The organism is Sphingobacteriaceae bacterium (assembly GCA_002319075.1).
GTDB lineage: Bacteria > Bacteroidota > Bacteroidia > B-17B0 > Aurantibacillaceae > Aurantibacillus.
Genome location: NVQB01000001.1, coordinates 399,932 through 515,274 on the forward strand (window position 1 = coordinate 399,932; position 115,343 = coordinate 515,274).

Below are 115,343 nucleotides of genomic sequence, written 5' to 3' on the forward strand. Positions count from 1 at the left end.
ATTTTTACAACGAACCAGAAGAGTTCGCAAAACTTTATGATTTTAAAGGAATAGAACCCTTCACTCTTATTCTTGCTTATTCTTGCTCAAATACCGAGAAAGTAAAACTTTACGAATTAAAGTGGGATGAAGAAAAAGTAGAACTAATAACACACGATTCCTCTCTGCCACAAATTTGGTCTTCAGTTACATTATATAGCAATGAAGTAATTGAAGAAAGAAAAAAATGGTTTGAAGTTTGGTTAAGTAAAAACACTGCTTATACACCAGAGACAATTTTATTTTTTCATCACTTTGGCGGCAATGGTTCCAGCGACAACGATTTGATAATTAATAGAAGTACAAAAAAAACCGTTAGTATTTGCTGCATTCATAAAAATTTATCTCACACAGATATTATTTATGAAGACATTATTAATAAAAATCTTCATAAAAGTAAAGTAATTAATTGTTAATGAGACTACCATTATTTATTGCAAAATTCAGCAGGTACGAGTACTGGCCCTGGTGGTTATTTTACCTGCCTATACTTCCTTATTGGTTCTATCTGGCCTTAAAAAATAAATCCCTCGCCTATTTCACCGCAGCTAATCCTGGAATAGAGCTGGGTGGTTTTTATGGCGAAAGCAAAACAGAAATTTTAGATTTGATAGACAAAAAATATTTACCAAAAGCTGTTGCTGTTGACAATTCTATTGATTTTATATCTATGTTACATCAAATGAAGAAACTTGGCCTGGGCTATCCGGTAATTGCAAAGCCTGATGTAGGCGAAAGAGGAAATCATGTCACCTTAATTCACGACCAAAAAGAGCTTATCCTTTATAATGTAAAATCAAAAACGAAATACATCATTCAAGAGTATATTGATTACACGATTGAATTGGGAGTTTTATATAGTAGAATGCCCGATTCTCAAAAAGGAAAAGTAAGCTCAATCACTTTAAAGGAATTCTTGAGTGTTACCGGAGATGGGAGATCCACCATTAAAGAATTAATGCAAAAAAGTCTGCGGGCAAGATTTCAAATTGAACGTTTAAGTAAGGAGCTTGAGAACAAAATGAAAATTGTTCTTAAAGAGGGGGAAGTAAAATTACTGGAACCGATTGGTAACCATTGCAGGGGAACAAAATTTATTGACAATAATTTTTTAATTAACGAAAAATTAAATGCCGTATTTGACAAGGTATGCATACCCATTAAAGGTTTCTACTATGGTAGATTTGATTTGAAGGTAAAGAGCATTGAGGATTTGTATCGGGGAGAAAATATCCGGATTATGGAGCTCAATGGCGCAAGTTCAGAGCCCGGCCATATTTACGATCCCTCTTTAACTCTTCATAAGGCTTATAAAGATTTAGTAAGCCACTGGAAACGCTTAGCCGATATATCAAAAGGCAACATGCAATTAGGCGTTAAGCCTGTTTCATTTCTACTGATCATTAAGAGTTATTGGAAGTTTGTGGTTCTAAAAAAAAATAAATAGTAGTATCTTGTCACATAAGGTACTTTTAGGAAAGAGTAAATTTTACCAGCCGTTTTTAATGCTTTTACAAATCATCAGCACTACTTTTCGTAAACCTTAAATAGTCTCTCAAAAGATAAGTTTTAACTGTGTAATACAATGTAGTGCCAACTAGTAAAAGGCGAATGCCTTTTCCAATCAGCCATATCACTGACAAAGAAAAAATATCTTCTCTGTACTTTTCCAAATCGCCAAAAAAAAGTTTGAGGTTTAATTGAGTAATTATTAATACGGTGATTGCAATCGAAAAGAAACCATAACTACCTGCAACTTTTAGCATTTGCTTTCCTTTGGGTTTGTTGATTTAAAATAGAGTATCCAAATAATGATCACTGCTATTTGCGTAAAAGGTACATAGTAATAAATTTGATTAGTAATTATAAAGTAGCCCTGCCAACTTTTAAGCGCCCTATATGAATTCAATTGATTCGGACCCAGGACCATTTCCTCATAAAGATTTCCAAAAAACAAGTGAGCTAAGAAAAATATTGAAAAACCTAAGAGACCTTTAAATGTTTTTGTTTTCATTTGATGATATTAAAGGATGCACAAAATTAGCTTCAATGCATGCCGACAAAATTATCAAATGGCAATTAATGACTTATTTAATACCTTTTCTAAGTCGGCTTAATGAGGTTTGAATGATACCTAAATAAGAGGCAAGTTATTTTAATGGCACCCTCTGTAAAAGATCAGACTGTTTCTTCATGGTCAGATAACGTTCCTCCGCTGTCATAGTTTGGTAGCTAAGTATGCCATTTATAACTTTAAGAAAAGCATCTTCCCAAATTTGTCTGCCAAACTGTTGAGTCCTTTTTTTACGACAAATCTGTCTTTTTCAATTGTTCACTGTTCAAAATGGGCAAGTATAGTTTGCAAATCCTTCTCTGAAATATCAATGCGTGATTTTATAAAGGCTGTTAGCTCTGTCATGAATTTGAATTACATAAATTTATTCACCTTTATAAATAAGATCTTTTAGGTCTTCACCTTTTTTGTTCACGTGCAGGTCGTGGTGATAATTATCCAGCTTTTTAAGCAGGTAGGCTAATTGCATTTTTTCGCTGGTGGTCAAATCACCGGGTATGACTTTACTAACTAAGCTCATATTTTGAAACACACTAAATAACACCCCTCTGCCTTTCTCAGTTAATTGCACAAGTTGGCTCCTCTGATCCCCTGGATTATCAAACTGCTCTATCAAATTATTTTTCAGAAGTCGTTTAATAGTTTCCATACCTGTTGTTTTTTCCTGCACACTTTTATTGATTAAATCAATTTTACTCAATCTATTAAAATTTAATAAGGTGGCCAGGTAAGTAAACTCATCTGTTGTTTTAAGCTCTGAATTTTTCAAAGCTTTTTTTGTGTACTGCTTTGCGTAGCGGTACAAATAAGTAATATTTTGTGAGATCGCTATTTCTATTGTACTGGGAGTATCGTGAATTTTGACACGTTCGTCTCTTTCCGCTGCTGTTTCATCACCGCTCATTAAATGATTACTTTCAAATTGCCTCACGTCAGAGCTTGCTAAAAAGTTTACAAATCCATTTAAATCAATTTGTTTTTTATCCACGGCTGACTCCTCGTAACTATGAAGTTTTTCTAATACTACTTTTAACAACGCATAATCCATCTTCTTAATTAGTATGATTTTGTACCAAATTTAATCATTTTGCTAGAATTTAACATATTTTTTAACCTTTATTATACAATATTGTTCTAATTTTGAACTTAAGAAACAAAAACAATCTAAATTTTAAAACTATGACTAAAATTTATTTAACCCTATGCTTAAACTTTATTCTCATTTTAGGAGCCAGGAGCCAGATTAATGGCGTTATCAGGGGCAATGTAAAAGATAAAAATACACAGGAGTATATTATTGGGGCAAGCATTTTTATCGAAGGAACTACTACGGGTGTGTCATCAGATATTGATGGTAATTATAAATTAACCGTACCTGTTGGCACGTATCGCCTCAAAGCATCTTTTGTTGGCTATTCCACCATTCTGAAAGAAAACATCGTTGTTACTTCTGGCAATGCTCAAATTATCAATTTTGAAATGGAGCCCTCTTCTTCTGAATTATCGGAGGTTGAAGTAACCTTTGATAAAGGAAAATCGGCGGTTGCAACAGATATGATCACACCGCTGTCGGTTCAGCAGTTAACCACTGAAGAAATTAAAAGTAATCCTGGAGGAAACTACGATGTTTCTAAAGTGATACAAACTTTGCCGGGTGTTGGCGGATCTGCGGGAGGTGCGGCACGAAATGACATTATTATAAGGGGTGGCGCACCAAACGAAAATGTATATTATCTCGACGGCGTTGAAATTCCTGTTTTAAATCACTTTCAAACGCAGGGAAGCAGCGGTGGGGCTACGGGCATTTTAAATGTATCATTTATTGAAGACGTTAAATTAAGTTCAAGTGCGTTTGACGCTAAATACGACAATGCACTTGCATCCACTTTCATTATTAAACAAAGAGAAGGGAACCCCGAAAAATTATCAGGCAACCTGAGAATAGCAGGAACAGAAGCTGCTGCAACACTGGAGGGTCCTTTAGGAAAAAAAACAAACTTCTTAGCATCGGCAAGAAGATCGTATCTGCAATACCTTTTTGAATTAATTGATTTGCCTATCCGTCCAAATTTTTGGGATTTTCAGTATAAAGTCACACACAAGTTTAATGATAAGACAACACTTACTGCGATTGGAATTGGCGGCATAGATGAGTTTGCATTTGCGACACCGAAAAACTCAAGTCCTGAAAACATTTATATCACCAGATCATTGCCCTACATTAATCAATGGAATTACACTACCGGCTTTTCTTTAAAACGTTTGATCGATAAAGGTTTTATGAATTTTACGGTGAGCCGCAACATGTTTAATAACGCGCTGGATAAATTTGAAGATGACAAACAACTAGAAGATAAGCGCACTTTTAAATTACGCTCACAGGAAATTGAAAATAAATTCAGATGGGACATCAATAAATATGTTAATGGTTGGAAAATCAGTGGTGGTGTTATGGCCCAGTATGTGAAATATAACACCAAATTATTTAGCCAGGTTACAAATGCATTATCTGATTCACTGGGAAACGAAATAGCACCAGCCACAAAAATCACTTTTAACAGCGCTATTGAGTTTTTTAAATATGGCGCTTTCGCAACCGTTGCAAAGAATATTTTAAATCAAAAACTCTTGGTATCATTTGGTTTAAGAACAGACATGAACAGCTTTATAATAGATGGCAACAATCCACTCAATACTTTATCTCCCCGCCTATCGCTTGCCTATCATGTAAGTTCAAAGTTTGACATAACCGGATCTATTGGCAGTTATTATAAAATTCCAACCTACACTACTTTGGGTTACCGCGATGCAAATAATGTCCTGGTAAATAAATCCATGAAGTACATTCAATCCAATCATTATGTAATAGGAACTCAATTTTTACCAAATGAAAGCCTGCGCTTTACGGTAGAGGGTTTTTATAAGCAGTACGCTAGTTACCCGGTATCAGCAGCAAATGGCATTTCATTAGCTAATCAGGGTGCCGACTTTGGCTCTATTGGAAGTGAAAAAATAAACAGTAATGGTAAAGGAGAATGTTATGGCTTTGAATTTTTTGTACAACAAAAATTAGTGAAAAAAATATTCTATGTATTCAGCTACACTTTTGTGAGAAGCACCTTTTCAGGATCAGACAACAAATTAATAGTTTCTTCTTGGGATAACCAACACCTGATTTCTGCTACTCTTGGCTATAAATTTAAAAAGAACTGGCAATTGGGTTTAAAATACAGGCTATCCGGCGGATTGCCTTACACTCCGTTTGACTTAACTGCATCACAGCAAAATTATTTACTGCTGGGAACCGGTGTTTTAGATTATTCAAAATTAAATTCAAAACGACTTGATCTTTTTAATCAGCTGGACTTAAGGGTAGATAAAAAATTTAACTTTAAACGTACTTCTTTAGATCTATTCGTTGATGTCCAAAACATCTTATTGTTCCGTCAGCAAAGCGCGCCAAACTATACTTTTAAAAGGAACGCTGATAATACCGGGTTTGAGACAACAGATGGCAATCCGGTTAAAAACGATGGGTCAAATGCTATACCGGTTATTCTGCAAAACGATGATCTTTCGGCTACACCAACAATAGGGATTATATTTGAATTTTGAGTTTTTAATAATTTCAAAAAAATACGATGCTTGAAAACGGAAAACAAACCTTTTATGCGAAAGACAGAAAAGCCTGGCGCAAATGGCTCGAGAAAAATCATAAGAATGAAAAAAGCATTTGGCTGATTATTTATCGTAAAGAAAGCAATGTTCCCAGTATTTATTATCCGGAAGCAGTTGATGAAGCTTTATGCTTTGGCTGGATTGATAGCAAGCCAAATAAAAGAGATGATGAGAGTTATTACCAGTTTTTTTCAATAAGAAATCCGAAAAGTAACTGGAGCAAAGTCAACAAAGACAAAGTAGCAAACTTAATAAAGGATGGTTTGATGACTGCTTCAGGACAGTATCTGATTGATCTTGCAAAGCAAAATGGAACCTGGACAGCCCTGGATGATGTTGAAAAAATTATACTACCTAAGGATCTTGAAACTTTATTCAAAAAAAATAAAAAAGCCCGGCTTAATTTTTCAAATTTTCCCCGTTCCGCTAAAAGAGGCATACTTGAATGGATCTTGCATGCGAAGAAACCTGAAACGAGAAAAAAAAGAATTGAAGAAACCGTAAAATTAGCTGAACTAGCTATTAAGGCCAATCATCCAAAACAAAGTAGTAAATGATTCTTTTCAGGAAGCAGAGTATAAACAACCCTCAACACACGGATACTATTTTTTGCTGTATTTATGAGATTGCACATCATTAGTAATGCGGGAGCGATTTTGTTATAGTGCTACAAAGAGCCTTTGGCGGAACTGCAGAAATGCATTCCGGTAAAACAAAATAGATCGTTGCAACTTAATGAAGCTATAACTAATACTATCTATCAGGCAGCATGTTTCTTTCTTGATTTAATTATAATCTCACCATTTATGGAAGCCCATTCCGCAAATACGGCATATTGCGCCAGTAAACTCTGACCCAGCTCCGTCAGTTCGTATTCTACCCTCGGCGGCACCTCAGGATAAATTTTCCGGGTAATTAATCCATCACCTTCTAAATTGCGCAGTGTAACGGTTAGCATGCGCTGAGAAACATCACCGATCTTATTCTTCAATTCGTTAAATCTCATTTTTCCAAATCCACCGAGCGCAAGGATAGAAAGCATGCTCCATTTATCACTGATTCTTGAAATAATGTCTCTTATGGGACATATTTGAAAGCGCGTGGTCTGGGCTACCTCAAAAATTTCTTTATATTTTTTTTCAGCCGCTGTGTCTTTGTTACCCCTAATAGTTACACCAGTGTTACTTTGTGATGCCCGTGTGCCCTCTTGTTTGTTCATTAGTTACTATTTAGTTTTGAGTTATTAAAAGTAACTATTAATCTCTAAAAAACAAAAAAAATGAACAACAAAATCTTAGTAACAGGTGCTACTGGTACGATTGGCCAGGCACTAATTAAAGGCCTTCAAAACAAAAACACATCCTTTGTAGCAGGAGTTCGCGACACAAAACAGGCAGCAGAAAAAATTCCGGGTACTACTCTCGTACGATTTGATTTCGGAGATCCATCTACTTACGAAACAGCTACCGAAGGCGTGAATAAAGTTTTCTTATTGGGCCCACCCTTAAATTTGAATCTTGTAGAGCTCATTTCCCCGTTTATTGATTTTTTAAAAAAGAAAAATATTACACGCGTTGTATACGTTTCGGCCCTTGCTATGGAAAAGGTAAAAGAATTACCGTTTCATGTTACTCTTGTTAAAAAACTGCAGGATGAAGGATTTGATTATACCATTCTCAATCTCTCTTTTTTTTCTCAGAATTTTAAAAGCTATGAATGGGATAATATTAAAGAGCGTGGTATTACGTATATGCCCGCCGGAACTGGAAAAGTTGGCTTTGTAGATGTTTATGATATTGGCGAGGCAGCGGCCATTGTTTTAACAGAAGAAGGGCATGAGAAAAAAACATACCAGTTAACCGGTCCTGATTTATTAAGCTACGGTGATGCCGCAGAGATCCTAAGCGAAGTAACAGGTAAAACAATAGTATATCCAAATCCGAGTCCGGAAGAATATACATCTGTTCTTAAAAGCGCAGGTGCTCCTGATTTTATTGCACCTTACATGATTAGCGTTTATTCGTTGATCGCGAACAATGAGGTAAGTGTATTAACAGATGATATTGAAAAAATTACGGGTAAGAAACCACAAACATTAAAAGCAGTTTTAAGCAGAGATTTTCAATCTTTATAAAAAATCAATATAAACGGGTAGCATAAATATACGTTTTATAATTTAATGGCCACGGGGTATAATAACGCAGGCCCATTCAAATCGGGCTTTGAGGTTTGAAGCAGTTGAGAGTGAAGAGGTGTTAATGTCATAGTTTATTCTAAACTTAATTTCGCTGCTGAGAACATGCTTGAAGGATTGATAGAGAAAGTCGGATCGGCCGCGCCATCCAGCAGGTTGCCAAAGTTTCAGTTAAGACTTGCTGTTGCCGAACCTCTTACCATACTAAAAGCAAAAAAAGGCTGCTCAGAAATGGAGCAGCCTTTTCACACAAAAACTGTGAGTTACTATTTCACAATTTTATAAGTTAATGTAGCACCCTGGCTCGTTACTTTTAGAAAGTAGATACCAGCGTTTAAATTGTGTGTATTAAATTCTAACAGACCGGATTCAGAATTTTGCGTTTCAATTATCTTTCCGCTTAAATCTGATAATTGCACGTCTGTTTTTAAATTACTGTTCTTGATGGTGATTTGATCAGCAAAAGGATTTGGATATACTGAAACAGAACTGCGCAGATCAACTTGTTCATTTATGCCTGTGATAGTACCAGTAGTTAGGGCTGGAAGAGGAATTAATGTTCCACCGCTTGCCAAAGCTACCCAAAGACCGAATGAAGGGCCGTTACTATTATTAGCCGGAGTTAAAAATCCACTGGCTAAAACAGTAATAGCGCTTCCTGAAAGTCCTAATGTGTTTAACGGTGCCAAATAAGTGGCCACTGTAGCTGTTCCTGCTGTATTTGTAACATACAAAGTATAATTTCCTGACGGAGTATTAGAGGCTAAAGGCAAGTACCCTGTTGAATTGTAGCTTCCATAAGTTATATTAGAAACAACAGTTCCGGCTCCTTCTGCCGCAACATTTACTGCAGGTGCGTCAGTTGAACCATGAAATACCAACACGTCGGTATTAATTGCGTTTAGTGCGCGTTCTCTTACAGAAGCATTTGCAATTAAATTAAAAGCCGCTGTAGACGAACCTGGTGTATATCCTGAACCACTAACAATTCCGCTCGCGATCAATTGGTATTTTGAAGCTGAAGATAGATTATAAGTAAATGTAGCTAAGGCAGAAGCCACACTGGTGCTTGTTGGCGGAGCAATATAAACGGTTACAGTTTGCCCTGCCGGAACATCAATAAAAGGAGAAGCAGTTCTAAAAGCAAAATCATTGATCAGAACAATAGGAGCCGTGCCGGTTGCAGCTGATTGAAACCAAACGTCTACTTGCGTAGCCGCCGCATCAGCGCAATTATGGATAGCTTGTAATCGCGTAGAAGTGATAGTGGAACTTGGTAGTGGAATTAATGATCCTGCCGCTGGAGTAGCTACATACAGGCCAAAAGCTGGTCCATTACTATTAGTTGCCGGATTTAAAAACCCACTTGCCAGTACCGTTAGTGCTGCGCCACCTAAACCTAAAGTAGATAATGGAGCAACGTACTCAGCCACTACATTTTCCGAAAACTGGTCGCGTACCTGGATATTGTAGTTAGCTGTAGGCAGGTTTAAATAAGGTGCGAAAGCCGGATAAGAGGCGTTGTTTACGAGTACGTTGGGCAAGGTAGGATTAACACCCGTTAATGGCGCAACGATGTCCACAGTGGGTGCATCTGTACTGCCATGATGTACCAATATACTGGTTGTAGTCGCATTTGGCGCAGCGGCAACGCCTGCTGTGTAAGTGCTCAACATAAAAGGTGCCATAGCGTTTGAAGGGCTGTAACCGGTTGGAGAAACAATTCCATCTGCCACTACAATATTTAAACTGTTAGGAATAAAGTTAACAGTGAAGGTAGCAATGGATTGTGTAGAGGCTGTTGATGTTCCCGGCGCCACACCTATTGTTAAGACTGTTGCCGCAGGAATATTCGTAAATGTTTGTGATGAATAACGAAACTGAAGATCGTTAATCAATAAGCTTGTACCTGCATAAATGTCTACAGTGCCAGCGGCTGCATCGGCACAGTTGTGAATCACTTGTAGCGAGGCTGTTTGCGCTTTGGCTGTAAAAATCAGGGAGCTAAATGTTAAAGCAATTCCCAGGATAAATAGTTTTTTTGTCATTTTTTTAGGTTTTAAAGGTTTTTAATACATTTATAATTAACCAGGACTCTTTGCCCTTACTACTATGTCGTGCCAAAAAACAATTACCCTACAGTTAAAAACTAAAAATATGTTAAACAGTATTTTTACTCAGATGCCGATTTTATTTGCAAACTAGTTGTGATAAGTCGCATCAAGCCCCGCAGTTATTACCGCAACAATGTTTGTAAGAATTCTTTTGAGAAAACATCCTTCTTAAAATAAAGGACAGTCTACTGTTTTTATTTACTTGTTCGTATTAAAGTCGAACCTCAAACCAAAATTTGGGTAAAACCTGGCTGCATAGTTATTTTTGACAGTAACGTTTTCTTGTTCTTTATTAATGACGTACTGGCGCACTACAAGATTATTAAAACTCAAGACATTCCATATATCGAGATAGAGTAGCAAAGTGTGTTGTTTCCGCTTTCCCGTTTTAATCAACCACTGAACTTTCAAATTGAGATTATTAAAAGCAGGATTTCTTGCAGAATTAATCGCACCCGCTATTAACAAATGGTTTCCTGATAAGGTATCTAATACTATGGGTGTATAAGGAGATCCGGAAGCGTAACGAAAATCTAAGCTATAGGAATAAGGAAAAATCCATTTTTTACCCGCATTTTTGCGAGCATAGTTTATTATCAAATTACAAGAATGCCGCTGATCGAAATAAAAGGGATAAGCAATATCCTGCAAGTTTCTCCGGCGTGAGCTTTCAGATAAAGCGTAAGACATCCATCCGCTTAAATTTCCCTGTTCCTTTTTCAAAATAAATTCTACGCCTTTTGCTTCACCATAGCCCTGATTTGTAAAATTTAAACTTTTGTCGAACATAACGAGTTTGTCATATTTTTTGTAGTAGGCTTCTACCCTCGCCTCCAGACTGCCACGTATTTTTTTTGTTACAGATAAAATCGTATGCTGGCACTGATTCGATGTTAGTTTTTTATTTTGATTTAACTGGTAAAGAACAGGCGCCTGATTGAATACACCCCAGCTGCCCGAAACTAGTGTATTCCTTGTTAACTGGTAAGCCACTGTCAAGCGAGGTGAAATATCGTAAGCAGCATTCAACTGTGAGTAATCCAGTCTTGCCCCAACGTTTAATAGAATTCGTTTTAAGATGGTGGCATCATAAAAAGCATACGCGGCAGAAGTCACGTTTGTAGTATTCAAACGAATATTCAGAAGCAGATGCGCCGTGTCGGTGATGGCAATATCTGTAGCGCGGTAATAATCAAAAACACTTAGCTTGTCATCTTCTAAATTTAATTCAATACCCGTTTTAATTTTGCTTTGAGAATTCAGATAATGCGTGAGGTCTTCTCGTAAGCCATAGGTAGTATTGTTGGTGTTATAATAGTATTTGCCAAATTTCGAAGAAGTAGTTAAGCCCGAATGCAGGAACGAAGTTTTACTGTAAGTCTTTTTTCCCATCACGGTTTGCACCTGTAAATTTTGAGCATTGATAGTATTTTTAGCTCTTAATTTCAGGCGGAAGTCTGGCGAGTGCGTAAAGTCAAGGTTATCCACCACATTAATGGAGGTTACACTTACTTTTGTTTTTTCATTTACAATATACGTGAGCTTACTACTTACGTCACCCATAAAAAAAGCTTTTGAATGCTGGTTCAGATTTAGCAGATCAAGATTATTTTTTCTTACTCCCACAATGAAACTGAATTTATTTTTAATAAGCGGCCCCTGCAACAGAGCCGAGTTATTTAAAACACTAAAATCCACATTGCCTTTAAACGTTTGAAAGTCGCCTGTTTTGGTGGTCAGATTAAAAACGGAGGACATAGACTGACCGTAATTTGAAGCATATCCTCCCGTAAGCACTTCAGCTTTCTCAAGCATATCAGGATTAAAAACCGATTGGCCGATAGAATAAAAAGGAAATGACAATTTGATATTATCCAGAAGAAATTGATTTTCGAATGACTCCCCTCCCCGTATGTGAATATTAGAAGTTCCATAAATATCAATGCGGCCCAGCACGCCAGGCAGTGCAGTTAAACTGTTAAGGGGATCGTTGGAAATGCCTTTGTTCATCTGTAATTGCGCCTGATTCAACTCCATCTGGCTCACTGAGGCGCGCTCAATGATCTTATCAGAAGTTACAATTGTTTCAGACAAAGTAATTGCTTCGGGAGAAAGTGGTATTGAGAACTTTGTTGATTTACCTGTTACCTGTATGGGTGAGGCGTATGCCCGGTATCCAAAGTTGCTTATCAATAAGATGTGCGAGCCTTCTGGAACATTCCGCAATGTAAATTTCCCCTCAAAATCGGTTAAAGTGGAAAAGGAAGCATCTTTTATTTTTACGGCAGCATAAGGCAAAGGATCGCCCGCAACACTGTCGCGCACACTACCCGAAATAGTAAAACGCGGTTTATTACCAGGCATCAGCACCACCTGCTTATCAATAATTTCCCATTCAATATTACAAGGTTTCAAAATTTTATCCAGAGCTTCAGTAAGCGAAACAGAATTTAAATTTACAGTAACACGTTGTGAAAGGTTAATGGTGCTGCCATAAGTAAAACTTAAACCTTCCTTTTCACCCAAATCAGCCAGCACTTCCGACAACAGTTTGTTTGCAGCAGTTAGAGTTATTCTTTTTTCCTGCAAGCGCTCCTGGCCAATAGCGCCAAGGCTAAACAATAGAAATAGTTTAATAACTAAAAAAAATTTCATCGGCATTAGCACCCTTTACCAGTAATGATTACCTGCTTATTATTCACCTGCATCTTAATGTTCAGAGTTTTCTCGAGTATCGCAATAATTTGCCCGAGGCTAGGCTCTTCAAAATAACCGGTAAATTTACATTTCAATATTTCCTGGTTTTTTACGTCTACGTTAATGGCAAAATAATCTTGAAGCTTATCGCAAACTTCCTGGAAAGCAGCATTCTTAAATTCTAACTTTTTTGTTTTCCACGACAAAAAATTTAAATCGGAACTTTTTTGTTTTATAAGCTGTTTGTTGGCCATGTTTACTATACCCGTTTCATCCTTCACTAACGTTATTGACTCACCAGCTATTGATCTTAGCGCTACCTTTCCTGTTATAACAGTAATTGTGGAGTTTTGTTCTTTTTCATATGCAGAAATATTGAAGGAGGTGCCCAAAACAGTTACCTCAAAATTATCGTTCGCTATTATAAAAGGTTTTTCCGCATTTTTCGTCACATCAAAATAAGCTTCACCAGTCAAACTGACTTTACGTTCGTCAGATTTAAATTCTTTTGGATATACTAAAGAGCTATTTTTATTCAGAACAACATGAGTGCAATCCGACAACACAACCATTCTTTTCACGTCGAAGGTGTTAACCGTGAGCATCTCGGCCCCTTGATTCTTATTACCATAAAGATAGATGGCAAAAACAGCCAAAGCCAGGCAGGCCGCCATTCCTAGTGTCCAGGAAAGGTAGGATTTGCCTTTAATCTGAGGAAAAGCAGTTTTCTCCTGCTCCACAGCGATTTTCTTCTGGATGGCTTGCCACGCTCTGGGTTTGTCAAGTTCTAAATCTTGTGCCAATATACCCGAACTGTCCCATGTAGCTTTAACCTGTTTGTAGAGCGCCTTATTGCCTTCATTTTCCTGAAGCCATTTTTCTAAACTCTCTCTCTCCTCCTGCGAAGCCTCATTTTTTAGATACCTAAGTATTGATTCCCAGTCATTCATTGTGTGTGTTGTCTAATGTATAGTCGTTTAAAAAGGTATTTACCCTATGTGTTTAACAAATACCATGTCAAAAGCCAAATTAAAATGTTAAGCGTTTGGTTTTTAGAGAAGATTGCCAAATGATCAGCAAGAATCTTAAGGGCTTTAGACAGATTGCTTTCAACGGTTTTTATCGAAATGTTTAATTGTTCGGCAACTTCCCGGTTTTTAAGACCACTAAATCTGCTCAGGTGAAAAATCATTCGCATTTGTTCCGGCATTTTTTCAAGACCTGCGTCAATAGCGTTGCGAAGCTCTTTTTGTTCGAGCGCTGTATCTGCTTCCTGAAATTGAGTGGAAACTATTTTTAGTTCGTCTTTAAGCAAACCCTCTGTCTTTCGTTTGCGTAAATAATCCAGTGCTCTAAAAACAACCGACTTGTATAAATACGCCTGGTAGTTTTTAATTTCCTGGAGTTCGCCTTTGCGAAGCCATAGTTTTACGAAAACATCCTGCACAACATCTTCGGCAGCCGCCTGATCTTTTAAAATTGGAAAGACAATCCTGCAGAGTCCATCATAATGCAACTCGAAAAGTTGTCCAAAATCTCTTTCCGTTAAATTAGATTCTGTCATAAACTTGTAGTGTATGCTTGTCAACTAATAGTTAAACTTTAAACTGTTTTTGAGGCAATATGAATTAAAAGTAATGCTAGTAAAAATAAGTAATTTATAGATTGATTGAACGGCTGACCATTTTGCAATAAGAGTGAATTCAATAACCCAATCAAACGCAATTCTAGTTCAGTTTAAAAGCCAGATCAGAGTTGATCGCAGATAAAGTGCAGGCACTTGACAAATACTGCCCCTCAAAAACCTGCTCCAAAAAGCATGATAAAATGGCCTTATTATTTTTGAATCGGAATAAGTTCTAACTCGTTTTTTTTTCGCGGAGAATCTATGGAGAATTACTTTACACAAAGCTAATCGTATTCTGAATTTAGTAGTGTTGAATAACCATAAGGTAAAGTGGCATCCCAAATGTTATATTGAAAGGAAATGTAATTGCAAGGGCCATGGGCAAATACAAACCCTCGTTAGCTTTAGGTGCTGATAATTTCATGGCAGCGGGAACAGCAATGTAGGAAGCACTTGCCGCCAATACAGCAAATATAAAACGGCTGCTAATGTCCTTGGTCACCATGCTGCTTGTCAACGCTACCATGCAGCCATTAAATAAGGGTATAAGAATAGCGAACACTGCCGGGAACCACCCATTAGAAAAGAACGAACTCAATTTCCGGCCGCTCCTTATTCCCATGTCCAGTAAAAATATAGCAAGAAAGCCTTTAAAAATATCGTTGGTAAAAGGTTTGATCCCCTCGGCTTGTTTGGCATTAGCCATCAACCCAATAATTAAACTGCCTAGAATTAGCAGTACGCTGCCATTTGTTAAAGAGTGCTTTATCACTGACATTTTATCGACACGAATTTTTTCTTCCTTGTTAAACACCGACATCAGTATTAAGCCGGCCACTATAGCCGGAGATTCCATTAATGCCATGATAGCTACCATATGTCCGTGAAATTCCATTTTTTGAGATTCAAGGTAAGACACTGCAGTGACAAAAGTTACCGCGCTCACCGAGCCATAAGCTGCAGCTATTGCTCCTGCATCGTATACATTCATTTTTCTTTTTAGAATAAAAAAAGTATAGACAGGGATTAATAATGAAATCAATATTCCGAAAAGCATTGACCAGATAATTTCATCTGAAAAATTTTCATGGGATAATTCCTGCCCACCTTTAAAGCCGATAGAAAAAAGAAGATAGAGAGAGATAAATTTGGATGAATTTGAAGGAATTTCTAAATCGCTTTTTAGTTTGACTGCAATAATTCCTAAAATAAAAAACAAAAAAGCGGGATTTGTAATGTTTGATACGAGTAGATCTAGATTCATATTTTTTATCTGGTTATTTCTTTATCGTTCTTTTTCAAAATTAAGGCGCTTGCCCTTTTCACTTTCATTAAACGCTCCGGCAGTGTAAACTAAATTACCATTGACGAAGGTTTTCATGATCTTACTTTTAAAAGTGTAATTCTCAAATGGCGACCAGCCACATTTATAAAGTAAATGTTCTGCAGTGGATTTCCATGGGTTGTTTAAATCTATCATTACCAGATCAGCGTAATACCCCTCTCTTATATAACCGCGCTCTCTTATCCGGTAGATTTCTGCAACATTGTGACTCGTTTTCCTTACAATATCCTCCAAAGAAATTTTACCCTGGTGATACAATTCCAATAAAAGAGGCAGAGCATGTTGCACCAATGGCCCGCCTGATTTAGCGTTATCATAACTACCCGATTTTTCAGCTAGCAGATGGGGAGCATGATCTGTGGCAATACTATCAAGTTTGTTTTTCTTTAAGGCATCTAAAAGCCCCTCCTTATCTTGTTGCGTTTTAATCGAAGGATTCCATTTTATTTTATTACCCAAACTCCTGTAGTCTTGATCTGAAAACCACAAATGATGAACACACGCTTCACCGGTAATCCTCTTATCTCGAATTGGCAGATCATTTCTAAAAAAACCGGTTTCCGACTGCGTGGATACATGCAAAATATGTAACCGTGTATTGAACTGTTCAGCCAGTTCTATGACTCTTTTTGTAGCAACAACGCAAGCTTTTTCACTTCTAATCAGAGGGTGGCATCTTACAGGAATATCGCCATCGTATAAATGCTGATAGAAATTGCCGGCGGATTTTATAAGTGAGTCGTCTTCGCAATGCAGGGCAATAAGTGTGTTTGTTCTACTGAATAATTTTTCAAGAAATTCAGGATAATTCGCCAATATACCTTCGTCATTGTCAAAGTATAATCCGTCGTCACTTAATCCACAAACGCTTTCGTTATCAATCCTGAGCGCTTCTTGTAGATTAGATTTATTTACCCCCATAAAAAAAGAATAATTGGCTAATGAACTCTTTTGAGCCAGCCGGTATTTTTCCTCCAGTAAATCAAGTGATAAAGTATTTGGAATGGTATTTGGCATATCCATGAAAGAGGTTATGCCACCGGCAACAGCCGCCTTTGATTCGGAATTCAAACTAGCTTTATGCGTCAGACCTGGCTCCCTGAAATGCACCTGGTCATCAATCATCCCTGGAATAAGATACAAACCTTGGGCATCTATCATATCAAAACGTTGGCCTTGTATTCCAATGTTTTTATCAATCTTTTCAATTCTCCCGTTAACAATCAGTAAATCTGAATTAAAGACAGATCCCTCATTCACTAACGTAGCATTTTTTATGACTAGTCTCTTCATGGCTCAAATCAAGGGTTACAAATATCACAGAAAGTAGGTTCCTCCGTTTTTTTTCCATTTGGATATTTTCTATCCTCCGTGTAATGACATTTTATGCACCGATACTCGTGAAATAAAGTTGATCTGGTTGGAAATCCACAGCTCATGCATGGTAAACCCGCCTTAACATTGGTAACGCCAAAACCAGGGGTAAAACATTGCGGACAAAAAGAAACGATTTTATCTGCCAATTTTTTTGCTGCTGATTCTATAACTTCCATCCGGGTAGGATTATACATTGCCCGCATGTCTGTTTCGATATACACTTCGCCAAAACGAATTACGAAGTCGTAGAAAACATCCTTTAAAACCGAAAGCTCAGTGATGCCTTTTACAATTTCTGAATGACTTGTTGCAGACTTTCTGAGAATCAATCCGTGGCTTGGAAATTTAGCCCGGTCGGCAAAATCGATTAACTCAGTTTCAGTTTTTATTTTTTGTCCGTTAAAATTTGTTTTTACACTGAGTTCTCTAACTACAACCTCTAATTCATTTTTGGCATCCATGAACAAGAGTAATTCATCATCTGCATTCATGAAACCTAATGTCGGATGAGCACCAAAAGAACCTTCACTTGCCACAGCCATGTCGCAATTGCTAAGTTGCATGGCCATCCGGCACTTTTTACGCGCCGTTTCCAATACATCATCCAGGCGCTCTACCTCGCCGGTAAAAGTTCCCAGACTATCGGTATCAAGTGTTGCATCATGCAGGCATTCCACATGAAGGGCCTTGTTTAAAACCGGAGAAATGACCTGTTCTTTCCGATGTTTGGTAGCAATAATTAATTTTCGACCTGCAAATACTTCTTTTATCCTATCCTTCCTCATTCATTAATTTAATCTCTACAGTTCCGTTTATTCTCAACCGAAATTTATTTTCCTCAGCATAATCCATCAGGTTTTTAACCTCCTTGTTATTTTGTGTTAGCTGCTTGATACGTTTTTCATGGAAAGAAGTATCGCCACTTGTTCGTACGGTAATGCCAAAAGATTCTGTAGAGTGAAAGCTAATTTTACTGGTAATGAGCGCGAATAATATGTTCCGGGCTTCTGAGGGTGTAAAATCACCATCTATTAACTTAAAGGTATGTTGCTTTTCCATTGTTACTAACCTATGTTTATTTCGCTTTGAACCGATACATTATCTCCGAGGGCTTCAATGGTCTTTCGGAAACTATAAAGTTCTTTTTGCAAAGATTTGATGCGGGTTTCACGCATTTTAATATCTTCCGCATGATCGGCACTTTCAATTTTTTCCTCATGAAACCTGATCTTCACATCAATCATTTTTGTGACAATAGCGATGGCGTCTTTAGCTGTGAATTGGCCCTGTATTAAATGTATTTTCATATACTTTATTTTTTGGTTATTAATTATTGTCCTTGACCAAGAGAGTAAGCTGGCTTGCCATTAAAAGCATATAGATTTTCGGTTTTAATCACATCTATGCCGTTAAGAATAGCTGCATTGAGAAGTTCAACGATGTGAGCCTTGGTAGCAGCAGCATCATTCACCGGTTTAAAACGGCATCTCCAGTGATCCGTACAAAATGTTTCTTTAAACCCTTCGGGCCAGACTTTTATACCGCGATTGGTAATCATGGAAAGTTTAATCTCTTTAGTTTCCAGCTTTTTTATCACATTTGCCAACTCATCAGGGTTTAAGCCATCCCAATGCACAAAGAGATCTACTCCTTGAAGCTCTTTCTTTGCAGCAACCCCACGTTTATACTTTGGCATGTTTAAAGCAGAACTGTTGTTGTATGAAACTTTTTTCAAAGTCGATGGCTCTTTTCCGAGGTTTGCAATTACCGCATCTGCAAACTCATTCGTTCCAACTTTTTGTTTGCTGATATTTTCTTTGTAAATATCGTAGGTGTGAATGCCATCTTCGATTGTTTTTAACAAGGCGTTTTGTATTCTCTCAGCGGCGTGTGTTTCACCAATATGATTTAACATCATGATCGCGCCTTGCAGCAGGCCGGAAGGATTCGCTAAATTTTGTCCAGCCCTGCGTGGAGCCGATCCGTGAATAGCTTCAAACATAGCGCATTCCTCGCCTATATTGGCCGATCCCGCCAGTCCAACTGATCCCGCAATTTGTGCGGCCACATCTGACAACACATCACCATATAAATTTAAAGTAACAATAACATCAAATACTTCAGGCGTATCAGCCATCTTAGCCGCGCCGATATCAATAATCCAATGTTCATTCTCTATCTCAGGATATTCTTCGGCTATCTCATCAAACACCTGGTGAAATAACCCATCCGTTTGCTTCATGATATTATCCTTTGTAAAACATGTTACCTTTTTCCGACCATACTGTTTAGCATATTCAAAAGCATAGCGAACAATTTTTTCGCAACCAGGCCTGCTTATAATTTTCAAGCATTGAACAACTTCATCCGTTTGCTGATGTTCAATTCCGGCATACAGATCCTCCTCGTTTTCTCTTATGATAACCAGGTCCATTTCGGGATGTTTGGTTTTTACAAAAGGATGTAAGCTCATACAAGGCCTCACGTTGGAATAAAGCCCGAGGAATTTCCGCGTTGTAACATTCAGACTTTTATATCCTCCCCCCTGCGGTGTGGTAATAGGAGCTTTTAAAAAAACTTTATTCTTCCGGATAGTATCCCACGATTCTTTTGCAATACCGGAAGTATTGCCAGCCAGATAAACTTTTTCGCCAACTTCAATTTCATCCATCTCTATTTTAGCGCCAGCTGCTAACAGTATTTTTAATGTAGCATCCATTATTTCAGGACCGATGCCATCCCCTTTTGCAATTGTTATACGTTTCATATAGTTAATTTAAGTTTGAATTCAATTTCCTGCTTAGAGCTTACCTATCCAGCTCCTTTATTCTTTAATTTCCCTGTAACTGGATTGTTTTTTTTGATGCTTTAAATCAATTTCGTGGTCGAGAGTGGTGTAGAGTCTCCAACTGGCCAGCGCCACAAGAACGCATAAAAAGCCAACCACAAAGTAGTGATGCGCTGCGTAATCAGCTAAATACTGTAACATTCCTAAAGGTGTTAAGTGAGAGATCACACAAAACACTAAAATTAAACATGCTATTCCTCCTGTAATAATCAGGACTGCCTTTGCCTTTGAATTACTTTTTTTAGATGTCATATTTTTTGTTTTATCGTGAGCAAAATTACGCAGGCCGATACATATATTTTTATTTATATTTGTTATGACTTACATAAATATAATTTATGCATTATACACTACACCAGTTACAGATTTTTTTAAAAGTGGCGCAATTACAAAGCATTACAAAAGCTGCCGAAGAATTGCATATGACGCAACCTGCGGTATCGATCCAAATAAAAAATCTACAGGATCAATTCGATATTCCTTTAACAGAAGTGGTTGGCAGGCAATTATACATTACCGACTTCGGAAATGAAATCATTGAAATGGCTGAGCGTATCGTTAACGAAGTTTATGCTATTAATTATAAAACAATGGCGTACAAAGGTCATCTTTCTGGCAAGCTAAAAATTTCATCTGTTTCAACAGGAAAATATATTATACCCTATTTTCTATCCGGATTTATGAAAAAACAGGAAGGCATAGAACTTTTACTGGATGTGACCAATAAGAGTAAAGTGATCAACACTCTTTTAAATAATGAAATTGATTTTGCTCTGGTTTCGGTTTTACCCGACAAACTTCAAATAGAAAAGGTAGATCTGATGCCCAACAAACTTTATGTAGTGGGCAATATGGAAACTAAATTTAAAAAAGCACCCTATGATAAAAAGATCTTCAATGATCTTCCGATGATCTTCAGAGAAGAGGGATCCGGCACACGTGTAGCCATGGAAAAGTTTATTGCTAAAAACAAGTTACCAGTGCATAAAAAAATGGAACTTACCTCCAATGAAGCTGTAAAGCAAGCGGTGATAGCAGGGCTGGGCTATTCAATTATGCCCTTAATAGGAATTAAAAACGAGTTACTAAATAAAGATCTGCAAATTGTGCCCGTGAAAGATTTCCCGATTAAAACCACCTGGCATTTAATCTGGTTAAAAAACAAAAAACACTCACCCGTAGCAGCAGCTTACATCAACTATGTTAAAACCGAAAAAGAAAAAATCATTCGTGAAAAGTTTGATTGGTTCAATAGATATTGACAAGCGGATTAACAGAAAGGATGTGGATTGAGCAGTGAACAGATGAATGAAGGTGATGTTTGGTGGATAGGACGGCCGGGTAGTTTGCTTTATCTTAGATAGCTTTAATATTTGTCCTTAACAAGTCGCCAAATTCCTGATTAATATGACTTACAGGCGAAGCATAAATAATCATTCCTTGCGAAAAGAAATTCTTTTTAACTTCTCGCTCTATAACATCGTACAACAGCGCCTTGGTGATAAAAAACAAACGGATGGTTTTCTTTTGTCCCTTTGCAGTTAAAATTGTATTTGTATCAATATGCGTTTGAACGGCATACTTCTCAGTGATTAAAAAGGAAGAAATTTCTTCTGCTTTTTTCTCGTCTTCCAAAATAATATCTAGTATGATCATAGTTTATAATCTAAGGTTCCGTTTAAATAAACAATAGTAATAACCATTTTTATAAATTTCAGCTTATATTCTGCCAGCTTCAATTCTGTTTCAAGTAATTTATTCTCCCGCGTGTTGATCATAAATACAGAACTTTCTCCATTCTGAAATTTAACTTTTTCTGCATCCAAAAGCATTTTGCTATAATTGACTGAACGTTCAGCATTCATAAGCTGTTGCGCTAAAATCGCCAAAGTCTTCTCCAAAGCGTTGTATTTAAAATTTAATTCGTTCGTTTTATTAAGCAGTTCTAAAGAATTATTTTGAGAAATAACACGCGCCATTTTGTATTCGTTGGTAGAATTTCTGAGCAATAGCGGGAAAGACATATTTAAACCCCATTTATAATTGTTGGTTGAAAATGCCGGATTGATTGCAGAAGTGTTATTGGAAAGAAAATTATATTTGACATTCAGAACCGGTTTGATCATTTCTTTTTTTAGTCTTACATCTGTATCCAGAACTTTTTGATAGGCCGTATACTTCGTCAAGACCGGGTTTTGAAGGGTGTTGCTGGTGAGCTTTTCACTAAGGACTGATTTTGCTTTTTTATAATAAACTTCAAGGCTATCGGAAACCTGGTAAGTAGTAGTAACCAGCGAAGGAGAATTATTTTGCCAGATAAACCCTGAAAGCTCGTTGGTGCTTTTCTGGTTTTCAATCAAGGCATTTTGCAGATCCAGCAACCTGGTTTGATAAAATATAGCGGCCTCCACAGTATCCACGGAGGCTCTCTCTCCAACTGCAGCCAGCGCTTCCACTCCCTCCAGTCTTTTGCGGGCAGCATCCATAAAGTAATTGCTGAGCGCTATCTGATTCGTGGTGAACAGCCATTCAAAATAACGTTGTGAAGCCTCAAATAAAAGGGTGTTGAGCTGCTGTTGCTGCTCGGCTGTGTAATAATTGATGTAAGCTTTTGATTTTAAAACTTCTGCCCGCCTCTTGTCTATAACCAATCCCTGTAAAACACCTACCTCCAGACCTAAGTATGGCAAGCCCTGAGAAGGTGTATAAAATTCAGGGTTCACATTCGTACCAACTCCATAATCGTATCCGGCTTTCAGATATTGATTCGTAAATAGGGGTTGCTTTATTTCGCTATTCAAAGTTGTGAAATAGTTAGAACCATTAAATTGTTTCTGATCGTAGTTGCCGCTTATTAAAGGATCATAGTTGCCCCGCGCTGCTTTTAGCTGAAGTTCAGCATACTTTTTTTCGTTATTTGCCCGTTTAGCAAGAGGATTATTCTCTAAAACCGAAGCTATAAATTCATTGTATTCTGGTAACACAGTTTGCCCACAACAAACTTCCGCAGCTAAAACTAAAAGGTATAAAAAAGATTTTTTCATTTCTTGCTCTCATTAGTTTTAGAAACTTTTGCCGCATAAAATTCAGGTGGAAATCCATTGACTGTTCGCCAAAGTTCATAGAAAAGCGGGACATTTTTAAGCAGCGCAAATCCTTTCACACCGCCACCAATTTGAATTGCCTCCGGCCATTTTTCGCCCGCATTTCTTGCCAGGATCCTGAACTTTCCATTCTCCGAGATGACTTTATCATAAGCCACAATTTCTGCTTTATAGGTGCCATAGCTAATTCCTGGCCAGCCAGAAAAAACAAAGGCCGGCCATCCGTCAAACTGTAATTGTACATCTTGTCCCTTTTGAATAAGCGGCAGGTCTACAGGATCGATAAACAATTCTACAGCCTGCTCATCCTGCTGAGGCACAATGCTGCATAAAGCAGCGCCCTCTTTAATAATCTCTCCAATACCCTGAACATTCGTTTTGGCTATGTATCCGTCCTGAGGTGCTAACACATAATAGAAACCTTTACGCATACTATAGTTTGCCAGTTGATTTTGTAATTTCGTTAAAGATCCTTCGCCTTCATATAACAGAGATAGTGCCGAGAATTTGTCCGATTCCGTTTTCATGAGTTTTTCCTGGTACTCCTGTTGAATGGAGTTTAGCTCTATCTCAGCATTTAATAATTCATTTTTAGTGGAGATAAATTTATTATCAGCTGATGTTTTCTTCGCCAGGGCATCCTGTAATTTAATTCTTCTGTTTTCAAGCTCGGTCTTTGAAATAACACCCTTACTCAACAATTCTTCATAACGTTTTAACTGCTCTTCTGCTACTTTAAAGTTTGCAGTAGAAGTTCTTGCATCCATGCTATCGGTGGTAATTTTCAATTTAGCCTGAATGATTTTATTGCGACCTTGCTCCATTTTTAAAAGCAGCGTTTTATTTAGCGCGTCAATTTGAGAATCCACTGCTGTTATTTTGTCTTCGTAAGATTTAATGGTAGTCTCCTTGGCTCTAATGATGGATTCGGAGCGGCTTATCAGTTGCGGATCGACATACTCCTCTTTAATTTCAGATATAAAAGCTATGGTATCATTCTTTTTTACGAAATCCCCTTCACGGATGTACCATTTTTCAATACGTCCTGCTATGCGCGATGTGATGGTTTGAGGTCTGTTTTCGGGGTTCAGTGTGCTTACTTTTCCATAGGAGGATACGCTCTGCGTCCAGGGCATCAAAAGCACAACAAATCCAATAATGAAAATCGCGGCCAGTGCATATTTTATGATTTTGGAATATGGCCTTACATAAATAGTTGCGAAACTTTTTAAAGTAAAATTCTCATCGTCTAAAAAAGAAATTTCTTTATCTTCTCCAAACACACTTTCAATTTTATAAAGACTCGTAATGATATCGTAAAAAGTGTTAAGACTACCCACAAGTTTTTCTACAGAATTGATCACTAAAAAGATAATGATCTCTGAGGCTATAAACTGGCCCACATTTAAAGCGCCTGTTTGCACCAGGTAGGCGCCAAAAAACAAAAGCACTCCAATAAAACTTACTTTAAACACTATAATGCCTTTAAACTGTTTCTCAAGAATGTTGTAGTGCTCTGTTCGCTGCGTAAAGTATTTATGCAACGTCGATTCCGTTCCCGCAGTTATCAGCTGATTTTGCCTCTCAAGCGCATTCGCCTGGAACCATTCTATTAACCTGTATTTTTCGTTTGACGTTTCAATATTTGTCTGAATTCCCTTTTTACCATAATACCTGATAATAAAGTAAAATGCGGCTCCCAGTAAAATGGTAAAAATCAGGAACCACGAACTGTAGATAGGTAATAAGATTAAACCAAACACAATGCTTATTATGGAAAACGAAAAATCCAGCAAGATCTTGCTGATCCCTTTCTGAAGCATAACCACTTCAAAAAATTTATTGAGTTTGGGAAACAATTCTGCAGAGGGTTCATTTTTCTCGAGATACCGGTTAATACGGGCCGCAAGGTCACCGAATATCTTCTGGTGCAGAGTTTCATTGATACGCATTTGCCATAACTGGAAAAAACCGATAAAGGCGCTTACGCAGATGGTAATACTACTGAGAAGAATCAAAGAGGCCGAGAAACGTCCCGCCATGATGTATGTAACAATGCCCTGAATTCCCAGGGGAATGGAGAGATACATCAATCCCTGGAGTATCGCTAGAAGATATATTTTGAAAACGATCGAACGTTCCTTTAAGAGCCATTTAAAAAGTAATTGAGGCTTATTCATTGTGTAATTTTCAACAAATGTAGTAATATATCTTTATTTAATAGTAATACTATTATAAATTGTAATAATTTAATATTTATTATATTTGTACTGCTATTTAAGAAAGCATGTGATGCAATTGGAAGTACGTATTAAAATGAACAACAAGCTCTATCTTCGGAATCCGGAAGAGTCGGCTTTAGGCAAGAAAATAGTGAAACAAGGTTTAAGCCTCATCAATAAACTGGGTTTTGAGGATTTTACCTTTAAAAAGCTGGCCACTGAGGTAAACACCACAGAGGCTAGCATCTACAGGTACTTTGAGAACAAACACAAGCTGCTCGTATATCTCATTACCTGGTATTGGAGTTTCCTCGAATACAAAGTGGTTTTCAGCACCAACAATATCGTAAGTTCTGAGACCAAGCTAAAAACAATTATAAAATTAATTACCGAAGAGCCAGCTAATGAGTCGCCGGATACTGACTTTATTTCTGAGTTTGAGAGCTATAAACTGGTTATCTGGGAGGGATCTAAAGCATTTTTGACACGCAATGTGAGTAAGGATAATAAAGACCGTCTCTTTAAACCTTATAAGGATTTATGTGAACGTTTTTCATCTATTATAACGGAATACAATCCGAAGTATAAATTTCCGCATTCTTTAGCAAGCACCATTTTAGAAATGGCGCACTCGCAGAAATTTTTTAAGGAAAACCTGCCGGCGTTAACTGACTTTCCGAAAGAGAAGGATGATAAAAAGGTTATTATTTTTCTGGAATCATTATTGTTTAGTTCATTAAAACCTGTCAGGTCTTAGTTCTAGAGCCCCCGGCATTTTGGTATTGAGCTGGAGCGCTTAAATTTTCAGAAAGCTCAATAAAGTGCTAACAAAACAGCCAATACCTCATACAGGGCCTGGTTTGTAATGCAAGGGAATTTTCAAAGTGGTATCGAAAATATTTCAGGCATTTAAAGATTAAATCTAAAGCTGAACTTAAAAAGTAGTTTAAATTAAATGCTGTAAGCAATTTAGAATGCTTTAAAGGTAAAGTGTCGGTGCTGATTCCTCTCTATGGAATACGGGTTCAAATTCAACTCGTATTACTGTTTCACCCAGTGCTAACACAGTTTAGACTGTTAGCGGAACAAGTTCACTTGCCTCCTGCACCTCAAACGAATCTATCTGATACAAGTTCCCCTAAGGAGTTTTACCACTGAGGCACTCAGAACACTTAGGTACACTGAGTGTTTGGTTTTATGCAAGCTCTGAGTCGATCAGAGTGTTGTTAGTTTTCTTAGTGCATCCTGGTGACGTTACAGTCTTAGTGTTTATTGGAAGATCTTTTGACGAATCTTTAAATATCTTCCGCTTTTAGAGATGAATCAAATCTGGTATCGTGTTTAAATGCGATGGTAAAAAGGGCGAAATATTTCCCCTTCCGCAAATAAATGCAAAAAATTGTAAGCTTTGCTCTGTGCTTATTTACGAGCCTTCTCTTATGTATTACCACTTACCAGAACAAGAGTTTCTAAAAATTTAATGATACTCACTATAGTCCGGCGGCGACTCTACAATGATACCTAACATCTAAACTAAGTCGCTGTAGTTAAGCGCTTCAACTATCTTCATAAACTTTTCTTTCGTAATAGGTTTAACAATAAAATCCGATACCACACAGATCTGTTTTATTTTTTCAAAATCTGCTTGTGAAATTGACGAAGAAACAACATAAATAGTTATTGTCTTATCAAGGTTCGGTTCTAACTTAACGTATTCCTCTAAGAACTGAAAGCCATCCATCACCGGCATGTTTATATCCAGTAGAATAATTTCAGGAAGCAAATCGGGGTGATTGCGGTTGGCTTTAAGAAAATCGATTGCATCCTGGCCATTCAAAAAGGATTTTATCTTCCTTGCAAGATGCGTGTTTTCAATTACTTTTGTTCCGATAAAGTTTACCAATTCGTCGTCATCAATAAGCGCCACTAAATTTACAGGTTCCATTTTTTTTTAAATTAGTTAATAGTATCAATTTCATGCGTATTTGCTTTCTGTGTGTTTTGGATTTTAACCTCTGCAAATAATGTTGCCAGAATAAAACCTATTACCCTACTGATTGCAGTTTCTTACAATGTAAAAAATAATTTCAGGCGATGATCCTCTCGCATCTTTTAACGACATCATAGGGGAAGCTCGATTATGAATTCCGTTCCGAACCCCGGTTTACTCTCTAAAACAATGCTACCGCCAAGTACCTCTACTTGCGTCCTGGTCATAAAAAGCCCCAGACCTTTACCTTCCTTCGATAAGTGAAAACGTTTGTAAAGTCCAAACACTTTTTCACGGTTTTGCTCCAGATCAATGCCAAGTCCATTATCCTTAACTGAAATTCTTATCCGTCCTTTGAGAAGCTCTGCTCTTATTAAAATTACGGGGCTTACTGCAGGTTGACGGTATTTTATACTATTAGTGATCAGGTTAAAAAAGATGCTATGAACGTAACTCTTCAGTGTTTCTATTTTATCTACCGCAGTAAAATCTGTTAGAATTTTTACATGTTCTTTTTCAATTTCATTTTGAATGCTAATGCCTATGCTGTTCACTATTTCCGTTAAACTAATAAGCTCTCTATTTTCTGTTATTTCTGCTCTGATACTTAATATTTTATTAAGATCCTGAACGGTTTCGTCTAATTTCTCTACTGCAACAAACAAGTATTCCTGGCTTGTTGCACGGTCCTTTTCAGTCAAAGTACCTTTTAATAGTGAGGCAAGTCCCAAAATATTGGCAATAGGCGCGCGCAGATTATGGGAAACAATGTAGGCGAACTGCTCAAGATTTTTACTATGTAGAATAATATCGGCAACCATTTTTTCCTTTTCTTCTTCTGCAATTTTTTTGTCGGTAACATCCAGAACTATCCCTAACAGTCCCACGGCCACACCTTCTGCGTTAAATTTAAATTTACTCTTCGTATTAATATGTTTTATCTGTCCATCTTTAAGCCGTATACGGTAATTTAATATAGTATCGGTAAAATTTTCCCTCGCTTCTTTAACTGCTGCTGTAACAGAAGCAAGGTCGTTCTCATGAATTAATTTAATCCAGCTAGAATAGATTTGTTTTTTATCACTTTGCGGAATTCCAAAAATCCTATAAGCTTCATTAGACCAAAAAACTTCCTGCGAATATAAATTCATTTCCCAGTTTCCAAGGTGCGCTATGCCTTGAGCCTCATTCAGAGATGCTTCACTTTTTGTAAGATTTTCTTCTGCTAATTTGCGTTGAGAAATGTCCTGGTGAGCCACCACTAACATCGGTTCGTCTCCATCAAACTTGATGATGCGCATCCCGAACCAACGTTGCTTATCAGGAGAATGACAGGGATACTCCAAATAAAAGTCCTCACTTTTAGAACTCATTACATCTTTAAGTCCCTGCAGGACCAAAGTAGCATCTTGCACGCCTTCTAACTGTGATTGGGCACAGACATCAAAATAATTACTACCGACTCCGGTTCTCAGCACGTCTATGCCATCATTTTCAAGTGCAAATTTGTTCCAGGTTTCATTTACCGCGATAATTGTTCCTTTTTCGTCGACCACTGCAATGTGGGAACTTAAAGAGTTAAGTATGCCGGATGTAAACGCCTCACTTCTTTTAAGTTTGCGCTCTGCTAACTTTCTTTCAGTAATATCCCTGAAACTTGATACGATGGCATTTAATCCTGGTTCATGCAGCATATTAGTAACGGTACCTTCGCAGTAAATAGAGTGTCCGTCCTTATGCAGAAGGCGTTGCTGATTAGAGAAGGATGCACCTGGTTCTGATGCAATTTTCCGGATGTGTTCTATAAAAGCCTTTCTATCCTTAGGATGAACGAATGTGATATCTGAGTTATGTAATAATTCTTTCTGAGAATAACCTAGTACTTTTGTTACAGAAGCGCTGCAGTAGATGAGTTCGCCATTCTCCTTAACTAATGTGATCATATCAGAACCCTTTTCTATCAAAGCACGGTAGCGTTTTTCATTTTGAATCAGCAAATTTTCAAGCTCCTGCTGCCGTTTTAATTTTGCAAATTTGTCAAGAGCATACGAGATGTCTCCTGCCAGTTCTATGAACAAATCAATTTCGCCCTGGTTCGAAAAATTAATTTCTTCTGAGTAAAGATTGAAAGTACCTATTACTACATTTTCTTTCATTACAGGAAGAATAATGCAGGAACGTATATGATATTTTTGTGCAAACGGTCTCCAGCTTTCCAGCTCAGGTTCGTTCTCAATATCGTTACAGATGTAATAACTTTTAGTTCTTAAAACATGATCCTGCGGGCCATGTTTTTGATAGTGAATTTTTTTAAACAACACAAATTCCTTATCAGACATTCCGTAATGATCGACTACATGAATTGTTTTGACTTTAAAATCGAATAGCCCTATCCACGCCATTCTAAATTTGCCAAATTCAATAGCTATGCGGCAGGCGTTTTTAAAGAGCCCTGCCTGGTCTTTGATCCGAACTATGTGTTGATTTACCTGGCTTATAAAAGTATTCAGATGAAGGGCTTTCTTGAGTTTTTTTTCTGCTTTTGTCAGACTTGTTATTTGTCTTGACACAACAAGAATTCCTTCTTTAATTGGCTTGACGTCAAAGGATAACCACTCGCTTGATTTATCCGGATAAGTAAATTCATAATCGAAGTGTTGTGGTATCCGCTTTTTTATGCAGACTTCCAGGTATGACAAATAAATTGAATTATCCTTTGCAGAACTATGATCTGTTACTTTTGTCATTACTAATTGTTGTACCGGAGTTTCTAAAACATCAGAAAAAACCGCATTTACATAGAGATAACGCCCTGTATGATCGATCACCTGTACACCTTCTGTAAGCGTATCCAGAAGATAGGTAACGTCTTCTGAGTGGAATAGGTGTATTTTTGATTTGGCACTTAAACTGCTTTTAGACATTTTCATGAGTTTTCTTTTTTAACAGACTTTCATTTTGATGGAGTACTTGGTCCAAAGAGAATATTTTGTTTTCTATGGGAACAAGCAGAAGAAAAATAACGAGAGCAAGACGGGGCAACACGTGCCTTAAATTCCACATGGGTTCGAAAAATGTGAACACGAAACTCACAACGAGCAAATTAACCCCTAATGCATACAAGGCAAAATTTGTCAGAAAGCCGGTAAGTAACATGAGCCCGGCTGCAAGCTCTACACTACTGCTACAATAAGTAAAAAAGTTTAAAAGATGCCGTGACAGGCCATAGCTTTCAACTCTTAATGCAAATGCTTCTGTTAAGATCGGGATCTTAATTCTGAAAAGTTTATCGTAACCCTGGAATGAAAAAAGAGTACCTGCAAACAGGCGTAAAAACAATTCTGCAATTTGTAAGTTATCATCATTCATGATCGTTGCTTTCTCTTATTAGCACAGTCAAAAAAAATCAAGAGAGCTCCATTAGCTTCTTTTCAGACCAGAAGTTATTTGGGTGCTTTATTAAACGAAAATTTTAGCGCTTAATATAAGAGCAATAACAATTGTATGCCACCTCTCGAACGCTGCATATACAGCTTCCTTGCGTGAAATACTGTTTGTGGGATTATCCCGTATTGGGAATGTGGGAAAATACTTTAACGCTCAAAGACCAGCCCACAGTCAAGCGCGTGCCTTTTTGCTCCTTTCCGGTTGAATGAAAGCACGCTATGAGAACAGATGTGTGAATTATGTAAGTTTTTAAAATTTGTATAACATCCGTTGCCCGCATGGTTACACTTTTGTATACTATATGCAGATAGGGAGGCTTTTATTGAAATTATTCATAAAGTACATGGTGAGCACGCGCTGTAAGATTACAGTTAAAGAGGCGTTGAAAAAAATGGGTGTTCATTTTGTGATTGTAGAATTGGGTGAAGTAAACGTAATGGAAGAATTCACGGTTCAACAACGCCTGACTTTAAAGACTGAACTCTCAGGATCTGGTCTGGAACTCATGGACGATAAAAGATCCATATTAATTGAGCGTATAAAAAACACCATTATTGAAATGGTACACAATTGCGACGGGTTGATCAAAACAAATTTTTCAAGCTACTTAAGCGAAAAATTACATCATGATTACACATACATGGCAAATCTATTTTCAGAAGTCCAGGGAACAACAATAGAACAATTTGTTATTGCCAATAAGGTAGAAAGAATAAAAGAACTTATTATTTACAACGAACATAGCATAACCGAAATAGCCTGGAAGCTCAATTACAGCAGTGTAGCGCATCTGTCAAATCAATTTAAAAAAGTAACCGGCTTAACACCATCGCATTTCAGGCAACTCAAAGACAAAAGAAGAATCCCTATTGATGAATTGGGAAATTATCCCGGTACATCAGAAGAAATATTACAGCATGATAAGATCGTGAAAACGAAACAACTTTTGTAATTGCCATTCTATTCTGCAATTACCAAGAGCTATACAAGTTGGCCCGACCAACGCAAAAGCTGAACGTGTAACCAGTTTAAGAAAACACCAGTGTTTTTGAGAACATTGCGCTACAAACAAGCAAACCGGTAAGAGACCCTGGGAGCAACAACCTGCCTTTATGAGGAACCTTTTCGCCAAACATCTTTCGCTTCAAATTTTAAAGAACGTTTTAAAAGCATTCCTTTAGTGTGAATCCTGTAACTTATCTAAAAAATTGTGTAACATTTTTTCTACCAATACAGCGCACCTTTGCCAGGTCAACAGAAACGACTTAGTACATGAAAAAAATAATCTCATCAGGTCTTGCTGCAGGTAGTATATTGTTAGTGTTAAGTGAGATCGGATTAAGATTAACAGTCTTGCTTTTTCCCGACCTGGCAGTTGAATACTTTGACTCAGCGTTCAGTACCGAAGAAAATAGTAACATCTTGTTTTACATGCATCCTTTTATAATAAGTATGGCTCTATCCTGGTTCTGGACCAGATTTAAAGGCGTGTTAACAGGTTCTTTGCTTACGCGGGGAGTAGAGTTCGGAGTGATCTATGCGATGGTTGCTACTTTTCCCATGATGTGGCTAATTTATTCTACCATGAATGTTTCCCTTGCTATTGTGAGCACATGGTTTATACTTGCTATTCTTCAGGGAATTATTTCAGGGCTGGTCTTTGAACGCATGAACCCCTAATCTGTAAATTCTAATTCGAATGACAACCATTTTTAAATCGCTTTTTAGCGTAGCAGTACTTTGTCTTTTTATAAATGCAGGCAGCCTGGTTACAAATACTTATGCTCTTGAAAAAGACTATACTGTAACTATAAAGGGAACATCTAATCTTCATGACTGGTCAGAGAATGTTAATACCGTTACAGGTAACGGTGTAGTTACCTGGAACAGTGACGGCACCTTCGACCTCACTTCTATTGCAATGAAAATGAATGTGCGCTCTATTAAAAGCAAAGAGGGCGCCATTATGAATAACAACACCTATAAAGCGCTTAAAGCCGATGATCACCCGGAAATACTCTTTAGCCTTACAGCCCCGATAAAAGCAGTTGTTACAAAGTACAATGACAAGGCTATTTCTGCAAAAGGCAATTTAACGATAGCAGGGGTTACGAAAGCAATTGATATCCAGGTAAAAGTTTTTATTTACGAAAAAACCAAATTGGGATTTGAAGGATCAAAGACCATCAAGATGAGCGACTTCGGGATTAAGCCTCCCACAGCGCTTCTTGGAACTTTAAAGACCGGAGATGCGATCACGATAGAGTTTAAAACAAATTTCGCCCTGAAAAATTAAAATTCCACACAGCTAAATACAAATTGAATATGACAAGATCCACTACCCTCTTCAAAAAAATAACATTGTTTGCATTATCGGCAATTAACTTCATTGTATTTGCACAAACCCCTTTGCAGTATTTCCGTCCTAATAATCAAAAGGGTCTGCACACTTTCGAGACCACTAAAAACGATACAACTCCTTTTACAGGCATGAAAGTGCGCGTGGGGGGCAATTTTACCCAAGACTTTCAAATGCTTAGTCATAAGAATAACGCAACGCCAGTTATCGTAAATGGAGTTAATACAAACCAACTAGCCGGAATTACTAACGGGTTTAACCTGGCCATGGCCAATTTAAATATCGATGCACAATTGGAAGACGGCATCCGGATGAATCTCACGATGTACCTTTCATCGAGACATCATGAAGAAACATGGGTAAAAGGCGGCTACATACAATTTGACAAATTACCTTTCTTTAAAAGCGCGAAGGCAGATAGCATTATGAAAAATTTCACTATCAAGGCCGGGCAATACGAACTGGATTATGGAGATCAACATTTCAGGAGATCAGATGGAGGAAATGCTATCTATAATCCCTTTATAGAAAATTTAATAATGGATGATTTCGCAACTGAAATTGGCGGAGAGATTTATTTCCATCCCAAAAGTGGTTTCATTGCAATGGTAGGTATCACTAATGGACAATTAAATCCCACTGTAATTAAACCCACAAAAATAGATTCTGCTACAGGTAAGCTAAATAAATATCCACCTGCATTTCACGGAAAGTTAGGATATGATAAACAAGTGACGGAGGACTTCAGATTTAGAATTACGGGATCCATCTATGCTGTGAAGAGTGCAGCAAGTAACTCTCTGTTTAACGGAGACAGAACAGGAAGCCGTTATTTCTATATCATGGAAAATACTGCTGCCACCGCTGCAGACAATCCTTTTTCCGGTCGTTTCAATCCACGCTTCAGTCAACAGGTAACCACTTTTATGATTAATCCCTTCGTTAAATACAAAGGACTCGAATTATTCGGTACTTACGAAATGGCACAGGGCAGAGTGATCACTGAGAAAAAAATGAGAACAGCCACGCAGTATGCAGTCGATTTAATTTATAGGTTTCCAAGAAACAGTGAACTTTTCTGGATAGGTGTTCGTTACAATTCTTTAACTGCAAAAGTGGCGTTAAACACACCTGATGTAACTATCAACCGCGCTGTGGCTTCTTTAGGGTGGTTTGTCACTAAAAACATTATGGTGAAAGCCGAATACGTTAACCAGGAATATCAAAAATTTGCAATCACGGATATTCGTTCTGGTGGAAAATTCAATGGCATGATGATAGAAGCCACAATAGGATTTTAATAAAATAAATTCAAACAGAAGGAATACAATTCATCTTTCAAATAATTTTCCGCATGTTGTCTGCACTACCTTTCGGCAGGCCTAGAAGCTTGAGTAAATTAAAAAAATTCGGGCAGGCATAGCGTGGTAATCTTTTTTGAATGATGATTGCGGACTTAAACGGGAAACTATTTAGTGTAGGATCAAGTGAGTTTTTACTTTAGGGAATTAAATTTCAAATCAGTGAAGATCGTTTAGCAATTCCTGTCTTTTTTATGCGAATGATGTCAAAGCCACTTATTTTTAGTAATGAAAACCAAACTTAACAGCATGTTATTTTCATAGTTACTTTATGACTATTTAGTATTATGAGTTTAAAAAAAAGCTAAATGTACTTCCTTCTCCCACACTACTCTCCACCATAATTTCACCACCCTGACCTTCGATAAATTCTTTGCTGATCGACAGACCAAGGCCTGTGCCGGACTTACCGGTTCCTGGCACCTGGAAATATCTGGTAAAAATCTTATCCTTGTATTTCTGTTCAATACCTTTTCCGAAATCTTTTACCGAGAAAAAAACCCTATTTTGATTTTGTTTAATATCAATTAAAATTTCACTTTCTTCTTTCGAATAACGAATCGCATTTGTTAAGAGGTTTATAAGTACCCAGGCAGTTTTTTCATTATCTGCTTTTACCATTGGTAATTTCTCGTTTGCTCTTACTTTAAGTTTTATTTTTTTCTGATCCGCTGGAATTTTAACGGCTTCCAAAGCGTAATTCAAAATTTGAATGGGATCGCTGGCCTGAATATTTAACTGGATGTTTCCTGTTTCTACCTGCGATAAATTTAAGAGCTCACCTGTGATTTTTAAAAGGCGATTGCTATCGTCTTTAATACTGCTAATGAGTTGTTGCTGCTCTTCGTTGATCTCGCCGGTTTTTTTATTCTCCAACAATTGCAAACCAACCTTAATAGCAGAAATAGGCGTTTTTAATTCATGTGAAATCGTGGCAATAAAATTGCTCTTTGCAAAATCAAGTTCTTTAAACGGAGTAATATTTTTAAGCACAATAAAGTGTCCAATATGTTTTGCTTCTGTTTCACCGGTAGGTGTCACCGAAATCTCAATAATCTCTTTTTCAAAATAACTTTCTTTATTATCCGCATAGATTTTCATTGGCTTTTTATCTTCAAGTTGATCTTCTGAGTTAAGTAACTCCTTTACCAATGCTCTCATAAGATCATTTACAATGGCAACATCGTGAGCAGGCTTCCCTATAAGTTTCCCGGGTTTCACGCCCAGAATACGACAGGCCTCGTTATTGGCAAATAAAATCATTTTCTTTTCATCTAATCCAATAACCGGATCGTGCATATTATTAATGAGTGTTTCAATACGTTTTTTTTCCATCATTAAATTGGAAAGGTTACTATTATTATACTCTTCAAGTTTCTTTGCCATACTGTTAAAGGAATTTGCCAGTTCACCGAACTCATTGTGTTCTTCAAAATGCACACGTTCACTATAATTCATATCTGCAATTTCTCTTATACTTGCTGTAAGCTCTTTTATAGGATTTGCTATCGTACCCGGAAGATTTAAAAATAAAGTAAAGGCTATGAGAAAGCAGAAAGTGCCGGTTAAGGCAATCCAAATGGTAGAGTCTGCCGCGGTTTTTTTTGCAATGTTGCTTTTACGTTCAATGGCCAGCATGTTTAAAAACATAATGTCGGTTAAGTCTTTTCTTATAAATGTATAGCGTATTTCCTTAGTAGGATTATTTTTAAGATCCTTAAAATCTTTTGCGAGTTTGTCCGTCAGTTCTTTTTCACCTTCTTCGGTTATATTGTTTTCCTGTTTATTCAAATCTTCCATAAATTTGTTAGCGGCAGAAGAGTCTGTATCCACTTCGTCTAACACCACCAACATTCTGCGCGCATAATCCAAAGTGTTGTAATTAGCGTCTAAAATATTTTTAGTGTCAGCCGACAAAACGTTAACCTGACGGGCGCCGATCACTGCAAGAACAACTATGAGTGCAAGCAATAACCCTAATCCAAGACTTAATTTTGTTTTTATTTTCATTTTAAAAAAGTTATAGTGAGAGAATGACAAGATCGATATCCGTATCGGTAAGTTTATGTCTATCTCCGGTCAACTAGTTAAAATCTGAAATTTATGACTGCCGTAATTCTGCTGTCTGATTTTTGAAGGTCAGGCCTCCAGGGTAGCACAGTGGAAGGTCCATTCGTCCAGCCTGACGGAGAAGTGGTTCCTCCATGACCTGCAAAATATGGCATGTTAGCCTGCCGGTAGCCAAATTCCAAACGAAAAGTAGTAAACTCTGTAGGCATGTAGTCAAACGTAACAGTACCCTGAGCAATGTTCAAAGGCTTCGAAGGATTTTTAGCAAGCTCATCTGTATAAGCATTTGGTGCAACGGGTGAAGGAGAGAATGCCAGGTACTCGCCGCCATTAGATACAACATCGGCTCTTAACGTTACAGCGCATTTGTTTTTATAAAACCAAATGCGGTTAGAAAGCGAAGTGCCATACATGAAATGGTCTCGTGGTGTTATGCTGTCGCCTTTGTCTCTGCCGTCTTCAAAGCCATAGTGTGAATTAAGACTGACAGCCATTTGAGAAATTCCTTTGGAGCCGGGTCTTTTATAATATCTCAGCACAATGCTATTATCATGATGAAAGCGGACGCGTTTGGATTGATGTCCCAAAGTATCCGGACTCTTTGTATCATGACCATAATAAAAATTGGCTACAAGTTGTAGGCTCTCACTTGGTCTCCAGTAAGTAGAACTGCCCACTCCGGGAGCATTTCCAAAGCTATTGTAGGATTGCCAGCCATTTAATAACCATATTTCCTGCTTAACTTTTTTTGAAGGAAACATTTGCAACCGTGCTCCTTGAAAATAAAAAGGTGTGAACTCGCAAACAAGGCTTCGCTGAAAACACCAGTTATCCTGAACCATGTAGCTCTCTAAACCCATGTAGCTCATAAAAATCCCTGCTTCTAAATTGATGCCGTACCACTTATTAAAATGATAGCCTGCTGCACCTTCCCGGATAAACTTTAAGTTTCCGGTACCCGTGTTTCTTCCTCTATTTACACTTTCGTCCAGCTCTTGCACAATGTGCTGCATTGCTCCGTATTGAAGGAGTATTCTCCCGATCATGTTTTTATAGGCCACATCTACACCAACGCTTGCCAGGTTAATGTGAAACTCATTGTGTCGTCCGATTGTAGAGGAAATTGTATTTGTGTTATCAATAGGATTGGCGAAACTGTAATTGTAATCCGCGTCCAGGTAACCGCTTCCGGTAATAATTGCTTCACCCGTTTTTTTATCTCTTAATACTAATATTGGATTACTGATCCGGCTTTGCCCGTTAATCCAGGTTAAATCCATGCCATCGAAAGGGACTTTACCGGGAACAATAGAATCTTGTTGCGCATTTATAGTTGTAGATAACGCGGTTAAAAAGAAAAGAGTTTTAAAAAATTTCATCATTACAGTAGTGTGTAACGGTAAAGATACGCAGCTTTTTATTTATCGTTCAATATCAGGGCCATTCCTTTTTTATTACCTGGCAGAATTATTTTAGTATTGAGCCAAGTGGCGATTTCCTGGCTCTCTATCATTTTTTATAAAAACGCTGGATCACTTAAACCAATAGTGATAACCTCCTTATAATCACATATATCCTGTACTTCACCCGTTTTCTCTCAATCTCCTGCTTTTTTTGTAATATAAACGGCATTTTTTTGTGCATCTTTTCCGGCATTGATCTTTGCCTCAAAGGCCATAGAATGCGCATCGATTCGATGTTCTTATTGCAAACTGTTGTACACCGAAACAACCCAGCCCCAATAAAATAGTAACCAGGTTGCTTTTTTAGTCCTATTTAAAAATCTACAATCTGAATAATACTGCAAAAATTATCCGGTCTTCAAACTTTACTAAGTCTGGTCTCCAGTCGGCAGGCAATTGTGTTGTTGTGTATCCGGAAGGCGACGTAACGCCGCCATGACCCGCGAAATAATTGACATTTGCTTGTCGGTGAACATATTCTAAACGGAAGGTTATGTGTTCATTAGGCATCCAATCCATATTTGTAGAGTAATCAAATCCTTCAAATTTATCACCAGGGTTCGCACTAAACGGAAAAGCTCCGGCTGTTTGTGTGGGATTTGTTGGATTTGGTAAAGGGCTGGCCTGACCTGTAGGATACAGTACGAGGTACCTTCCAGGATTACTCATGTAGCCCCCACCAATAGTCCACGCTATTTTATTTTTTGCAAACCACATACGGTTATAGAACATGAGGCTCGCAAAATATTGCGCCGGACCTTTTACTACGTCATCTTTTAATCCGTTAACTCCACCCCCTTTTTCAAATCCAAAATCGCCGGTTAATGAGAAAGCCATTTTGCTCACGCCATGCGATCTCGGTTTATTTACATATCTAACGAGCAAACTGTTATCGCTATGGAAGCGCTTCCTGTTTGGAATTCCAGCGGCATCCGCACCGTAATAATTATTGGTTAACATCTTAATATTTTCATTTGGACACCAGGTAATATTTCCTCCTACACCCGGTTGTTTGTTGAACATCCCATAGCTTTGCCAACCATTAATAATCCAGGGTTCAATTTTTAATTTTTTAGTAGCGAAGATCTGAATCCTGAGTCCATTAAAGAACCAGGGAGTATTATCAGAAGTAAAAGAAGCCTGGTATTCCCAGTTTTCAGTTTGATAATAAGAGTTTAGTCCTATGTAAGACATAAACATACCCGCATCTATGTTAATGCCATGCAGAACTTTAAAATGATAACCCGCATTTGCTTCCGCAAGATAACGGTACACATCAGCCAGCTGGTATTGACCACGATAAGGGCTGTAATCATTCCTTGGCACTACAGTAGAACGTGTACCAAATTGGGTTACGATGTGCGCACGCGCTCCTTTGTAGTAAAAATCGCCACCTAAATGCACTGCAGAAACCTGCATCTCGTTGTTGCGTGCCAAAGCGGTTGAGCCTACAACTGTATTGTCTATCGGATCAGTGAAGGAATGTGTATAGTTAGCATCCAGCATCACTGTAGGAGTAAAAAATTTACCGGGAAGTGTTGGAGTAGACCTCCTATCGCCCCCATTCCACCAGGTACAATCCATGCCTTCGAGCGGTTCACCCTTCTGCCTGTTTACCTGTTCATCACTGCTATCGGCAGGAGTAATTTCATTTTTAGAACCTCCGGATGTAACACGGGAAGTATCGTTTTGAGAGGTTGCTAAATATCCCACACATAAAAGGGATATACTGAGTACAATTTTTTTCATGTTTAGTTGTTAGTGTTTTTATAGGTAGCAGGCAATAGCCTTGTCAAATAATGAACGTTTCGCTTTAAAAACATAGGCTGTTTCATAGGGATTGGTTGTTAATCGACGTCTACCCTGCTAATAGAATGCCGTTGTTTATTTTATTTCTTAAAAAATTGTTAGTCAGATACTTGTGGCAATGCCTGAGTTTTGCACTATTAAAACACTCTATCAAATTGATAGGGTATTATCAATTTGATAGGTTTACATTTCGTTTAGTGCGATGTTGAGCTTCAAAACATTTACGTTTTCAATTCCGAAGATTCCGGGAAACCCATTAGACGGAGCTTTGCAAGACCCCCCTGATCAAGCGGAGTTGTACTCTTCCGCAGAAGGGTTAAAAAGTCTTTTCCTTTTTAAAAACTTAGAAATATTTTTCTCTGAAGGAATTGCAAAATAACTGTAAAAAGAAAAGTAAAAAAAAGGCCAGACAGTAAGAGCATTAGCATGAGTAAGATTTTCATATTAAATTCCGCTGGATAAAATTTGTCTTCTGTATTCTTTTAATAAAGCAGCATTCATAATACCTTTAATTTTATAACTCAAAGGCGTAGCAAAGTCAAGGCATTTGGATACGGAGAACACGTATACATTTTCAATGGCGTTTTGCACAGCTTTGTTGCCGTCCTGCAACATTTTATCTGCAAGATTAAAACAGTGTTTTACTTCCTTTAAGTTTCCTCTGTTTACCATGTATTTTGTAAAATCAGCAAAGCACTGAATGACCGTATAAATATTATTGGAATTCGCCGTCTTCTCAAGCATAGAGTTAATTTCAGGCAATTCTTCACCTAACAGATCAAGGACTTCATTTTCTTTGATAGCGTGTTTTTTAAGCATCAGATCAGCTTTGATTTTGAGTAATTCGAAAGTTGCGTTCATAGTATTGTGTTTATGTTTAATTTTATTGTTGTGTTAGTTGTCCTTTGTTGAAAGTTGGAGGAGGCGATTTGATCTCGTGAAAGAATAGACATTATAGTTTACTACTTTGATTTTCTTTTTAAAGAGATCATGAAAACGGATACGGGATTGTTTTTCGGTATAGATCGTTTTTCCTTTCAAACAATCATCTGGATTTCTATGCAGACCTTTCGCAACTCCCTGTGAGAAGTAAAGATTTTTACTAAGAATTAGAGTTACCAGAAGTATTTTCGTCAAATGTTTCACGCCACTCTAATACAAGACATGTACCATGCTAACGGATTGTCTTGAAACCCTTGCTATCAAAAGAGTTTTTACTTTGCGTGTTTAATTGTCATAAAAAAAGCCTATCAAAATGATAGGCTGGTTATCAATACGAGAAGGATAATTAACTAATTCCGAATTCTTCGAGCTTGCGGTAGAGAGTAGCAATGCCAATTTCTAATAATCGTGCTGTTTCGGCTTTGTTGCCTTTAGTGTAATTATAAACTTTTTGGATATGAAGCTTTTCAATGGAGGCTAATGAAAAGGAGGAAGCTGCTCCATTTTTTAATTCAGCGCTTGCTTGCTGAATCTCGATAGGTAATAGATCAGGTGTAAGCGTGTCTGAGTCACAAAGGATCACGCAGCGTTCAATAATATTACGCAACTCGCGAATGTTACCTACCCAGTGATAATTTTCTAATCTCTCAAGAAATTCTTTTGAAATGTTTAATTGTTTTTTATTTGTTTTGGCAGAAAAACGTTTTACAAAAAATTGCGCCAATGGTTCAATATCTTTGGTTCTCTCTCGCAGAGAAGGCAAACGCACCTGGAATACATTCAAACGAAAATACAAGTCAGAACGAAATCGTTTTTCTTCACTTTCAAGGTTTAAATCTTTGTTGGTTGCGGCAATTAAACGGAAATTCACCTTCGTGGTTTTCGTATCGCCCAATTTAATGAATTCGCTTGTTTCCAATACCCGTAAGAGCTTAGCCTGGAGCTCCAATGGCATTTCACCAATTTCATCCAAAAACAAAGTGCCGCCATTGGCCTCTTCCAATAAGCCTTTTTTGTCCTTAGTGGCGCCCGTAAAAGCCCCCTGTTTATATCCAAGCAACTCCCCTTCAAGAAGCTCCTTGCTAAAGCTGCTGCAATTTAATGCAACCATCGACTTATGACTTCGGGTACTTGCCTCATGTATGGCTTCTGCAAATACTTCCTTTCCTGTTCCTGTTTCGCCGGTTAACAAAACAGAAGTGTCGTTTGGAGCTACTTTTTTTGCCCACTCAATGGCCTCTAAAATAGGTTTCGATTTTCCAATTACCTTATCAAATGTGAAACGCTGGTTTACTTGTTTTTCAAGATCTCGTACCCTTTTCTGCAGTAAAGATTTATCAAGTGCGCGGTAAAGTAAGGGGATCACCCGGTCATTATCATCGCCCTTAGTAATGTAGTCGAATGCACCTTCTTTTATAGCTTTTACGCCATCAGGAATATTTCCGTAGGCTGTTAAGAGAATAACTTCTGTTAAAGGGTAGTGTGTTTTAATTTTTGTAATAAATTCCAGACCACTCATATCCGGAAGCTTCACATCACTTAAAACCACATCAATATCATTTTGCTCCAGCTTTTTTAAGGCGGTTTTACAATCTGATGCCTCAAGAACATCAAAGCCTTCAGCGCTTATCAAGCGGGCAAATAACGAGCGCAGTTTAACTTCATCGTCGATAATAAGTATGGAGCCTTTTTTCATTCCTGTAAATTATGGAAAAAACACTCGGTTTTAACTAAGCCTTTTTAAATGTAATTCTTTTGGTTGTTTTATCACCATCGGGAATTTTTCAATTTTCACAGAGCTACTATCCAAGCCAAAGGCTTTAGCTTCACTTAAACTGAAACGTTTTAAAAAGAAATAAATAGTAAGCACTACTTTCTCAAACATAGGCAGATCATTTTCATACGAGAGAAATTTCTCCAATACCACAAATTTAAAATCACCAATCACATTATTTTTATTGAGAGATTCATAGCGACTTGTTATATCCACTTCTCCATTCTTTACAAGATCTTCTACCACTTTACGAAACATTAAATTAATTCTTGGCGCTATTCTGAAACCTAGTTTAAAGTCAATGCGAATGATATCATTATCCGCTATATGCGTTACTTTATAATCCATGCGGTAAGGCTCATTCATCACGTCTACATGCACAAACCAATATACATCCGCTTTTTTAGGGCGCTTTTGAAGAATGGAATAAATTATCTTGGCTTCTATTTCCTCAGGATTATTTGCACCTGTCATATACACAAGATGTGTAGCATATTTTTGTAAGGAATCGTCATTACTCAGGTCGATCAGCATTTGTTTATGATCGTCAAATTTCACCATGTCCACATACCTGTTGCGGATTTTTTTAGCCAAATGCCACACGGTCATTACTGACATTAGTGTGCAGGCAATTAATAAAGTGATCCACCCACCATGTGTAAATTTGCTAAGATTGGCGTAAAGAAAACCAGACTCAATTATGAGATAAAGCGTAATTGTGAAGTAGATAAAAATTGGATTATAACGCTTCAAATGCATGTAGAAATTTAAAAGTGTGGTGGTCATTAACATACATAATACAATAGCCAGGCCATACGCTGCCTCCATATTTGCCGACTCCCTGAAATATAAAACCACCATGATACAACCTGCTAACAATAACCAGTTGAGCGAAGGAATATAAATTTGTCCCCGCAACACAGTAGGATATTTTACCTCCACCTTAGGCCATAAATTAAGGCGCATAGCTTCATTTATCAGCGTGAAAGATCCGCTTATCAATGCCTGTGAGGCAATCACTGCTGCAATCGTAGCAATAACAATTCCGTAAGGCATAAAAGCTTCGGGCATAATTGCAAAGAAAGGATTGCTTGCTTTGAAAGATTCTAATTTTTCTCCCTGATGTGCAATTAACCATGCACCCTGGCCAAAATAATTCAGCACGAGCATTGATTTTACAAATATCCACGATACCCGAATATTTCCTTTGCCGCAATGCCCCAGGTCAGAGTACAACGCTTCTGCACCTGTTGTGCATAAAAAAACGGAACCAAGAATTAAGATTCCAAGAGGATGAGTTTGTAATAATTTATAAGTGTAGTAAGGATTTAAAGCTTCTAAAACAGACCAGTCTGTAGAAAGCTGAGTGATTCCAAGCACTCCCAGCATCAAAAACCAAATAGTCATTAGCGGACCGAAAAATTTGCCAATAAAACCCGTCCCAAATTGCTGAATAAAAAACAAACCACATATAATTCCAATAACAATAGGTACGGTGTTAAGTTCAGGACTAAAAAACCGTAAGCCTTCTACAGCGGCGGCCACTGAAATTGGAGGTGTAATAATTCCATCAGCCAGTAAGGCGCTTCCCCCAATAATAGCTGGAACGATGAGCCATTTATATTTGCTGCGCCTTACCAAAGTAAACAGTGAAAAAATTCCGCCTTCACCGTTATTGTCAGCCCTTAAAGTTAAGATCACATACTTAATTGTTGTTTGAAGCGTTAACGTCCAGAATACCGCTGAGATAGCGCCCTTAACAATATTAGCATCGATAGCTCCCTTACCAATGATAGCGCTCATTACGTAAAGAGGCGAAGTTCCGATGTCACCATAAATAATTCCAAGTGTAATAAGTAATCCTGCGAACGTTACTTTATTAATGCCGTGATGTTGTGTTGTCATTTTAGATCTTTCTGTTTTTAATTTTCTTTTGCAACGAAACGGTAGCCTACACCCGATTCAGTTAATATGTATTCAGGACGGTTAGGTTCCGTTTCTATTTTTTTTCGGAGTTGATTTACGAAAACTCTGAGGTACTGAGACTGGTCTATGTAACCAGGTCCCCATACTTCGCGTAATAAATAGTGATGCGTCAATACACGACCTTCATTTTTTGCGAACAGTATCAATAAATCATACTCTGTTGCCGTAAGTTTAATGGGTTCCCCATTTTTTTTCACAATGCGCAAATTGATGTCAATAAAGAGGTCTGCTTTCGATTCTACGGCAACATCTTGCAGAGTGCGCAAAGATGAACGCAGTCTCGCCAATAGTTCCCCGGTTCTGAATGGCTTTACGAGATAATCGTTTGCTCCGTTATCCAGAGCTTTCACAATATCTTCTTCACTACTTTGAGCAGATAAAATGATTATGGGTTTTGTATACCAGGCTCTTAATTTTTTCAGAAGCTCATGGCCGTTTTCATCTGGCAGTCCTAGATCAAGTAAGATAAGATCAGGATTTACTTTCTTAGCCTGAAGCATTCCCTCTGAAGCATTCAAGGCACTACTCACTACAAAGTCGTTTGTCTGAAGGGTGATCTTTAGCAATTTTTGAATTTGCTCTTCATCATCGATCACTAATATTTCTGGCCTGTTCATACTTTTGTAGTTGCTTTCATATAGGATAATTCAGAGGGAATTTCTACTGTAAACACAGCGCCGCCATCTGGCATGTTCTGTAAACGAATCTCACCTTTCATGGCTTCCACAAAACCCTTTACAATCGACAATCCCAGGCCCGTTCCACCTGTTCCCGAATTTTTTAGCCGGTAAAATTTTTCAAATACCTTTTCTATTTCTCCCTCAGGAAAACCATTGCCGGTATCCTCCACAACTAGAACCAGCTTATCTTCCTTACAAAAGGCCCTAACGGTAATTACCGCATATTTTGGCAAGTACGTAATAGCATTGTGTACTAAATTGTGTAAAACCTGGAAAAGCAAACCATAATCCAAACGAAACAATGGAAGATTATCTTTGATAGCAACATGCACGGGGTTACCCTTTAAATTATCCTTAAGTTGATTTAAAACATCGTAAATTAATTCACCCACATCAAACCAATCTGATTTGGGCTGAATAACGCCTGATTCCAGACGTGACATGTTTAGTAAATTACCTACCTGTCGGTTTAATTGCAACGAGGCCTTAGATATTTCCGATACCAATTCATATTTATTGACTTCCGTTAATTTATCCGCCATGGTTTGTAAATTATCAGAGGCTCCTATTATAGTTGATATCGGAGTTCTCAATTCGTGAGATAAAGAATTTAACAAAGTATTATAAAGTTTCAATGTATTTTCTTTTTCCTCTTTTTGATTCGCAGCCTTTTCAATCTTGCGTATTTTGGCAGTTAACACGGCATTCACCAGGGCAATCACAAAATACATAAGAAACATCAAAGAGTCTTCAGCACCTTTTATGGTTAACGTAAATTTGGGAGGAATAAAAAAGAAATTCCAGAGAAGCGCACTCGCTATAGCAGCGGTTAACACGGCTCCAATCTCGAAGAACATGGCAATGAGCGATACCGTAACCATTAATATCAAAGCCACAACTCTGTAACCGATTAAACCGGTAAAAAAATAGCAGGTAATAGATATAAGCAGAACGAACAGTAAACTTAGCGCGTAGTGTTTATTTAGACTTAATTTCCTAAAAGAGAAAGCTTCCAATTTTTTTATTCCGTTTACGATACAAAGCTACACATAGAGATATAAAGATTTTATAAAGATTTTGGCCTAAAGTATAAAAATCTCGGCCGCAAAGTTTGCATCGCGTTATTATTGGGAAGATATGCCTGAAATAAACTACCTCTGCAGTGTCGAAAAAAGTTTTTACTATATCACTTTTAGTGAATCTGTCTTATTTCGCTTACTGAAATACATACGATGAGGACATGAAACTACCCTTCAAGTCGCGCGATGGGTGTATCAAAGCGTTTGCGATAGAATAAACCAGGCTTGTTAAAAAAGTCAATCTTCACAGTAAGATGAAAAATTTCCTGGCTACCCGCGTACGGAATTCATATTTCCAGCCTGGCAAAATTGATAGCTGAACCAGGCTGATGTGTCAGTTAAATTTCAGGTGGCGAGACATAAAAAAACTTTATGCGTTCATAAAAGTGCAAGGGCTTTGGTTAGTTTTCATGATAACATCTTACAACCAGCGTATCAATACAAATTAGCAATCTTCGAAATCTCTAAAGCATTTTTTAAAATGATTTTTCTTCCATTGATCTCTATTAAATTTTCTACTTTAAAGTCACGAAGTAATCTGGTTAATGTTTCCCTGGCAGTACCAACCATATTAGCGAGATCATCGCGCGATAGTGTTAATTCAACAGGTTTTCCGTCCTGATCTTCTCTTTTGTATTTGTCTCTTAGAATAAGTAAACTCAGTGCCAGGCGCTCCCGCACCGTGCGTTGAGCAAAAATTGTGATACTATTTACCAGAACACCAAATTCATGACTCATACATTTAAGTAAGCGGTTCGAAAGTATAGAAGACGTTTGAATAGCTTTTAAAAAATCATCTTTAGGTATAAAAGACACTGTTGCTTCGTCCAGCGCACTGGAGCTGTCTGTGTAATGTTCGTCGCTTATCAAAGCGTGATAGCCTAATAGCTCACCGCTTTTACAAACATAAAATATCTGTTCCCGTCCTTCTTTATCTGTTTTATATTTTTTTACTTTTCCTTTTGTGATATAATAAATTCCTGTTGGGTAACCGCCTTCTCTGAACAAGCGTTCACCCTTCTTATAAATATGCGTTATCATATTTTTTTTCAGAAGTCGAAGATCTTCTTCGGGTAAATCATCCAGGATAAAATCGCTGTTGAAATTATATTTGTCAAAAGGAAAATCGATGCTTTGCATTTCTCTGAGGCTTGTCCTTAAAGGATGTAAAGCTACTGGTTCTGATCCAGCTTACCTAAATGTGACTTATATCACATTTAAGCTCCTGTAAAAATCACAGTTTAACCGCGCTCAATGTCCTGGTATAGGCAGGATAACACAAATATCTTTGTGACTTAAGTATTTAAAGATGAATATTCTCGAAAAAATTAATTCAAAAAGAGGTCCTCTTGGCGATCATGCTCACTACGCTCATGGATATTACACGTTTCCCAAGCTCGAGGGCGAAATTGGACATAAAATGATCTTTAAGGGAAAAGAAAACCTGGTTTGGAGCCTTAACAATTATTTGGGGCTGGCGAATCATCCGGAAATAAGAGAAGCCGATGAAACCGGGGCATCTCTTTACGGTTTAGCTTATCCTATGGGTGCGAGAATGATGACCGGCAACTCCAATTTACATGAACGATTGGAAGCAGAGCTTTCTATTTTTGTAAAAAAAGAAGACACCTGTCTCTTAAATTACGGGTATCAGGGTATGATTTCCATCATTGATTGTTTAGTAGACAGGCACGATGTAATTGTATACGACGCAGAAGCACATGCATGTATCATTGATGGATTGAGATTACATATAGGAAAGCACTTTGTTTACAAACACAACGATATAGAGAACTTAGAAAAACAATTGGAACATGCAAAGCATGTGTGTTCAAAAACCGGAGGTGGAATTTTACTGATTACAGAAGGAGTTTTTGGCATGCGCGGCGATATGGGAAAACTAAAGGAAATAGCAGCGCTCAAGAAAAAATATGATTTCACGTTTCTAGTAGATGATGCCCATGGCATTGGAGTTATGGGAAACAACGGCGGCGGCACTGGCGAGGAGCAGGGAGTTCAAAAAGATATTGATTTGTATTTTGGAACTTTTGCAAAAGCGTTTGCCGCCATAGGCGCCTTCGTTTCTGGAAACAAAAACGTGATGGAATACCTGCGTTATAATATGCGTTCACAAATTTTTGCTAAATCTTTACCAATGCCCCTGGTCTATGGACTTTTAAAGAGGTTAGAACTCATTCGCAGAACAGATGGATTAAGATACAGCTTGTGGGAGATAACAAGGGAGCTGCAAAATGGATTAAAGATGGCAGGCCTGAATATTGGTAATACAGAAACACCTGTTACTCCTGTGTATCTGAATGGCACTATTACTGAAGCTACTGAACTCGTGAAAGACCTGCGCGAAAACCATCGCATATTTTGTTCTATGGTGGTTTATCCTGTTGTGCCAAAGGGCATTATTATTCTAAGACTAATACCCACGGCAGTTCATACCAAAGCCGATGTTAAAAAAACACTGGATGTATTTTCAGAGATAAATGAAAATTTAATCAAAGGAAAATATTCAAATAAGAATTCCGTTGTAAGCTACGCCACCAATCTTTAAAGCAAACAAAAAAACAATTATTTATACCAACAATGATAAATTTCTCGAAACAGTTCACTATAAACCTCACTGAAGGCAAGGTTGCTTGTTTAAAAAAAGGCATGACCAAACAAGAAGTGATTACGATTCTTGGAAATCCCGTGAAGATTGAAAATTGCAAAAACATCTGCAACGAAAAATTGGTCTTTAAAATAAATGGCCACCAGGTTGTTCGCGGTTCTACTTATACACTTTTATTTACAAGAGAGCAGTTAGTTTACGTAGCCAAAGTGAATTGAATCAGAAATACACTCATAAGCTGCCTGAAAAATTAATTTTAAAACTACCATGAACGAATTCGCAGAAAAAAAGAAAATAAGAAACTTCCCTGTACTAAAAACAATTTTTAAGGAGAAGCATGTGACGGAGGAAAATTTTAGTCAACTCCTTCCTGACTATTTACAGAAGGCTTCAAGGCTCTACTTTACCCCAGTGCATGTTGCGAGAATGGCAGCTCAGTGGCTAACGGAGACAGGAGAAAAAAAGATCCTGGACATTGGTGCTGGGATAGGAAAGTTTTGCATTGTGGGCGCGAAATACTCTGATAGTCACTTCTACGGTATAGAATACCGCCCTAGCCTTGTTAAATTAGCAAACGAACTTATAAAGCATTACCAGATAGAAAATGCTACCGTTTTACAAAACAACGTAACCGAAGTGAATTTTGAAAACTATGACGCTTTCTATTTGTACAATCCTTTTTACGAGAACCTTGTAGCATCACACCGCTTAAATAGTGAGGTTCTCCTTTCTGGTCCTTTGTATGGCAATTATTTAAAGTACACGGAATATCAGTTAGACAAAACTAAAACAGGAACAAGACTGGTGACCTATCATGGGAATAATTTTGAAATACCTGATTCTTTTGAGAAAATAAAGGAATCGGAAGATAGTTCGCTAAAGCTTTGGTTAAGGAAATAGTCCGAGCTTAATTTATAAAAACATATCTTACATTATCCCACCCTCATTCAAGGGCGTTAAACTGAAGGATCGCATGAGCGTAAAAAAAATCATAAACTGGTTCAATCCATTTGCAAAGGGTAAAGTGCTGCGAAGTGTTTTTACTTTGACCTGCCCCCGTTGTCAGAAAGGACATTTGTTTACCGTTAAAAACCCTTTCCGTCTTAAATATTTGGACGATATGCCACACTATTGTTCTGAATGCGGAGAAGATTTTCAAAGGGAAATTGGTTTTTATTACGGAGCAATGATGATAAGCCATGCCTCTACCACGCTTATTGCTGTGGTCGTGCACATCATTATATTTTATTTTTATGGATGGGCGCTGGCTCCAAATCTCATTTCAATTACAGTTATTCTTGTGGGATTATTTCCCGTAATTTTTAGAACATCAAGAGCCATTTGGATTAATATGTTTAGTACCTATGATGCCTCTGCTACTCAACATAAGATTATTCGTTAATTACCTTAAAGTTTCGATAAAACTCTTTTCTTTTTTATTCGCAAACCCATTTTAAAAATTCAGTAATTATCAAGGGAACCAAACTTAATATAAGAACTAAATAGCAGCCTTCTGGATCAGGTACTTAAAGATGGCAGCTCTTCTCATAAAGGAAATGAGATAAAGCTTTCGTTGCCCCGGCGAGGTTTTTCATTCGTTACGCGAAGGAGCTACCAGTCCATGCCTGATACCTGCAAAATAATTCAAATAGAGAAGTGCTTAAAACATAGAATAAAGTATTCTTCCGGTAAGGAAATAAATACTGATTCCGATGATGTCGTTTAGCGTGGTAACAAAAGGACCGGTTGCTAAAGCGGGATTTATTTTAAAACGGTTCAGGGTTAAGGGAACAAAAGTGCCAAGAAAAGAGGCGCAAAGCACTACAACCATTAAAGCACAACTTACAGTAGCTGCCAGTTGCCAGTCCTCGATTAAGTAGGCGTACGACCAAATTAAAAGAGAACATATTAATCCGTTGATGAGTCCCACTCCTAATTCTTTAAATAACTTAGGCGTGATATCAATTCCAAGAAGTGTATTATTGGCCAGGCCTTGTACAATGATAGAACTACTTTGTACGCCCACATTGCCGCCCATGGCACCTATTAATGGAATAAAATATGCCATTTCAGGATGAATTTTAATTTGATCTTCGTAAGTGCCGATAATTCTGGAGCCTACGATACCGCCACACATACCAATTAACAGCCAGGGAATTCTTGCACGCGACAATATCCAGAGCTTATCATTACTATCAACGTCATCAGAGATACCACTCATGCGTTGAATATTCTCTTCAACGTTTTCTTTGATCACGTCCATCACGTCATCAATGGTAATTCTTCCCACAAGTCGTCCCAACTGATCAACAACCGGTAAAACTACCAGGTCATACTTCTGCATAAATTCCGCTACTTCCTCACTGAGAGTATTGGTCTTTACAAACTGAATATCGGGCTCATAAATTTCTTCTATACGGGCTAATGGATGAGAAATGATCAACTTTTTTAGTGATAACATCCCAATTAAACGATCGTTATTATCTAACACGTAAACCGCATACATCACATCCACGTCTTCTGCCTGTGCGCGGATCTCTTCAATACATTGCGATACCGTTTCAAATACGTAAACACTCACCAGCTCTTTTGCCATAAGAGACCCGGCCGTTCCTTCTTCGTAATTAATTAACTCGGCAATATCACTTGCCTGCTCAATATCTTCAATATGCGAGAGAACCTCTTCTTGTCTGTCTTCCGGTAATTCAGAAATCACATCGGCAGCGTCATCGCTGTCCATGTTATCCAATTGCTCGGCAATTTCTTTACTACTAAAAGTTCTTAAAAATTCTTCACGCCTGTCGTCATCTAATTCCAATAAAACGGCAGGAGCTGTGTCATCATCCAGTAATTCGTAGATGTAGGCAGCGCCTTCGAGGTTGAGTTGGTTAAAAATAATGGCAATATCCGGCGGATAATGATCATGCAACATCTCCTTCAAATAAGCGGTATCTTTTTTCTCGATAGCTTCTTTGATGGTTTCTAAAATCTCAGATGTTAATTCAAATTGCATGCTTTAAATCACCCTTATTAGCGGCGCTGCAAAAGTAAAGAATTAAAATGTAGATATTACAAGCTTTTCAACTCTTTTAACGCCTTTTTAATTCTTGAGGTCATAGAAGGCAATTGGGGAAGTGTGCTAAGTTCTCTCAAGATAATAAGTAATTCATTTTTCAGCTCCGGATAGCTTTTACAGATCTTCGCGGCAACAGTAATAGCAAAGGCTCGCACCGCTGCTGTCTCCGTCTCGTTCATAATAACTTTAAACGAAATGTCTATTAAAATACCCTGGTACTTTTCAGGAATTTCTATTTCCTGTAATACCCTGAAAATGTTTCTTGGAATGGCAGGATGATTACCGGGCTTGTGTAATCGCTGTATGAATTTTTCGAAGTAAGGATCTAACAGACCAGGATGTGCGATGATGAGATAACTGAGTGGCCAGGCTGCACGCTGCGTTAAACGAGGTTCACCATTTAAAAAAAGAGCCATCAACTCTTTGAAACGTTTTTTATCGTCCCCCACAAACTTTACAATGGCAAGGGTTAAAGTTTTACTATGTTCGGCTTCGAGGCGTTCTTTTATGTTCATTGGGATCCCACCGTTACAACTAGTAAAACAATAGTGAGCATTGCCACAGCACCTAATGCAAATTGGCCATGGTATTTGCGTCGCATTTTTCCTGCTTCATCCTGATAACCTTTTCGGTAGTCAGCATATTTGAAAAGCACCTTGTTCGGATATTGCAGCGCATCATCCTGTGCCGTCGAAATAAGCACGCCTCCTCCCGGAAGTGGTGCTGAACCGGTAATAAACGGTCCACCCGACACGTAACTACCTATAGAATAAAAATCCTGAGCGTCTAAAACACCATACTCATAAAGTTTTTTTCTTTGCTCCGGCGTTAGGGTCATAAAGCGGTTTTGGTAGGCTGTATCTATGATGCTAGTCTGCACAGCCAAAGAATTTTTTCCTTCGTCTGGGTCTTGAAACTTTTGTACAGTACTATCTCTGAAAGCAATGGATTTTAATTGAGATTTGGAAACGATAAAACTGCGATCTGCTTTATCTTTCATCTTCTTGTATATCACTTCGTCATCAGTGGTATAAAGAATATTTACAACAGTTTTTTTTGCGCTTTGTTTATAATTCAGAGTGTCCTGCGCCTGCGCACAATAACATAACAAGAAAACAAGAATGTTAAGATATTTCATAGACTCGTTTGGGTGTCTAAAAATAAAAAAAATAACCGAAAACTATTACTGAGAATATTTTCTTTCACCGAAAATGGTGCTGCCAATCCTCAGCATCGTACTCCCGGCGTCTATCGCAAGTTTATAATCTCCACTCATACCGTAACTGAGAATGCATTTGTTATCCTTAAAGATTTTCAAAGAAAATTCTTTTACGGAATTAAATTCGCTTAGAATTTGTTGTTGATTGCCTGTATTACTGGCCATGGCCATAAACCCTTTGATGTTAACATTTTTGAGCGCTTTAAATTCTTCTGATTTTAAAAGTTCTTCGCATTCGTCAAAAGAGAGTCCGAATTTTGTTTCTTCTTTAGCAATGTAAAGCTGAAGTAAACAATCCATTACCCTGTTATTTTTTAAAGCTTGTTTGTTTATCTCCTGGAGTAATTTAAAACTATCCACGCCATGAATGAGATAAACAAACGGAGCAATGTATTTAACCTTGTTACTTTGTAAGTGTCCGATAAAATGCCAGTGAATGTCTTTGGGCAAACTTTCATATTTATCTACCAGTTCCTGTACATAATTTTCTCCGAAATCGCGCTGACCCGCTTCATAAGCTTCTAGTACGGCCTCGTTGGGCTTGGTTTTGGAAACGGCCACCAGAGTAACATTCTGCGGGAGATTATTTTTTATTTGAAAAAGATGTTCTTTGATTGGCATGTTGACTATGCTATTTACTTAGCTCGAAATTTTGTAGATCCAGGTAGCAGACTTATTTTATTTATGTATTAGTATCTGCGTAATTACAGTCATCTGCGGCAAATGTAGTACGAGTTCTATTCATCAAAACTGTAAATCACCAAACCACTGCGCATCTTGGGCTCAACCCAGGTAGACTTAGGAGGCATGATATTGTTGGTATCGGCAATCCATTTCAAATGCTCCATGGTTACAGGATAAAGTCCGAAAGCGACTTCTGCTTTACCCTCGTCTACACTTCGCTTCAAAGTTTCTGCACCTTTAATGCCAGGAACAAAACCAATACGCTTATCTATTTTCAGATCGTGAATATCAAACAACGGAGAGAGGATGTGCTCTGTTAAAATAGAAGCATCGAGGCTTCCCACAGCATCACTGCTATTGTAAGTTCCTTCTTTTGCAGTAAGCGCGTACCATTTGTCTTTGGTGTACATACTGATCTCATGTTTACGGGTAGGTTTAAAAACTTTTTCGTTTATCTCTTTAACCTCGAATTTTGTTTTTAAACGTTTCAATAACTCAGGAACCGTTAAGTCTCCCATGTCTTTTACTAAGCGGTTATAATCGAAAATTTTTAATTGTGTCTCCGCAAAAAAAACGCCGAGGTAATAATTAAATGCTTCTTTACCCGTATACGCTTTCTTCGATTTACGGAGCACACTTCCTAAAAGCGCTGAGGAAGCTGAGCGATGGTGACCATCAGCAATATAGATGGCCGGTATTTTCGAAAACTGCCCTGATATGATCTCTACATTTTTATCGTGACTTACTACCCATAGCGTGTGACGCACTTTATCGGTAGTGGTAAAATCATAAGTCGGAACACTTTCAGAAATCGATAGAATCAGATCATCTAAAACTTTATCATTCGGATAACAAAATAAAACGGGCTCAGCATTAAACTCACAGACTTCTAAATATTCTTTTAATTTTTCTTCGCGCTGTGTAATAGTCTGCTCGTGAATTTTAATCACCCCATTCATGTAATCATCAATACTGGTACAAGCAATAATACCTATGTATTCATTCTCTCCTTTGATCTGACGATAAATGTAATAAGCCGCTTTTTCGTCACGCTTCAGAATTTTTTCTTTGATGAAAGAATCGAATTTGCGTTTGATTTTAGTCAGACGTTCTTTAGAACCGGGACGCGTGCGAACACCGTCGTCGTAATCGGGATTGATGACGTGTAAAAACGTATAGGGATTTCCCGCTAGTTTATCTTTTAACTCCGGAGTGTTATACCCGTCAACACTGCGGGATGCAACCAGGTGAACTTTGTCACCGGCGGGACGAAGAGCCTTAAATGGTAATACGGTAGCCATGTTTAATTTCTGGTTTTAATTAGGGTTAAATTCCAAAAACACTACTAAGCTTTCAAAGCTTCTATAAGTTTCTCGGCTAATTCTACTCCAATGCGTTCTTGCGCCTCGTTTGTAGCAGCACCAATGTGCGGAGTCATAGAAATTTTCGGGTGCTTTAAAATACCCACAGAAGGACGAGGTTCATTCTCAAAAACATCTAACCCTGCGTGAGCTACTTTTCCGCTATTTAATGCCTCTAATAAATCATCTTCGTTAATAACACCGCCACGAGCTGTGTTTATCAGAATGACACCCGTTTTCATAGAGGCAATTTCGTGGCGTGTAATCAATTTTCCACCCGGAACATGGAAAGTAATAAAATCTGAATTTTGAATTACTTTATCCATCCCAACTGTTTTAACAGGAACAGCAATTGGCTTTAAGCCATCTATTTCCAATTCTAAAGTAGTTTCGCTAACGAATGGATCGAAAGCCAAAACTTTCATTCCTAAACCCAAAGCCATTTTCGCAACCGTCTGGCCAATTCGTCCAAAACCAATGATACCAAAGGTTTTACCCTTCAACTCAACGCCTTTAGCGTATTTCTTTTTTAATTCTTCAAATTTATCTTCGGCATTCGCATGCATTTGTTTGTTACTATCATATAAAAAACGAACCGCACTAAAAGCATGCGCGAAAACCAATTCGGCCACTGAATTGCTGGATGCAGCTGGTGTATTAATTACCTGGATGCCTTTTTCACGGGCATACTCAACATCAATATTATCCATGCCTACGCCACCACGGCCAATCACTTTTAAATTCGGACAAGCGTCGATCACATCTTTTCTAACTTTTGTAGCGCTGCGCACTGTTAAAGCCACGTACCCTTTATCATTAATTTCTTTGGCCAGATGTTCCTGAGCAACTTTATCTGTAATTACGGTAAATCCCGCTTTTTCTAAGAGTTCCTTGCCAACAGCATCAATACCGTCGTTTGCTAAAATTTTTTTGCTCATACTGGTTTTTATTTGAAGAGCTAAAATTAGAAATTATTCGAAGAATAAGCAGGTTAAGATTAAAATTTTGTTGCGGGCCTAGAACTTAAGTCCCACAGTAACCGCCAGAGAAGTACTGTTATATTTCAATTTGGCCTGTGTATTCATGGTTGAGAAAAGGAAATAGTTCTCATAACTCAGTGTTTTATACACAACAAAATCGAAAAAGAAATTACTCTTGGTACGGAAACCAATACCGGCGCTTAGTGTGTTACGTACTTCCGGACCTATAAATACATGTCCCATCGGACTTCCCTGCATTTGGTAACCAACACGCAACATTAAAGGATTCAGATTTATTTCCCCTCCCACTCTAATATTGTGCCCAGGTTGGTAGTGATTTTTGATATAAGAATTAATGTCATCAAAATTAGCGGAGGCACCTCCAGCGAGGCGAGCACTTCTGTAATCCACCATTTCGTAGTCAATGCCTATTACCGCCTTTTTCTCAATAACAAAAGCCAGGTTCGCACTCACCTTACCTGGTGTGATAATTTTGTATTTGTAAATACCGCCATCTGGTGGATCCTGAGCAAAATCAGGGGTGGAGCCTGATCTGTCAAACGTAACAGACAAAGAGTTGTAATACGAATCCTGCAAATTATAAACGGTTGGGGTGTGGTAATAGAACCCAACTCTTACCATGTCGTTAGCTCTTATAATTCCACCCAATTTTAAATTTATACCAGTACCGGTAGTTTTGAAATATTCAGTGTACTCGAGACTTTTAAATCCCAGGCGGTTTACATAGTCATTATTTAAATAAGGAATAGGATCTACATACGTATCGCTGAAGGTTGAACTGCTGGTCAAAATAATCCTCATGCTGTCTCTGTCATCAAATTCAGTATGTGTGAGCGTAGACTCGTATCGTACCTGAGGAACTCCAATGCTACCTCCAATGTAAAATTTATCTTTATAGCTGTATGCATACGAAAAATTCAGGTCGTTAACCCGCCCCGAAGTAACAAGATCACGTGTTTGTTTCACTGTCCTTTTTGGATCTTCATAAGAAAGAAAACTACCGTTTACAGTATCTAATAAAAATGCCTGGTAGCCCAAATTTTCATACATACTGTTCAGATTGCCCGTCATATCCGCAGAACCATTGTAATATGAGGCGAGGTTGAGCATGTCTTTGCCAAGAGAACTTGAATTGGTATAACCGGACATGCGGGTAGAATTGTTGAAATTTTGAAGTTGTGTGCTTGTAAAAGCCAACAGGTGTCTGCTATCCGGATCTATTTTAGTTTTCCACGCGCCTGCAATGCCAAAATTGTTATAAATAAAATTAACGTCAAATACATTAACCGATTTATTATAGATTTCGCCACTATTGTTGGTAGATTTAAAGCCGGCTCCAAACGACATTTCACCTTTACGGTAGAGGCCGAGTCCTGCCGGATTATACGCTGCTGAAGTAAGATCGGCGCCAATTGCGCCAAATGCTCCACCCATAGAAATGAACCGCGCTGTACCTCCACCTGTAGCGCGCGAAAGACGTATAGCATCATTTTCATTTTGAGCAAATGCAAGACTCCCTAAATAGCTGAATAGGATAACTAATTTTGTACGAAACATAAGAAAATTTTAGATTAACGTCTACCTCCGCCACCACTGCCGGAACTTCTTCCACCACCACCACCACTGCCGCCACTACCACCAGAGCTTCTTCCTCCACCACCCGAATTTTGACTTCCGGAATTAGAGTTATTCTCCCAACCACTGTTTGAATTGGTAGAGCGGTTATTTGAATTGGTATTCTGTTGCTGACCTTGGTTAGTTGTGCGATCGTTACTGTATCTTCCGGTGTTACCTTGCGAAGTATTTGAACTGTTCTGATTATTAGTACTGTTTCCGTTCGAATTGTTTCTCTGATTGGGAACGCGATCGTTCGTATAACCTGAGTTCGTATTAGTCGACCCATTATTATAGGATCCCATCTGACGATCACCTGCTCCTGAACGGGTATTTGTAAAACGGGGCGCAGTACTCTGTTGATCTGCTACAGTTTGCATGTAACGGTTACTTCCGCCATTATCCTGGGAAGGCGCAGAAGATCCTCTTCCACCTGTTGGATTCGCACCACCAGTACTTCCTCTTTGTCTGTTAGTTACGGTTGAATAAGCACTGTTTGGATCAAAACTGTTGTAATAACCCCACGAACCTGCATTATAACCATTATAGAATCCCGCGTTGTAAGCGTTATAGCCATAGCCGCCAAAACCCATTCCATATCCATAACCATATGGACTGTAGAAAGGATCGTTGTAAAAATTGCTGTAACCATAGTTGTATCCTAAACCGCCGTAACCATAAGGATTATAACCATAACCACCGTAACCGTAATTACCGTAGGAAAGTCCAACGCTTATTCCCGAACTATAACCATAAAATTGGTTAGAGGGCATTCCATAGTTATAAGTACTGTAAATACTTGTACCGTAGCAATAAGGATTTTGATTGTAAGTGTAAAGATTTGTGTAATAAGGATCGTAATACCCAGCTCCATAAATAGGCGTTTGAAAACGGTTTAAACGCGAGGCATATTGATAATCATAATAATCATCCTGGTTATACTCCGGATCTTTATAATAAGGATTTGCATCGTCCTTCGCTTTTTGCGCCGCTACTTCCTCACTCACTTGCTGCTCTCGTCTTTCACGCTCCTGAGCTTCCGCCCTCGCTTTTTCTGCTGCTGCCAATTTTTCTTTCGCTTTCTCCTCAGCAGGATTTGCGTACACGTCATCATAACCTGATGCAAGTTGCGAAGTCTTACAAGAGCTCAAAGCTAATGTGGCTACTGCTGTTATTAAAAGTAATTTTTTCATGGCCTATCTTTTAAGATTTAGAAAAGAAGATTTTAAGTAAATTTACAAAATTGTGCCCTGCTATTTATGATTTTTACATTATTTATAACATTAGAATCATCTAAATCGAATCAGGTCATTATTTCTATATTTTAAACACTTATGAGCAAGGTTATTACTTCAAAAGAACAGGATTACAGTAAATGGTACAATGATATAGTTGTAGAAGCCGACCTGGCTGATCACAGCGCGGTTAGGGGATGTATGGTTATAAAACCGCATGGCTATGCCATCTGGGAAAAAATGCAGGCTGCGCTGGATAAAATGTTCAAAGATACCGGACACGTCAACGCCTATTTCCCCTTATTCATTCCAAAAAGCTTATTTGAGGCGGAGGAAAAAAATGCGGAAGGATTTGCTAAAGAGTGTGCCGTAGTAACGCACTACCGCTTAAAGACAGATCCAAATAATAAAGCGAAATTAATTGTAGATCCGGAAGCAAAACTGGAAGAGGAACTTATTGTTCGTCCTACCAGCGAAGCTATTATCTGGAGTACTTACAAAGGATGGATCGAAAGTTACCGCGATCTGCCTCTTCTGATTAACCAATGGGCAAATGTAGTGCGTTGGGAAATGCGCACGCGTCTATTTTTAAGAACAACCGAATTCCTTTGGCAGGAAGGCCACACCGCGCATGCTTCAAAAGAAGAAGCCATCGCAGAAACAAAACAAATGCTGGAAGTGTATGCCGACTTTGCTGAAAATTGGATGGCAGTACCTGTAATCAAAGGCGTGAAAACTGCCAACGAACGTTTTGCCGGTGCAGAAGATACTTTTTGTATTGAAGCTTTGATGCAGGATGGAAAAGCTTTACAGGCTGGAACGTCTCACTTCCTTGGGCAAAATTTCGCAAAAGCGTTTGATGTAAAGTTTGCAAACAAAGAAGGAAAACAGGAATTTGTCTGGGGAAGTAGCTGGGGTGTAAGTACGCGTTTAATGGGTGCTTTGATCATGAGCCATAGCGATAATAACGGCCTGGTAATTCCACCAAAATTGGCCCCTACTCAAGTGGTAATCGTGCCTATTTACAAAGGCGAAGAAGGCCTGAAAAAAGTAAGTGCTGTTGCCAATGAAATTAAGAAGAAACTTCAGAATAAAAATATCTCGGTAAAATATGATGACCGTGATTCGCAACGTCCGGGTTGGAAATTTGCTGAATACGAGTTAAAAGGAATTCCAGTGCGCATTGCATTGGGTGAAAGAGATCTTGAAAACGGCACCATCGAAGTTGCCCGTAGAGACTTGTTAAGCAAAGAAGTTATAAAAATCGAAGCTGTAGACACTTACATAGAAAAATTATTGGAGGACATTCAAACCAATCTTTTTACTAAAGCTCAGGAGCGCACAAAAAACATGACTCATAAGGTGGAGTCCTACGAGGAGTTTAAAAAAGTGCTGGACGAAAAAACAGGTTTTGTATTTGCACACTGGGATGGAACTCCTGAAACAGAAGAAAAAATAAAAGAAGAAACAAAAGCAACCATCCGTTGTATTCCTTTGAATAATCCCCAGGAACAAGGTGTTTGCATTTACAGCGGTAAACCAAGTACACAAAGAGTTTTATTTGCAAGAGCTTATTAAAAATCACACAGTATGAGTGAACAATCGGACAAACAAAAAGAAATGATTCTTTCGCTGCTTTCGAAAAAGTCGGTGATGAAACAGGATGTTTACAGCAACACCATTGCTATTTTTAACCAGGTAAAAGATATTCTCAAAGAACGTGCGGAAGAACTTTCAGACGAAATTTTGAAGGTGGATAAACGCATCAACATTTTTTATAAGGACATTAGTTTGCAATCTTCTCAATTAAAGGTAGCCGGTGATATTCTCGATTTTCAAATGCACTCCAATGTGTTTGAGTTCGATCGTTCTAATGCCATGTTTAAAACGGCATACGTGCGTAACAACGAATTAAACTCTTACTGCGGAATTATAAGCGTGTATAATTTCCTCGCAGATTCTTATAAATACAACCGCCTGAATGACCTGGGTTACCTCGTTGCCCGCATATTCATAAACCAGGAAAAACATTTTTTTGTAGAAACTAAAACGCAGATAGGTTACAAGTACCACAACTTTAGCGCAGAGCCCATTACAAAAGACAACCTGATTGACATAATAAATGAATTAATTATTTATTCTGTAAAATTCGATTTGTTCACGCCACCTTATGATAGCGTAAGACAAGTAACGGTTTACGAAATGCAGGAAAAATCGAGCAGCGCGGCACTCAGAACGGGTAAGCGTTTAGGTTACGGTGGCTCTCAGGACAATGTGCGTGGCTTTGATGACGAGGCTCATCTCTGATAATCGCCACAGATTACACTGATTTTACTGATTAATAGAGCCTTTAAACGATTTTATCTATAAAAAATTTAGCGGGGTGCAGTCCTATATACTTTCTTGATTTTGATTCTCCTTTTAACTTCTTATGCTTGCGGATCAACAAAACGAAGTCCAGAAGCGCAGAATAAAATTATCTGCGGCGATTCGATCAAGTAGTGGGATATTGTAAAAAAACAAAGCTTTCTGACAAAAAAACAGCAGAATTTTTCCCTTTTATTCCTACAGCTTTGTTAAACATGCAAAGACACAAATGCACTACTACGATAAGGGAAAGAGAGTGAAAGAAAATTATGGTGATCTTATAATATATAGCGATTGGAAGTTAATCGACGATTCAACGTTGTTATCCGCATTTTACAATTACCCGATCCGGATATTGACACGCGACACACTATGTTTTCTTAATGATAAGGACACAGTTATTCTTTTTAAAACTCTTAACGGAGTTGGCTCTCACTATTGGAAAAAACCGGTGCAATCTGAGGGATCTGCGGCTAAAGCTTCAGTCTGCAACGTTCATTAGCCAGCAACTCACTCTCCGGCTCCACAAGCAAAGACAATCTCGCATTCTGTAATTCTGTTCTGTAACTGGCTTTTAATTCCTTGCGTTTTATGGCTTCTAAAAAACGTTTAATTTCCTCTTTTGTTTCCAGGATCAAACCCGGAACTTGTGTGGGTAATCCATCGTCACCTTTCGCTACCATCGTGAAATAAGAGGTATTGGTGTGTTTTACGGTTCCTATTTTAAAGTTCTCGGCTATTACTTTTATACCAACCACCATCGAAGACTTACCGACATAATTAACAGAAGCAAACATACTCACCATCTCCCCTACTTCAATGGGCTCTAAAAAATCAACGTTTTCTACCGAGACGGTTACGCAATAGTTCCCGGCATGTTTCGAAGCGCAGGCATAAGCCACCTTGTCCATCAATGACAAGATCATTCCTCCGTGTATCTTTCCCCCAAAATTAGCATAGGCAGGAATCATTAGTTCACTCACAGTCGTTTTTGAATACGCAACAGGTTTAAAATTATCGTCCATAAATCTTTGTTGATTGAATTAAAGGTATAATAATAAGCCGTAATTTTAAAACCTGTGGAAAATAAAAGTTTGAAAATATTTATCGTTGGTCCCGCATTTCCTTTGCGAGGGGGACCCGCTCAGTTCAACGAAAATTTGTGTGCCGAATTAATCAAAGAAGGGCATGATGCTCAGATCATTTCGTATGCTTTGCAGTATCCTAATTTTCTGTTTCCAGGTTCAAGTCAGTATGAAACCAGCGGTTCAGCGCCCGAAGGAATTAAAATTCATACTTTAATAAATACAGTAAATCCTTTCAACTGGATCAGTGTGGCTAACTTTATTAAAAAAGAAAAACCTGATTTTATTTTGTTTCGTTACTGGTTGCCTTTTTTTGGTCCTGCCTTAGGCACAATTGCCCGATTAGTAAAATCTAAAACCAAAGTTCTCGGCTTAACGGATAATGTTATTCCGCACGAAAAACGCTTTGGCGATAAGCCCTTCACCAATTATTTTATAAAGGGCTGTCATGGTTTTATAGCAATGAGTAAAACGGTGTTGAACGATATTTCTAAATTTTCAACTACAAAAAATAAAGCTTACTCTCCGCATCCCATGTATGAAACTTACGGCAAAGCCGTGAGCATGCAGGAAGCGCGTCAGAAATTAAAGTTGAATGCTGACGATAAGATCATTTTATTTTTTGGATTGATCCGTCATTACAAGGGACTGGATATTTTACTGGAAGCGATGGCGCATCCTGAAATAAAAAAACAAAACATCAAACTTTTAATTGCCGGAGAATTTTACGAGTACAAACAACCTTACCTCGATCTTATAAAAACTTCCGAACTGCAAGATCACGTTATTCTGCACGATAAATTCATAGCTAACGAAGACGTGCGTTATTATTTCTGTGCCAGTAATTTAGTCGCTCAAACCTACAGAAACGCTACCAATAGTGGAGTGACAATGGTAGGTTATTATTACGAAAAACCCATGCTGGTAACCAACGTAGGTGGACTTGCGGAGATTGTTCCCAACGAAAAATGTGGTTACGTTGTGGAAAATCCGATAGCTATCGGATCCGTGCCGCATATCTCCGAAAAAATTCTGGCTTACTTTAATCAAAACAAAGAACAAGAATTTACACAGAACGTAATTTTAGAAAAGAAGAAGTATGAGTGGCAGGAATTTATTAGGGTGTTGGTTAACCTTTATGAAAAAAGTTAGATTTAAAGCGCTTTATATCTTCTGGTGGGATTTCTCTTTACATGAATTAGTTTATAAACAACAATGTCATTTCTATCCAATTCAAAAATTATTACGAATGGAAATTTCTTGAAATGAATACCTCGCAAATTTTTACGAGTGATCTGAAAAATAAGCGGAGCTCTTCTTAATATACCCATTGTAAGTTCCCAGTCTCAGAAACTTTAAACCCAGATCTTTTTGAATGTTCTCGTAATAAAGTGTAACAGCATTTAACTCACCATAAATTCTTTCGGGGATAATTATGCGATAATTACTTTCCAAGATTCTTAAGAATTTTCTTCTTTACCTCTTCAACTGTATAAACTTTTGTTTCTCCACTTTTATATTCGATTTTTCGTTCTTCGATTATTCTAAGATCTTCATCGCTCAAACTATATTCATCTGGTTGTGCATTAGCATTTAAAATTGTGAACACGGCCTCTAAGAGTTTAGCATCGTCAATACCATCAACTACTTTATGAATTTTCTTCTTTAATTCCGTCGTTGTCATAATTTCAATTTTATACCCAAATTTAATCCATCTGTCGGAAAAATCCCAAGCAGGCGATTATTTCTGCTGACAGTTAAAAAATACAAAGTATGGATAACAGTAAGTTTATCAACACTTGTTAATACTTTATAACACCTGTTAATACTTTTTTTCTTCCTCCTGAAATTCTGAAATACCTTATAATCAGCGCCTTTATTTTAAAAAGTTAATTACTCGTTTTTTTGTTAATAACCCCATTTTACTGGCTCCCCAAGGCTTTGTATATTTAATAGGTTATCCCTTATTTATGGCATTACAGGTAAACGTAAACGATATACTTTCACAGCTTTATCATCATCGCGGCGTGGTGGAATTCCTCTTCGCGAACCGTGAAAACATCACGGTAAATGAATTGTTGGCGCGTGAAGATATCACCCACGAACAATTACAAAAATTAAAATCACTCGACCTGATTTACGAATATGAAAACATCGTGAGTCTGAACGACGCAGTAATGGCCATGTTCGAGGATTTTATGGAAATCGGGGAAGTTACTCCCGGCTTCATCAACGATTACATCAACGAGCTTACACGTCACATTCGCTTCTACCAGGAAGCGCGTGAAATGCGTTTTTTACGCAGCATAAAAAAATACTTAAAACGCATTAATTCCACCCTGACACGCGAAATTATCAAGCTTCAGAAAAATGTGGATGATACCTACAAAAACGAAAGTAACTACCGCATTAAGCTCCAGAAGCTTGAAGATTACAGGGAAAAACGCGATACGATTATTGAGTTCATCAAAAAAACGACCGACGTTGTTGAAGAGACAAGAAATTTATTTGCCCTGACCAACGACTCTGAATTATACGGAATTGTGCAGGCTCTAAAAGTGAGTCTGATCGAGAATTTAGATTACCTGATTGAGATTCAAACGGACATTACGGATTTTATCAATAAAATTCAGTTCCAGATTGATGTTTACAAAAAAGCTCAGCGTTTAAAAGAAATTAAAGATCACAGTACGCTGCACTTTAAAACCAATTTTAACGAGATCGTTGCAAACGTCAACACCCTGCGTTATAACGGACATAAAACACCTAAAACCAAGATTGCTATTGACTTTCTGTTTACAGACGATGGTCATGTATTGTGCAAAAAGATCTCCGAAAAATACAAGCTCACGCGTCTAATGGTGCGTGGCCTGGCTGATAGAATGGCCGGTAACTTTAAAGACAAGGGATTAGAACAGCAAATAAAATTAGATACCGAAAAATTGGTGGAGCGCTTTTTAGTTCAGAGAAAAGAAAATCTTTTTGAGTATTTGATGAACTATAAATTTCCAAAAGCAATCGGAACAGTGACCTTCGAAGACCGTCTTTCTTTATTTGTAGAAATTGCCATGGAGTACCAAAATGTATTGGATTTTAAATACCGTTTGCAGAATTACGATTACGAAGACAGTCAGAAAAATAAAAAACGTCTGGCCTATACGCTGATAATACCAATGGAAGAGAAGGAGAAGAAAAGGAGAAAAGAGGCGGCTAAGAGTCAATAGTTTATCGTCAACAGACTACAAACGCGTGACAGGTGAAAGAATAGAGGCGACTCAAACGAAGTACAGCGAATAAAGAGAAAAAATAATTAATCGATTAAAATATAATAGGAAGTGTAAAACTTACTAGAGACTATCAACTATAAACTATAGACTTAAATGCAGGCAGAAGACTTCAACTTACCGAAACAAACTCACGAGATATTCTCGGTGATGGCGCGTGGAAATTTTATTTCCAGCAATGGAACGAGAGACGGTATGAACCGCTTATACGACATTATCAATAATCCCGATAATTTCGACAGGCTACAGGCTTACTTTAATGTAATTCGTTACAACATTGAGCGAGGAAATAATTTTTTCTACTTCTCAAAATTACATGAACCAAATTCCGAACTGGAGAAAAAACTAGAACGGTTTGAAAGATACATTGACATCATTGATCTGTTTGCGAGTATGGACAATAAAATAACTATTGGTAGCCGTTTCAGACCAGGTGAAATTGCTGAAGAGTGTAATGCCAATGTGCGTTTGAAACAAAAATTGCAAAAAATTCCCCTTTACCGTTCTGAAACTTTACACAATAAAGTGCGTGAGATTTGCGACTTAATGAGTCGTGATTCTTATTTAGAATTAGAGGACGAAAAAACAGAATCTTATAAAGTGATGGATTCTTATACTTATCTACTGGATGTTATTAATTCAGTAGCGATTTATGAAGATTCAGGAAATTCAGATAACGCGCAGGGACTGATTTATAACTAGTCCTCCTCGACTAAGCTCAGGATGACACAAAAAATACATCCAAAACGTTATACTAGTGAATGTCATTTCGAGCGTAGTCGAGAAATGAACTTCAACAAAGAAAAAAAAGAAAAACAAGAATGGAAAATAACTGCAGAATACTAAATAGAATTGTAGAAATAAATATTGCCAGCGTTAAGTACGCGGATATTGAATTGAGTGGAAATACCTGTTTCGTGGGGACCAATAACTTTGGTAAAACTTCGTTACAGCGTGCCATTCTCTTCTTTTATAGTGCAAATAGCCGTGGCTTGGGAATTGCCAATTCTCAAAAACCTTTTGAAGAACATTATTTCCGCTATGAGAACTCTTTTTTAATCTATGAGATTACCACAGAAGATAAACCGTTTTTTGTGATCGTTTACCGTCACAACAAATTGGTCTTTCGTTTTGTGGATGCAGCTTATAATCCTGATTTTTTCTTCAATGCTAATGATGAGGCAATGAAGATCAAGGAGATTATTTCCAATCTTGAAAAACGCGGGGTCTATATTTCTAACCAGATTGATACTTTCGAACGTTACAGAAATATTATTTTCGGAACAGAGACCGATAAACAACTTTCGAAATTCCATTTACTAAAAGGAAACGAAAAATATCAAAACATTCCAAAATCCATTACCAATGTGTTCTTGTCGAGCAAGAGCAGTGTGGATTCTCGCTTTATTAAAGACTTTATTGCTAACTCTTTAACGACCGAAAGCAGTTCTATAAAATTAGAACAGGTAGAACGTCAGCTTCGTCAGTTCAACGAAAAGTATTCCGATATCGAAACGTATTTGAAAAAAGAATCTCAGCAATTGATTGAGATGATTGATAAAAAATACGACCAGGTGCATATGCTGAAAGGTGCGCAGATGGAAATGGCCGATAAATTAGGAAGTAGTCTTCGTTTTGCTGAATCTCAAAATGAAGCCATTCGTGAAGCCGCGAAAAAGAAAGAAGAAGAGTTAGAAGTTCTATCCAACGAACACGAAACTTTAAAAGAAGGGATTGAAAACAAACAAAACAATTTCCGTGAAGAGATCGGTTACTACGATCGCACCATTCGCGACGCGAACAAGAAATTAAAAGAATACAAAGAAAAAAATATCGACGAAGCCGTTGAAAAAAATTCGGATCGCGAAAAACTACAGGTTGAACTAAACATTGCCCGCAGAGAATACGAGAGTTTAACATCGAATGTAGCAAGCATAGAATTAAAATATTCTTCTTTGATCGAACAATTACGTAACGATAAAAGCGCCTACATCAATAAAATTAATTCACGCACCAGCGAGATCTTTAATCACTACAACGAATTACAACTATTACAGAAAAATGAATTCAATAAACGTGACGCGGAGCTAAAACATAAGCGCGACGAGGCTTTCGGTGAAATGAACGCCGAAGTAACTGCCAAACAAATCGAATTCAACGAATTAAAAAGTGAAGAAAAAGTAATTCGCACAACTCGTTTTTATGAAGAAGAGATAAAAAATCTCGAAAACGAATTAGCCGAGTTACGTGCTGTAAATTATAAAAACAAAAGTGAGCGCGCCATCAAACAAAACATGGTGGTGACTTTACAACGCGAGTGGGAAGCTTTAGAGGTGAAATTAAAAACATCTTTGAGCAACCGCGTTAACCAGATCAATAACGAGATCATCAAAATTAAAAATGAGATCAAGGATATTGAAGGAAAGTTAAATGTTCAGCATGATGCGTTTTACGGATATCTTGAGAAAAATGTAAAAAACTGGCACCAAACCATTGGTAAAATAGTAAATGAAAAATTATTATTCCGTACGGATATTTCTCCGGAACTGAGTGAGGAAGCAGCAAATACGCTCTATGGTATCAGCTTAAATTTAGAGCCAGTTGAAATTGTTTCTAAATCTATTGAAGAGTACCAATTTGAAAAAAATGAACGTCTCGCTCAAATTCGCGACCTTGAAGAATCGCTAAACCAATTCCAGGTAGCTAACAACGAAGAAAAAATGTTGGCGGCCGACAAATTTGGTAAACAATTAGGCGAATTAAAGGAAGATGTAAAAGTACTCACCTACTCTTTAGAGCTTGCTGAAAAAAGAGAATTTAAATTAGGCGAAGAATTATCAGACTGGACAAACCGCGCCGGTAAAGAAGTAGAACAATCCCTTACCGGTAACCGTCAACGTTTAAACATCATTGAAGAAGAATTGGCCATCTTAACCAAGAAGAAAAACTTATTGGTGGAGGACTTCAATAAACAAACAGAAAAATTAAAAGTATATAACGAAGAGCGTCTTGCTGAATTAAAAGAAAGACAAGAAGTAGAAGTTTCTGAACTGGAAGTAGAAAAGAAAAACCAGGTAAAAGAATTCGAAAACAAAGAAGACGAATTATCGAAAGAAAAAGACAGCAATTTCAAAAGTAAAGGGGTTGACGCAAAACAACTGAAATCCGTAGAAGGTCGCATGAAAGAACTTCAGGATGCCTTGAAAGAAATTGAACAGTATGCACAAATTATCAGCGATTATTTAAAAGACAAACGCGAAACTTTTGACCGTCTCCCTGATTTGATTCAGAAAAAAGAAGAGTTTGTAAAAAGCAACAACGATTTAGCAGCACAGTTGGAAGAAGCTACCCGTAAGTTTAATATGAAACGTATGGAGCTCAACAAACAAAAACGTGCTTTTGATGAAGAGTTAATTGACTTTAATAACGGGATCAATTTTTACAGCAATAACTTCCGCGAAACGCCTGTGTACACGAAGTATGCGGAGATCATTGAACGTGCGGAATCAAAACGTACCAATTACCACATCATGGATTTGTGTACGCAGTTATTAAAAAACGATTCTCACTTTAACGAAGAGTACGGAGCGTTTCAACGTTTTGTAAACGAATTCGCCGGTAAATTCAGAATTGATAATCACTTTAACTTTGTGATTCGTAACGATGCTACTCAAGGGGAATACGAGCGTTTTGCGCAAAATTTACGTTCATTCATCAACGAAAATAAAATTGAATTATCAATCGCAGAAACTGCTACACAAATTGGTCTGGTAACAGATAGTATCGCGACTAAGGTAAAAGAGTTAAGCGGACAAAAAGATAAAATTCAACACATCATTGGTTTGATCGCGGAAGACTTTAAGAAAGCTGAGTTCGAAGAAAATAAATTGATTGAATTTATTAAGATCCGTTTAGAAGAGTCTGATAATAAAGTTTACCGTTTATTAAAACGTATCCAGGAATTCCGTGAAGAAAACGGCTTGGTGTACAATGAAGGCTTATTCAATACCGACTTCGCAACGGGTACTAAACGTGAGATCAGTGGTCGTGCGGTTAAATTATTAGAACAATTACGTTCTGCGATTAAAGAACAAGAGCAGGAAGAAATCCGTTTACAGGATTTATTTGAATTGAAATTCAACATTAAAGAAGGTACAAACGAAACCGGCTGGACACATAAAATCGACAGCATTGGAAGTACAGGAACCGATATCCTTGTGAAATCGATTATCTACATTACTTTGTTGCACGTGTTTATTAAAGAGTCGTCGCACCGAAGCAGTACTGACTTCAAAGTACACTGTATCATCGACGAGGTTGGACAGATCTCTGCCCACTACCTGCGTGAGTTATTGCATTTTGCAAAAACAAGAAACATTATGATGATCAACGGTCTTCCAAACAAATCCGGATTAGAGAGTCACTACAAATACACGTACCAGTTCAGAAGAGAAGAAAATAACAACGTTAGGATCTTCCCAAGTATTGTAACGGAAGTAGAGGCGTAGTTCTCGACTACGCTCGAACTGACATCCAAATTGTCATTTCGAGCAGAGTCGACTGTCATTTCGAGCAGGACTAACATCCAATGGATGTTAGGGCCAGCAAGTGTAAGGTCGACTGTCATTTCGGGCGTAGTCGACTGTCATTTCGAGCGTAGTCGAGAAAGACAGTGAACGATACTAAAACCTATAGCCGAGAAAAACACTAAGAAAAAGACCATTCAAAAAGAATGGTCTTTTTTTTTGCATTCCTCTATTGGAATCGGCTGCTTTTGGTCGCCCACATAAAGTCTCAATTTCCTCATATCCCAATAGTTATTTTAAATATTTTTTTTGGAAAAAAAAGTTTTTAAACTTAACCTTGAATGTCAATAATATTAAAATAAATTTTACCCATATGAGATCAACACTATTTTTTAAACTAACTTTATTTTTAAACCTTCTATGTTTTTCAATAACTTGTAGCTCCCAGAAAGATTCAAGTTATTCAATGGAACTTATCAGGGCTGTTCAATTTAATAGCGGAGGACAACATCGCATTCTTACATTTTTAAAAGTTACTCCTACAGTACCCGATTTTAAACTTATTTTAAGTATGAAGCTAAGTTATGAGGTTGGGCAAGGTATGAAGGTGATAGACCTGCAAAAACAGCAAGCAAATCAAATAAGACTTACAGTTTACGGTAATACTATGGTTGAAAAATACAAACCCATGTATGAACTCATTAAGGAAAAGGTGGACTTCACAAAAGATCAAAACATTCGAATTATCCTATTCGATTTTACGGATATCTCCAAATCGCCCATCGATAACATGACTATGATTTACGGCCTGTGGGAAGGCAAAAATGAAGACATCAGAAACGAAACGAAATTTACAGTGAATGTAGAACCCATTCAACTCTAAACATGTTGTAAGCGCTTGTAAATTGGTCGTGTGCTTATTCATGCTTTCATTGAACAAAAATTCTATGACAAGCTAACAATAGGTTGGTCTAACCTCATTCTTGAGTGCCATGGAGACGACGAAAAAGTCTTACAACTTTTTTTCGACCTGTTTGAGGAATTTAAAAATCACTTAGCAAAAGTGAATGAGCAAAATATAAAATTATAAATATGTTAGTAGTTATTCTATTAATCTTTGTCGTTATCCTGGCAGTTTGGTATTCGAGAAGATCTTCCGGAGCGCCGTCCGAAGTATTGGATGATGATACAATTTTTGAACCTGCCGAAGTAGAGAAAGACGTAAACAGTCCGGTAGGTTTCGGATACAAAACAAGTTGGTTTGCTGTAAAATCGGCACACTACGAAAAACTTGTGCAATATTTTGGCTTGACAAATGTAAGGGAGGCTACCTGGAAAGCTGGAATTGATGCCGCTTATGAAGACGGTATTTTTATAAGTCCCGAAATGGATAGTTGGAACTTGATTGTAGGAAACAGTCTACCTTCCGGCGATTCGAAAGAGGGCATTAAAGAAACAACAGAGCTTTTAAAAACTTTAAGCGGAGAGTTTGGAGAAGCCCAATTTTTTAGCACGCATCGCGTAGTTGAATTTCATTGCTGGATGAAGGCTGTCAATGGTAACATGGAACGACTGTACTCCTATATTGGCGAGAGTGGAGAAACAATAGCCTACGAAGGCAAACCTACGGCCATTGAAGAACAATTTAATCTTATCAATACACTTTCAGAAGAAGCTCAGCAGAAAGACTATTTTGGAAGAGAAGATTTAACCTATCCTGATGAAGAACTCGTCATGTTAGTAGCCCGGGACTGGAGCATTGATCCCACACAACTGGATGAAAGAAAAGAACCGACCGAACCTGGCCTGATGGGGCGAAGATTTTAGTAAGTGATTGCTTTAATTATCTTAGTACTCTATTTTTTAGAAAAAGTCAGATGAAATTCTTGTCCCTAAAAATAGCTTTTCTTGCAGGAGTTTTGAGCATAGCTTACTACATGCTTATCAATTACGTTTATTTCTCTGATTTTGGCTTTGTAGAAAGCGGCAGAATTGTTTTTGCGAGTCCCTATGGCTATTTTGATTATTTGCTTTTACCATTTTGCATTGTTACTGGCCAGGCCATTTACCGAAAAAGGAACAACGCGAACCTCACTTACCATAAGTTAATCGCATTCGGATGGAAAACGAGTTTACTTGCATCCATCATTTTCGCCACTTTTATTTATACTGCACTGCAACTTTCTTCACCAAATTATTTTGAAGATTTAATAACTCTCATTAAAGAAATGAATGCCAGCGGAAATGAGCCGGAACCTTTCACCCAAAAACTTTTGATCCATATAAAACCTTTGGAAGCAACTCCGTTATTTAGATCTGCGCTCTTCTACGCTATTGCAAACTTATTTGCCTATTTTTTTCTTGGAACTTTAAGCAGTTGGATTTTTGCTATTTTAATAAAAAACACAGCCATGAAAAAATAAAATAACTACATGATTTTATAAACTATGAATGCAGAAATAAATTCCTACAACAACACCCAGGCCCTCGCCGACAAACACATCTGTGATCTCCTTGCCATAACCATCGACAAAGAATTAAAGAGTACGGAAAGCAAGATCTGGCATGCTCATCCAGTCTGGTTCTTAGAAGACAATCCCATTGTAGGGTATAGTAAATTAAAAGCTGGGATTCGATTAATGTTTTGGAGCGGTGCCGATTTTGAAGAAGAAATTCTAAAACCAGGTACCGGAAAATTTAAAGATGCATCTATCCTTTACACATCTGCAGATCAAATAAAAATAAAGGATCTAAAACGTTGGATAAAAAAAGCAAAAGAGATTCAATGGGATTATAAAAACATCGTGAAGCGGAAGGGAAAGCTTGTAAGATTGAAATAAGTAACAATACATCTAAAAACTATTCACCCTAAATTATTGACGATCCACTATGCACCATCGACTATAAACTATCGACTATAAACTATTAACTTCCACATGTCGCATTCTCCCCTTAGTTTGTCGGATTCTGAATCAAGAAATAAAATTTCACTTGCTACTTTAGCATAAAAAAAATGAAAACACCAATCTATCCTTGTCTCTGGTTTGATGGACAAGCCAAAGCAACAGCCCAACACTACTGCAGTATTTTTAAAGATTCAAAAATCACTGCTGAAAACCCCATGGTGGTTACTTTTGAACTGAAAGGTTTTAAGTTCATGGCCCTCAATGGTGGTCCACAGTACAAATTTACGCCTGCCAATTCCTTTGTGATTGAATGCGAAACACAGGAAGAGATAGATCATTACTGGAATAAATTAGGTGAAGGTGGCCGTTACGATAAATGCGGTTGGTTACAGGATAAATTCGGCTTGTCGTGGCAGATTGTACCAACGGTATTAGCTAAGCTTATGTCTGATCCTGCGAGAGCGCCTAAAGTAATAGCAGCTTTTATGAAAATGACCAAATTTATTATAGCAGATCTCGAAAACGCGTAGTCTATATAATCTAAAATCGAAAAATTGGTTTAAAGGTCGCTAAAAAATAGCGACCTTTATTTTTTGCTTTTTAAAGAATAAAAAACTCTATCTTCGAAATAGACATTTACAAAATGGCAGGAAGAAAATTCTCCACACAAGAAAGAGAAGAGTTTTTAGCAAAGATTGACGCAAAAAAGCAGGCGCAGGATGAAAAGCTACGACTCATAAATCTCGCCTATCACAGAACTCCGCTCTACATGGCGACATTTGTTCTGCGAATGTTATTCCTTTTATTTTTTACCTGGATTTTTTTCTGGGACGGCGGATCAGGTGAAATAACCCAGGAAACAGTTCTTCAGACCGATAAAGGCATATACCTTACTTACGCCAACGTTAAAGTTGAAAAACTAACATTTGAAACACCAGCCGGAGATTATGAAGCTCTATTCGAAAGAACACCCATGCCCTATCTTAGCAAAGGAATTCAATTAAACATCGAGCACAATTGCGTTGGAAAAGCAACGTATTTTTTTCGCAAGGGAGAAAAAATAAAATATCCGCTGGCCGTTAGCTGGATTCTTTACATTAGTATTGCGATTCTCACGGTAATGTCTTTTAAGTTTAATGATGCGCTCGAAAGTTTCGACCACAAATTTTTATGGATCACCTGGACCGCAAATCTTTTTGCTTTTGGCCATTATTTTTTGACCTAGAATAAAAATCAGTATCAGCAATTTCGTCACGCCATCCTGAACTTCCTTATTTAATTTTTATTTTTAAATTTGATTAAACACCCAAACATTTCTTATGACAGACTCCCTTAGCATAAAACTAAATTCAGGCTCTAAATCCATTCTTAAAATAGGATTTTTACTTCGCGCGCTTATTTTGTTGATTACCATAATCGGCGCAGCACTCACAGGAATTAACGTTTTTAAAGAAATGCCTCTTCTGGGTATAATTTGTTTAGCCGTTTCGATCGGCGTCCTGATCATCTTATACAACATGTTAAAAGCAGCTTTTTATTCAGAAAGTCTGCTAATAACAAAACAAACGATAACTGTTATTTACAAGACTCAGGGAAATACGACAGAAACCTCTTTTCACTTGGACGATATTCGTTATTTTGGTTTTTTTCAGCAGCACTACACCAAACATCCTATGGATACCAATCCGTTTATAGATGTTACAGGACTAGCAGTCTTGGAAAAAGAACTTCAATATGTGATTGATGAAGGAAATATTAAAATTGAAACTGCAACGAAAAGCATGCGCTTTGGAAAGAACATGCCTTCCTGGGACGTGGAAGAACTTGTTGAAGAAATAGAAAACTTTACAGGACTTAAATTTAAAACTCCCATTCCGCAACGCACAGAAGAACACGCACGAGTAGACAAGGACGAGGATTTGCAAGAAGAAGAATTATCTACATTTCCGGAAAACGAAAGTGAAACTCCACAAAATTTCACCAGAAAAACTTACAAGGGCGATTACGGAAGTCTGACCATAGAACAAAAACTAGACATTCCCAGTTCAGAAGACAGAGCATTTTTAAACGGCAAACTCGCCGCTTCCGGAAAATACCAGGTGGGTGACAAACAATTTGTGCTTGTCTCAAATGGGATTATCTATGCGGTGCGGGGGTTTTCGGAATAAAGTATTTTCTTAATCTCAGTTATCAAGCATTTATAATAATTACATTTGAGATACATCTTCAACATAACAACTCCGCATTTTTTTAAATAGCAATGAAAATTAAAATTTCTATTATTCTAACGCTTTTTGCGATTTGTTTCAAATCTCAAAATCTTGTGCCGAATCCGAGTTTCGATTATGTCACTACCTGTCCTACAGATCAAGCTCAAGTATCCTATGCACCCCCTTGGTTCATACCTTCTAATGGCACATCTGATTTATATCATAGTTGCTCTGCTCTTTCTTCTTGGGTAAACGTCCCCGGCCCCAATCAAATAGGCTACAGTTCGAGTTATGCGCACTCCGGATCAGGTATGGCAGGACTATTTCATTCAAATAATATGAAAATTGAATCATTACCTAACCTGATGTATCGTGAATATATTGCAGTTCGCTTGAATTCAACATTAATCAGTAATACTAAATACTACGTCAGCTTTTTTGTAAAACTTGCAGATAGCTGCATTTACGCCGGTCGTTTAGGCATGTTTATCTCTAAAGATAGCATCTCAAAATCTTCATCTTATGATACTATCGCCGCATTTCCTCAAATCAGTTCGGATACAACATCTTATCTCTTCAGTAAAACGAAATGGAAAAAAATTACTGGAAGTTTTATATCAAATGGAGCGGAGAAGTTTATTTACATAGGAAACTTTAAGCCTAGTATAGCTAACGACACTTTATTTGTTGGTCCAGGCGGACGCGCTCCAAATGGAAATACCGGAGGTCATAGGCTTAACATGGCATACTATTATGTGGATGATGTTTGCGTTTCTAGCGTTCAGGACTATTGCACTGTTTGGACCAGTATCAAATATCAATCCAAAAAAACCTTTAAAATATTTCCTAATCCAACAAACGATAAAATAAAAATCACTTTCGAGAGGCATAGTCTAAACTCAGTTGAAATTATAGACATTCATGGATTAAAGGTTAACGAAAGTTTTAGCGTTGAACAAGAAGAGATAGTATTAGATTGCGACTTTCTACCTAAAGGAGTATATTTTTTAAAAATCCTTAGTGACAGTGAAGTTACATACGAACGTTTTGTGAAATATTGAGAAACGTGTTTTAAAGCTAGAAACTACTTAATATTTACTTGCTTTTAGCGAGGAATCCCATAATTTCCTTTTTGATTAATGGTTCCCATTATGCCCTTGCCATTCCAGCATTTTTAAATACTTTTGCCAGACTAAACCAATCCCTATGAAGAACCTCCTGCTGGCCGCACTATTTCTTACTTTCACAAGCTCTTTCTCTCAATCATTCCCCGATAGTCAAACCGATGGAAAATTTTACACTGTAAATGGCTACAAGCTTTGGACCGTTAGTTTTGGAAAGGGCGATCCGATCTTTTTTATCGCCGGTGGCCCAGGTGGCACACACTACGGACTCAGAAGTTTTGATTCTTTAAGTAAAACAAATACCCTGGTTTATTTCGACGGCTTAGGTCGCGGAAAATCTGACACCGCGAAAAATGTCTCTGAATATACCTTATCGAGAGACATTGAAGATTTGGAAGGTCTGCGAAAAGCCATGAAGTTTGAAAAAATAAACATCCTTGGGCATTCCTACGGCGGTGTGGTAGCCCAAGGCTATGCGGTAAAATATCCAAACCAGGTAAAACATCTTATTCTTGCTAATTCTTTTCACAGCTTTATTATGTGGCAGGCAAATGATGATAACTGTAATCACGAAATAAAAACAAATTATCCGGAAGTCTGGGACGAATTAATGAAAATTCGCGAAGAAGGAGGTATTTCAAGCGATGCCAAACACCAGGAAGTTTACGGAAAAGTTCCCTATGGATTTATGTACGCCTACAATCCCGATAACTTCAAAAGTCGTGGAAGAAAACCTTATCCCAATCCTTTCAATTCCAAATTGTATTACCAAATGGTAGGGAAAGACGGAGATTTTATTGTTGGAAACGATATAGGCACTTTCGATTTTCGTAAACAATTAAAAGACCTTAAGATGCCGGTTCTTGTAATCGGCGGCAGATACGACCGTGTGGCAGTTCCTTCGATGATGATCAAATACAAAGAATATTGTCCGCAGGCGCAGTATGTTATGTTTGAAAACAGCGGGCATAATCCACAGGTAGAGGAACCTGCAAAAGAATTCAAATTAATTAGTGATTTTTTAGAAAAGTAGACTTCGCGTAATGGCGCTGCCCGCTTATGCAAAGACTTATGGGTCTCAAGATTGTCAGCGATAAATTAAAATACTTTGTTCAGGTGAAACATTAAACTCTCGTAGTATTTTTCGTAGTCCCTTATGTAACCAGGTGTATTGTAATCTTTAGATGGCGTATCGCAGAGGTCTTCAAAATTTTTTATGGCCATTTCCAGGTAGTCGGGATCTACTTCTTCCAAAAATAATTTTTTATTATTCTGCATTAAATTTAAAATTCTTAAAGAAGAGCGGTGATTTGTTTCTTGACGTAATCCTCTTATTTCATCAATCATTTGTTCTAGTCTGGCCATGCACAAAAGTACAATTTAAATGCTTTGTCATTTCGATCGTAGTCGAGAAATAGACATTTAAACTAAATTTATTCTTACAGAGGGTTGTTCCAAAAATCCTAAAGAATCCTTATTGCCGCTTGGTTTCCATTCCATACAACAGGACTGGCAGTATGCGCCACCCATTCATATTTTAAATCTGTAACCTGAACAAATTCCTGGAAGGCCTTAAATTCGTGATTTTCAAAATACTGGTAATTATAGATCTCATCAAATAAAATCACCGTGCCTTTCACCAGTTTATTATTTGTATACAATGTATTTAAAACGAACAACGTAGACGCGTAGAGATCGCAATCAATATGCACGAAAGCACAGGGTTGAGAATTGCGAGCTAAAAAATCAGGGAGCGTTTCTTCAAAATAACCTCTCACCAGTCTCACGTTCTTACTTTTTAAAGGAGGAATAGTGCCGCTTAACTTATAATGTCCTTTTAAATAAGTAAGTGTGTCACTCATTTTCCAATCTTCAGGAAGTCCTTCAAAACTATCAAATCCAATTACAAGATGACCATCATTGTTGTCAGCAATAAAATCGGCCGTAGTTCCCTTACCTACTCCAAACTCCAGCCACAAACCATTTAAGGTAACCTGGGCCATACAATAACGCATATAGTCCCAGTAGGTATGAGTAATATCCATTAACTCAGGTTGACTGGTATGTCGGTAACGAGACACCAGGCATCGCTCACATTTGCATCCGTCCAGAGAACTATTAAAACCTTCTGTAAATTTTTTACTGGCTTTAATTTCTTTAAGAATTTCAAGGGTTGATTGAACTATTGTCTCCATGGCATGCAATTTATTTAATAATCGGTGGCGAAGTTCTTTTACCAAACCTTGTAATCAACACTCGGTTTTTGATAAAGCTCGGTGAGACAATTTTTATATCTTTATTCTCACCAAATCAGTTTGCATCTCATGACGAAGATTCTTTTGCTAGTGTTTTTACTTTGCTCACTGTATAAAAATGCTCAAAACACCTGTTACACCGCAAGTACTATCTGTAATAATTCCACTTTTAATGTGGGTCCGGGCGGCGGTATTGGCGTATCTAACACGCTCTCCATCAGCAATCCTGTTAACGATCCCTTTCCTCCGAATGCCGGTTGTTTAAAGAGTGGAGCGGTAAATCCCACCTGGATGATTTTTACTGTAGCCAACTCAGGGTCTCTAGGATTTTCCATAGGTGACAGTACCAGCCCCAACCCGCAAATTTCCTTTCATGACTGGATTCTGTGGCCCTATTCAGCCACTACCTGCTCTGCAATTCTTAATAATACACTTCCCCCTCTGCGCTGCAATTGGAACGCTGCTATGGAAGGTGGCACAGGCATTGGTAACCTTCCGGTCGGCGCGAGCTCCTCTAACTATGAACCTGCTCTCAACGTAAATTCGGGCGATCAATTTATCCTTTTGTTAGATAATTATAGTGGCGTGAATACTACACTGACGTTTAGTAGCACTGGCACAGCCAGTCTGAATTGCAACACTGCTTTTAATGGCGACGTTTATACATGTCCTAACAAATCGACCAATTACATGGTGAATGATTTGGGCTGGAGTAATACTTCATTTACCCTTAATCCAGGAAATCTGATTCAGAGCAGTCCCTTCTTTACTTTGAGTACTCCAGTATCGCAAATATATACAGTAACGGTTTCTGGTACCAATACTCTTACCTCTCTGCAACAAACCTTTACAAGTACTTTTGCGTTTCATATCCTGCCGCCCGCAAACCTAATTGCCGTAAGTGACACAAGTATTTGCGAAGGAGAATCGGTGGCCATGTCTTTTTCGCCCACAGTAAATTTTTCGGTGAATGTAGCCGGACCGGGAAACTACACGCAATCCTTCTCAAACCCAGCTAACGGGATAATTGTTATTTCACCTTATAGTACTGGAATTTATCTGGCAACAACTTCTTATACTCCGGGCTGTACTTTAACCTTAATGGTATATATAGATGTGCAGAACCTTGTGAAGTTTACAACCGTTAGTGCCAACAACCTTTGTGAAGGAGAATCTGTAACCCTCGGTTTTTCAGCTGCCGAAAATTTCTCTACTTTTGTAACAGGACCTAACGCTTACTACCAATCTTTCCCAGCTCCATCCAGTGGCTGGATCACATTCGTACCAGCCGGCAGTGGCGGTTACTCTGCAACAATCTCTTACACCAATGGCTGTAGTGCCTCCTCAACAGTAATGCTGGTTTTAGACGCATGTACAAATTTAAATAAAGACGAAGTAGAAACTGTCAGAATCTGGCCAAATCCTGTAAAAGACTATTTATATTTTACAGATCAGCAGCCAATTAGCGCTATCGAGATCACTGACATTTCAGGAGTAACATTGAAACTACTACCTGAACATAACAGAATTAATTTGACTAATTTTAAGGAAGGAATTTATACCCTGAAATTCTATACAGCTCATAATGCTGAATTCAGGACAAGGCGAATAATAATAAAATAGAAGGGTGTTTTTACGCTCTATAAAAATTGGAATTTTTATACAAAGCAACACAATGGGAATAAGTTTCCCAATAAACTATTAAGCTTCCGCTTCGTTACTGTCTTTTTCGAAAATTTCTTTTAATAGATCTTTGTAAGCCCAATAAGCGTCTTTAACCTGGTATTCGAAATACTTCATAAGGTCTGACTTTTCATTGTTGTTACCGCCGAATGAATTGGGTTGATTTTCATTTTGTGAATTTAGCGTTGCTTCCATGATATATAGGTTTTAAATAATAAAGTCAATTTTCATGCCAGACTTTTAGGTCTTTAAAACTAATACGTCATAAACTAAAGAGAGGTTGGGTCTAAAAATAATTATTCATGATCTATACGATTTCTTAACATTACCACCTCTTTTTGCATCTCTTTCATACGTTTGAGAAGGTGGTTGATAACATCAATTCCTTCCATATTGACATTCAGTTCATAATGCAGGTTCATCATGCTTTCCAGGTCAGAAAGATACTCTTCATCAACGCATTCCAGTTCATCAATGCGGGTAATTTCTATCAGACCGTACTCATTTAACGAATGAATAAAAGAAGTCTCAATTTTATAGTGATTACAAAGCTTTTCAAGGCTTACAAGTTGCTCATTTTTCATTGTTTCCTATTTTATGATGAAGTGTCCCGATAGCCATCGTAAGATCTACTTCATGAGTTTTTGAAGTTCTTCAAATAATTCTTTCTCTTTCGCTGATAAATTAGTAGGCACCTTAACCTGATAAGTCACATAAAGGTCTCCAAACTGTCCCTCACTTTTATAAACCGGAAATCCTTTTCCTTTCAATTTAACCTTGGTTCCACTTTGCGTTCCTGCAGGAACTTTTAGTTTTACCTTCCCGTCAAATGTATTTATGGTAACATCGCCACCTAAAACTGCGGTATAAAAATCAAGATCCTGATTGCTGTACAAATTACTGCCATCGCGTTTAAATGCGGTGTTATTTTTAATAGAAAAGGTAATAAGTAAATCACCCGCCGGACCTCCATTAGCCCCCTCGCCTCCATGGCCTTTAATGCGAATAGTTTGCCCGTTTTCCAGACCCGCAGGAATAGTCATACGAATGTTCTTCCCATTAACGGTAATAGTTTGTTTTTGGCTTGTAAAAACATCTTTAAGATCAAGACTCAATTCTGCATTCATATCACGACCTTTATATTTTGTATTTCTGCCTCCTCCAAAAGAAGAGCCGCCACCACCAAACATCGATGAAAAGAAATCTGAAAAATCTTCGCCGCCAAAATCTCCCCCGCCCTGGTATGAACGTTGACCACCGTAACTTTGTTGCTGCTGTTGACGGGCCTGTTCATAAGCTTCGCTATGCTGCCAGTCTTTGCCATACTGATCGTATTTTTTACGTTTTTCAGGATCGCTTAGAACCTCGTTGGCTTCATTTATTTTTTGGAATTTTTGTTTGGCTGACTCATCATTTGGATTAACATCCGGATGGTATTTACGCGCAAGTTTCCTGTAAGCTTTTTTAACGTCGGCCTCGCTGGCCGATTTGTCTATTTCTAATACCTTATAATAATCTATGAATTCCATTTTTTGTTTATTCTTAGTTTATTTACTCGCTGAAAATTTAATAGTCAAAATTAGTGCCGTAGACTAAAATTACGAACACTTATTTTCCAGAATTTTTCAATTTCCTCTTGATACTGCGTTTAATTCTTAATTTTTTTTGTGCTGCTTAAAGTTTCTGAAATATATTTTCCCGTATAACCTTTTTTTGTTTTCGCAAGATCTTCCGGAGTTCCCTCAAATACAACATTGCCACCATGTTCCCCGCCTTCGGGCCCCATATCAATTACCCAATCTGCACACTTTACAACATCCATGTTATGTTCAATAACAACGATCGAATGGCCTTTTTTTAACAAAGCATCAAACGATTTCAAAAGCTTGGCCACATCGTGAAAATGTAATCCTGTGGTAGGTTCATCAAACACAAAAAGTGTTGGCGAAGTATTGTTTATCTGGATTAAAAAACTTGCCAATTTAATACGTTGTGCTTCTCCTCCACTTAAGGTACTGCTGCTTTGCCCTAGTTGAACATATCCCAGACCCACTGCTTGTAAGGCATTTAATTTCTCTGTTATTTTTATTGCAGTTCTGTTATCCTCATCCTTGCTAAAAAGTTCTACGGCATCTTCTACCGTTAAATCCAGAATATCTGAAATAGATTTTCCTTTGTAAAGAATTTCAAGGGTTTCCGATTTATAACGTTTGCCCTTGCAGCCTTCGCACTGCAGTTGAATGTCGGCCATAAATTGCATTTCCACGGTTATTTGACCCTCACCCTGACAAACTTCGCAACGCCCGCCTTCTACGTTAAAACTAAAAAATCCAGGTTTATAATTCCGCGTTTTGGCGAGCCCTTGGTCTGCAAACAAATTACGCACCTCATCAAATGCTTTTATATAGGTAACAGGATTACTTCGCGAAGATTTTCCGATAGGATTCTGATCTACAAATTCTAATTGTTTTATTTGTTTTAAACTTCCGCCAATTAAATGATCTGCGTTTACGCTATCGAAATACCCATCTAAATAACGCTGCATATAAGGAATTAATCCTTTTTTAATCAGTGTCGACTTTCCAGACCCACTCACACCCGTTACACAAGTCAATACTCCCAGCGGAAATTTTACGTTGACATTTTTTAAATTGTTGTCGTTCAGATTTCTAACCTCAATATACTCTTTCCATTTTCTGCGAGCCGTGGGAATTTCTATTCTCAATTGATCGGTAAGGTACTTAGAAGTATACCCACTTTTATTTTTCAAAAGATCTTTATGCGTTCCCTGGAAAACCAAATGGCCACCATGAGTGCCGGCCTCCGGACCAATATCTATCAACTCATCCGCCTGCCGCATAATTTCTTCATCGTGTTCCACGATAATAACCGTATTGCCTTGTTGTTGTAAAGATCGCAGCACTTTTATCAGGCGCTCTGTATCTCTCGGGTGCAGTCCAATACTTGGTTCGTCGAGAATGTACAAACTTCCAACAAGTGTACTTCCAAGTTGTGTCGCCAAGTTTATCCTTTGACTTTCGCCGCCGCTTAAAGTATTAGCAACACGGTTTAGCGTGAGATATCCTAATCCGACATCCATCAAATATTGCAGGCGATTGCTAATTTCAATAAGCAACCGTTTTGCAACTTTTGTATCGTGTTCGTTTAATTTTAAGTCCTTAAAAAACGGAATAAGATCGCTTACAGGCGATAATACCAGATCATTTATACATTTACCATCAATAAGAACATAATTAGCATCTTTCCTCAAACGTGTACCGTGACAATCAGGACATGCTGTCTTACCACGATAACGCGCAAGCATAACACGGTATTGAATTTTGTAAGTTTCTTTCTCCAGCATTTTGAAGAAAGCCGTTAAACCATCAAAATACTGATTACCTGTCCATAATAGTTCATAATCTTTTTTAGAAAGCTCCACTATAGGTTTGTGAACGGGGAAATTAAATTTATGCGCACTCTTAAGAAGTTGATTTTTATAGGAGCTCATTACTTCTCCATTCCAGCAAACTATGGCATTTTCGTAAACGGATAAACTCTTGTTAGGAATTACAAGGTCTGGATCAACACCGATAATACTTCCAAAACCCTCGCAGGTTTTACAAGCTCCGATAGGATTATTGAAAGTAAAAAAGTTAGCAGTAGGCTCTTCAAAGGTTATTCCGTCGAGTTCAAATAAATTGCTAAAAGTGTTTTTATCGTAGGCGCCGTTTTCTTTTTCTACCCAAACCAGGCATTCTCCTTCACCTTCCTGAAAAGCAGTTTGAACACTATCTCCAGCTCTGTTCACAAAGTCTTCTTCTTCAGGTGCCGTAACAAGTCTATCGATTAATAAATAAACCTCGGCCGTTTTTTTAGTAGTCTTAAAGTCGATTTCATTTATACGTTGTACTTTATCATTGACAATCGCGCGCGAAAATCCCTGCTGTTCGAGTAACTGCAATTGTTTTTGAAAGGGTCTGTCTTTTTTCTCGTATACTTTTGAAAGCACCAGAACTTTAGATTCAGGACTTAGAGCGGTTATAAAATTTACAACATCAGTAACGGTTTGTCTCTTTACTTGCTTACCACTAACAGGGCTGTAAGTTTTACCGATCCGTGAAAAAATCAATTTAAAATAATCGTAAATCTCCGTTATAGTCCCTACAGTACTTCTTGGATTACGCGAAATAACTTTTTGTTCAATAGCAATTGCAGGTGAAATTCCTTTTATATAATCCACCGCCGGTTTTTCAAGACGGCCTAAAAACTGTCTTGCATAGGCTGAAAGACTTTCTACGTACCTCCTCTGTCCCTCTGCATAAAGTGTATCAAACGCCAAAGAAGATTTTCCAGATCCAGACAACCCAGTGATCACGATCATTTTATTCCTGGGAATCGCCACGTCAATATTTTTTAAATTATGCTGGCGCGCTCCCTTAATGATGATAAATTCCTTAGGACTTAGTTTTGTAATATCTTGTTTACCTTCTTCTTTCAACGAAGCAACATTTGTTTTTTTATCTTTAATTTTTTCCATTTAAATTTTTTAATACCATCAACCCTAGAACCCCCTGCCTAAAAATCGATCTCCTAATTTACGCTCCACTATTAACTTCAAACTAATAACTGCCGACTATTAACTATGTACTCCAGCCAACCTACTCCATCAACTTTTTTAAATGCTGAAGCGTCGAAGGATCTTTCCAGTTAAGATAGCCAACTGTTTCTTTTTTCACTTCTAAATTTGTATTTAAAATGTAGGATGTCGGAATCGAATTAATTCCAATCTCGTTAAAATGCTTATTCATTTTTAAAAAAGTAAAAGGATACTTCTCTTTAAAATCCACTACTTTTTCTAGAGACTCATCACTTACCACTACAACCTCAACATCCGAAAGATCTTTGTCCTTTATATCACTCATCACCCCTAACTCTTCCCTGCAGTTACCGCACCAGGAGGCACTAAAACACAAAACCACTTTTTTTCCCTTAAAAGAATCCATCTTTACACTTCTTCCCTCCAGGTCTACCAGATTTAGTGAATTTAGATTTAGTGTTGGCGCCACGCGGTATTTCTGGTAAATGAAAAACCCCACAAATACTGCAATAACAAGCCCTACCGGGTAAATCCATTTATTTGACATAGTAATTAAGAATCGATAGTTAATTCCTTTACGATTTTTAAGGTTTAGTCTTTAAAATTACGAATAGATTTGCAGGTTAAACAGTGTTTTTGCTAAGAAAGATATTCAAAATTGTGTTAAGGATTGTTATCGCATTCCTTATTCTTACCATGGGCTCGACCCTGCTCTACCGCTGGGTTCCTGTACCCATTACACCCCTGATGCTTATTCGTTGCGTGGAACAAAAATCTGACGGTAAACCCATGACTCTTAAACACGATTGGGTAAGCCTTGAGGAAATATCTCCTAAACTTCAGCTGGCAGTGGTATGTAGCGAAGATCAAAATTACCTGAAACATTACGGGTTCGATTTCAAGGCTATAGAAAAAGCCATGAAAGCTAACGAAGAAGGAAAGAAATTACGAGGAGGTAGTACAATTTCGCAACAAACAGCAAAAAACGTATTTTTGTGGCCTGGCAGAAGTTATATTCGAAAGGGCTTTGAAGTGTATTTTACCTTGCTAATCGAATTAATGTGGAGTAAAGAAAGGATCATGGAAGTTTATTTAAACAGTATTGAAATGGGTAACGGCGTTTATGGCGCAGAATCAGCCGCTCAATATTGGTTTAAAAAGCCGGCAAAAAAACTAAGCAAAGACGAAAGTGCCGCAATTACCGCGATTCTTCCCAACCCACGAAAATTTGTAGCAAACCCTCCGAGTGCTTATATTGCAAGGAGAAAAGAATGGATTAAAAAACAAATGAGCTTTTGGGGCAATCAGTTGGATTACGATAAATACAACGATGATGATAGTGCGGCAGATAACAAAAGTAAAAACCAGAAAAGTAAAAAATAATGAATAAAGTACATGTCCTGATTATTTTATTGGTAATGTTTTTAAACGGTGGAAATTCTTCCACTGTCATCAAAGCAAAAAAAGTTTTTGGAAAAGCGGCACAAGCGGATGTTTCCTCTAATTTAACGGCTGCTCAAAAAATTATTGCCAATAAGCTCGACTTTTTCTTTACCGACATGAATAAAAAAGGCATCTTCAACGGAAGTGTCCTGGTGTCGCGCGCAGGAAAAGTGATCTATAAAAAATCGCTGGGCATTCTCGACAAATCAACACAAAACCGCTTAACCGACTCTTCCATGTTTCAGTTAGCCTCCGTTTCTAAAGTTATTACTGCTACGGCGGTGCTAATGCTGCACGAAAGAGAGATTATCGATATCAACAAACCTTTTAAATTCTATTTTCCCGATTTCCCTTACGAGAATGTAAATGTGAAAGATCTTTTAAATCACCGTTCGGGTTTACCTAATTATATCTACACGTTAAATACTGAAATCTGTAAGCCAAACTACCAGATGAACAATATTGAAATGTATGAACAGTTTGTTGCCAAAAACACCAAACAATGCTTGAAACCTGATTACCGTTTTAATTACTGTAACACAAATTATGCTTTACTTGCTCTGCTCATTGAAAAAACAAGTGGTAAAAGTTATTCGCAATTTCTGAAAGAAGAATTATTCAAACCACTGGGTATGAAAAATACCGCTACTATTAAAGACATTGATTTAAAGGGAATAAACATAACCAGGCCTTACGATACACGTTGGAGACCGGTAGCTTTTGATGCCAGCGATTATGTACTAGGCGATAAAAGTATTTACTCTACCCCTTTCGATCTTTTTCTCTTCAGCGAAGCCTTATACCAAAACAAAATCATTTCGCCTAAAACACAAGAACTTGCATACACCGCTTTCAGTAAAGAAAAAAAAATAAATAACTACGGTTACGGGTGGAGATTAAAAAATTATGAGGATCCTGATAAAAAAGAAGTCTATCACAACGGTTGGTGGCATGGGTACCGTTCTTCATTTCACCGCCGGTTAAAAGATACACTAACAGTAATCATCTTAAGTAATCAGTTAAACCGTTCAGCTTATCAAACCTATAAGGTTTACGATATTCTGGATAACAAAGCAGAGTCGCTTCAGGCAGAAGACGAAGAGTAAAACCAGAATTTTATATGTACTTTTGCACTTTATGTTTACCCTCTATTTAAAAGAAATACGCAGTTTTTTAAGCTCCCTGATTGGCTACATCGCTATCAGTGTGTTTATAACGCTCATAGGTATTTTTATGTGGGTTATCCCTACCGAGGGTGGTGGCTATAATATTTTAGACAATGGTTTCGCCAACATCGATCCTTTATTTTTCATCGCTCCCTGGGTTTATTTATTTTTAATTCCAGCCATTACCATGCGTTCTTTTTCTGAAGAGAAAAAAAATGGCACCATAGAATTACTTTTAACACGACCGCTCACCGATTTACAAATCGTACTTGCAAAATATTTTGCAGGTTTTACTTTAGTAATTGTTTCGCTCCTTCCTACACTTATTTATTATTACAGTGTTCACGTGCTTGGTGCGCCAAAAGGCAACCTGGATACGGGCGGTATGTGGGGTTCTTTTATCGGACTGCTTTTTCTGGGTGCAGGTTTTGTCTCTATAGGGATTTTTGCCTCGGCAATTGCAGAAAATCAGGTTATTGCTTTCATAATAGCAATGCTTCTCTGCTTTTTCTGCTACATCGGCTTTGAATACATTGCTCAGAGTGGTGTATTTGGAAAATACGACGCTTTCTTTAAAAGTCTTGGCATCAATGATCATTACACCAGCATGAGCCGCGGGGTTTTGGATACACGCGATATTATATATTTTTTAAGTGTCATTACTTTGTTTAATCTATTCACCCGTTTAGTTTTGGAAAGCAGAAAATGGTAAGTGAAAAGAAAATAACGACCTCCAACAAACGCCGTGATATAACTTCCCTGGCGATACTTCTTGTTATTGTTGTACTTCTTAATTTTGTGGGATCGTTTTACTTTAAACGATTTGACCTGACTTCAGAAAAACGCTATACCCTTGCAGAATCTACAAGAACACTCTTAGGAAACCTGGATGATGCTGTTTATCTGAAAGTCTACTTAAATGGCGACTTTGATCCGGGATTTACAAGACTAAAAAATGAAGCCCGCGAAATCCTGGATGAGTTTCGCGCTTATTCAAAAAACCAGGTGCAGTACGAATTTATTACTCCCGGCGATGGACTAACAGGTGACGAAAAAAATAACATTGAAAGACAACTTTACGAAAAGGGACTTATTCCGGAAGAAATCACCTTACGCGGAAAAGACAAAACAACTCAAAACCGCGTTTGGCCAGGTGCTATTGTAAACTATAAAGGCAAAGAAGCTGTATGGCAAATTTTTACACGCCAGACACCAGGAATTGACATAGAAACTTCCATCAATAACAGTGTTGAAGAATTAGAATACAGTCTCACCAACTCTATTAGAAAATTACAACGCACAAAACGTCCTGAGGTTACGTTTATTCAAGGGCAACACGAACTCGATACTATACAACAATATAGTTTCATGAAAGCCTTGTCAGAATACTACGATGTAAATCAAACGACCATAACACCGGGACGGGAACTCTCCTCTTTGAAGGGAAGTGACGCGATCGTCATTTCAAAGCCAGACAGTGCTTTCACCGACAAGGAAATTTACACCATCGATCAGTACATTATGAAAGGCGGTAAAGTTTTGTGGCTAATAGATCCCCTGCTTACAAATCAGGATTCTCTCGCAAGAGGCTTTACCATTGGTTTAGCCCGTCCTTTAAACCTGGAGCAAATGCTTTACAAATATGGCGTGCGCTTAAATAATATTATGGTGCAGGACATCCAATGCAGTTATTTAAAAATCAATACAGGCTTTAAAGGGCAATCTAAAATGGAATTATTGCCATGGGTCTATTCGCCACTTGTTTTACCGGATATTGATCACCCTATCGTGAAAAACCTCGATCTTATAAAATTCGATTTCCTTAGTACACTCGATACCATTGCTTCGGCTAAAAACATTAAAAAAACAATTCTCTTAAAAACTTCCAAATACACAAAAACGCAGCCGGCCCCTGCACGTATTTCTCTCGCCATGACAAGAATGAAGTTGAAGGAATCTCAGTTTATTAATTCTTACCAACCAATTGCTTGCCTGTTGGAGGGTGAATTCACGAGTTTTGTAGAAAACCGTTTACCATCGGCTCTTCTAAACGATAGCAATTTTAAACACATTGATCACGGTAAAGCCACCAAAATGATTGTGGTAGCTGATGGCGACGTGGCTAAGAACGAATACCGCCGCAGTACAGGAGAAGTTCTTCCACTTGGCTTCGACAGAAACACACAACAAACTTTTGCCAATAAAACTTTTTTAGTGAACTGCGTAAATTATTTATTGGACGATGAAGGCATGTTGCAATTACGTTCAAGAGAAGTAAAATTAAGATTGTTGGATAAGAAGAAAATCAACCTTCAGCGCCACAAATGGCAGTTCATAAACGTAGCAGTTCCTTTGTTATTGGTTATCGCTTTTGCAATATCACAATTCTACATTCGCAAACGAAAATATTCAGCGTAAATGATATAGTAGTGCGATCGGGACAGGGCACAAAATTGTGTCAGTTCGGGCAGGGCAAAAGAGTTAAGATTTTTTTGAGCCAGTTAGTGCGATAGGTTTGCAGTAGTGGAGAACTAGGTCAAACTGAAATTCGTTTCCAATAACTGATTTTTCACAGCGAACATTACTACACCTGCCGTATTATTTACACCTAGTTTATTCATGATGTTTTTGCGGTGCGTATTTACAGTGTGCGTACTAAGTTTTAATTTATCGGCTATAAGTTTGTTAGATAGACCCTCAGCAATGCCGCGAATAATATCGATCTCACGTTCTGTAACAGGAACCCCATCGCACCCAAGAGATTTAATAAAAGAATTATTGGTAACAATTTCAGGACTTGCAGATAAGAAAGAAATGATCTTTCCACAGATAAACTTCTCTCCTTTAATTGTTGAATTTATAGCTTCGAGAATTTCTATTTTATCACAGTCTTTTAATAAAAAACTGGTAACACCGCTTTCTAAAACAGCATTCAATTCTTTTTTAGAAAGTAACTCGGTAATGATTAAAAATTTTGTGCGTGAATACTTTTTTACGAGCACTTTTAACTCTTCACCTGACATGCCTAAAGCAACGAAATCGGCAATTAAAAGATTGGGTTTAGAAAGATATAATTGATTGATAAGATCTTCTTTATCTCCACAAACAGAGGGCACTAATTCAAAGCCTTTTAATTCTCCAACTAAAAGTTCTAACCCTACACGTGACAAAAAATTTTTATCTGCTATAAGTACTTTGATCATGGTACAAAGATACAATAACAAAGTTATACACGTGTTAAATTTTTATTTTTTTACCATCCGTTGCCAACATAGCGGCTCCGAAAATAGCTTCGGCGTCGCTGAGAAAACCATCCAGGTTGCGGTAACGAGCTGAAAAATGTCCGAGCAATAATTGTTTGGCCTCACTTAACTTTGCAATTTCGGCAGCTTGCTTTGCAGTGGTATGATAGGTTTTAGCAGCTCTCTCCAGATTATCGTCCAAAAAAGTAGACTCGTGGTAAAGCAGGTTTACGTTTTTTATAAAAGGAATTAAACTTTTATCAAAAATGGTATCACTGCAATAAGCATAACTTCTGGCCTGCGCAGGATCCAGAGTCGCATCTTCATTTTTTATAAGTTCGCCATCCAAATTCAGCACATCTTTTCCCGCTTTTAAAGCATGTATGTCTGCCATAGAAATATTAAACTTTTCTAATTTGTATTTATCTATTTTACGGGGAAAAGGTTTTTCTTTAAATAAAAATCCTGTGCAAAAAATGCGATGTTTTAAAGGAAAAGAATAAACCTCCACTTTTGTGTCTTCAAAAATGAGATGCAGATCATCATCCTGAGTGAAAACCCATTTAATCGGATAATTTAAACGTGTTTGTGAAACGCTATTAATCGCATCAATAATCGTCTTAAGCTCTTTAGGACAGTAAATTGTTAACTCCTGTTTTCGTCCCAGAAGATGCATACTACTTAGCAAGCCAGGTAAGCCAAAAAAATGATCCCCATGTAAATGTGAAATAAATATATGATCTATAGACTGGAACTTGGCCTTAAAACGGCGTAATTGAATTTGAGTTGCTTCGCCGCAATCAATTAAAAAATAACGCTCGGCAATGTTGAGTAATTGCGAACTGGGATTTCTTTCGGAAGTAGGACTTGCAGAAGAGGATCCTAAAATAAGGAGTTCAAACGTCTGGACACTCATCGCACAATAATCATATTAATAAACGAATTACTTGGCTAAAGATACCTAAACACATTCCTAAAACAAAAACCGCATTTAATTGCTTTAGCGCTCCCTTAATATTTGCATAGCGAAGGCTTTTTAAGTATTTTTGCAGCCTTAAACAGAAAAAATGACAGGAAATATCACTTTTACAATGCTTAAACCAGATGCTGTTGAAGCAAACAACATCGGACCAATTTTAGCGATGATCAATAAAGCAGGATTTAAAATTCTTGCAATGAAATACATGCGTTTAACCAAAGAACAAGCCGGAAAATTTTATGAAGTTCATAAAGAGCGTCCTTTTTACGGTGAACTTACTGAGTACATGAGCGGCGGTCCCATAGTAGCAGCTATTTTGTCAAAAAATAACGCTGTAGCAGATTACCGTCAACTTATCGGTGCAACAGATCCAAGCAAAGCCGATGAAGGAACTATTCGTAAAGTATTCGCTAAATCTATTGCTGCGAATGCTGTGCATGGTAGTGACAGCAACGAAAATGCGCAAATTGAATCTAATTTTTTCTTCTCTGAATTAGAGAGATTCTAAATTTTTTTCCATTATAAAATCCACCCTATTCTTTCACGAGAATAGGGTTTTTGCATTTTGGCTTTACCAAAGAAATTGGGAAAGCAACCAGTTTTAAAGAAAAGCCGCATTTTTATCAAAAACTGCCCAAAAGCATTTTGATTTATGAATAAAATTGAACAAATTTGTTAAAATTTACAAATCTTTAAATTAACATCATTTTGATATGATAAATTATACGCCACATAGAATGAAAAAGGTTTTTGGTCTACTTGCACTGGCCGCACTCAGCTCTTTAATGACTGCACAGGTTACCCCTAAGAATTGGAAGATTGCCGGACCTGTTTACAATGCCGGAAGGGCACGTAACATGATCGTCGACCAAAGCAACTCCGCCGTATTATACGTGGGAAGTGCTTCCAGCGGTATCTTTAAGTCTGTTAACAGTGGCGTAAAATGGACTCCCGTGAATGATCAGGCGGATGTTCGCAATATCAGTTACCTTGCGCAAGGTGCCGATGGCACTATTTACGCTGGAACCGGCGAAGGTTTTTTGAGATCTGGTCAAAAAAACAAGGCTCAGGTGGGTACAGGTCTATACAGACTTGATCAATCCAATTCTACGCTTGTTCAGGTTGTTTCAAGTTCGCAGGTAGGTACTGTTATTAACCGTGTGGCCTGCAGTCCTGTTTCTGCTAATAATATGGCCCTTGCTACCAACTCAGGAATCTGGGTTAATACAGGTTCTGGCTTTGTTCAGGTATCTTTAGCCGGAGCTCCTACAGGAACTACTATAAGTGGACAAGACGTTAAATTTGACTCTAACGGGATTTTGTATTGTTCGATTGGCGCAGAAGCCGGTGGCTCTACTGCGGCGCTTGCCAGCAAGGTTTACAGATCAACAGATGCGAGTTTAACCTCTTTTATAGCTATAACTCCAAGTTCCAGTGTTTTAACGGATAATTTTTACGGGCGTATCGAATTAGCCATTGCACCTTCTAACAACAATGTTATTTATGCTTCCTGCGCTAACAAATACACTGGTGGAAACACCTCCACTTTAAAAGGATTATTTGTGTCGTATAACGGCGGTACAGACTGGGCTTTGATCGCACAGGGATCTTCTCAACTCGATCCATTGTCTGACGGCGGAACTACGGCTTCAGGAGACTATTCGCAAGTGTTGTTAGTAGATCCATCTAATTCTGATAGACTTTATTTTGGTGGTTATTCTTTCTATGTATGGCAACGTAATAACAATTCTAATACAAATCCAATAGGCGATTGGAATTCTTTTGGACAAAGCTTTCTCGCCAGTAACCAATTATATTTACATCAAAACATTCATGATATTAAATTTGTTCCGGGAAGTCCTGCAAGATTTTACTTTGTAACAGACGCAGGCGTGTTCAGATCAAGTGACCTTGCTTCCTTTTTAGGCGGCAATATCAATAGTTTTCCTTCTTTTCAACCTTTCTACAAAGGAATGGTTACAGGACAGTACAATTCAGTAAGTATTGAGCGCTATCCGACTGGAGAAGGCATTGGGGTTGACACAACAGGACACAAGATCACTCCTTACGTTGGATTTATAGGAGGAACAGGCGGTAATGGTATGACTTACTTTAGTGGAAAGGATACCCTTGTTACGGAAGAAAGATCTTACCTCGCCGGTGAGGTATACAACACCGAATATTCTAAGATTTTGCCAAATGCGGCCTACACAAGTTTAGGAAACGGCGCACTCTACAGATCTGCGAATGTAAAAGTATCAACTCCAGGACAAGCCCAGATAAATACCTATTCAGGTGTGTTGTCTAAAATAGCACCAACTACTGACGGTTTCTCTAATAACACAAATACAACAACAGGAACCCCCTTTAAATTCTGGGAAAATTACGGACAAACTAATTCGCCCGATTCAGCTTATTTTTACAATGATACGGTTAGATACCAGGCTTCAGTTTCTACTATTCCTGTTTTAACTACGCAAACATTTTTCCCTTTCTCAACGGCAAGACCAAATAAATATGCTTTAATTGACTACGTAGTGGTTAGAACTGGAACGGTTCAGCTTCCTATAGATGGAGCTTTGAAAGATTCTCCTCCTTACAACCAACCTGGCGATGGTAAAACGATTTATGTAACATTACCGCCTACTTACCCTACACCTACAAATACAACCATCGTTACCGCCAATTCAACGGGTGCTTCCACTATCCCGGTAACTTTTACATTAAATACTTCCAGTTTAATAGATAATTTTAATATCAATTTTCCTACCGCGCCGTTCATGACCAAAACAGTAACCCAGTTGCCTGTAAATGCCACCGGAACTGCGATTATTGTACCTGATCCCTCGGTATATTACAGGGTGTTCGCTACGGTTTACTACAAATATGCCGCCGGTGACGTAGTTACAGCAACGGATAATAATATTTCTACAAAAACAAATACCTACTCGTCTGTTCTTACCCAATCTCTTAGCTGGAGAGATTCAGGAAATAGCAGTTTCACGGTAACTTCTACAAATACAGTAGCGGTAACGAATCCAACTTATGTGCTCGTTTCTAACTCAAACCCTGTTCCGGTTACGAGTAGTAATCCGGTTTTCACAGTTACTCCGTCAAGCACAACTACCTACACAGTTCAAAAGTTTGGTACGTTTACAGTTAATGCCAAGGCTGTTAATTATTCGGTATCTATAACTCCAACAACAGCGGTGATCACCTCAACTAATGTTACTGCTACAAGTTATACATTATTGCCAGGCAATGTTACGCAGACAGCGGGTGCGAATTCTTTTACCGTTTCACCAACTAGTGCTAATCCTTCTTACACTATCCTTACACCTCCTGCAACAGGCACGGTGCCGGTAGCAGAGATTTTTACGTTAACCCCTACTTCATTCAGCATTAGTCCAAGTGTTAATACAACTATAGCAAATGCGCCGAATGTTTTTGTGGTAAGTCCTACGGTAACTACAACATACACTATAACACAAACTACTGGAACAGTAACACAACAAACTTTCAGTACAGTAGGAACTACAACTTATGTTCTGAATCCTGGAGCTGTTACGCAAGTGGATAACCCTACTTTTACCGTAAATACCGGAACTACAGCTATTACTTACACTATTGATGGTATTAGCTCAAATACTTTAGCTGCTCCGAATTCGTCTATTACTTTTAACTTTCCTTTCAACACGGTTACTACCGTTTCAGTAACCGGAGGAGTTGCTTTTGCAAAAAGTAACCCGATTATTAAAATGCGTTCTTATATCTCAGCCAGACTTGGTATAATTTATAATACTGTATCGCAAACAAATAGTAATGATGCTATTGTTGTATGTAAAAATCCTTTGGCATTAAACGATCCAATGGCTGTAGTTAGGGTGAGTCAAAATAACACGCCTTTGTACACAGACGATAACGCTGGTGTAGGAACAACTAACACCATTATTGTTACAGGAAAACCTACCATGCTTGAATGGAGCAAAACAGGAACAGAATTGTATTATGCAACAGCATCTACTGGAACACCTACAGCACACAATCTATACCGTGTTTCTCATATTAATACCGTTATGGATCTTTCCCCATCTTCTTATTCTGGAAAATTCTATAACGATATTTACAAATATTCAGCGCCAATCAATTCTGCATCTTTAAATCCGGTATCTCCTTTCAGAACAACTCTTGTTGGTACATTCGACAAACCTATTACCAGTATTAGTGTTAGTAACGATAGCAAACACATTGCTCTAACGTTCAACAGTACTTCTACAGGAACAACAGGAACCATAATGTATGCCAATAATGACATTTCAAAATCAACGGCTGCATCTGCTGGCTGGGTTAATGCACAAGGTACCTTACCTTCTACTGTGCAGGTTACTTATTGTTCGATGATGGAAAAAACAGATGATAAGATTGTATATGTGGGTACAGATAACGGGTTATTTTATACCACCAACATTACTGCTGGTTCTGTAACCTGGGACAATGCCAATAAAAATATTACAAGTGCCAACAATGCTTTACCAAAGGTTCAGGTGTTTGACATTAAACAACAAACTTTTCAACCATGGGATTGCTACAATTCAGGTCAGATCTATGTTGCTACCAATGGTCGCGGTATCTGGACTAATGGTGAATACGTTCCTTACATAGTTGGTTTAAACGAGTATGAAAAGAAAACTGAAGGTAAAAACCTGAGTTTGTATCCAAATCCTACTAATGGAAACGCAACGGTTTCTTTCAGCAGTGTTGATGGTGAGACTGCAGTGTTACAAATTATGGATATCAGCGGACGTATCGTTCAAACTGAACCTATTGGAACTATTGACGGTCAAATAGAATATACTTTTGGCACACAAAACTTAAGCTCTGGTGTTTACATTGTAAACATTAAAAGTGATGCAGCGGTGAAACGTGTATCGAAATTGGTTGTAACAAAATAACATTAAACTCTTCATAAAAAAAAGCTGTCCGGGTCGGACAGCTTTTTTTTTGCTCTAATTTTATGAATGAAAATTTAATGTGATGAAAACTACCGAAGCCGATTCTTACTACAACAACCTTGAACAAATGAGCGTGCCTGAACTTCTTTCTAATATGAACAAGGAAGATAAAACGGTACCCTTAGCAGTGGAAAAATCTATCCCTCAAATTGAAGTAGTGGTAGAAAAAATTGTGGAGCGGATGAAGCAAGGCGGTAGACTTTTTTATATGGGAGCCGGAACCAGTGGCAGATTGGGCATTGTAGACGCGAGTGAATGTCCACCTACCTATGGCATTGAACAAGGAATTGTAGTTGGCCTGATTGCCGGTGGCGATGAAGCTATTCGCAAAGCGGTAGAGTTTGCGGAAGATGACTTAAAACAAGGGTGGCTCGATCTTGAAAAATACAGCATCACCGATAAGGATGTGGTTATTGGCATCGCCGCTTCAGGATCTACGCCTTATGTTATAGGGGCATTGATAACCTGCAACGAAAAAAATATTCTTACGGCTTGTATTACCTGTAATACTGGTAGTGAGCTAGCGAGAGTTGCTAAGTTTCCGGTGGAAATTGTTGTAGGACCTGAATTTGTTACCGGTTCTACACGTATGAAAAGCGGAACTGCTCAGAAATTGGCGCTAAACATGATCTCTACCTCCGTGATGATTAAACTGGGCCGCGTAAAGGGAAACAAAATGGTAGACATGCAATTGAGTAATAACAAACTTGTAGACCGCGGCACGCTAATGCTTATGAAGAATACAGGCATAACAAATTACGAAGAGGCAAAAGTGCTTTTACTGAAACATGGCAATGTGAGAAAGGCAACAGAAGCTTATAAGGCTATCTAAAGCAATTTCATTCCGAGGCGGATTTTAGTGATCACCTTTTTTGTATAAAGCGGGAAATCACCATTCATCATCCAGCTATAATAAGAAGGTTCTTTTGTAAAAACGTCTACCACTGGTTTGTCTTTGTGCTTTCCGAAACTAAAAACTTCCTGACCTTTTTCGTTGTAAACAATTCTTCCCGCAAGATCTACATTTTTTGCACGCATAGAAAAATCACTGAGTTTTGAAATGTCGTTTACTACAGGTTGGTAAAGATTTCCTTTTTCGTCTTTTAATTCAAGGCCTTCATATTTTTCTAACTGAGCTTTAAAGATCTCGAAAGTTGCTATCACATCTGCTTCCGCACTGTGAGCGTTCTCTAAAGGTTTATTACAATAAAACTTGTAGGCTGCGCTTAAATTTCTTGGCTCCATAAAATGGAAAATATTCTGAACATCCACCAATTTCCTTCCCTCCAGATCAAAATCCACTTCTGCTCTTAAAAATTCTTCGGCTAACAAAGGAATGTCGTACTTATTAGAATTGTACCCTGCAAAATCTGCATTACCTATAAACTTCAAAAGGCCTGGAGCTACTTCCTTAAAAGTTGGAGCGTCTACAATATCCTTATCATAAATACCATGAATCTTTGAAACAATCTCAGGAATAGGAATCTCAGGGTTGATTCGTACGGTTTTTGTTTCCGTGCTATTATCGGGATTCATTTTTAACAGACAAATTTCTACAATACGGTCAGATCCTATGCTGAGTCCTGTTGCTTCAATGTCTAAAAATATAAGGGCTTTGTTAAGTTTAATTTGCATAGTCTGGTTGTTTGTCTTAAGCAGGTTCCAAATGTTTTAGCACCTCATCTAAAGGCTTTACGTCTTGAAAAAAGCTGTTTATTTTATGGATAATATTTTCTAAAATGGAATCAGGACAAGAAGCGCCGCTAGTGATAATGACTTTCAAAGGGCTTTTCGACGGAAGAAAATTTTCCGTCTTCAGCATTTTTTTAGTCGGATAATCAAAATGCTGAATGGTAGTTGAGCTTAGAATTTCTTTAGCTGACGAAATAAAATAGGTCGGAAATTTACGTTCACACAATTCTACCAAATGCGAGGTATTACTGCTATTGTACCCCCCTGCAACGATGGCAATGTCTGCATCGCTTTCTAAAAGTCCGTAAGTGGCGTCCTGGTTTTCGTTAGTCGCATAACACAAAGTGTCTCGTGTATCAGCATAATGATCAGTGATCTTTTCTTCTCCATACTTCTCTACCATCACTTTTTTAAAGTAATCCGCGATCTCCTGCGTCTCTGTTGCAAGCATGGTGGTTTGATTGATCACACCTAATTTTTTGAAATGCTGATCTATTGTAAATCCAGGAGTGAACTTTCCTTTAAATTCTTCTTCAAAGCTTTGTTGGTTTTTGTTTCCTGAAATATATTCTGCCAGTCTTTTCGATTCCTCCATGTCACGCACAACTACAACGGCATCGCTATCTATAGCGCTGCGTGAAAAAGTAGAACGGGTTTCTTCGTGACTGTTTTTTCCATGGATAATAATGGTATGTTTTGTTCTGCCTATTGTTTCTGATTTTTTCCAGACACGTTCTACAAAAGGACAAGTAGTATTGTAAGATTCGGTTTTAATGCCTTTTTCTTCTAATAATTTCAGTAGTGGCAAAGGCGCTCCAAACGCAGGAATCATCACAATATCGTAAGAAGTCAAAACTTCAAAGGGAATCAATTGATGACCATGCGTATCCTGCAGAAACTGAACGCCTCTTTCGGTTAGATCTTTATTTACATCCGGATTATGGATCATCTCACTCAATAAAAAAATACGTTTACCCGGATTTTCATCTAAAGCCCGGAAGGCAATTTCAATCGCGTTCTCCACGCCGTAACAAAATCCAAAGTGCCGCGCAACATAATATTGCACAGGCCCAAAATCAAGTATGGTCGGGCTATTGTCCTTTTTACGCGGATCCTGAATTTTACGAAACTGTTTTACTTTCGCAATGATCGGACTCCTATAAAATTCAGGAACGTTAAAGGTTTTCATGAATGTAAATTTACTATTTTTTATTGCGCGGATGATAGGTCAAAATGTTATCTCTTAAGAACTGCCTGTCCAGGTGTGTGTATATTTCGGTGGTGGTAATACTTTCGTGTCCAAGCATTTCCTGCACTGCTCTTAGGTCTGCCCCACCCTCTACCAGGTGCGTGGCGAAAGAATGACGAAAAGTATGCGGACTTAACGATTTTTTGATTCCCGCTTTTTCTGCGAGATCTTTAATGATATAAAAAACCATAACGCGAGATAGCTGCCCACCACGCCTGTTCAGGAACACAATGTCTTCTGATCTGGAATTCGCCGGCAGATGCACCCGAACCTGGCTTATGTAAGAGCTGATTAATTTTTTGGCGATCTTGCCAATAGGGACAAGTCTTTCCTTATTGCCCTTGCCTACTATTTTAATGTAATCGTTATCCAGGTGCAGATCTGTAATTTTTAAATTAGTTAATTCGCTTACACGCAGTCCGCAACTATACAGTGTTTCAAGAATGGCAACATTTCTTTCACCTTCGGGACTACTGCGATCTACACACCCAATCATCTTGTCAATTTCTTCTGTACTTAAAAATTCAGGAAGTTTTCTCCGGAGTTTAGGAGTTTCTAAAAGTTCGGCAGGACTTTGTTTTAATTCGTTTTCGAGCAGCAAAAATTTATAAAAAGTCTTAATCCCTGAAATAATGCGCGATTGTGTAGCAGCAGAAAACCCAAGCTCTGCAATCCACTCTACAAAGCCCTGCAACTGTTTGTAGGTAAAACTTAAAGGGCTTTGATAGCCGAGAAAACCTTCGGAATAATTCTCCAGTTTTTTAAGATCGTCAGCGTATGCTTCAATGGTGTTTTTTGACATAGATCTTTCCAGTTGAAGAAACTGCTTAAACCTTCTGTAATATATATTCCACGCACTCATACTAGCAAGAAACTATCTTTTTGAATCCAAAAATTAGTTCTAATTTTATCACCAGATGAAGATACTTATTATAAACGGTCCCAACTTAAATCTTTTAGGAAAAAGAGAAACCGAAATTTACGGTAACTCTACTTTTGAAAGTCATTACGAGACATTGAAAAAAAAATACAGGGATATTGAATTATATTATTTTCAAAGTAATGTAGAAGGAGAACTCATCAATAAATTGCATGATGCAGGATTTTCTTACGATGGTATTATTCTGAATGCCGGCGCCTATACACACACTTCCATAGCCATTGCAGACGCAATTGCCGGTATAAAAACTCCGGTTGTAGAAGTTCACATCAGCAATATTTTCGCCCGCGAAGATTACAGACACGTTTCTTACTTAGGCGCAAAATGCAAAGGCAGCATTAGTGGTTTTGGTTTGACGGGCTACGAAATGGCATTGAAGAGCTTTTTAGAATAGATTATTTTTCTCATCACTCGTAATAGAAGACTATTGACTTTCAACTATTAACTGCAAAATGGCGCTGAATAAAAAATACGAAACTACGTAAGGATCTCCAGGCTCCCCATCCCCTCGCGAATAACTTCAAACTCATCGTTACTAACAATTGATAACAGTAGACGGAAAAAGATTTCCAAAACCACAGTCAATAACAAAGGGATAAGCGATAATTTTCCAGATGAAGTTGGGATCTAAAATAAAGCAATGCTTTATTTCCTATGTACTCCTTTAAGCGCAAGGTAATCTATCTCTATGTGCCTATGTGGTTAAACCTTCAACGTGTGAGCGGAAAGCTAAGCCAAAATCTCCAGGCTCCCCATCCCTTCGCGAATAACTTCAAACTCATCGTTACTACAATTGATAACAGTAGAAGGAAACAGGTTTCCAAAGCCCCCATCAATTACCATATCCACCTTGTCTTCGTACTGCTGATGGATAATCTCCGGGTCAGCGAAATATTCGGTAATATCATCTTCCATGTCAATAAGACTGGTAGAAATTAAAGGATTACCTAGCGCATTCACGATCTCTTTACAAATTAAATTATCAGGGACACGGATACCTACCGTTTTTTTATTCTGTTTCAATAATTTCGGAACCTTGTTGCTGGCTTCTAATATAAAAGTATAAGGACCCGGCAAAGCCTTTTTCATCACACGAAAAATATGATTGGGAATGGCCTTGGTATATTCAGATAAATGACTCAGATCAGAGCACACAAAAGAAAAATGAGATTTCTCGGGCTTAATGCCTTTCAGTCTGCAAATTCTTTCTACAGCTTTTGTATTAGTAATGTCGCAACCCAGCGCATATACTGTATCTGTAGGATAAATAATAATCCCTCCGTCTTTCAAACAGTTTACTATTTGATAAATAGAAGCAGAAGGAATATTTTTATCGTTGATTCGAATTAGCACAAATCAAAGTTACAGAAATCTCACGGAGATATCTTATAAAAATGGTTAAGCTGAATCTTTCGCCATTTCATCAATCAGCGCATGAAAATCGAGGTCAAGAATTTTCGCTATGACACGCAATTTAATAAAATCAGGCTTAATAATTCCAGATTCAAGGCGTGAATAAGAAGATTGTTCTATATTGCAATGTATCGCCATGTATTCTTGCGAGTGGCCTTTAGACTCTCTTAGAGATTTTAATTTGTAACCGATCATTTGGATATTTTTTAGAGTGGCGAGTACAACGTAATTAGAGGGAATTTTACTGGATCTTTATCTGTCAAGTGTCCTGGCACCACAACTCCCACTGTATTAACTTTTGGCCTTATTGTGCCAAACAATGGTAACGATATGTTTTTTCAATCCGGGGATAGCGCTGGTTGGAATTTTTACTTTCAAAATGACCCTACTTTTAGGCATCAAGTCGCAATGGAAATTGTATCCTAAAGTTAATGAGAAATTTTTCGGCCATGATTTTGTGGCCGAAAAATTTATTAATTTGGTCGAAATGATGCAAAGGTTATTATTACCATTAAACTTTCTAGTTATGAGTTTCGCAATTCAAGCGCAAACTTGCTATTCAGAATACACTTGTATCAACAAAATATTTGCAAGCTCGAAAATTGATTTGGAGGGTGCGCTCCATCAGACTTCCAGCTCACAGCAAAACAAAAAAAATCAACGGAAGAAATAATCGCAAGGCATGTAATAATTTCTAAATCGAAACTGCATATTTACTCCAATTGTGAGTTTACTTATATAGAAATAAATCTTGAGAAAATAAATATACCAGAAATTGTAACAGGTCCAGAAAATGAAGCTCATATCCTTATTGCTAAAAAAATAAGCTGATTTATGACCTTATTAAATTTAGCGTGTATGATTACAAAAATCCCGACTCTTTGACCGGAAAAAATTCGACGATAAAAAACGACTCGTTATCATCAAAGTTAGTGATGATACATAACATTAAAGACACTGCACTAATAACTTTAAAACAATATCTTCCGAAGTGCCTTACCGCTAAAATCATTCTGCCAAATATTCCGTATCGAATTGAAAAAATCGAGACAAAGACTCAGAATGTAATTCTTACTTCCTTTGAAAATAACGTAAATTTTGATTTTCAAAAGCAAATTAGTTTTGCTAAAAAAAAATGCCTTCAGAAAGGCAAACCTGTTAATCTGTTGTTTAATTATTGAGGTTAGACCTGGTATTAAATTTATTCGTCCAGTCCTAAACATTACTTGCCAAAAAAAGCCAAAAAATTTAATTTTTCCTCCCGTTAACAAGTCGTTAACTGCGGATGTATCTTTTTTTAAATACTTTCGTTATCGAGTAACCCAATAGACAAACCCCACACACATGAGTAAAAAAATACCAGTTCTGTTATTTTTATTAGCCTCTCTATTTTCAAAATCTCAAACCTTGAGACTTTCCGGCAATATTAAAGATACCGCGAGCAAGGGCGGTCTGCCGAATGTGCTCTTAATGGCTTTGAAGTTCAGCGATTCTACGTTAGTCAAATACACCCGTTCAAACAGTTCGGGTGTTTTTTCTCCGGTACGGGTACCGCTCGATACTTATATTGTTATTTTATCCCATCCAAATTTTAGTGACAAGACCTATTTATTGGTTCCTTCGCCAAAAGATTCTGTCTTTAATTTTAAGAATGTAGTTCTGCCACCAAAATCCATTGTACTGAACGAAGTTGAAATTGTAGCGCCTAAAGAAAAAAGTTATTACAAAGGCGATACCTTGATTTTTACCGCAGACTCCTTTAAAACCGCGCCCAATGCTACCGTAGAAGATCTTCTTAGAAAACTTCCTGGTGTGCGTGTGGATCAGAATGGAAAAATAACCATACAGGGAAAAGAAGTAGACCAGGTATTGGTAGATGGGGATGAATTTTTTGGGACAGATCCAACTATTGCCACGCGCAACCTTAGCGCTACTTCGATTGATAACGTACAAGTATTTGATAAAAAAAATGAAAGTACCGAAGAGGGCGCTGCCGAAACATTAAAGGTCGTCAATCTGAAAATGAAGGACGATGCCAAGAAAGGCTATTTCGGTAAGGTTTCCGGTGCCAGCGATTTTCAAAATTTTTACGAAGCTGAACTTTTGGCCAATCATTTTAAAGGGAACAGAAAAGTGAGTGTTTTTGGCCTGGTTGCCAATACCCCCAAACAAGCTTTTGGTGGACAAGAAGCCGATAAGTATGGATTAAGCAATGAACAACAGTGGAGCTATAACGATGAAACAGGAAGCTGGACAAATAATAACGACAAAGGAACCGGCGTACCACTCACTATTAAATCGGGTTTTTATTTTAACGATAAGATTGGAAAGAATACAAAAGTAAATACAGATTATACTTTTAATCAAAATCAACTAAATAGTAAGTCGGAAACAAACACCCAGTTCTTTTTAACCGACACGACCTATAGCAATCTGAAAATAAAAAGCAGTGTTTCGAAAAATCAAAGCCACAACTTTAATTTCAGGATCATTCAAAAATTAGATTCACTAACTGAACTGACTGTAGCGCCGAAATTAAAATATGTTTCTTCGAGTAACAATAATACCCAAACAGATGATTTTACATCGGAAGACGATATTACAACCCGCCGAACCGTAATTAGAAATAAAACTACAAACGAATCACGTGATGCTAATATCTTGTTTAAACTCGATCGCAAGTTCAAAAAGAAAGACCGGAATTTAAACGTGACGTACCAGCCCATTTATAACAGTAATGAAAGTTTGACCAATTTAGAAACGAACTTTATTTATTTTAATGATCAGCAGGCCGACAGTAGTCTGTCGCAGCAGCGGAGTCAAAACAATTCTAAAATGGAGCACAATGCCTCCATCACATACATTGAGCCTTTGACCAAGAAATTTAAAACAGAAGTCGGATATAATTTCACTAACAACTTCAACACTAATAACCGTCAAACTTTTAACCAAAGAGCGACAGGCTATGACTTACTTGATTCTGCCTTGTCGAATAACTTCGAAAACAAACGGATCATTAATCGCGCTGGAACTAAATTAATTTACGATGTAAAAAAATACAGGATAGTGATCGGTAGTTATTTCAGAAATATTCAACAGGAAAATATAAACATCACCACCGGAAATAAATTACAGCAGAACGTAAACAATATTTTACCCCTTGCGTCTTTTAATTACCGCATCAACCAGGGTTCTAATTTTTCGGTGAACTATAATTCTTCGTCACAACAGCCAGACCTCCAACAAATGCAGCCGGTGCGCGATAACAGCGATCCCAATCGTATCTCTATCGGAAATCCAAATCTAAAACCGACCTTCAGTAATAACTTCACCATGAATTATTATTTCTACAAAGGAATTAAGGATGTAAACTTTTGGTCGGGTGGAAATTTTATTAATACGATGAACCAGATTTCTAATAACACGGTTTACGATTCAGAAGGACGCGCTATCACTCAGCCTGTAAACATTAACGGAAACTACAATAGCAATGTTTGGTTTGGCGGAGGTTTTCCCATGTTTAAAAAATTCTTTAAGGTGTATTATAATTTTAACGGAGGTTTTTCCAATAACGTGTCTTATGTAAATGGAACGCGCAATATTGCTCAAAATATTACTTTTAGTCCTGGACTGAATCTTAATAAAAATGCCGAAAAATTCGCTGTCGATTTAGGTGCCAATTACACCTACAGTATTCCAAAATCAAACATCAGTGTTCAATCCAATCAACCCTACTACATGTACAGTCTTGAAGGAAGCATCATGGTTAAGCTTACAAAAAGATGGGTAGTTTTAACAGACGGAAAATATACGGATAACGGTAACCGTACACCCGGTTATAACATCAACTACTTTATCTGGAATGCAAGTCTGGCTCGCTCCTTCCTGAAAACTGAAAATCTGATTTTATCTTTAAATGCCAACGATATTTTAAATCAAAATATAAGCAATCAACGCTACATTACCAGCAATCAAATTGTAGATACGAAAACGCAAATTATCAAACGTTACTTTTTATTGAAATTACTGTACAAATTTAATAACACAAAAACTAAAGTTGAAGACGATGGTGACTTTTAACAAGCTTATACTCTTACTTTTCCTAACCTGCGCTGGTTTAGGATTGAAGGGCCAGATCAACTCCGCTAAAATAACGTTTGAGCGCAAAACAAATCTTTATAAAAAATTCAAAAAGAGCAATGATATTCAACGCTGGATTAAAGAAGAAGAAAAAATAAAAATAGATTATTTCGAACTTTACATAACTGACTCTTGCTCTGTGTTTAAACCCCAGGAAACAGAATTGAGAGAAAATTTAAGCTGGGCCACGGCAAAAAATACGGTTTATCAATATCCTAATCAGGACAAACGTTACCTCATAAAAACCATGTGGGGTGAAGAACTTCATTTAACCGACAGTATATTTAAGCGCGAATGGCAGATCACTCAAAGCAGTCGTAAAATAGCCGGCTACATGTGCCGCAAGGCGATTTGGCAGGCAAACGACAGTACACGGATTTATGCCTGGTTCAGTTACGATATTATTGCATCTACTGGTCCTGAAAGTTTTAATGGTTTGCCAGGTACTATTCTTGGACTTGCCACAGAAGATGGCGGCATTGTTTATTTTGCGAAAAAAGTGGAAATTTTAAAACCCGAGGCCTCCGTTTTTATTCCACCAAAAAAGAAGAAAATTTATACTGTTCCGGAGCTTAAAGCTATGCTCGCAAAACAATACGGGCACGAAAAATGGTTTAAAGAAGAGATGACAGAGCAGTTTGGAATCTGGTAGTGCGACACAAATTTCACTAATAACACTAAGTCAGAGAAGTTGAAGGATTAGAAGGGTTTTTACAAATTTCTTTGTGTAATTCGTGAAATTAGTGTCTTTATGCAGTATTTGGAATATTCGTTCCGAATTGATAATTTTGTGGTGAATAAAACCACTCTTATGCCAAAAGTAAAACAATTTAATAAAGAAAAGGTTTTGGAAGTTGCTTCTACGATCTTTCACCAAAAAGGATATAATGGAACTTCGATAGACGAAATCCTCAAAGCTACCGGACTTAGCCGCAGCAGTCTTTACGATTCGTTTAAAGACAAACACACACTCTACTTACAATCTCTTGAATTTTATAACAATGCCGAAAAAGATGGCTACGAAAACGTGAACCAGAAAAAATTAAACGGCATGCAAAAAATAGAATTCCTTTTTAAAGAAGCGGTTAATCACATAGTTGAAAATCCAGGAGATAATGGCTGTTTGATGGTAAACGCAGCTGCTGAGATGAGTAAACAATGCGAGAAAACATCCCAATTAATTTGCAACAATAAAGAAAGCATGCACGAACTTTTCACAACCTGGTTAAGCGATGCACAGAGCAGCAATGATGTGAAACTCAGCAACGCTCCAAAATCATACGCGCCTTTTTTATTTAATGCCTTGTGTGGTTTAAAAGTGCTTAGTCAAAGCGGTGCTACCAAAGCTGAATTGAACAATGTTGTTAAAGTAACGATGGACGCCCTGGTATAATGATAGTTGACACGCACACGCACCTGTATGCAGAAGAATTTAATGCAGACAGAACCGCACTGATCGAAAAAGCCATAGCTAACGGAGTAAAGAAATTTTACCTTCCAAACATTGACTCCGGTTCTATACAGCCCATGCTGGACCTGGAAAAGGAACTGCCAGAAAGTTGTTTTGCTATGATGGGTCTGCACCCTTGTTCGGTAAAAGAAACCTACAAAGAAGAATTAGATCTTGTAAGAGAATGGCTTGATAAAAGAAAATTCATAGCCATAGGTGAGATAGGAATAGACCTATATTGGGACAAAACGTTTTTGGAAGAGCAAAAGGCAGCTTTCCGTCAGCAAATCGACTGGGCATTAGAATACAATTATCCCATTTCCATTCACTGTCGTGAGGCATTTGATCCGATTTTCGAAATTCTGAGCTCTTATACAACCCTTCCAAGATCGATTTTCCATTGCTTTTCAGGCACTTTAGAGCAGGCCAATAAGATTATTGATCTTGGTGGATTTAAATTGGGTATAGGAGGCGTGGTGACCTTTAAAAATGCAGGAATTGACAAAGTGGTAGAGCAGATTGATTTGCAACATCTTGTTTTAGAGACAGATGCACCTTATTTGGCTCCGGTTCCTTTCCGCGGAAAGAGAAACGAACCTGTTTATATATTAGAAGTAGCCCGTAAAATTGCCCAGATTAAAAATATCTCCATGGAGGAAGTTGGGCGCATTACAAGTGAAAACGCAAAATATATCTTTCAAAATGGATAAATTGTTGAAAACCTGCGTATATTTTTCAAAAAAGTTTTGTTCACTAAAAAAAACTTCTTACATTTGCACCCCCTATTTTAGGGAAAAGACTAAAATTTTTACAAAGTGGACGCATTAAGTTATAAAACAAAATTTGCCAACAAGGCAACAGCCAATAAAGAATGGTTACTTGTTGACGCTGAAAATGAAGTAGTTGGACGTTTAGCTTCGAAAGTAGCAATGTTACTTCGTGGAAAACATTTACCAAGTTATACTCCGCACGCGGATGCAGGAAGTAATGTAATTATCATTAATGCTGAGAAAGTTCGCTTTACCGGTAAAAAATTTACTGATAAAGAATACATTCGTTACACTGGTTACCAAGGTGGTCAGCGTTTTGCCACTCCAAAAGAGGTAATGGCAAAAAAACCTGAAGATATTTTATCACATGCTATTCATGGTATGTTGCCAAAAGGTCGTTTAGGTAGAACTTTAAACACCAATATCCGTATTTTCGTAGGTACTGAGCACGGTCACGACGCTCAACAGCCTAAAAAAATAGATTTAAGTAAAATTAAGTAATTAAGAAATAAATGGAAGTAATTAATACATCTGGCCGCAGAAAAACTTCAGTTGCACGTGCATACGTAACAGCAGGCTCTGGAAACATTGAAGTAAACGGAAGAGATTTCAAAGAATATTTCAAAACTCCAACTTTACATTATTATGTAACGCAATCGTTAATGGTTTCAAACCTTCGCGAAGCTTACGACGTTAAAGTAAATGTTGCAGGTGGCGGAATTACAGGTCAGGCACAAGCTATTCGTTTAGCTATTGCTAAAGCGTTAGTTGAAATGAATGCAGAGTTAAAAAAAGATCTTCGTGCAGCAGGTTTAATTACCCGCGATCCACGTATGGTTGAACGTAAGAAATTCGGTCAGAAAAAAGCTCGTGCTCGCTTCCAATTCAGCAAACGTTAATATTTTATTTAAAGAAAGAGAACATAACAAATGTCAGCAAGAACATCCTTTAACGAATTACTTGAATCAGGTGCACACTTTGGTCACCTTAAAAGCAAATGGAATCCGGCAATGGCTCCTTATATCTATGCCGAAAAGAACGGAATTCATATTATCGATCTAAACAAAACTGTTGCTAAAATTGATGAAGCAGCAGACGCTTTAAAACAAATCGCCCGTTCTGGTCGTAAAGTTTTATTCGTAGCTACTAAAAAACAAGCAAAAGATATAGTTGCCGAAAAAGTAAAAACAGTTAACATGCCTTATGTTACTGAACGTTGGCCAGGTGGAATGTTGACTAACTTTGCTACGATCCGTAAATCGGTTCGTCGTATGAGCCAGATCGACAAGATGTTTGCTGATGGAACTTTCAGTAACGTTTCTAAACGCGAACGTTTACAGTTTTCACGTGAGCGTGCAAAATTAGAGACACAATTCGGTTCAGTTGCTGACTTAACACGTTTACCAGCTGCATTGTTCATTGTGGATATCACTAAAGAACATATCGCAGTAGCAGAAGCTAAACGTCTTAACATCCCTACTTTTGCGATTGTGGATACAAATTCAAATCCAAATTTAGTTGATTTTGCAGTTCCTGCTAATGACGATGCTTCTACTTCTATTGCTTACATCATTGAATTAATGGTGAACGCAGTAAAAGAAGGTTTATCTGATCGTAAAATGGATAAAGAAAATAACGCTGAAGAAAACGATACAAAAGAAATGAGTGCTTCTGAAGCTGAAGAATTAGCAGCAGGTGCAACCATTAAAGGTGCTAAGGAAGAAGAAGAAGAAGGTGGAGCTAAGAAACCACGTCGTAGAGTGATAGCGAAAAAATAATTTTACTATAATTTTTTTAAAGCGGTCATTCTGGCAACAGGCTGACCGTTTTTTTTAGGACAAAGCACTCTCATCCTGATAGCTATTTGGACCGCTCAGAGTGACTTTGCGAAAATTAAAGGCCGAAATAAATAATAATTAATAAGAAATAAATAAAATGGCAATTACAGCAGCAGAAGTAAACAAATTACGCCAGCAAACAGGTGCGGGCATGATGGATTGTAAAAAAGCTTTAGAAGAAGCTAACGGTGATTTTGAAGCCGCAGTAGATTTTCTTCGTAAAAAAGGCGCAAAAGTAGCAGCTAACCGTGCTGACCGCGACGCAAAAGAAGGTGTAGTTTTAGCTAAAACTTCTTCAGATAATAAAACAGCTGTAGTAATCAGCATTAACTGTGAAACTGACTTCGTAGCGCAAAACGCTGACTTTATTCAGTTTGCTGAAACTGTTGCAGGTGTGGCTTTAGCTAAACAACCAGCAACTATCGACGAGTTAAAAGCTCTTCCTTATAATAACGAAATCACCATTGCTGAAAAATTTCTTGATCAGATTGGTAAAATCGGTGAGAAAATTGACATTGGCTATTACAGCATTGTTACTGCTCCATTAGTAGTAGGATATATTCACCCGGGTAACCGTTTAGCAGTTGCTGTAGGCTTCAACAAAGAAGTTACTACTGAAGTTGCTAAAAATATCGCAATGCAGGCTGCAGCTATGGCTCCGGTTGCTATCGATAAAGACGATGTAGATAAAACTACTATCGAACGTGAATTAGACATTGCCCGCGAAACTACCCGTGCTGAAGGTAAACCTGAAGATATGGTTGAGAAAATTGCACAAGGTAAATTAAATAAATTCTATAAAGATTCTACATTATTAAACCAGGAGTTCTTTATTGATAATAAAATGACTGTACGCCAGTTCTTACAAGGTGTTGAGAAAGACCTAACGGTTTCCGCCCTTAAGCGTTATTCATTATCTTAATATTTTTAAATCCCGGCTTTTTAGTCGGGATTTTTTTTGAACGAACGTTTGGTTAGGCAACCACTAAGGCACTAAGGACACAGAGAAACACTAAGTTAAACTGGCTTACCAAAGTGCTGACAAATGGTAGTATTGCAATGACTTTTCGTTTACTTGAATTATGCGAAAGACTATTAAAGCAAACTTAATTATCTTCGTATTTTAATTAAAAACATTCTTTTTGACACTGAGTGCTCTCAGTGTCTTAGTGGTAAAAAATAAATCTATGAAATACAAACGCGTACTTTTAAAATTAAGCGGAGAAGCTTTGATGGGAAATAAAGGTTTCGGGATCGACCAGGAACGTTTAATGGAATATGCCCAGGAGATTAAAGGGGTATACAACGCCGGATGCCAGGTAGCCATCGTTATTGGCGGTGGAAATATCTTCCGCGGCATACAAGCAGAAAAAGGAGGAATGGATCGCGTTCACGGCGATTATATGGGCATGCTAGCTACTGTGATAAATAGTATGGCTATACAAAGTGCTTTAGAAGGATTAGGTGTTCACACGCGTCTTCAAAGTGCTATTAAAATGGAACAAATTTGCGAGCCATACATTCGCCGTAAAGCGGTACGTCACCTTGAAAAAGGCCGCGTGGTTATTTTCGGCGCAGGTACTGGAAATCCCTATTTTACAACAGATACTGCAGCAACTTTACGTGCTATCGAAATTGAGGCAAATGTTATTTTAAAGGGAACACGTGTGGATGGTATCTACACTGCCGATCCTGAAAAAGACAAAACCGCTACCAAATATGAGACTATTTCTTTTGATGAGGTTTACAGCAAAGGTCTTGAAGTAATGGACATGACTGCATTCACTTTATGTAAGGAAAATAATTTGCCTATCATTGTTTTCGACATGAACAAAAAAGGAAATCTTAAAAATTTAATTGAAGGAGAAAAGATTGGTACTTTAGTAGAAATGTAAATTTTCTTTTAACTCTAAATAAAATGCCGTAGGACATCCTACGGCATTTTTATTTTATCACCTCTCGTCCTAAAAGCCTGTTGACTCTGCCTTTGAGACTATCCAGATGCCTGATCTCTTCCAGAACAGGAATAGACTCTTCATAACTCACTGTTTTTAATTCTTTCTGCTTTTCATGAATGAAGTGACTAAGCTTCCTGCTTTTGAAACTAAATAGAGAGCGTTGTGCGTCACGTTTCGCATTGTCAATTTCTTTGGGAACAATTACGCCAAAGTTTTTCCACTTCGGACTTACCTCATATTTATCAATCACATGATTTATAATAAAACTGCTGATGATAGGATCTGGCGATCTTAGGAAGTGTTCTATGTTTGGTAAATTATGTTGTTTTAATTGTTCGATATACTCGTCTAAAACCATTTTGTACAAAGGATTTTCATAGACAATTTCATCGCGCCACAATTCAAAAATAATAAACTCGCCTAAAGTGATTTCTAATTCGTGCTCTACGTTTACCTCATCTTCTGCCTGTGTGGTGATGAGCATGTTACCGTATTTAATGAGGAGCGTTAAAAGTTTTTCTTCTTCCGCATCGAAGCCTGTTAATTGCTCTTCTTCTAAAGGTGCTTCTAAGAAACTTAAATCGTCGAGACTTGCCGGATCAAATGCTCCTTCGTCGGTTGGTGCAGTTTGCGCACCTTGCTGCGTAGGTCTTTGTTGGGTTTGACGCTGCTGTTGCGGAGGTTCTTGCGAGGTTTGTTTATTTCCTTTTCTTCTAATCTTGTTAACCTCTTGCTGAAGAATGGCTTCGTCAATTTCCATTATACCCGAACATTCTTTTATATAAATGCTCCGGATAATATTATCTGGAATAACAGCGATGTTTTCTACAATGTCTTTAATAACGCCGGCGCGTTTAATAGGATCATTGGCAGTTTCTGTCTTTAATTTTTTTGCTTTGAAATATAAAAAGTCGTCGGTACTATTTTTTATATAATCCTGGAACTCTTGTATGGTAACCTTCCTGCTGTATGAATCCGGATCATCGTTATTGGGAAACTGAAGGAGTCTCACATTCATCCCTTCTTCTAAAAGCAGCGGAATGGCGCGATTACTGGCCTTCTGCCCTGCTTCATCGCCATCGTACAACACAATGATATTTCGTGTGAAGCGGTGAATGGATTTTATCTGGTCTATCGTTAAAGATGTTCCGCTTGAAGCTACTACGTTTTCAATACCGGCCTGGTGCATGGCAATTACGTCCATGTAACCTTCTACCAAATAACAAGCGTCTGCATTTTGAATAGCTTTTTTTCCAAGCCAAAGACCGTAAAGAATTTTACTCTTATTATAAATTTCCGTCTCCGGACTATTAATATACTTCGCTGTTTTTTTATCAGTGCTTAAAGTTCTTCCCCCAAAGGCCACTACCCGTCCGCCATCATCCTGAATGGGAAACATCACACGCCCTGCATAGCGGTCAAATAAATCGCTCTGCGTTAATTCTTTGCCTTCTACGTAACGGTTGCTGACAATGCTCATCCCAGTTTTGGCGAGATACTTAGGCGCGTAACTATTTTTTACAGCGGCCACTGTAAAGGCATTGCGATCTTCTAAGCTATAACCCAATTGAAATTTTTCAATGATGTCATCGCGCAACTCACGTTCTTTAAAATACCCGAGACCAATAGATTTTCCCTCATCGGTGTTCATCATCGTTTCGGTAAAATACCGTTGCGCATATTGCATCACAATGAGCATACTTTCCCGTTCCGTTTGATGCTCGCGCTCTTCAGGAGTGAGTTCTTTTTCTATAACCTCAATGCCGTATTTTTTAGCCAACCATTTTAAAGCTTCGGGATAACTCAGCTGCAAATGATCCATGATAAAGTTGACAGAATTTCCGGCTTTACCACAACCAAAACATTTGTAAATTCCTTTAACGGCAGAAACTGTAAACGAAGGAGACTTTTCTCCATGAAAAGGACAGAGTCCTAAAAGGTTTGTTCCGCGTTTCTTTAAGGTCACAAATTCCCCTACCACCTCTTCTACAAGAGCGGCATCCAAAATCTTATCAACGGTAGCTCTGGGGATCATATCTTAAATTACGGACCTTAAAGATACGATTTTAGGAGCAAATTATCTGCGCCTTAGAGCAATTATAGCCCTAAGATTTTCTAATACTCAGATAACTTCAATTTTCGCATTAAATTATCACTTATCTTCGTTTACCCAAATACTCCATCCCAAACATGAAAACAACTTATTCGTATTTTATGTCCCTGCGTCTCGCGTTGGTTTTCACATTGATTAGTATAAGCTTCCATATTTATGCTCAAACAGGAAAAAATGGCACACTAACTGTGTCAAGCGGTTCACTGATAGTCAATAAATACAGTCCTGTTTTAGTGAATATACCTTCAGGAAGCTCAACCATTTCAGCTCTCACCGGCACTTTCTTTCCTCTTTGCACCGGAGATCTTATAATGGTTTACCAGGCGCAGGGCGCTTCTGGTGGCACTGTGAACTCTGCTGCTTACGGAGCTATAAATCAGATTAACAGTGCAGGTTTTTACGAATTTAAATATGTTCAGAGTGTAAATGGAAATACAATTACCACCCAAAGTGCATTTACCAATTCTTATTCTTCAAGTGGCAACACACAGGTTATTAAAGTGCCTCAATACACTACCCTCACCATTAATTCTGGTGCATCTATAATTCCCAAGCCCTGGAGAGATACCACAATCAGCTCTACCAATTACAGATTTGGAGGGCTTACCGTTATCCATTCTTCTTCTATTGTTAACAATGGTACAATTTCCGCCAGCGGTTTCGGTTTTAGAGGCGGCCAGATCACAGGAGCTGTAACGAGTTATACTCTCGGTATCACAAGCTACGTGGAACCAGCTCAGGGTGGCGGGGGAGAAAAAGGGGAAAGCGTTCTCGGATTTCAGGCGGATTATGATTTAACTGGC

At 37.8% G+C, this 115,343-nt stretch carries 106 protein-coding genes and 1 pseudogene (2 of these 107 running past the window's edge); 54 read left to right on the top strand and 53 right to left on the bottom strand.

What is annotated here, in order from left to right; all coding sequences use genetic code 11:
- Positions 1-455: the 3' portion of a hypothetical protein gene (locus CNR22_01905; GenBank protein PBQ30575.1), read on the top strand. Its footprint begins 274 nt before the window's first position; the window shows 455 of its 729 coding nt (coding positions 275-729); its start codon lies off the left edge, out of view; its stop codon occupies positions 453-455.
- The gene (locus tag CNR22_01910; GenBank protein PBQ30576.1) at positions 455-1,486 is read left to right on the top strand and encodes a hypothetical protein; all 1,032 of its coding nucleotides are present in this window, start codon (positions 455-457) and stop codon (positions 1,484-1,486) included. The genes CNR22_01905 and CNR22_01910 overlap by 1 nt, the downstream gene beginning before the upstream one ends.
- 64 nt (positions 1,487-1,550) lie before the next feature.
- Here the strand turns inward: CNR22_01910 and CNR22_01915 are convergent, their stop codons facing one another.
- From CNR22_01915 to CNR22_01925, 3 genes are all read right to left on the bottom strand, one after another.
- A complete protein-coding gene (locus tag CNR22_01915; GenBank protein ID PBQ30577.1) occupies positions 1,551-1,805 on the bottom strand; it encodes a hypothetical protein in 255 nt (84 codons plus the stop codon).
- Complete coding sequence (locus CNR22_01920) at positions 1,799-2,053, bottom strand: hypothetical protein (protein PBQ30578.1); 255 nt, start codon at positions 2,051-2,053, stop codon at positions 1,799-1,801. The genes CNR22_01915 and CNR22_01920 overlap by 7 nt, the downstream gene beginning before the upstream one ends.
- Positions 2,054-2,477: 424 nt before the next feature.
- On the bottom strand, positions 2,478-3,161 hold the full coding sequence (locus tag CNR22_01925; GenBank protein ID PBQ30579.1) for a MarR family transcriptional regulator: 684 nt from the start codon (positions 3,159-3,161) through the stop codon (positions 2,478-2,480).
- A gap of 131 nt (positions 3,162-3,292) precedes the next feature.
- Between CNR22_01925 and CNR22_01930 the strand changes: the two genes are divergently transcribed.
- Positions 3,293-5,728 carry a TonB-dependent receptor gene (locus CNR22_01930; GenBank protein PBQ30580.1) on the top strand — a complete coding sequence of 812 codons (2,436 nt, stop codon included), beginning with the start codon at positions 3,293-3,295 and terminating at the stop codon, positions 5,726-5,728.
- Between the two features lie 26 nt (positions 5,729-5,754).
- Positions 5,755-6,348 carry a hypothetical protein gene (locus CNR22_01935; GenBank protein ID PBQ30581.1) on the top strand — a complete coding sequence of 198 codons (594 nt, stop codon included), beginning with the start codon at positions 5,755-5,757 and terminating at the stop codon, positions 6,346-6,348.
- A 203-nt stretch (positions 6,349-6,551) separates the two neighbouring features.
- Here the strand turns inward: CNR22_01935 and CNR22_01940 are convergent, their stop codons facing one another.
- The gene (locus CNR22_01940; GenBank protein PBQ30582.1) at positions 6,552-7,010 is read right to left on the bottom strand and encodes a transcriptional regulator; all 459 of its coding nucleotides are present in this window, start codon (positions 7,008-7,010) and stop codon (positions 6,552-6,554) included.
- Between the two features lie 60 nt (positions 7,011-7,070).
- Here CNR22_01940 and CNR22_01945 point away from each other — a divergent pair, with 60 nt between their 5' ends.
- The gene (locus CNR22_01945) at positions 7,071-7,925 is read left to right on the top strand and encodes a hypothetical protein (GenBank protein PBQ30583.1); all 855 of its coding nucleotides are present in this window, start codon (positions 7,071-7,073) and stop codon (positions 7,923-7,925) included.
- 165 nt (positions 7,926-8,090) lie between these two features.
- The gene (locus CNR22_01950) at positions 8,091-8,270 is read left to right on the top strand and encodes a hypothetical protein (protein ID PBQ30584.1); all 180 of its coding nucleotides are present in this window, start codon (positions 8,091-8,093) and stop codon (positions 8,268-8,270) included.
- Here CNR22_01950 and CNR22_01955 read toward each other — a convergent pair.
- From CNR22_01955 to CNR22_02005, 11 genes are all read right to left on the bottom strand, one after another.
- Complete coding sequence (locus CNR22_01955; GenBank protein PBQ30585.1) at positions 8,252-10,033, bottom strand: hypothetical protein; 1,782 nt, start codon at positions 10,031-10,033, stop codon at positions 8,252-8,254. The genes CNR22_01950 and CNR22_01955 overlap by 19 nt on opposite strands.
- 264 nt (positions 10,034-10,297) lie before the next feature.
- Positions 10,298-12,760: a hypothetical protein gene (locus CNR22_01960; protein ID PBQ30586.1), complete on the bottom strand. Its 2,463-nt coding sequence runs from the start codon at positions 12,758-12,760 to the stop codon at positions 10,298-10,300.
- On the bottom strand, positions 12,760-13,746 hold the full coding sequence (locus CNR22_01965) for a hypothetical protein (GenBank protein PBQ30587.1): 987 nt from the start codon (positions 13,744-13,746) through the stop codon (positions 12,760-12,762). Before CNR22_01965 ends, CNR22_01960 begins: the two co-directional genes overlap by 1 nt.
- 44 nt (positions 13,747-13,790) lie before the next feature.
- Positions 13,791-14,360: an RNA polymerase sigma-70 factor gene (locus tag CNR22_01970; GenBank protein ID PBQ30588.1), complete on the bottom strand. Its 570-nt coding sequence runs from the start codon at positions 14,358-14,360 to the stop codon at positions 13,791-13,793.
- Positions 14,361-14,724: 364 nt separating this feature from the next.
- A complete protein-coding gene (locus CNR22_01975; GenBank protein ID PBQ30589.1) occupies positions 14,725-15,687 on the bottom strand; it encodes a sodium-dependent bicarbonate transport family permease in 963 nt (320 codons plus the stop codon).
- 21 nt (positions 15,688-15,708) lie between these two features.
- The gene (locus tag CNR22_01980; protein PBQ30590.1) at positions 15,709-17,061 is read right to left on the bottom strand and encodes a dihydroorotase; all 1,353 of its coding nucleotides are present in this window, start codon (positions 17,059-17,061) and stop codon (positions 15,709-15,711) included.
- Between the two features lie 8 nt (positions 17,062-17,069).
- The gene (locus CNR22_01985) at positions 17,070-17,930 is read right to left on the bottom strand and encodes a hypothetical protein (GenBank protein ID PBQ30591.1); all 861 of its coding nucleotides are present in this window, start codon (positions 17,928-17,930) and stop codon (positions 17,070-17,072) included.
- Positions 17,917-18,204 (bottom strand): hypothetical protein, encoded by a 288-nt coding sequence (locus CNR22_01990; protein PBQ30592.1) that lies wholly within the window; start codon positions 18,202-18,204, stop codon positions 17,917-17,919. The genes CNR22_01985 and CNR22_01990 overlap by 14 nt, the downstream gene beginning before the upstream one ends.
- A gap of 5 nt (positions 18,205-18,209) precedes the next feature.
- A complete protein-coding gene (locus tag CNR22_01995; GenBank protein PBQ30593.1) occupies positions 18,210-18,452 on the bottom strand; it encodes a hypothetical protein in 243 nt (80 codons plus the stop codon).
- A 23-nt stretch (positions 18,453-18,475) separates the two neighbouring features.
- A complete protein-coding gene (icd, locus tag CNR22_02000) occupies positions 18,476-19,912 on the bottom strand; it encodes an isocitrate dehydrogenase (protein ID PBQ30594.1) in 1,437 nt (478 codons plus the stop codon).
- Positions 19,913-19,969: 57 nt separating this feature from the next.
- A complete protein-coding gene (locus CNR22_02005) occupies positions 19,970-20,245 on the bottom strand; it encodes a hypothetical protein (protein PBQ30595.1) in 276 nt (91 codons plus the stop codon).
- 86 nt (positions 20,246-20,331) lie between these two features.
- Between CNR22_02005 and CNR22_02010 the strand changes: the two genes are divergently transcribed.
- Positions 20,332-21,255 carry a LysR family transcriptional regulator gene (locus tag CNR22_02010; GenBank protein ID PBQ30596.1) on the top strand — a complete coding sequence of 308 codons (924 nt, stop codon included), beginning with the start codon at positions 20,332-20,334 and terminating at the stop codon, positions 21,253-21,255.
- A 94-nt stretch (positions 21,256-21,349) separates the two neighbouring features.
- On the opposite strand, the gene CNR22_02015 is transcribed toward CNR22_02010, so the two are convergent.
- Genes CNR22_02015 through CNR22_02025 form a run of 3 tightly spaced genes read right to left on the bottom strand, consistent with a single transcriptional unit; the run spans position 21,350 to position 25,277 of the window.
- Positions 21,350-21,649, bottom strand: a complete 300-nt coding sequence (locus CNR22_02015) for a hypothetical protein (protein PBQ30597.1) — start codon at positions 21,647-21,649, stop codon at positions 21,350-21,352.
- Positions 21,646-23,037: a hypothetical protein gene (locus CNR22_02020; GenBank protein ID PBQ30598.1), complete on the bottom strand. Its 1,392-nt coding sequence runs from the start codon at positions 23,035-23,037 to the stop codon at positions 21,646-21,648. Before CNR22_02020 ends, CNR22_02015 begins: the two co-directional genes overlap by 4 nt.
- The gene (locus CNR22_02025) at positions 23,034-25,277 is read right to left on the bottom strand and encodes a hypothetical protein (GenBank protein ID PBQ30599.1); all 2,244 of its coding nucleotides are present in this window, start codon (positions 25,275-25,277) and stop codon (positions 23,034-23,036) included. Before CNR22_02025 ends, CNR22_02020 begins: the two co-directional genes overlap by 4 nt.
- Before the next feature lie 112 nt (positions 25,278-25,389).
- Here CNR22_02025 and CNR22_02030 point away from each other — a divergent pair, with 112 nt between their 5' ends.
- Complete coding sequence (locus CNR22_02030; protein PBQ30600.1) at positions 25,390-26,076, top strand: TetR family transcriptional regulator; 687 nt, start codon at positions 25,390-25,392, stop codon at positions 26,074-26,076.
- 771 nt (positions 26,077-26,847) lie between these two features.
- Here CNR22_02030 and CNR22_02035 read toward each other — a convergent pair.
- The 3 genes from CNR22_02035 to CNR22_02045 all read right to left on the bottom strand — a co-directional run bounded on the left by CNR22_02035 (position 26,848) and on the right by CNR22_02045 (position 30,678).
- The gene (locus CNR22_02035) at positions 26,848-27,264 is read right to left on the bottom strand and encodes a response regulator (GenBank protein ID PBQ30601.1); all 417 of its coding nucleotides are present in this window, start codon (positions 27,262-27,264) and stop codon (positions 26,848-26,850) included.
- A 176-nt stretch (positions 27,265-27,440) separates the two neighbouring features.
- Positions 27,441-30,239 carry a hypothetical protein gene (locus CNR22_02040; protein ID PBQ30602.1) on the bottom strand — a complete coding sequence of 933 codons (2,799 nt, stop codon included), beginning with the start codon at positions 30,237-30,239 and terminating at the stop codon, positions 27,441-27,443.
- On the bottom strand, positions 30,226-30,678 hold the full coding sequence (locus tag CNR22_02045; GenBank protein PBQ30603.1) for a hypothetical protein: 453 nt from the start codon (positions 30,676-30,678) through the stop codon (positions 30,226-30,228). Before CNR22_02045 ends, CNR22_02040 begins: the two co-directional genes overlap by 14 nt.
- A gap of 421 nt (positions 30,679-31,099) precedes the next feature.
- On the opposite strand from CNR22_02045, the gene CNR22_02050 reads away from it, so the two are divergent.
- The 4 genes from CNR22_02050 to CNR22_02065 all read left to right on the top strand — a co-directional run bounded on the left by CNR22_02050 (position 31,100) and on the right by CNR22_02065 (position 34,416).
- Positions 31,100-31,708 (top strand): AraC family transcriptional regulator, encoded by a 609-nt coding sequence (locus tag CNR22_02050; GenBank protein ID PBQ30604.1) that lies wholly within the window; start codon positions 31,100-31,102, stop codon positions 31,706-31,708.
- A 320-nt stretch (positions 31,709-32,028) separates the two neighbouring features.
- The gene (locus tag CNR22_02055; protein ID PBQ30605.1) at positions 32,029-32,436 is read left to right on the top strand and encodes a hypothetical protein; all 408 of its coding nucleotides are present in this window, start codon (positions 32,029-32,031) and stop codon (positions 32,434-32,436) included.
- 19 nt (positions 32,437-32,455) lie between these two features.
- The gene (locus CNR22_02060) at positions 32,456-33,052 is read left to right on the top strand and encodes a hypothetical protein (GenBank protein ID PBQ30606.1); all 597 of its coding nucleotides are present in this window, start codon (positions 32,456-32,458) and stop codon (positions 33,050-33,052) included.
- A gap of 29 nt (positions 33,053-33,081) precedes the next feature.
- Positions 33,082-34,416 carry a hypothetical protein gene (locus CNR22_02065; protein PBQ30607.1) on the top strand — a complete coding sequence of 445 codons (1,335 nt, stop codon included), beginning with the start codon at positions 33,082-33,084 and terminating at the stop codon, positions 34,414-34,416.
- Between the two features lie 345 nt (positions 34,417-34,761).
- Here the strand turns inward: CNR22_02065 and CNR22_02070 are convergent, their stop codons facing one another.
- From CNR22_02070 to CNR22_02110, 9 genes are all read right to left on the bottom strand, one after another.
- Positions 34,762-36,486, bottom strand: coding sequence for a PAS domain-containing sensor histidine kinase (locus CNR22_02070; protein PBQ30608.1), 1,725 nt, complete (start codon positions 36,484-36,486; stop codon positions 34,762-34,764).
- A 77-nt stretch (positions 36,487-36,563) separates the two neighbouring features.
- Positions 36,564-37,928 (bottom strand): hypothetical protein, encoded by a 1,365-nt coding sequence (locus tag CNR22_02075; GenBank protein PBQ30609.1) that lies wholly within the window; start codon positions 37,926-37,928, stop codon positions 36,564-36,566.
- 402 nt (positions 37,929-38,330) lie between these two features.
- The gene (locus tag CNR22_02080; protein PBQ34786.1) at positions 38,331-39,593 is read right to left on the bottom strand and encodes a hypothetical protein; all 1,263 of its coding nucleotides are present in this window, start codon (positions 39,591-39,593) and stop codon (positions 38,331-38,333) included.
- 669 nt (positions 39,594-40,262) lie between these two features.
- Complete coding sequence (locus tag CNR22_02085; GenBank protein PBQ30610.1) at positions 40,263-40,679, bottom strand: hypothetical protein; 417 nt, start codon at positions 40,677-40,679, stop codon at positions 40,263-40,265.
- A gap of 427 nt (positions 40,680-41,106) precedes the next feature.
- Entirely contained in the window at positions 41,107-42,456 is a 1,350-nt protein-coding gene (locus CNR22_02090) for a sigma-54-dependent Fis family transcriptional regulator (protein ID PBQ30611.1), read from the bottom strand.
- A 30-nt stretch (positions 42,457-42,486) separates the two neighbouring features.
- A complete protein-coding gene (locus tag CNR22_02095) occupies positions 42,487-44,439 on the bottom strand; it encodes a potassium transporter Kup (GenBank protein PBQ30612.1) in 1,953 nt (650 codons plus the stop codon).
- A 17-nt stretch (positions 44,440-44,456) separates the two neighbouring features.
- Entirely contained in the window at positions 44,457-45,137 is a 681-nt protein-coding gene (locus CNR22_02100) for a DNA-binding response regulator (GenBank protein ID PBQ30613.1), read from the bottom strand.
- On the bottom strand, positions 45,134-46,159 hold the full coding sequence (locus CNR22_02105) for a sensor histidine kinase (protein ID PBQ34787.1): 1,026 nt from the start codon (positions 46,157-46,159) through the stop codon (positions 45,134-45,136). Before CNR22_02105 ends, CNR22_02100 begins: the two co-directional genes overlap by 4 nt.
- A gap of 555 nt (positions 46,160-46,714) precedes the next feature.
- Positions 46,715-47,419 carry a Crp/Fnr family transcriptional regulator gene (locus tag CNR22_02110; protein ID PBQ30614.1) on the bottom strand — a complete coding sequence of 235 codons (705 nt, stop codon included), beginning with the start codon at positions 47,417-47,419 and terminating at the stop codon, positions 46,715-46,717.
- Between the two features lie 169 nt (positions 47,420-47,588).
- On the opposite strand from CNR22_02110, the gene CNR22_02115 reads away from it, so the two are divergent.
- From CNR22_02115 to CNR22_02130, 4 genes are all read left to right on the top strand, one after another.
- Complete coding sequence (locus tag CNR22_02115; protein ID PBQ30615.1) at positions 47,589-48,845, top strand: 8-amino-7-oxononanoate synthase; 1,257 nt, start codon at positions 47,589-47,591, stop codon at positions 48,843-48,845.
- Positions 48,846-48,877: 32 nt separating this feature from the next.
- Positions 48,878-49,123: a hypothetical protein gene (locus CNR22_02120; GenBank protein PBQ30616.1), complete on the top strand. Its 246-nt coding sequence runs from the start codon at positions 48,878-48,880 to the stop codon at positions 49,121-49,123.
- Between the two features lie 49 nt (positions 49,124-49,172).
- A complete protein-coding gene (locus CNR22_02125) occupies positions 49,173-49,805 on the top strand; it encodes an SAM-dependent methyltransferase (protein ID PBQ30617.1) in 633 nt (210 codons plus the stop codon).
- A gap of 73 nt (positions 49,806-49,878) precedes the next feature.
- Positions 49,879-50,307 (top strand): DUF983 domain-containing protein, encoded by a 429-nt coding sequence (locus CNR22_02130; protein PBQ30618.1) that lies wholly within the window; start codon positions 49,879-49,881, stop codon positions 50,305-50,307.
- 258 nt (positions 50,308-50,565) lie between these two features.
- Here CNR22_02130 and mgtE read toward each other — a convergent pair whose 3' ends face one another.
- The 7 genes from mgtE to CNR22_02165 all read right to left on the bottom strand — a co-directional run bounded on the left by mgtE (position 50,566) and on the right by CNR22_02165 (position 57,803).
- The gene (mgtE, locus tag CNR22_02135; protein PBQ30619.1) at positions 50,566-51,918 is read right to left on the bottom strand and encodes a magnesium transporter; all 1,353 of its coding nucleotides are present in this window, start codon (positions 51,916-51,918) and stop codon (positions 50,566-50,568) included.
- A 56-nt stretch (positions 51,919-51,974) separates the two neighbouring features.
- Entirely contained in the window at positions 51,975-52,496 is a 522-nt protein-coding gene (locus tag CNR22_02140; protein ID PBQ30620.1) for a hypothetical protein, read from the bottom strand.
- A complete protein-coding gene (locus CNR22_02145) occupies positions 52,493-53,119 on the bottom strand; it encodes a hypothetical protein (protein ID PBQ30621.1) in 627 nt (208 codons plus the stop codon). The genes CNR22_02140 and CNR22_02145 overlap by 4 nt, the downstream gene beginning before the upstream one ends.
- Before the next feature lie 45 nt (positions 53,120-53,164).
- Positions 53,165-53,821, bottom strand: coding sequence for a YggS family pyridoxal phosphate-dependent enzyme (locus CNR22_02150; protein ID PBQ30622.1), 657 nt, complete (start codon positions 53,819-53,821; stop codon positions 53,165-53,167).
- Positions 53,822-53,937: 116 nt separating this feature from the next.
- On the bottom strand, positions 53,938-55,185 hold the full coding sequence (locus CNR22_02155; protein ID PBQ30623.1) for a hypothetical protein: 1,248 nt from the start codon (positions 55,183-55,185) through the stop codon (positions 53,938-53,940).
- A gap of 44 nt (positions 55,186-55,229) precedes the next feature.
- On the bottom strand, positions 55,230-56,183 hold the full coding sequence (locus CNR22_02160) for a 3-phosphoglycerate dehydrogenase (GenBank protein ID PBQ30624.1): 954 nt from the start codon (positions 56,181-56,183) through the stop codon (positions 55,230-55,232).
- Between the two features lie 78 nt (positions 56,184-56,261).
- Positions 56,262-57,803 (bottom strand): hypothetical protein, encoded by a 1,542-nt coding sequence (locus CNR22_02165; GenBank protein ID PBQ30625.1) that lies wholly within the window; start codon positions 57,801-57,803, stop codon positions 56,262-56,264.
- A gap of 24 nt (positions 57,804-57,827) precedes the next feature.
- On the opposite strand from CNR22_02165, the pseudogene CNR22_02170 reads away from it, so the two are divergent.
- The 4 genes and pseudogenes from CNR22_02170 to CNR22_02185 all read left to right on the top strand — a co-directional run bounded on the left by CNR22_02170 (position 57,828) and on the right by CNR22_02185 (position 61,964).
- Positions 57,828-57,917: pseudogene (locus CNR22_02170) on the top strand (hypothetical protein).
- Positions 57,918-59,194: 1,277 nt separating this feature from the next.
- Positions 59,195-60,673: a proline--tRNA ligase gene (locus CNR22_02175; protein PBQ30626.1), complete on the top strand. Its 1,479-nt coding sequence runs from the start codon at positions 59,195-59,197 to the stop codon at positions 60,671-60,673.
- Between the two features lie 12 nt (positions 60,674-60,685).
- Entirely contained in the window at positions 60,686-61,402 is a 717-nt protein-coding gene (locus tag CNR22_02180; protein PBQ30627.1) for a hypothetical protein, read from the top strand.
- 289 nt (positions 61,403-61,691) lie between these two features.
- On the top strand, positions 61,692-61,964 hold the full coding sequence (locus CNR22_02185) for a hypothetical protein (protein ID PBQ30628.1): 273 nt from the start codon (positions 61,692-61,694) through the stop codon (positions 61,962-61,964).
- Here CNR22_02185 and CNR22_02190 read toward each other — a convergent pair.
- Positions 61,936-62,487, bottom strand: a complete 552-nt coding sequence (locus tag CNR22_02190) for an acyl-CoA thioesterase (protein PBQ30629.1) — start codon at positions 62,485-62,487, stop codon at positions 61,936-61,938. The two genes, CNR22_02185 and CNR22_02190, sit on opposite strands and share 29 nt — an antisense overlap.
- 54 nt (positions 62,488-62,541) lie before the next feature.
- Between CNR22_02190 and CNR22_02195 the strand changes: the two genes are divergently transcribed.
- On the top strand, positions 62,542-63,699 hold the full coding sequence (locus tag CNR22_02195; GenBank protein PBQ30630.1) for a glycosyl transferase family 1: 1,158 nt from the start codon (positions 62,542-62,544) through the stop codon (positions 63,697-63,699).
- A 292-nt stretch (positions 63,700-63,991) separates the two neighbouring features.
- Here the strand turns inward: CNR22_02195 and CNR22_02200 are convergent, their stop codons facing one another.
- Positions 63,992-64,231 (bottom strand): hypothetical protein, encoded by a 240-nt coding sequence (locus tag CNR22_02200; GenBank protein PBQ30631.1) that lies wholly within the window; start codon positions 64,229-64,231, stop codon positions 63,992-63,994.
- 286 nt (positions 64,232-64,517) lie between these two features.
- On the opposite strand from CNR22_02200, the gene CNR22_02205 reads away from it, so the two are divergent.
- The 12 genes from CNR22_02205 (at position 64,518) to CNR22_02260 (ending at position 77,630) form a co-directional block, all read left to right on the top strand.
- Entirely contained in the window at positions 64,518-65,771 is a 1,254-nt protein-coding gene (locus CNR22_02205; protein ID PBQ30632.1) for a hypothetical protein, read from the top strand.
- 210 nt (positions 65,772-65,981) lie between these two features.
- A complete protein-coding gene (locus tag CNR22_02210; GenBank protein ID PBQ30633.1) occupies positions 65,982-66,533 on the top strand; it encodes a hypothetical protein in 552 nt (183 codons plus the stop codon).
- Positions 66,534-66,652: 119 nt separating this feature from the next.
- Positions 66,653-70,339, top strand: coding sequence for a hypothetical protein (locus CNR22_02215; GenBank protein ID PBQ30634.1), 3,687 nt, complete (start codon positions 66,653-66,655; stop codon positions 70,337-70,339).
- 250 nt (positions 70,340-70,589) lie between these two features.
- Positions 70,590-71,240 carry a hypothetical protein gene (locus tag CNR22_02220; GenBank protein ID PBQ30635.1) on the top strand — a complete coding sequence of 217 codons (651 nt, stop codon included), beginning with the start codon at positions 70,590-70,592 and terminating at the stop codon, positions 71,238-71,240.
- A gap of 209 nt (positions 71,241-71,449) precedes the next feature.
- Positions 71,450-72,184 (top strand): hypothetical protein, encoded by a 735-nt coding sequence (locus CNR22_02225; GenBank protein PBQ30636.1) that lies wholly within the window; start codon positions 71,450-71,452, stop codon positions 72,182-72,184.
- Between the two features lie 50 nt (positions 72,185-72,234).
- Complete coding sequence (locus tag CNR22_02230; protein PBQ30637.1) at positions 72,235-72,780, top strand: hypothetical protein; 546 nt, start codon at positions 72,235-72,237, stop codon at positions 72,778-72,780.
- A 24-nt stretch (positions 72,781-72,804) separates the two neighbouring features.
- Entirely contained in the window at positions 72,805-73,197 is a 393-nt protein-coding gene (locus CNR22_02235; GenBank protein PBQ30638.1) for a hypothetical protein, read from the top strand.
- Positions 73,198-73,370: 173 nt separating this feature from the next.
- Positions 73,371-73,793: a hypothetical protein gene (locus CNR22_02240; GenBank protein PBQ30639.1), complete on the top strand. Its 423-nt coding sequence runs from the start codon at positions 73,371-73,373 to the stop codon at positions 73,791-73,793.
- A gap of 113 nt (positions 73,794-73,906) precedes the next feature.
- A complete protein-coding gene (locus tag CNR22_02245; GenBank protein PBQ30640.1) occupies positions 73,907-74,488 on the top strand; it encodes a hypothetical protein in 582 nt (193 codons plus the stop codon).
- Positions 74,489-74,582: 94 nt separating this feature from the next.
- Positions 74,583-75,431 (top strand): hypothetical protein, encoded by an 849-nt coding sequence (locus CNR22_02250; GenBank protein ID PBQ30641.1) that lies wholly within the window; start codon positions 74,583-74,585, stop codon positions 75,429-75,431.
- Between the two features lie 92 nt (positions 75,432-75,523).
- Positions 75,524-76,534: a hypothetical protein gene (locus CNR22_02255; GenBank protein PBQ30642.1), complete on the top strand. Its 1,011-nt coding sequence runs from the start codon at positions 75,524-75,526 to the stop codon at positions 76,532-76,534.
- A 145-nt stretch (positions 76,535-76,679) separates the two neighbouring features.
- Entirely contained in the window at positions 76,680-77,630 is a 951-nt protein-coding gene (locus CNR22_02260) for an alpha/beta hydrolase (GenBank protein PBQ30643.1), read from the top strand.
- Positions 77,631-77,695: 65 nt separating this feature from the next.
- Here the strand turns inward: CNR22_02260 and CNR22_02265 are convergent, their stop codons facing one another.
- Together CNR22_02265 and CNR22_02270 are read right to left on the bottom strand one after the other, a co-directional pair.
- Positions 77,696-77,944: a hypothetical protein gene (locus tag CNR22_02265; protein PBQ30644.1), complete on the bottom strand. Its 249-nt coding sequence runs from the start codon at positions 77,942-77,944 to the stop codon at positions 77,696-77,698.
- Positions 77,945-78,060: 116 nt separating this feature from the next.
- A complete protein-coding gene (locus tag CNR22_02270) occupies positions 78,061-78,792 on the bottom strand; it encodes a hypothetical protein (GenBank protein ID PBQ30645.1) in 732 nt (243 codons plus the stop codon).
- 129 nt (positions 78,793-78,921) lie between these two features.
- Here CNR22_02270 and CNR22_02275 point away from each other — a divergent pair, with 129 nt between their 5' ends.
- Positions 78,922-80,475: a hypothetical protein gene (locus tag CNR22_02275; GenBank protein ID PBQ30646.1), complete on the top strand. Its 1,554-nt coding sequence runs from the start codon at positions 78,922-78,924 to the stop codon at positions 80,473-80,475.
- A gap of 356 nt (positions 80,476-80,831) precedes the next feature.
- On the opposite strand, the gene CNR22_02280 is transcribed toward CNR22_02275, so the two are convergent.
- The 4 genes from CNR22_02280 to CNR22_02295 all read right to left on the bottom strand — a co-directional run bounded on the left by CNR22_02280 (position 80,832) and on the right by CNR22_02295 (position 85,682).
- Positions 80,832-81,119 (bottom strand): MerR family transcriptional regulator, encoded by a 288-nt coding sequence (locus CNR22_02280; GenBank protein PBQ30647.1) that lies wholly within the window; start codon positions 81,117-81,119, stop codon positions 80,832-80,834.
- A 45-nt stretch (positions 81,120-81,164) separates the two neighbouring features.
- A complete protein-coding gene (locus CNR22_02285) occupies positions 81,165-82,064 on the bottom strand; it encodes a molecular chaperone DnaJ (GenBank protein PBQ30648.1) in 900 nt (299 codons plus the stop codon).
- A 119-nt stretch (positions 82,065-82,183) separates the two neighbouring features.
- Complete coding sequence (locus tag CNR22_02290) at positions 82,184-85,075, bottom strand: excinuclease ABC subunit A (protein PBQ30649.1); 2,892 nt, start codon at positions 85,073-85,075, stop codon at positions 82,184-82,186.
- Positions 85,076-85,196: 121 nt separating this feature from the next.
- A complete protein-coding gene (locus tag CNR22_02295) occupies positions 85,197-85,682 on the bottom strand; it encodes a hypothetical protein (protein ID PBQ30650.1) in 486 nt (161 codons plus the stop codon).
- 89 nt (positions 85,683-85,771) lie between these two features.
- Between CNR22_02295 and CNR22_02300 the strand changes: the two genes are divergently transcribed.
- From CNR22_02300 to gldG, 4 genes are read left to right on the top strand one after another with little or no spacing between them, the layout of a single operon-like run.
- Positions 85,772-86,518, top strand: a complete 747-nt coding sequence (locus tag CNR22_02300; GenBank protein ID PBQ34788.1) for a monofunctional biosynthetic peptidoglycan transglycosylase — start codon at positions 85,772-85,774, stop codon at positions 86,516-86,518.
- Positions 86,518-87,684, top strand: a complete 1,167-nt coding sequence (locus CNR22_02305; protein PBQ30651.1) for a hypothetical protein — start codon at positions 86,518-86,520, stop codon at positions 87,682-87,684. Before CNR22_02300 ends, CNR22_02305 begins: the two co-directional genes overlap by 1 nt.
- 31 nt (positions 87,685-87,715) lie before the next feature.
- A complete protein-coding gene (gene gldF / locus CNR22_02310; GenBank protein PBQ30652.1) occupies positions 87,716-88,456 on the top strand; it encodes a gliding motility-associated ABC transporter permease subunit GldF in 741 nt (246 codons plus the stop codon).
- Positions 88,450-90,162: a gliding motility-associated ABC transporter substrate-binding protein GldG gene (gene gldG, locus CNR22_02315; GenBank protein PBQ30653.1), complete on the top strand. Its 1,713-nt coding sequence runs from the start codon at positions 88,450-88,452 to the stop codon at positions 90,160-90,162. The genes gldF and gldG overlap by 7 nt, the downstream gene beginning before the upstream one ends.
- Before the next feature lie 113 nt (positions 90,163-90,275).
- Here the strand turns inward: gldG and CNR22_02320 are convergent, their stop codons facing one another.
- The gene (locus tag CNR22_02320; protein ID PBQ30654.1) at positions 90,276-90,947 is read right to left on the bottom strand and encodes a hypothetical protein; all 672 of its coding nucleotides are present in this window, start codon (positions 90,945-90,947) and stop codon (positions 90,276-90,278) included.
- Between the two features lie 34 nt (positions 90,948-90,981).
- Positions 90,982-91,902, bottom strand: a complete 921-nt coding sequence (locus tag CNR22_02325) for a ribonuclease Z (protein PBQ30655.1) — start codon at positions 91,900-91,902, stop codon at positions 90,982-90,984.
- A 151-nt stretch (positions 91,903-92,053) separates the two neighbouring features.
- On the opposite strand from CNR22_02325, the gene CNR22_02330 reads away from it, so the two are divergent.
- The 3 genes from CNR22_02330 to murQ all read left to right on the top strand — a co-directional run bounded on the left by CNR22_02330 (position 92,054) and on the right by murQ (position 97,809).
- On the top strand, positions 92,054-92,473 hold the full coding sequence (locus CNR22_02330; protein PBQ30656.1) for a nucleoside-diphosphate kinase: 420 nt from the start codon (positions 92,054-92,056) through the stop codon (positions 92,471-92,473).
- Between the two features lie 205 nt (positions 92,474-92,678).
- Positions 92,679-96,917, top strand: coding sequence for a hypothetical protein (locus CNR22_02335; GenBank protein ID PBQ30657.1), 4,239 nt, complete (start codon positions 92,679-92,681; stop codon positions 96,915-96,917).
- Positions 96,918-96,999: 82 nt separating this feature from the next.
- Positions 97,000-97,809, top strand: coding sequence for an N-acetylmuramic acid 6-phosphate etherase (murQ, locus tag CNR22_02340; GenBank protein ID PBQ30658.1), 810 nt, complete (start codon positions 97,000-97,002; stop codon positions 97,807-97,809).
- On the opposite strand, the gene CNR22_02345 is transcribed toward murQ, so the two are convergent.
- Genes CNR22_02345 through CNR22_02355 form a run of 3 tightly spaced genes read right to left on the bottom strand, consistent with a single transcriptional unit; the run spans position 97,806 to position 100,780 of the window.
- Entirely contained in the window at positions 97,806-98,612 is an 807-nt protein-coding gene (locus CNR22_02345; GenBank protein ID PBQ30659.1) for a DNA polymerase III subunit epsilon, read from the bottom strand. The two genes, murQ and CNR22_02345, sit on opposite strands and share 4 nt — an antisense overlap.
- A gap of 16 nt (positions 98,613-98,628) precedes the next feature.
- Positions 98,629-99,858: a 4-hydroxy-3-methylbut-2-enyl diphosphate reductase gene (locus CNR22_02350; protein ID PBQ30660.1), complete on the bottom strand. Its 1,230-nt coding sequence runs from the start codon at positions 99,856-99,858 to the stop codon at positions 98,629-98,631.
- A 13-nt stretch (positions 99,859-99,871) separates the two neighbouring features.
- Complete coding sequence (locus tag CNR22_02355; GenBank protein ID PBQ30661.1) at positions 99,872-100,780, bottom strand: tyrosine recombinase XerD; 909 nt, start codon at positions 100,778-100,780, stop codon at positions 99,872-99,874.
- A gap of 55 nt (positions 100,781-100,835) precedes the next feature.
- Between CNR22_02355 and aroQ the strand changes: the two genes are divergently transcribed.
- Positions 100,836-101,252, top strand: a complete 417-nt coding sequence (aroQ, locus tag CNR22_02360; GenBank protein PBQ30662.1) for a type II 3-dehydroquinate dehydratase — start codon at positions 100,836-100,838, stop codon at positions 101,250-101,252.
- A gap of 335 nt (positions 101,253-101,587) precedes the next feature.
- Here the strand turns inward: aroQ and CNR22_02365 are convergent, their stop codons facing one another.
- Together CNR22_02365 and CNR22_02370 are read right to left on the bottom strand one after the other, a co-directional pair.
- A complete protein-coding gene (locus tag CNR22_02365) occupies positions 101,588-102,211 on the bottom strand; it encodes a threonylcarbamoyl-AMP synthase (GenBank protein PBQ30663.1) in 624 nt (207 codons plus the stop codon).
- A gap of 45 nt (positions 102,212-102,256) precedes the next feature.
- A complete protein-coding gene (locus CNR22_02370) occupies positions 102,257-102,466 on the bottom strand; it encodes a transcriptional regulator (protein ID PBQ30664.1) in 210 nt (69 codons plus the stop codon).
- Between the two features lie 124 nt (positions 102,467-102,590).
- Here CNR22_02370 and CNR22_02375 point away from each other — a divergent pair, with 124 nt between their 5' ends.
- The 11 genes from CNR22_02375 (at position 102,591) to CNR22_02425 (ending at position 112,364) form a co-directional block, all read left to right on the top strand.
- Positions 102,591-102,944, top strand: coding sequence for a hypothetical protein (locus tag CNR22_02375; GenBank protein ID PBQ30665.1), 354 nt, complete (start codon positions 102,591-102,593; stop codon positions 102,942-102,944).
- Positions 102,945-103,125: 181 nt separating this feature from the next.
- Positions 103,126-103,452, top strand: a complete 327-nt coding sequence (locus CNR22_02380) for a hypothetical protein (GenBank protein PBQ30666.1) — start codon at positions 103,126-103,128, stop codon at positions 103,450-103,452.
- A 163-nt stretch (positions 103,453-103,615) separates the two neighbouring features.
- Entirely contained in the window at positions 103,616-106,351 is a 2,736-nt protein-coding gene (locus CNR22_02385) for a hypothetical protein (GenBank protein ID PBQ30667.1), read from the top strand.
- Positions 106,338-107,063, top strand: coding sequence for a hypothetical protein (locus tag CNR22_02390; GenBank protein ID PBQ30668.1), 726 nt, complete (start codon positions 106,338-106,340; stop codon positions 107,061-107,063). The genes CNR22_02385 and CNR22_02390 overlap by 14 nt, the downstream gene beginning before the upstream one ends.
- A gap of 99 nt (positions 107,064-107,162) precedes the next feature.
- A complete protein-coding gene (locus CNR22_02395) occupies positions 107,163-107,804 on the top strand; it encodes a hypothetical protein (protein ID PBQ30669.1) in 642 nt (213 codons plus the stop codon).
- The gene (locus tag CNR22_02400; protein ID PBQ30670.1) at positions 107,801-108,571 is read left to right on the top strand and encodes a hydrolase TatD; all 771 of its coding nucleotides are present in this window, start codon (positions 107,801-107,803) and stop codon (positions 108,569-108,571) included. The genes CNR22_02395 and CNR22_02400 overlap by 4 nt, the downstream gene beginning before the upstream one ends.
- A 105-nt stretch (positions 108,572-108,676) precedes the next feature.
- Positions 108,677-109,132 (top strand): 50S ribosomal protein L13, encoded by a 456-nt coding sequence (locus CNR22_02405; protein PBQ30671.1) that lies wholly within the window; start codon positions 108,677-108,679, stop codon positions 109,130-109,132.
- An 11-nt stretch (positions 109,133-109,143) separates the two neighbouring features.
- Positions 109,144-109,530 (top strand): 30S ribosomal protein S9, encoded by a 387-nt coding sequence (locus CNR22_02410; protein PBQ30672.1) that lies wholly within the window; start codon positions 109,144-109,146, stop codon positions 109,528-109,530.
- Positions 109,531-109,560: 30 nt separating this feature from the next.
- Positions 109,561-110,409, top strand: a complete 849-nt coding sequence (rpsB, locus tag CNR22_02415; protein ID PBQ30673.1) for a 30S ribosomal protein S2 — start codon at positions 109,561-109,563, stop codon at positions 110,407-110,409.
- 157 nt (positions 110,410-110,566) lie between these two features.
- Positions 110,567-111,391: an elongation factor Ts gene (locus CNR22_02420; GenBank protein ID PBQ30674.1), complete on the top strand. Its 825-nt coding sequence runs from the start codon at positions 110,567-110,569 to the stop codon at positions 111,389-111,391.
- Between the two features lie 265 nt (positions 111,392-111,656).
- Positions 111,657-112,364, top strand: a complete 708-nt coding sequence (locus tag CNR22_02425) for a UMP kinase (protein PBQ34789.1) — start codon at positions 111,657-111,659, stop codon at positions 112,362-112,364.
- Positions 112,365-112,413: 49 nt separating this feature from the next.
- Here the strand turns inward: CNR22_02425 and dnaG are convergent, their stop codons facing one another.
- A complete protein-coding gene (dnaG, locus tag CNR22_02430; protein PBQ30675.1) occupies positions 112,414-114,462 on the bottom strand; it encodes a DNA primase in 2,049 nt (682 codons plus the stop codon).
- Positions 114,463-114,617: 155 nt separating this feature from the next.
- Between dnaG and CNR22_02435 the strand changes: the two genes are divergently transcribed.
- Positions 114,618-115,343, top strand: partial view of a hypothetical protein gene (locus CNR22_02435; GenBank protein PBQ30676.1) — the 5' portion only. The gene runs 4,848 nt beyond the window's last position; the window shows 726 of its 5,574 coding nt (coding positions 1-726); it begins with the start codon at positions 114,618-114,620; its stop codon lies off the right edge, out of view.

Bases quoted from the DNA above. Each gene is read 5' to 3' on its own strand.
- CNR22_02270 (PBQ30645.1), bottom strand. From the start codon at position 78,792: ATGGAGACAATAGTTCAATCAACCCTTGAAATTCTTAAAGAAATTAAA.
- CNR22_01910 (PBQ30576.1), top strand. From the start codon at position 455: ATGAGACTACCATTATTTATTGCAAAATTCAGCAGGTACGAGTACTGG.
- CNR22_01920 (PBQ30578.1), bottom strand. From the start codon at position 2,053: ATGAAAACAAAAACATTTAAAGGTCTCTTAGGTTTTTCAATATTTTTC.
- CNR22_02260 (PBQ30643.1), top strand. From the start codon at position 76,680: ATGAAGAACCTCCTGCTGGCCGCACTATTTCTTACTTTCACAAGCTCT.
- CNR22_02160 (PBQ30624.1), bottom strand. From the start codon at position 56,183: ATGAGCAAAAAAATTTTAGCAAACGACGGTATTGATGCTGTTGGCAAG.
- CNR22_02060 (PBQ30606.1), top strand. From the start codon at position 32,456: ATGACAACCATTTTTAAATCGCTTTTTAGCGTAGCAGTACTTTGTCTT.
- CNR22_02355 (PBQ30661.1), bottom strand. From the start codon at position 100,780: ATGAGTGCGTGGAATATATATTACAGAAGGTTTAAGCAGTTTCTTCAA.
- gldG (PBQ30653.1), top strand. From the start codon at position 88,450: ATGGTAAGTGAAAAGAAAATAACGACCTCCAACAAACGCCGTGATATA.
- CNR22_02085 (PBQ30610.1), bottom strand. From the start codon at position 40,679: ATGAACGCAACTTTCGAATTACTCAAAATCAAAGCTGATCTGATGCTT.
- CNR22_01955 (PBQ30585.1), bottom strand. From the start codon at position 10,033: ATGACAAAAAAACTATTTATCCTGGGAATTGCTTTAACATTTAGCTCC.
- CNR22_02370 (PBQ30664.1), bottom strand. From the start codon at position 102,466: ATGATCGGTTACAAATTAAAATCTCTAAGAGAGTCTAAAGGCCACTCG.
- CNR22_02065 (PBQ30607.1), top strand. From the start codon at position 33,082: ATGACAAGATCCACTACCCTCTTCAAAAAAATAACATTGTTTGCATTA.
- CNR22_02045 (PBQ30603.1), bottom strand. From the start codon at position 30,678: ATGAATGATGATAACTTACAAATTGCAGAATTGTTTTTACGCCTGTTT.
- CNR22_02095 (PBQ30612.1), bottom strand. From the start codon at position 44,439: ATGACAACACAACATCACGGCATTAATAAAGTAACGTTCGCAGGATTA.
- CNR22_02200 (PBQ30631.1), bottom strand. From the start codon at position 64,231: ATGACAACGACGGAATTAAAGAAGAAAATTCATAAAGTAGTTGATGGT.
- CNR22_02395 (PBQ30669.1), top strand. From the start codon at position 107,163: ATGCAGTATTTGGAATATTCGTTCCGAATTGATAATTTTGTGGTGAAT.
- CNR22_02120 (PBQ30616.1), top strand. From the start codon at position 48,878: ATGATAAATTTCTCGAAACAGTTCACTATAAACCTCACTGAAGGCAAG.
- CNR22_01935 (PBQ30581.1), top strand. From the start codon at position 5,755: ATGCTTGAAAACGGAAAACAAACCTTTTATGCGAAAGACAGAAAAGCC.
- CNR22_02265 (PBQ30644.1), bottom strand. From the start codon at position 77,944: ATGATTGATGAAATAAGAGGATTACGTCAAGAAACAAATCACCGCTCT.
- CNR22_01985 (PBQ30591.1), bottom strand. From the start codon at position 17,930: ATGAGGAAGGATAGGATAAAAGAAGTATTTGCAGGTCGAAAATTAATT.
- CNR22_02015 (PBQ30597.1), bottom strand. From the start codon at position 21,649: ATGATCATACTAGATATTATTTTGGAAGACGAGAAAAAAGCAGAAGAA.
- CNR22_01960 (PBQ30586.1), bottom strand. From the start codon at position 12,760: ATGCCGATGAAATTTTTTTTAGTTATTAAACTATTTCTATTGTTTAGC.
- CNR22_02330 (PBQ30656.1), top strand. From the start codon at position 92,054: ATGACAGGAAATATCACTTTTACAATGCTTAAACCAGATGCTGTTGAA.
- CNR22_02420 (PBQ30674.1), top strand. From the start codon at position 110,567: ATGGCAATTACAGCAGCAGAAGTAAACAAATTACGCCAGCAAACAGGT.
- mgtE (PBQ30619.1), bottom strand. From the start codon at position 51,918: ATGCAATTTGAATTAACATCTGAGATTTTAGAAACCATCAAAGAAGCT.
- CNR22_02290 (PBQ30649.1), bottom strand. From the start codon at position 85,075: ATGGAAAAAATTAAAGATAAAAAAACAAATGTTGCTTCGTTGAAAGAA.
- rpsB (PBQ30673.1), top strand. From the start codon at position 109,561: ATGTCAGCAAGAACATCCTTTAACGAATTACTTGAATCAGGTGCACAC.
- CNR22_02235 (PBQ30638.1), top strand. From the start codon at position 72,805: ATGAATGCAGAAATAAATTCCTACAACAACACCCAGGCCCTCGCCGAC.
- CNR22_02010 (PBQ30596.1), top strand. From the start codon at position 20,332: ATGCATTATACACTACACCAGTTACAGATTTTTTTAAAAGTGGCGCAA.
- CNR22_01965 (PBQ30587.1), bottom strand. From the start codon at position 13,746: ATGAATGACTGGGAATCAATACTTAGGTATCTAAAAAATGAGGCTTCG.
- CNR22_02320 (PBQ30654.1), bottom strand. From the start codon at position 90,947: ATGATCAAAGTACTTATAGCAGATAAAAATTTTTTGTCACGTGTAGGG.
- CNR22_02100 (PBQ30613.1), bottom strand. From the start codon at position 45,137: ATGAACAGGCCAGAAATATTAGTGATCGATGATGAAGAGCAAATTCAA.
- CNR22_02020 (PBQ30598.1), bottom strand. From the start codon at position 23,037: ATGAAAAAATCTTTTTTATACCTTTTAGTTTTAGCTGCGGAAGTTTGT.
- CNR22_02005 (PBQ30595.1), bottom strand. From the start codon at position 20,245: ATGACATCTAAAAAAAGTAATTCAAAGGCAAAGGCAGTCCTGATTATT.
- CNR22_02115 (PBQ30615.1), top strand. From the start codon at position 47,589: ATGAATATTCTCGAAAAAATTAATTCAAAAAGAGGTCCTCTTGGCGAT.
- CNR22_02055 (PBQ30605.1), top strand. From the start codon at position 32,029: ATGAAAAAAATAATCTCATCAGGTCTTGCTGCAGGTAGTATATTGTTA.
- CNR22_02295 (PBQ30650.1), bottom strand. From the start codon at position 85,682: ATGTCAAATAAATGGATTTACCCGGTAGGGCTTGTTATTGCAGTATTT.
- CNR22_02230 (PBQ30637.1), top strand. From the start codon at position 72,235: ATGAAATTCTTGTCCCTAAAAATAGCTTTTCTTGCAGGAGTTTTGAGC.
- CNR22_02155 (PBQ30623.1), bottom strand. From the start codon at position 55,185: ATGGCTACCGTATTACCATTTAAGGCTCTTCGTCCCGCCGGTGACAAA.
- CNR22_01975 (PBQ30589.1), bottom strand. From the start codon at position 15,687: ATGAATCTAGATCTACTCGTATCAAACATTACAAATCCCGCTTTTTTG.
- CNR22_02245 (PBQ30640.1), top strand. From the start codon at position 73,907: ATGGCAGGAAGAAAATTCTCCACACAAGAAAGAGAAGAGTTTTTAGCA.
- CNR22_02030 (PBQ30600.1), top strand. From the start codon at position 25,390: ATGCAATTGGAAGTACGTATTAAAATGAACAACAAGCTCTATCTTCGG.
- CNR22_02110 (PBQ30614.1), bottom strand. From the start codon at position 47,419: ATGCAAAGCATCGATTTTCCTTTTGACAAATATAATTTCAACAGCGAT.
- murQ (PBQ30658.1), top strand. From the start codon at position 97,000: ATGAAAACTACCGAAGCCGATTCTTACTACAACAACCTTGAACAAATG.
- CNR22_02175 (PBQ30626.1), top strand. From the start codon at position 59,195: ATGAGCAAGGTTATTACTTCAAAAGAACAGGATTACAGTAAATGGTAC.
- CNR22_01930 (PBQ30580.1), top strand. From the start codon at position 3,293: ATGACTAAAATTTATTTAACCCTATGCTTAAACTTTATTCTCATTTTA.
- CNR22_02275 (PBQ30646.1), top strand. From the start codon at position 78,922: ATGACGAAGATTCTTTTGCTAGTGTTTTTACTTTGCTCACTGTATAAA.
- CNR22_02210 (PBQ30633.1), top strand. From the start codon at position 65,982: ATGGCGCGTGGAAATTTTATTTCCAGCAATGGAACGAGAGACGGTATG.
- CNR22_02385 (PBQ30667.1), top strand. From the start codon at position 103,616: ATGAGTAAAAAAATACCAGTTCTGTTATTTTTATTAGCCTCTCTATTT.
- CNR22_02080 (PBQ34786.1), bottom strand. From the start codon at position 39,593: ATGGATTGTACCTGGTGGAATGGGGGCGATAGGAGGTCTACTCCAACA.
- CNR22_02070 (PBQ30608.1), bottom strand. From the start codon at position 36,486: ATGAAAATAAAAACAAAATTAAGTCTTGGATTAGGGTTATTGCTTGCA.
- CNR22_02280 (PBQ30647.1), bottom strand. From the start codon at position 81,119: ATGAAAAATGAGCAACTTGTAAGCCTTGAAAAGCTTTGTAATCACTAT.
- CNR22_02325 (PBQ30655.1), bottom strand. From the start codon at position 91,902: ATGAGTGTCCAGACGTTTGAACTCCTTATTTTAGGATCCTCTTCTGCA.
- CNR22_01925 (PBQ30579.1), bottom strand. From the start codon at position 3,161: ATGGATTATGCGTTGTTAAAAGTAGTATTAGAAAAACTTCATAGTTAC.
- CNR22_02025 (PBQ30599.1), bottom strand. From the start codon at position 25,277: ATGAATAAGCCTCAATTACTTTTTAAATGGCTCTTAAAGGAACGTTCG.
- CNR22_01980 (PBQ30590.1), bottom strand. From the start codon at position 17,061: ATGAAGAGACTAGTCATAAAAAATGCTACGTTAGTGAATGAGGGATCT.
- CNR22_02180 (PBQ30627.1), top strand. From the start codon at position 60,686: ATGAGTGAACAATCGGACAAACAAAAAGAAATGATTCTTTCGCTGCTT.
- CNR22_01990 (PBQ30592.1), bottom strand. From the start codon at position 18,204: ATGGAAAAGCAACATACCTTTAAGTTAATAGATGGTGATTTTACACCC.
- CNR22_01945 (PBQ30583.1), top strand. From the start codon at position 7,071: ATGAACAACAAAATCTTAGTAACAGGTGCTACTGGTACGATTGGCCAG.
- icd (PBQ30594.1), bottom strand. From the start codon at position 19,912: ATGAAACGTATAACAATTGCAAAAGGGGATGGCATCGGTCCTGAAATA.
- CNR22_02215 (PBQ30634.1), top strand. From the start codon at position 66,653: ATGGAAAATAACTGCAGAATACTAAATAGAATTGTAGAAATAAATATT.
- CNR22_02225 (PBQ30636.1), top strand. From the start codon at position 71,450: ATGTTAGTAGTTATTCTATTAATCTTTGTCGTTATCCTGGCAGTTTGG.
- CNR22_02140 (PBQ30620.1), bottom strand. From the start codon at position 52,496: ATGAACATAAAAGAACGCCTCGAAGCCGAACATAGTAAAACTTTAACC.
- CNR22_02040 (PBQ30602.1), bottom strand. From the start codon at position 30,239: ATGAAAATGTCTAAAAGCAGTTTAAGTGCCAAATCAAAAATACACCTA.
- CNR22_02425 (PBQ34789.1), top strand. From the start codon at position 111,657: ATGAAATACAAACGCGTACTTTTAAAATTAAGCGGAGAAGCTTTGATG.
- CNR22_02125 (PBQ30617.1), top strand. From the start codon at position 49,173: ATGAACGAATTCGCAGAAAAAAAGAAAATAAGAAACTTCCCTGTACTA.
- CNR22_02165 (PBQ30625.1), bottom strand. From the start codon at position 57,803: ATGTTTCGTACAAAATTAGTTATCCTATTCAGCTATTTAGGGAGTCTT.
- CNR22_01970 (PBQ30588.1), bottom strand. From the start codon at position 14,360: ATGACAGAATCTAATTTAACGGAAAGAGATTTTGGACAACTTTTCGAG.
- CNR22_01940 (PBQ30582.1), bottom strand. From the start codon at position 7,010: ATGAACAAACAAGAGGGCACACGGGCATCACAAAGTAACACTGGTGTA.
- CNR22_02090 (PBQ30611.1), bottom strand. From the start codon at position 42,456: ATGAAAAAAGGCTCCATACTTATTATCGACGATGAAGTTAAACTGCGC.
- CNR22_01915 (PBQ30577.1), bottom strand. From the start codon at position 1,805: ATGCTAAAAGTTGCAGGTAGTTATGGTTTCTTTTCGATTGCAATCACC.
- CNR22_02205 (PBQ30632.1), top strand. From the start codon at position 64,518: ATGGCATTACAGGTAAACGTAAACGATATACTTTCACAGCTTTATCAT.
- aroQ (PBQ30662.1), top strand. From the start codon at position 100,836: ATGAAGATACTTATTATAAACGGTCCCAACTTAAATCTTTTAGGAAAA.
- CNR22_02035 (PBQ30601.1), bottom strand. From the start codon at position 27,264: ATGGAACCTGTAAATTTAGTGGCGCTTATTGATGACGACGAATTGGTA.
- CNR22_01995 (PBQ30593.1), bottom strand. From the start codon at position 18,452: ATGAAAATACATTTAATACAGGGCCAATTCACAGCTAAAGACGCCATC.
- CNR22_02390 (PBQ30668.1), top strand. From the start codon at position 106,338: ATGGTGACTTTTAACAAGCTTATACTCTTACTTTTCCTAACCTGCGCT.
- CNR22_02345 (PBQ30659.1), bottom strand. From the start codon at position 98,612: ATGCAAATTAAACTTAACAAAGCCCTTATATTTTTAGACATTGAAGCA.
- CNR22_02190 (PBQ30629.1), bottom strand. From the start codon at position 62,487: ATGGACGATAATTTTAAACCTGTTGCGTATTCAAAAACGACTGTGAGT.
- CNR22_02075 (PBQ30609.1), bottom strand. From the start codon at position 37,928: ATGATGAAATTTTTTAAAACTCTTTTCTTTTTAACCGCGTTATCTACA.
- CNR22_02410 (PBQ30672.1), top strand. From the start codon at position 109,144: ATGGAAGTAATTAATACATCTGGCCGCAGAAAAACTTCAGTTGCACGT.
- CNR22_02145 (PBQ30621.1), bottom strand. From the start codon at position 53,119: ATGAAATATCTTAACATTCTTGTTTTCTTGTTATGTTATTGTGCGCAG.
- gldF (PBQ30652.1), top strand. From the start codon at position 87,716: ATGTTTACCCTCTATTTAAAAGAAATACGCAGTTTTTTAAGCTCCCTG.
- CNR22_02375 (PBQ30665.1), top strand. From the start codon at position 102,591: ATGGTAACGATATGTTTTTTCAATCCGGGGATAGCGCTGGTTGGAATT.
- dnaG (PBQ30675.1), bottom strand. From the start codon at position 114,462: ATGATCCCCAGAGCTACCGTTGATAAGATTTTGGATGCCGCTCTTGTA.
- CNR22_02250 (PBQ30641.1), top strand. From the start codon at position 74,583: ATGACAGACTCCCTTAGCATAAAACTAAATTCAGGCTCTAAATCCATT.
- CNR22_02255 (PBQ30642.1), top strand. From the start codon at position 75,524: ATGAAAATTAAAATTTCTATTATTCTAACGCTTTTTGCGATTTGTTTC.
- CNR22_02350 (PBQ30660.1), bottom strand. From the start codon at position 99,858: ATGAAAACCTTTAACGTTCCTGAATTTTATAGGAGTCCGATCATTGCG.
- CNR22_02050 (PBQ30604.1), top strand. From the start codon at position 31,100: ATGGTGAGCACGCGCTGTAAGATTACAGTTAAAGAGGCGTTGAAAAAA.
- CNR22_02130 (PBQ30618.1), top strand. From the start codon at position 49,879: ATGAGCGTAAAAAAAATCATAAACTGGTTCAATCCATTTGCAAAGGGT.
- CNR22_02305 (PBQ30651.1), top strand. From the start codon at position 86,518: ATGAATAAAGTACATGTCCTGATTATTTTATTGGTAATGTTTTTAAAC.
- CNR22_02285 (PBQ30648.1), bottom strand. From the start codon at position 82,064: ATGGAATTCATAGATTATTATAAGGTATTAGAAATAGACAAATCGGCC.
- CNR22_01950 (PBQ30584.1), top strand. From the start codon at position 8,091: ATGCTTGAAGGATTGATAGAGAAAGTCGGATCGGCCGCGCCATCCAGC.
- CNR22_02150 (PBQ30622.1), bottom strand. From the start codon at position 53,821: ATGCCAATCAAAGAACATCTTTTTCAAATAAAAAATAATCTCCCGCAG.
- CNR22_02240 (PBQ30639.1), top strand. From the start codon at position 73,371: ATGAAAACACCAATCTATCCTTGTCTCTGGTTTGATGGACAAGCCAAA.
- CNR22_02335 (PBQ30657.1), top strand. From the start codon at position 92,679: ATGATAAATTATACGCCACATAGAATGAAAAAGGTTTTTGGTCTACTT.
- CNR22_02185 (PBQ30628.1), top strand. From the start codon at position 61,692: ATGCACTACTACGATAAGGGAAAGAGAGTGAAAGAAAATTATGGTGAT.